This window comes from Streptosporangium sp. NPDC048886 (assembly GCF_055586905.1).
Map to the genome: position 1 here is coordinate 55,410 of NZ_JBVJHH010000021.1, position 109,260 is coordinate 164,669.

A 109,260-nucleotide genomic window follows, 5' to 3' on the forward strand; every position below is an offset into this window, starting at 1 on the left:
GCTGGTGATCGTGTCAGCGGGGCGCGTGGTCACCGCCCGCAGCGCCGGATCGGCCTCCTCGCCCCGGTAGGTCAGCACCACCGACAGCCCGGCGGGCAGCGCCCGTACCAGATAGGCGAGGAACTCGACCGTCTGCTGGTCGGCCCAGTGCAGGTCCTCCAGCACCAGCACCGCCGGGCCCAGCGCGGCCAGCACCTCCACCAGCCCGCGCAGGACCCGGTGCAGCTCCGCCGCCCGATCCTCCAGCGACGGCGGCGCCTGCGGCAGCACGTCCTGCAGCTCCGGCAGCAGCGCGCGCAACGCTCCCGTCACCGGCGACAGGGCGGCACCGCTCAGCTCGGTGGCCCGCCCGCGCAGCGCCTCCACCACCGGACCCAGCGGGAACGGCTCTCTGACCTGGCCGCAGCCGCCCTTCAACCACCGCAGTCCCGCGACTTCCGGCCTGGTGGCCAGCTCGGCCACCAGCCGCGTCTTGCCGATCCCGGCCTCGCCCTCCACCACGACCACTGACGGCACCGCCACCACCGCCGCGACCAGCCGGTCCAGCTCGGCCTCACGCGCCACCAGGACCGGCGACACCATCCGACCTACGCCTGTGATCACGGCACGACCTTACACATCACTCGAAGCGTGCGAATAGGACTACCAGCCGGATGTGCGTTGTTCAGATGACAAACGGCGTCACGTCCCGTGCCCGCGTCACGTGCGACGGCTGTCCAGGGCGGCGCTTTCCAGGTCGGCGACGCTGTTTGATCGTTTGTGTCTACTGAGGACGAGAGCGATGAGAAGGGCTTCCTGTCGGCGCGGCAGGTCGCGGCGTACGGGCAGTTCGATGGTCCGCCGCCGGTGGAGGATCTGGAGCGGTTCTTCTTCCTCGATGACTCCGACCGGTGGTTGCTGGAGAAGCGGCGGGGGGACGCCAACCGGCTCGGGTTCGCCCTCCAGCTCACGACGGTCCGCTATCTGGGCACGTTCCTGGACGATCCCCTCGACGTGCCGACGGTGGTGCTGGACGAGCTCGCGGCGCAGCTGAAGATCGCGGACGCCTCATGTGTGAAGACCTACGTGGAGCGGGCGAACACGAAGTGGGAGCACCGCCGCGAGATCGCGGCCGAGGACGGGTGGCGGGAGTTCGCCGAGGTCCGCGACGAGCTGTGCGGGTGGATCGATGCACGAGCCCGTATGACAAGCGGCTGGCCACCCTGTTGTCGACGGTGCTGTATCTGGAGGCCAAGGCCACCGACGACGCCCTGGAACTGTTCGACCTGATCATGACCAACGAGCTCCTCGCGCGGGCGGAGCGCCAGTCGAATACCGACAAAGCCAAGCGGTACCCACGGGTGCCCCGCGACGCCTCCAGGCTCGCGGCGGTGGTGGCGGTGCTGCTGGAGTCCGACGACTGGGGCGCTGATCTGTCGGTGACGCAGTTGTGGGACGCGATCGAGAACGTGGCCTCCCGTACGGAGCTGCGCGCCGCGGTGGACCGGGTGCACCAGGTCGCGCCACCCGACGCCGACCCGAATGGGGAGTGGCGCCAGGCGCTGATGGCCCGCTACCCCCTGGTCCGCCGGTTCGTGCGGCTGCTGGCGACCACGGTCGAGGACGAGCCGGGCGACCTCCTGGAGGCGTACGCGGCCGAGCTCGACGGCATGTGGCAGCACATGGCCACCCGCGTCGAGGCCGGCGGCGTGACGGTCGACGGCGAGGGCCGGGTGCACGCCGCCGCAGTGCAGGCCGTGGCACGACCGGACTCCCTGACGGACCTGCGGGAGCGCTGCCAGGCGATGATGCCCGAAGTCGACATCGGCGACCTGCTCCTGGAAGTGATGGGCTGGCACCCGGAGTTCGCCGCCGCCTACACCCACGTCTCCGGCGGTGCCCGCCTCGATCCACGCACGGCCCAACCCGAAGTACTTCGGCCGCAAGAAGGGCGCCGCCTACCTCAACATGATCAACGATCAGCGCCTCCGACGTGATGCGGATGCTCCAGCACGGCGGCAACCCCACCCGGCTCGGCGACGCCCTCGCCCACTTCGGCAGGATCTTCAAGACGCTGCACGCCCTCGCCTACGCCGACCGCGAAAGCTACCGCCGCGACATCAAGTGGATCCGCAACCTCCAGGAAGAACGCCACGGCCTGGCCAAGCACGTCTTCCACGGCCGCAAGGGCGAACTCCGCGAGGCCTACCACTCCGGGATGGAAGACCAACTCGGCGCCCTCGGCCTGGTCGTCAACGCCATCACGCTGTGGAACACGGTCTACCTCGACATGATCCTGGGCCGGCTGCGCGCCGACGGGTACCCGGTACGCGAGGCTGACGTCGCCCGCCTGCACCCGTACTGGCACCGGCACATCAACGTCGCCGGCCACTACAGCTTCACCCCGCCCGACCTCGACTCCGACGGTCGCCGCGCCCTGCGCGACCCGGGCACCGACGACGGGCAGATGTGAGCCGCCCGGCCGGCAGGTGAGAAGACAACATGGACCCCGTGAGCTGAATCTCCGGGCTGGCCGACCTCCCCGTAGTAACCAGCAAAAACAGCAGAAATCGGCGCTGGCAAAGGAATTCGGCATCAGCCGCGAAACCGTGTACAGCTACCTACGCGCCACGCCAGCCGAAGCCCGCACCTAGATCATCCTTAGCGCCAGTATCAAGCGCCGTCTACTCCTCAACCAAGTTCAACTTTTTGGCCCCTGGCCGCAAGATCGTCAGGAAACCCCCTTATGGATCGGAACTGCGGTGCAGGGGGCCGCGCGACGGTCCGTGAGCGTCGCTATGCGGAGGCTCTCAGGGGCTCCAGGGCGGCTAGGACGAGGTCGAGGCCGAAGATGAACTCCTCCGCCGGGTCGTAGCCGGCAGCGACGAGCGCCGCGGCGGACTCGTTGAGGAAGGGGAACTCGTCAGGAGGCAGCTGGGGCAGGAAGACGTCCTCGGTCATGTCCGCGAACTCATCGGCGGTGTCGAACTGCAGGCTGGCTTCCTGCAGGGCGAAACCGTAGACATAGCTGTTGAGCAACCAATTGGCGTGCGTCGCCATCAGGACCGAGAAGCCAGCCCTCCGCAGGCAGGCGGTGACCGCCTCGCGGTGGCGGAGGTTCGCGGGCCCCGGCGATGTCCGCGACTCCATCAGGCCGATCGCCCACGGGTGGCGTGCGAGAACCTGTCGGGTGGATACCGCCTCCCGTCGCATCGCCGACTGCCAGTCGGTCTCTTCGGGCGGGAGTTCGATCTCCTCGAAAACGATGTCGATCATGGCGTCCAGCAACTCCTCCTTGCTCGCCACGTAGTAGTAGAGCGACATCGCGCCCGCGCCGAGCGCGCCAGCCAGCCGGCGCATGCTCAGCCCGCCGACCCCCTCGCGGTCAGCGAGCCGGACCGCCTCGGCCACCACCCGCCGCTTGCTCAGCCCCGCGTCTGACGCGACCTGGCGTTGTTCCCTCGCAGACACGGTTCTCCTCGCTCCCTCGAACGGCTTGACAATCGTACATCGTACTATCATAGTACGGCGTACGACGTACGGTGTACGAGCCTGCGAGAGTCGCAGCTCGGACGTGAGGAGGCTTCGGTGGGAATCGAACAGCGATCGAGTGCCGGAGCCGGGTCGAGTCAGGCCGGGGCGGCGACGATGCGGGCCGCCGTCCAGTACCGCTACGGGCCGCCCTCAGTGCTCGAGTCGTCCGCCGTCGGGCTACCGCTGCCCGGTCGAGGCGATGTGCTCGTCCAGGTGGGCGCGGCCTCGGTACACCCTGGCGACTACTTCGTGATGACCGGTGTGCCGTATGTGGTGCGCCTGGCGTTCGGGCTCCGCCGGCCGCGCCACGGCATCCCTGGCAGGGACCTCGCCGGCGTGGTGGCAGCGGTCGGGAAGGATGTCACCGCTCTCCGCCCCGGCGACGAGGTGTTCGGCTGGAGCACCGCCGGAACGCTCGCGGAGTACGCCTGCGTCCCGGCGGACAACCTCGTGTCCACGCCTGCAAACCTGTCGGTCGTGGACGCGGCAGCGGTGCCCACGTCGGCCATGACGGCGTTGCAGGCATTGCGCAAGATCGCGAACGTTCAACCGGGCCAGACGGTGCTGGTCACGGGCGCGTCGGGCGGCGTGGGCTCCTTCGCCGTGCAGATCGCCAAGGCTTTCGGCGCCGAGGTGACGGGTGTATGCAGCACCCCCAACGTCGACTTGGTCCGGTCGCTCGGTGCCGACCATGTCGTTGACTACACGAGAACCGACTTCACCCGCACCGAGAAGCGCTACGACGTCATCCTCGACAACGTGGAAGCCCAGCCCCTGGCTGCTGTCCGCCGAGTGCTGACGCCCACCGGCACCCTCATCCCCAACAGCGGACGCGGCGGCCGCTGGCTCGGCCCCCTCGGCCGGATCGTCAAAGCGCGCGTGCTGTCCGGGTTCACCCGTCAGCAGCTGAAGCCCTTCACGTCGATCGGGAAGCGCCAGGACCTGCTCACCCTGGCCGAACTGCTCACGACCGGGCAGGTCACGCCCGTCATCGACCGCACCTACCCCCTCGACGAAGCAGCCGACGCCCTCCGCTACGTCGCGGCCGGCCACACCCGAGGGAAGGTCGTCGTCACCGTCTGACGACCGGACCGACGACAACGACCCAACCCGTGCGTATGCACGCCCAGACCTGCCGCCACTCCGGCGGAGGGACCGTCCTCTCGAAAGAAGAACCGATGACCATCCGAACGAAATCGCCGAACCTGCTCGACAACCCGCCGATTCCCGTGCAGGCCAAGTTCGCCGCCGCATGGACCAGCTTCATGTTTCTCTACGCCTACGTCGACATCTTCAACTTCTTCAAGCCCGGCGTCATCGACGACATCCTGGTTGGCGTCGTCTTTGAGTTCGACATCAGCCCGACGTTGTTGACCATGATGCTCGTGTCCGTGTCGATCCCGGCCCTTATGGTGGTGCTCTCCATGACGCTGCCCGCCCGGGTGAACCGCGCCACGAACCTCGTCGTTGCATTGCTCTACATCCCCTACTCGGTGGTCAACGCGGTAGGGGAGTCCTGGGAGTGGGCCTCCTTCTACGGCCTCTCCATCGGAGTCGAGGTGCTGCTCCTGGCCTTCATCCTGCGCTCCGCCTGGACATGGCCTCGAACCCCCGCCGTCCCAGCAGGTCCCGCGACGACCGACCTTCGACAGTAGGTATCCGTGTAAGCGCGCCTCGGAAAGTCCTACGGCGTGAAGCCCGCCGCCGCGGACACCGCCGACCGTGACCAGCTCAGTCGCCGTATGCGCTGAGAACCTGCTCACGAACGGTCCGGTATGCACATGCCGAAATGCTCAGAAGCCCACCGCTTGGGCGGTTTGGAATCGCGCTCAGTGATCATTCCATTCCGCAATGGACATCGGAATAATTCACTGCCTGCGTGGCGCGGCCAACGACGCCACCATCGCCGTCGGGCTCATGGCGGAGACTGGCCGAATGGATTTCACGCCCACAGGTTGGGTCGCTCGCTACGACGGCAGCGGCGCCAACGGACAGACTTGGCGAGCGGTTGAGTCCTGGAACACCAATGGCACGGCGATGGTCGTCGACCCTGCCACGGCGAAGCTGACCCCGGCATCGGGCTTGCCGGGCTTCGAGCGGCCGGAGGAAGCCAGCCGGGTCGTTGCGGCTTTCCCTGCGCACCCGGGCTGGGGTGCCGGTATGACCGACGGGTGGGCCGACGACGTCACTACCGAGCTGGCCGAGCTCCTGGATGATCCGGATCACGATCCAGACGTCGACTTCGACGAGGAGTACGAACGGCTATAGGCCGGCGAACTCCGCGCGGGCCGCCTCCACGGCGTCGGGATACGCGCTCGCCTTGGCGTGCGCTGCCAGGGCCCGGTAGACGCTGGCCACACTCGGCGACTGCCCCCGGCGCTTCCCCGAGGCGATGACCAGGTCCGGCGCGATGGCCTCGACCTTCTCCCCGGCCGCCTGACGGCGCAGCACGGTGTGCAGCATGTCCTCGGTGATCACCGGCGGCCGGCCGCCGTGCTTGCCCTGGCGCGCGGCGGCGTCGAGCCCTTCGAGAGTGCCCTCGCGGATGCTGTCGCGCTCGGTCTCGGCCAGCGCGGCGAAGAACGCGAACAGGATCCGGCCGTGCCCGGCCGGGTCGTAGATCCCGGCCAGCGGGCCGGCGAGCATCTCCAGGGCCAGGCCGTGCGCGGCGAGGTGATCGGCGATGGCGGTCAGCTCGGCGCCGTCGCGGCCGAGCCGCTTCATCTCGTACACGGTGACGATGACCCGGCAGTGCGGGGCGTGCGCCTTGATCTCCCGGGCGGTGGCCAGGGCCGCCTCGAACTGCGGTCGGAGGCGCACCCGGGTGCTGATCTTCTCGGAGAAAATTTTGTCCCGGGGTATGCCGTACGCGGCGAGGGCGTCGAGCTGCGGCTGGAGCTCCTGCCGCAAGGTGCTGCACCGGGCGTACCCGATCCGGATGTCGGCGGCCGGGCCGTCCGAGCGCGGCGCGACCGGCGGCGGGGTGCCCGGCCGCCAAGGCTGCCCGGGGCCGCGGTCGACAGGCGTGGGCACCCGCAGCATCTTCGCCAGGCGGGGAACCTGGGTGAACCGCCCGGTGTGGTACGTGCCGGCGACCGCCCCGGACCGTGCCCGGCACGGCGAGCCGGGCTGGACGCCGCAGCGGGGGCAGGGTGGCGCTCGACGTCGTCGGCGTCGCGGATCTCAGCGTCGGTCACTCCACAATGTTCTTACAAACATTTCCGACAACCCTCGCCGCGCTCTCTTGAGTGAGAACGGGTTGTGAGAACAGATTCGGCCCGGATCCGGCTCGTCGGCGGATCGGTTGATCGGTTGATCTTGCTCCCAGAATGGATCGTTTATGAGAACGACGAACCGCCCTGAACCCCAAGGTCATCCTTAGCGCCAGTTTTCGCAAGATCGTTAGTCACGGGCCATCTACCAGCTCAGCGCCTGGCACGAATCCAGCCTCTACACGGCGGAAGAGCGGGCCGCCCTCGCCCTGAGCGAGGCCGTCACCCTGCTCCCGGGGGGCGTCTCGGATGAGGTCTACGCCCAGGCCCGACAGCACTTCGACGACAGGGAACTGGCCCAGCTCATCGCGCTGATCTTCACCGTCAACGCCTGGAACCGCATGAACGCGACCACGCGTAAGACGCCCGGCACGCAGTAGCCGTCCGCACGCTTGCCGCAACCCACGGGCGGTGGCCGCACATCCACCGCCCCTCTCATGCCCGTCCCACGTTCACGCCCGCCCGTCCCATGCCCATGCCCTCACGCCCACGACCTGATCTCCGCGACCCGCGACCTGCTCGCCGACGAAGGAAGCCGCCGTGACCCCCACCGATTCCCCTCCGCAGACCTCTCCTGGCGCCGGCGGCTCTCCCGCCAAGGGGTGGTCCGCCGTGCTCGCCGTGTCGCTGGGCATCTTCGCCCTGATGACCTCCGAGCTGCTGCCGGTGGGCCTGCTCACCCCGATCGGCTCGGCCCTGGAGGTCTCCGAGGGCACGGCGGGCCTGATGGTCACGGTGCCCGGCCTGGTCGCCGCCGTCTCGGCGCCCCTGGTGCCGTCGACCGCCGGCTGGTGCTGGCCGTCCTGGTGGGCCTGATGGGCGTGGCCAATCTGGTGTCGGTCTTCGCCACCGGATTCGCCGTCGTGCTCGTCGCACGCGTGCTGATCGGCATCAGCGTGGGCGGGTTCTGGGCCCTGGCCGGCGGCATCGCGCTGCGCCTGGTGCCCGAACGGCACATGGCCCGCGCCACCGCCGTCATCTTCGGCGGTGTCGAGGCCGCGTCCGTCCTCGGCGTGCCCGTCGGCACGCTGATCGGTGACCTCAGCGGCTGGCGCATCGCGTTCGCGGCCGTCGGCCTCCTCGGCCTGACCTCGCTGGCGGGCATGGTCGTGCTGATGCCGAAAGTGGCGCCGCAGCACACGATCTTCTTTTCCGCCCTCCCCGAGGCTTTCCGCTCCCACGCCGGCGTCCGGCTGGGCATCGCGATGACATTTCTCGTCATCACCGGGCACTTCGCCGCCCACACCTTCGTCAGGCCCATCCTGCAGGGCGACGGCGTCGACGCCGGTGTGGTCAGCACGCTGCTGCTGGTCTTCGGCGCCGCCGGCCTGTGCGGCAACTTCATCGCCGGCGCCCTGATCACCGGACGGCTGCGCCAGGCCGTCGTCACCATCGTCCTGGTGCTGGCCGCGGCCATGGCGCTGCTCGCCGTGGCCGCCAACGGCACCGTCTCGGGGGTTGAGCAGCAACCGAACGGCCAGTGACGTTAGGCGAGCCGCCGGGGCTCGGGTTATCGTCACTGGCCGTTCTGATGCGGGTGGTCACTCGTCCTGTCCCCTCGCTGGCGGCTAGCCCCGCACGTGCAGGCCGAAACCCTTGCGGCCCGGCACCTCCAGGCCCTCCTTCAACCGCAGTGACGGAATCTCGTAGTCACCGGAGTTCTGGCGCCGAAACGCGATCGGCTCGGTCGTCTCCAGCGACAGCAGCCGCTCCTTCCATGCCTTGGCGGCGTCCTCGAAGTCACCGTCGGTGATCCTGTCGCTGCCATACAGCACGAACGGCGGCAGCACCTCCACACCCGGGTAGTACAGAATCCCGTGATGGATCGGGAACAGCAGGTCCTCGATCGGGCCGTTGATCCCGCGATCGGTGTAGTGGGACTCGGGGCCCCCGATGGTCACCGACAGGATCGCCCGCCGCCCCTGCAGCGTCCCCTCACCGAAACGCTCGCCGTACCGGGTCTCGTCGTGCACTCCGACGCCGTACGCGAAGCGGAAGGAGAACACCCGGTCCACCCAGCCTTTGAGAATCGCCGGCATCGTGTACCACCACAGCGGGAACTGGAAGATCACCGTGTCGGCCCACAGCAGCTTCTCCTGCTCGGCCGCCACGTCGGGCGTGAGCGCGCCGGCGTTGTACGCTCCACCCGAACTCGGTATCACCCGCAGCGGGCTCGTGGCCTGCTCGCCGAAGTCCGCCGCGTCCACCACGGCCTTCCAGCTCATCGTGTACAGGTCGCTCACCCGCACCTCGTGCCCGGCGGCTTCGAGAGTGGACACGGCGAGGTCCTTCAGCGAGCCGTTCAGCGAACGGGGCTCGGGGTGGGCGTAGACGATGAGCGTCTTCATGGCTGTTCCCTTCAACGAGGTGTGTCGCCATCGATGCTCGACCACCGAGGCCGCGTCATTCAGGGGCGCCTCTTCCATCGGACGGGACTTCCTGGTACTGGCAGGACCACCTTCACCTGCGCAATCAGAGCCATAATGGGGCGCATGGACGATCTCGCGGGCTTCCTGCGCACCCGACGTTCCCGGGTCGACCCTTCCGCCGCCGGCATCCCCACCGACAGCCGCCGCCGCGTCGAAGGGCTGCGCCGCGAAGAGGTCGCGCACCTGTCCGGGGTCAGCGTCGACTACTACGTACGCCTGGAGCAGGGCCGCGCCACCCAGCCCTCCGAACAGGTCCTCGACGCGCTCGCCCGCGTCTTCGGACTCGATGAGACCGAACGCGGGCACCTGTCCCGGCTCGCGCGGCAGCGCCGCCGCCGCGCGAAGTCTCCCAGCGGGCGCCTGCGGCCGGAGCTGCTGCGCGTACTTGACCTAGTCACCGACGCGCCCGCCCTGATCATGGACCACCGGCTGGACGTGGTCGCCGGGAACCGCCTCGCCGGGCTTCTCTTCGGCCGGGAGATGCCTGGCTTGAACACCGCCCGGCACATCTTCCTTGAGGAGGCCGAGCGCGGCCTGTACGCCGACTGGGAGACCTGCACCCTCGACGTGGTCGGGCACCTGCGCCTGGCGGCCGGGAAGTACCCCGACGACCCGGGGCTGGCCTCGCTTATCGGCGAGCTGGCGATGGGCAGCGAGCGCTTCCGCCGCCTCTGGGCCCGCGCGGACGTGCGCGCCCGCGCACATGGACGCAAGGCGTACCGGCACCCACTGGTCGGACTGCTGGAACTGCACCAGGAGAACTTCGCGCTGCCGGATGAATCGGGCATGGAGCTGCTGGTGCTGTCCGCGGCACCCGGGAGCCCTACTGAGGACGGGCTGCGCCTGCTGGGCGCGCTCAGTGGTGATGGACATCCCACAGTGAAAGGCCTGCCGGTAACGAAATAAGCCCGTTGGGGTCAGCAGCGGCGGTTGGCGGGGCATCTTCGCGAGCGATGCGTTCGGCTGTGTCTGCGCCGAGGCGGACGTACTGACCGAGGGTGGCGAGGCAGGCGTGCAGGGGATTTCGCCTGGAGTTCGGACGCGGAGTGGCGTCCGGGCATCGGGAAGGGGAGCCCTCCTGCTCCTTGTCAGTCAGCTCCTCCCAGGTCGGGGCGAGCGCCCGTCCGTGGGGCACGAGCTGCTGGTGAGCCTTGGCCAGGGCCAGGACACGCGGGTCGTCGAGCGGGATCTGGGGCAGCGGCAGGGCGCTCTCCTCAAGAGGTCGGGGGCTGGTCAGTGGGGTTGCCCTCGATGGCCGCCAAGGGCTTGTGGACGACGCCGACGGAGACTTTGACTCCGGCGGCGATGCCGGTCGACCTCCTGGACGGTCAGCAGGTCGCCGTCGCGGATGTAGGCCCGCGAGGAGGATCGGACCGGATTTTGGCGGTAGTCCGGCGGGGTTGACGACGGTTCGGTGACGGCGGGCCCGGTGCGGCTGGCGGGGCGAGAGAGGATCTACAGCACCGTCCCGCCGGGCTTCGGCGTGCCGTCCGAGGGTGTGCAGGGTCTGGCCGCACCACCAGGCGGTCACGGCATAGCCGATACGGTGTCCGGCTTCGCGCAGGAGCACCAGCGCCACCTGGTAGGTGTCGGTCGCGTCGGTGAGATGCCCGGCATACATCTCCACCGCTACCGCTACCGCTGATGGTGAGTCACCATCAGCGGTAGCGCTCAGGCGGGCGGCGCGGATGGTCGCGGCGCGGTGTCAGGCCTGGTCGTGGAGTTGGGTGCGGGTGGTCTCGGCCTGTTCGGCGATGGTGGCCAGGACCGGCGGCGGGACATGCTTCTCGCGGAACGTCTCCACCATCTGGTCGAGAACGGCGTCGGCCTGTTTGAGGTCGTGAGCGCGGGCGTGAGCGCGGGCCAGGCGGCGCATGGCTTCGTTGAGGGTGATGTTGTCGACCCCGGCGTCGGTACCGGGGTCGAGGGTGGTCTCCACGACCGCGCCGAGCTGTTCGATGCTGGTGGCGGTGTCGGCGGGCCGGACGCCGATGCCGTCCTTGCCGAGGGTCAGGAAGTGGCGGCCGGCGTTGGTGCCCTTGACCATGTGCGCGTACACGGCCAGCGGGTGGTCGGGGTGGGCGGTGATGAGCTCATCCAGGGCGGCGTTGCCGTCGGCCAGTTGCGGGGCGTCGGAGCCGAGCAGCGCCAGCAGGGTGCCCTGCTGGGAGCCCATCAGCAGGTCGCCGGCCTGCCGGTCCTGCTCGCTCTGCGGCGAGCTGATCTGGATGGTGCGCTCTGCTGAGACGACGGTGGAGCCGTCGGGAACCTTGCACAGGGCGCGCAGCCGGTAGGTGCCGGGTGTGGGGAAGGTGAGGCCGTCGGCGCCGTAGCCGATGTAGGCGCTGTCGTAGAGGGCGGGGGTGGCGGCGTCGAGGGTGACGCGGCGGTCGGGGTTGCCACAGTGGCGGGCGATGGGTCGGAAGGGGTGGATGTCTCCGGCCGGGTCGGTGACCAGGATGGTCAGGTTCTCGCCGCGGGGGCTGAGGTTGGGGAAGGCGTCGGCCTGGCCGGTGCTGCCGTCCAGGGACAGCTTGATCTCGGTGACGACGGGTTCCCCGTGGGAGAAGGACTCGCGGCCGTACAGCTCCAGCCGCAGCCCGGACCGGCCGGCCGGGGGCAGGGCGAACTCCTTCAACGGGAGACGGTAGGCGCCACCGACACCGACCTCCAAGCCCAGACCGCCCATGACGACGTTGCGGTAGAAGCCGTGGCGCAGATGCCGCAGTTCATTGTCGGTGAACTGGTAGGCGAAGGCCGCCCAGAAGGCGTCCTCGCCCTGCTCTCCGTTCGGACCCTGGTACTTATGCTCGTAGTTCATCCACGACAGGTCGCCGTAGCCGCCCCGCGGCCCGAGCGGCTGCGGCGGCTTGGCGATGGTCTTGTCCCAGCTGTGCACCAGGTTGAAGGCGTGGCCGAGCTCATGCACCCAGGTGTGGAGCTCCGTGCGTGTTCCGGCCAGCTGCTGCATGACCATCTCGGTGTGGAACACGGCCATGCCTTGGCGTGGCGATCCTTCGCGGTCGAACATGACGCCCTGGGTGCCGTCGTCGTCGACGTGGCGGGTGGCGATGAAGCTCCACAACTTCCACTGCTCGGTGTCCCGGTGGCCGCTGAAGTTGTTTTCCATCGCGGCGTGCAGCTCGGCATCGGACCACCTCAGGTCCTCGCCCGCCTCCTGAACGGCGACCTCGTTGACGACGGTGCCGGCCGTGCGCAGTTCGATCCCGGCCTCGGCGAAGGCTGACTGGACGGTGATGATCTTCTTGGCCAGGCCGGCCGGGCGGGGGTGGGTGGTGGTGGCGTACGGGGTGGCCGGTTGGGTGCCGGCCATGGCGTCGACCTCCCAGTCGATGGTGCGCAGGAACCGGGAGACGTAGGCGCAGGTGAAGGTGGTGGCGTTTGTCCCGTCGTCCGCGCTGTGGGTGAGGGTGGCGGTGCCGCCGGGGGCGAGCTTGTCCACCTGCACCGAGATCTTGGGCGTCTGGGTGGGTTTGGCGAAGGTCGCGGTGCCGGAGATGGTGGCGGGCAACGTGACGGGCTGGCTGCCCTCCAGGACGAAGGAGTTGACGTACGCACCCGTGGAGACGGAGAACGTGTCACCGGAGATCACCGGCAGCGCGCCCACCAGATCGACGCGCAGATCGATGCGCACATCGCCGGTTGTCCCGTCGAAACGCCCCGCGGCCGGCAGCCGGGGTGTTCGGTAGGCGGCGGGTAGGGCGCCGAGCCCCGGCAGGACCTGCGCCCACGAGCCGATCTTCGTGGGCCCGTCGATCCAGTGGAAGTCCATCGCCTGGTCGCCCTTGATGAACACGGTCCGGTTGTTGCCTCCGGCATAGAGCATCAGGGCGTCGTCGAAGTCGCCGCGCATGTGCGTGGGGAGCATCTTCCACCCCGCCTCACCTCGTCCGATCAGAGGCCCTTCGTACTCGACGCCCCGCCCCCAGACGAGCAGCGCGCACCGCTCGCGCTTGATCAGGAGGGTCTTCCACGGTGTGCCCGCCACCTGCATCGCGACGTCCACGTCGCTGCGGTATTCGGCCGGGAGGTGGGGCCCGAAGTCCGGCAGGCCGGTGATCGGTCCCTCGTACTTCTGTCCGGTGTTCCAATCCCAGTCCAGGCACCGGTCGCCGGCGATGAACACCGTCCGCGTGGTGGTGGGCGGGACATGGAGGTCGAGCGCCGCCTCGGTGCAACTGGCGTAAGGCTCGGGCAGTCTCAGTGGCGGGATGTCTGTCAGCGGCCCCTCCCACTCCAGCGCCGTCTCCGTGATTTGCGCGACCCGCTCGCCCCGCAGGAATCTCGTTCTCCAGGGGGCTTCCCGTGTCGGGATGATCCCGGTGAACCCTGTGGTCTTGGCCCGCATGAACGCCATTGCTCGCCTCCCGGCCGGGCCCTGCGGGCCCATGCCCATGACGCTAGGAGAGCACATTGACGCTCACAACGATCAAGAGAGGATCACTGCCTGTCAGGTTGGACCGAAACAACTAGAGCGGGACTCACCTTTCTATTACGGATCACCTCTTACCCCTCGGCTTCGCCTTGGCTTCCTGTCGCGCCACGATCGGTAGCGCCTGCACCCGTCCCTCTGTCTCGGCGCGGAGCCACAGGTCCAGGCCGCCGGGCACCCGACCTTCGACCCGGCCGCCAAGAGGGTAGGTCATCGGCTCAGCCACCCCGGTCCCTCAGCCTCGGAACAAGACAGCCGTAAACATCGCCCTCTCATGGCCACATCCGGCCATCATCAGCGCAGCAGTCGCGGCATCCCGCAACTGACTCATTGCTGCATGCTCCGGCCGTCCCCGCTGTGCGGCGGAGCGCCAAAATCCGGTCCGATCCTCCCCAAAGGCCTGTAGGACAGCGCGTTCAACAGGTCAGGCCGGTCGTCGGTGGCGAGTTTGCCGCTGATCTTCTCCTCGAAGACCTTCCAGCAGATGGGGTCGAGGGCGTCGTGCTGCCGCTGGGTGTTCTGCTTGTCAGTGCTGACCCGGACCAGGCCGATGAGCGCCATCGAAGAGCGCCCTCCGTTCATCAAACGTGCCGCGAAAGGCAGCTGAACGGTTTGGCGGGGTACGGCAGCGTGTTCCGACGGATTCCCGTTCGCGTTCGTCAGACGTTCGTTAGATGAACGCCCCAGACACGGGCCTCCGCTCCTTGAACAGTCCTCCTGCCGCCTACGGAAGATCGTCTGCGTCCGGGATCCACCGCACCGTATCTGCTGGGCGGCGTCCAGGGCGGCCCGTCCGACCACCTGGCCGGAATCGTCGTCGGTGGTGTCCAGCGCGACGTAGATCGCGGCTTGGACGGTCTCCCACTCCTGCTGGAGTTGTCGGCGGGTCATACTGTCGTGCGGCTCCAGCTCCCGGTAGATCCGTTGGGTCTGGCGCATCAGGTCCTCGTAGGTCGCTGCGGCTGAGTCCGGGGTCTCCTTCACGACTCCCGCGTTGACACCGTCTGTTTCGCCACGCTGGTCAGATCTCGTCGTCGTCCTCGGCGCCGTCTGGGGCGCGCAGGTCGCGGATGGCGCCGGGGGCCAAGTCGGGCAGGGCGAAGGTGTAGGTGCCGTGGACGCCGAGGTGGGAGTGGACGAACGGCGAGAGCCGGGCCATCGAACGCGGCCGGGATCGGAACGACGAACCGCATCCCGTCGACCGCGGCGACCAGGCCGCCGCCCCACGCTTGTGCCAGGAGCGCGAACCCGAGCTTCATGTGCTCGCCCCGCTGCCGCCCCACCAGCGCCCGATCCTCGTCATCGAGGAAGAACACCCGCTCCAGATCAGCCTGCGACGGCGGCCCCACGAACCGCCCGTACGCGGCCGCCTCATCATCAGTCAGAAAGTCCACCGCCGGCATACGCCGCAAAGTAGGACCGACCCACCAGTAACCCACCCACAGCTACCGAACCGTTACAGGATTCCTGTCCCTGAAGCCCCACCCGCATCGGAACGGTCAGTCACGGCAAGACGAGCTCGCCGGGCTCCTTAACGTGACTGGCCGTTCGGTTGCTGCTCAAGCCCCGTCTCGGCCGCGGCGGTCCTCATCCTGTGGGGTCTGGGCTACGGGGCCGTCCCGGTCACCTTCCAGACCTGGATCCTCAACGCCGCTCCGGACGCCGCCTCGTCGCTGTGTGTGTCGATGTTCAACCTGTCCATCGCGCTCGGCGCCCTCGCCGGCGGCCTGGCCGTCGATGCGCTCTCCGTGACCAGTACGGCATGGATCGGTGCCGGGCTGGTCCAGCTGCTCCGGGGAGTTCGGTCCGCCTGGATCAGGAAGGTCACGGCGACACCCGAGCGCCCCCGCGGGTCGGTGGTCGGGCCTTCGACCCGCACCGCGGGCAGTGTCGCCAGCGCCTGGTAGGCGGCGCCGCGCACCTGTGGGGAGGCGGGCAGCTGGTACAGGAGCGAGGCCAGGGTGCGCGGCAGTGCGTCCTCCGCCGGACCGGCGCCGTCGTCTCTGCCGATCGCCTCAAGGGCCCGCCTCTTCGGCGCTTCAGGGTCGGCGGCCAGCTCCGCACGCAGCCGTTCAGCGAGCACAGTCCTGCGGCAAGCGCCGCGCTGCTGGTTGGCCAGCACGCGGCGGGCCACCCCGTACGGCCACAGCAGCGACTCTTACCGCCATCCCGGCTGGGTTCACGGTAATTCCTTCGATCCAGCTGACCAGATCTCCCATGCTTCAAGAATGTCATCGACACCTGCGACACCCAAGAATGTGAATGTGGACGCCGCAATGCCGGACAGCACGACCCAGTATGTCTCCCAAGACATTCTCCCCCGCTGCACTTCCTTGCGAAAACGCTCTGCGAGAGAAATGGAAAGAAAAATAGGACCGAAAAGTAGCCCGAGGAGAAATAGGCCCTGCGTAACCGACAGTTCCTCATCGGGGGCAAATCCGGCGGATTGCACGTATCTTGCCGACAGGACAATCCCGGCGATAATCCCTAAGATCCCCCAGATCACATCCAGGCTGTCGCTGATTTCGTCTTTGTTTTCGCCGCCGTCATCCGCCATACGCCCCCTCCCCGTTTCGAATTGATCAAGCCGCGAAGCCTTCCGTCGTGGGTACGTCGCACAACAAGCGGCGTACGTCGAGCACCAGGCCATACAGCTAAGGCGGCGGCGACCTGGTCCATGAGTTCAGCCGGTAGCCGCTGATCTTCCGGCCGCCGGACGAGACCCCTGAGGGGTTGTTTCCATGCCCGTCATTCTGGCCCAACGTGCGTGGATCGCACAGGAATTCCGTCGATGTGAGCACTGCCGTTACGGCTCATGTGAGCACGGAGACCGGTTGTCCGGGCGTCATGCAGTTGCGGGGCGAGTGCGGCCTTCTACGGCATCTTCTCGATGGCGAGCCCCAGCGGCACGTACAGGTGGGGCTCGGCGGTGACGATCGGCCATCCGGTCTGCACGGCGATCAGGCAGCAGTGCGCGGCGCACACGTCGCGGCGCAGCTCGGGGTGGGGGGCGGCCAGGTAGGCGGCGTTCTCGAGGTCGACCCTGTCGCTGAGCGCGTGGAGCGCGATCCCGGGGGAGGTCACCAGGTCGAAGAGTGTCTGCTGGGCCGCGGGGCGCAGGGCGATGGTCACCTGGTAGGCCGAGGCGGGGACCGCCAGGGTGGCGCCGTCGCGCGTGGCGACGTTCAGCAACGTCCGCCGGTAGACCTCGGGGGCGGCCGAGTATTGCAGCAGCGCGGAATGGTCGAAGATCTTGCCGTTCACGCGCTGGCCCGTGCCGGGTCCTCGTCGCCGTGCCAGAACTGCTCCATGCGGGCGACGAGCGAGGGGTCGTGTCTGCGCATCTCCTCGACCGCCTGGCCGGCCTCGGCGATCTGGCCGGGAGTGGCGATGCGCACGGCCGAGACGAAGGTGCCGTACAGCCTCGCCCTGAGCTCATCGGGTCCGGGGGTCCGTGACTGCGCCTGATCACTCATGCCCTTCACCATAGCGTGGCACGTTCTTTCCCTCGCGGTTAACGCCGCTCCGGTTCCAGAGTTATAAATCTACATTGTAAAGGCGCTCGGCCGGGTCCAAGATCATTTACAACGGACTAAAGACTCAATCCCCGAAAAACAGGGCCTTGCGCGGACGTGAGGGGAGCGGGGTGGTTCCGGTCCGGCGGGTGGGTACGGCGGCGCCGGCCGAGGTCTTCTCAGGAGAGGGCGCGGGTGCGGGGGCGCAGGGCGCCGGCCGAGGCGGCCATGAAGGCGGCCAGCAGGGCGGGGATGGCCAGGGCGCCGGGCAGGCCGATGATCTCGGCGGCGCCGCCGATGATGGCGGGCCCGGCGACGAGCCCGGCGTAGCCGACGGTGGCGACCTGGGCGATGGCCTGTCCAGCGTGGGCGGGGTCGTGGTTTCCGGCGGCGGAGAAGACCTGGGGGACGATGGTGGCCAGGCCGAGGCCGAACAGGGCGAAGCCGGTGATGGCGACGGGGATCTGGCCGATGAGCAGGGCGGTGGCCAGGCCGAGGGCGGCGATGAGGCCGGAGTAGCGGACCAGGCGGACGGGGCCGAGGTGGAGGGCGAGGCGGTCTCCGGCGAAGCGGCCGGCGGTCATGGCGGTGGAGAAGACGGCGAAGCCGAGGGCGGCGACGCCTTGGGGGGCGTGGAGGTCTTCGAAGAGGTAGACGGCGGTCCAGTCGACGGCTGCGCCTTCGCCGACGAGTCCGGCGAAGGCGACGACGCCCATGAGGACGATCCAGCCGGACCAGCGGGCGTGGACGGGGGGTGTGGTGGGTCGGGTGGTGGGGTGGGGGGTGTGGAGGAGGTGGCGTCGGGCGTAGAGGGAGATGAGGGCGAGGGGGATACCGGTGGCGGCCAGGGTGGTGCCGGCGCTGAGGTCGAGCCAGGCGAACAGTCCGCCGACGCCTGCGCCGATGAGGCCGCCGACGCTGTACATGCCGTGGAAGGAGGACATGATGGGGCGGCGGTAGGCGCGTTCGACTTCGACGCCGTGGGCGTTCATGGCGACGTCGAGGGAGGCGTTGATGAGGCCGTACAGGAACAGGGCGGTGATGAGGAGGGGGAGGGTGGGGGCGTAGCCGGGGGGGATGAGGGCGAGGGAGGTGGCGATGGCGGCGGGGGTGAGGAGGCGGGCGCTGCCGAGGCGGTCGGTGAGGCGTCCGGCGAAGCGCATGCCGATGACGAGGCCGGTGGCGATGGCCAGGAGGCCGTAGCTGAGTTGTCCGTCGCTGAGGCCGAGGTCGTGTTTGACGGCGGGGATGCGGGCGGCCCAGGCGCCGGAGGCGGTGCCGAGGAGGGTGAAGAAGTAGGCCACGGCTCGGCGGGCGTTGGTGGCCTGCTGGGTGGGTGTGTGGCTCATGGGTGTCCCTGGGGTGGTCGGCTCAGGGTGTCGTTCGGTCAGGTGGGGTGGGTGGTGGGCTTGGTCATCCTGTTTTCAGGTGGTCTTGGTCGTTGGTGAGGGTGAGGGCGGCGGCTTGGATCTTGTCCATGACGGTGGACAGGTCGTGGAGGGTGGGGGTGTCGAGGAGTTGGAGGAGGCGGCGGAAGTCGGCGAGGCCGGCGTCGGTGATCTGTTCGGTGAGGGTGTGGCCGGCGGGGGTGAGTTCGACGCGGCGGATGCGGCGGTCGTTGGGGTCTTCGCGGCGGGTGACGAGGCCGTGGCCGATGAGGCGGTCGACGATGCCGGTGACGGTGCCGAGGCCGACGCCGAGGTGGTGGGCGAGGTCTTGGCCGGAGGCGGAGTCCTGGAGGGACAGGATCATGACGACCTTGAGTTGGCGCATGGTGAGGTTGGAGTCGAACAGGGGTGAGGGGGGGCGGTGCTGGGCGAGGAGTCGTCCCAGGTCGCGTTGGATTGCGCCGATCCGGTGGATCAGCTGGTCGCGTTCGTCGTTCACACTCACCTCTCGCTTCCTGAGAAGGTTATCAGGATTGCTAGAGGGCGTTAAATATTCGTGCAATGCGAAGTGTTAGTGTGGGCAAAACTTATTGTGACGTCCCCCTTTAGGAGTCCGCCCCCATGACCGCCTTGGCCAGGTTGAGCCTTGCCAACCGCAGCCTCGTCATAATGATCGCGGTCGTGTTGAGCGCGTTCGGCGCCTTCGCGATCCCGTCGCTGAAACAGCAGTTGCTGCCTTCGCTGTCCTTCCCCGGCGCGTTCGTGGTCGCCGCTTATCCGGGTGCCTCCCCTGAGATCGTGGAGGAGCAGGTCACCGAGCCGATCGAGAACAGCTTCCAGGGGGTGGAGGGTGTCACGGAGGTGACTTCCACCTCGGCTGAGGGGGTGTCGCAGGTTCAGGTGGCGTTCGAGTACGGCACCGACATCGACGCGGCGGTCGGGGAGATGCAGCAGGCGGTGTCGCGGATCGGCGCCCAGCTGCCCGACGGGGTGGATCCGCAGGTGCTGGCGGGTGGGACCGATGACATCCCGGTGCTGGTGCTGGCGGTGGAGGCCGGCGGTGACGAGCGGGCGATGGCTGATCGGCTTGAGCGGATCATGGTGCCGGAGCTGCAGGGCGTCGAGGGGGTCCGTGAGGCGACGGTGACCGGTACGCGGGAGGAGACCGTGGTGGTCACTCCGGATGCCAGGAAGCTGGCGGCGCGGGGGTTGGCGCCGACGGCGGTGACCGATGCGTTGCGTGGCAACGGTCAGCCGGTCCCGGCGGGGAGTCTGGTGGAGGACAAGGCGTCGCTGACGGTTCAGGTGGGCCGGCGGATCGCCTCGGTGGAGGATCTGCGCAATCTCTATCTGGTGCCTGCGGCTCCGGTGCAGGCGCAGATGCCGCAGCAGGCGCAGCTTCAGCAGCTTCAGCAGGGGCGTCAGGTGCCGGGGCAGGGCGGGGCGCAGGTGCCGCAGCAGGTGCGGCGTCCGGCGGCGCCGCAGCCGGTGAAGCTGGGTGAGGTGGCCGATGTCGAGCGGTCGCCTGCGCAGCGTACTTCGTTGACGCGTACCAATGGTGAGCCGAGCCTTGGGGTGTCGGTGACGATGACGCCTGACGGCAACGCGGTGGCGATCTCTCATGCGGTGCGGGAGAAGTTGCCGGAGATGGTGCGGGCGATCGGTGATTCCTCCGAGGTGACGGTGGTCTTCGATCAGGCGCCGTATGTGGAGCGTTCGATCGAGGATCTGACGACCGAGGGTCTGCTGGGGCTGGCTTTCGCGGTGCTGGTCATTTTGATCTTCTTGTTGTCGGTGCGTTCGACGTTGGTGACGGCGGTGTCGATCCCGCTGTCGGTGGTGATCGCGTTGATGGCGCTGTGGCTGGGGGATTACTCCCTCAACATGCTGACGCTGGGGGCGCTGACGATCGCGGTGGGCCGTGTGGTGGACGACTCGATCGTGGTGTTGGAGAACATCAAGCGGCATCTGGGGTACGGCGAGGCCAAGCGTGATGCCGTTGTGGCGGGTGTGCGTGAGGTGAGCGGGGCGGTGACGGCCTCGACGCTGACGACGGTGGCGGTGTTCCTGCCGATCGCGGTGGTCGGCGGCATGGTGGGGCAGTTGTTCGCGCCGTTCGCGATCACGGTGACGGTGGCGTTGCTGGCGTCGTTGCTGGTGTCGTTGACGGTGATTCCGGTGCTGGCGTACTGGTTTTTGAAGGCGCCGGTGCTCAGTGCGGAGCAGGCGCGTGTGGTGCGTGAGGAGGCCGAGGCCAAGGAGCTGCGTAGTCCGTTGCAGCGGGCTTATCTGCCGGTGCTGCGGTTCGCGACGCGGCGGCGGCTGGTCACGGTCCTGGTCGGTGTTGTGATCTTCGTGGGGACGATGGGGCTGGCCGGGCGGTTGGAGACCAACTTCCTGGACTCCTCGGGTCAGAACACGGTCTCCATCAGTCAGCGGATGCCGGCCGGCACGGATCTGGCGACCACGGACGCGGCGGCCAAGAAGGTGGAGGAGGTGCTGTCGTCGTTCAAGGAGGTGGAGGACTACCAGGTCAACGTGGGCTCCGGTGGTGGGTTCATGGGGGCGGCCAGTGGCGGTGGCGGTGATCGGGCCTCTTACTCGGTGACGGTGGCCGAGGGGGTCGACACCGCTGTGCTGGAGGGGGAGCTGCGTGATCGGCTCAAGGGGCTGGCGGATGCCGGTGAGATCACTGTGGGCGGCGCTCAGGGGGGTCCGGGCGGTGGTTCGACCAACCAGCTTCAGGTGATCGTGCAGGCTCCGGACGATGCGACGCTGCGCAGCGCCGCTGAGGCGGTGCGCGGTGTGATGGCCGGTCTGGGCGGGCTGCGGGATGTCTCTTCCAACCTGGAGGCCAGTGCTGAGCGTGTCGAGGTCCGGGTGGATCGCAGGAAGGCGGCGGCCAAGGGGCTGACCGAGACGCAGATCGGTCAGTTGGTGGCGCAGCGGTTCCGTGGTGCGCCGCTGGGTCAGGTGACCGTGGACGGGCGGGCCAGTGATCTGATCGTGCGGGCCGGTGAGGCGCCGCGGGATGTGAAGGCGATCGGTGCTCTGAAGCTGCCCAGTGCGGCTGGGGAGGTCGAGCTGGCGGATGTGGCGAAGGTTGCCAAGGTCGAGGGTCCGACGCAGGTGACGCGGATCGACGGTGAGCGCAGTGCGACGGTCTCGGGTACGGCCACCGGTAGTGACCTGGGCAGTGTGACGTCGGCTCTGACGGCGAAGCTGAAGGCTCTGTCGTTGCCGGCGGGGGCGGATTTCGCCATCGGCGGTGTCAGTGCCGACCAGGCGGAGGCGTTCGGTCAGTTGGGGCTGGCGATGCTGGCGGCCATCGCGATCGTCTTCATGATCATGGTGGCGACGTTCCGGAGTTTCGTGCAGCCGCTGGTGTTGCTGGTGTCGGTGCCGTTCGCGGCGACGGGTGCGATCGGTCTGTTGCTGGCGACGGGCACTCCGATGGGTGTTCCGGCGTTGATCGGCATGTTGATGCTGATCGGCATCGTGGTGACCAACGCCATCGTGCTGATCGATCTGATCAACCAGTACCGGCAGCAGGGGCTGGGCGTGGTGGAGGCGGTGATCGAGGGTGGCCGGCGGCGTCTGCGGCCGATCCTGATGACCGCGGTGGCGACGATCTTCGCGTTGATCCCGATGGCGCTGGGTCTGACCGGGTCGGGCGGGTTCATCTCCCAGCCGCTGGCGATCGTGGTGATCGGTGGTCTGCTGTCGTCGACGCTGCTGACGCTGGTGCTGGTGCCGACGTTGTATGTGATGTTGGAGCGGACCAAGGAGCGGTTCGGCCGGCGTTCGGCGGGGGGCAGGCACGGGGCCGAGGTGAAGGTCTACGACGCCGGTGAGCTGACCGCGGCGCGGTAGCGGGCTCCGCCGGGTGCCGTGAGGGGGGTGCCGGTCGCCGCGTGGTGGTCTTCCGCCGCGCGGCGATCGGCTTTTCCGGGCCGGGCGGGGTGGTCTCGGGCGGGTGGGGGTGACCCTGTGCGGGGCGTGGTGGCGGGGCCGCAATAGACTGAGGCAACGTGACTGCCAAGCCGCGTATCCCCAATGTCCTGGCCGCCCGCTATGCCTCGGCGGAGCTGGCCCGTCTGTGGTCTCCTGAGTACAAGGTGGTGGCCGAGCGCCGCCTGTGGCTGGCGGTGCTGGCCGCGCAGGCGGAGCTCGGGGTGTCGGTGCCCGCTCAGGCGGTGGCCGACTACGAGAAGGTCGTCGAGCGGGTGGATCTGGCCTCCATCGCCGAGCGGGAGCGGGTGACCCGTCATGATGTGAAGGCCCGTATCGAGGAGTTCAACGCCCTGGCCGGGCATGAGCATGTGCACAAGGGGATGACCTCGCGTGATCTGACCGAGAATGTCGAGCAGTTGCAGATCCGCGACAGCCTGCTGGTGGTGCGGGATCGGTGTGTGGCGTTGCTGGCGCGGCTGGGGGCGCTGGCGGCCGAGCATTCGGGCACGGTGATGGCGGGGCGTTCGCACAATGTGGCGGCGCAGTCGACCACGCTGGGCAAGCGTTTCGCGTCGGCGGCCGATGAGCTGCTGGTGGCTTTCGCCCGGTTGGAGGAGTTGATCGGCCGTTATCCGCTGCGGGGTGTGAAGGGCCCGGTGGGCACCGCTCAGGACATGCTGGATCTGCTGGGCGGTGACCGGGGCAGGCTGGCGGAGCTGGAGGACCGGGTGGCGGCGCATCTGGGGTTCGCGCACCGGCTGACCAGTGTGGGGCAGGTCTATCCTCGTTCGCTGGACTATGAGGTGGTCACGGCGCTGGTGCAGCTGGCCGCGGCCCCTTCCTCGCTGGCCAAGACGGTCCGGTTGATGGCCGGGCACGAGCTGGTCACCGAGGGTTTCGCCGAGGGCCAGGTCGGCTCTTCGGCGATGCCGCACAAGATGAACACCCGTTCGTGCGAGCGGGTCAACGGCCTGATGGTGATCTTGCGCGGGTATGCCTCCATGACCGGTGAGCTGGCGGGTGACCAGTGGAACGAGGGGGATGTGTCCTGCTCGGTGGTGCGGCGGGTGGCGCTGCCGGATGCGTTCTTCGCCTTCGACGGGCTGGTGGAGACGATGTTGACGGTGCTTTCGGAGTTCGGGGCGTTCCCGGCGGTCATCGCCGCCGAGCTGGACCGGTATCTGCCGTTCCTGGCGACGACGAAGATGCTGATGGCCGCGGTGCGGGCGGGGGTGGGCCGGGAGAGCGCCCATGAGCTGATCAAGGAGCACGCGGTCGCCTCGGCGCTGGCGATGCGTGAGCGGGGCGCCGGCAACGAGTTGCTGGAGCGGCTAGCGGCCGATGAGCGTTTCCCGCTGGATGCCGCGGGGCTGGCCGGGCTGCTGGAGCAGCGGATCGCCTTCACCGGGGCGGCGGCCGAGCAGGTGGAGTCGGTGGTGGCGCGCGTGGGGGAGATCACCGCCCGGTATCCGGAGGCGGCCGCTTACACGCCTGGGGCGATCCTCTGAACGCTGTGGAGCTGAGGGCCGCCGCCGAGGTGGCGGCGGCCTGTGATGACGACACGCTGGTGGTGTGGGCGGCGCAGGGCATGCGCGGCGGGGTCCGGGCGTGGGCGCTGGGGGATGCCGTGGCGGTGGCGAGCCCGGATCTGAACCGGCGTGACCGTCTGACGGTGCGCGGCGGGGCGGGTGAGGTGGCCGCCGTGCTGCGGCTGGCGCTGCCGGAGCTGGGGCCGTCGTATCGGCTGCTGGGGGAGCGGGCGCTGGTGGCGGAGCTGTCGGAGCGGCTGCCGTGGGTGGGGCAGGTGTGGTCGTTCGAGTGGATGGACACCGGCCGGGCGGCGGCGGAGCGGGCGGCGGCGGGGCCGGCGGGGTGGCTGCGGGACGCCGATGCGGAGGTGGGCGCGCTGCTGGCGCAGGCGTCGCCGTCGTCGTGGGCGGTGCCGGGGCTGGCGGGGGTCCGCCGCTGGGCGGGGCTGCGCGCGGACGGCGGGGCGTTGGTGGCCGCGGCGGCCGACGCCTGGTCCTGCCCTGAGGTGGGGTTCGTCGCCGGGGTGGCCACCGCCGCCGCCCATCGCGGCCGGGGGTACGGCCGGCAGGTGTGCGGGTTCGTCTTCGCCGCTCTGGCGGCCGAGCACGGGCGGGTGGCGTTGATGGTCGACAGTGACAACCGGGCCGCGATCGGCCTGTATGAGGGGCTGGGGATGCGGGGCCGGGCGGTGTCGGCGGCGACGTTGGAAGGGTGAGGCGGAGCGGGGCGGCGGCGGTGTTCACTGCGTGTTTCACGGCGTGGGGGAGCGGGGGGAAAACCTGGTGCGTCGGGCGGTCACGCCCGGCAAAGTGGACGGAATGATGTCCAGTTTTGTGCCTGGTCTGGAGCTTTCGCGTACCTTCTATGCGCAGGTCGTGCGGCCGTTGGTCGCCGACGTTCCCCACAGTGCGGCGTTGGTCGGGTCCGGCTCGGAGGTGCTGGCGTTCGACACCGAGCGCTCCACCGACCATGACTGGGGGCCGCGGGTGGTGCTGTTCGTGGCCCCCGAGGCCGTCGGGCCGGTGCGGGAGTCGGTCACCGCGGCGCTGCCGCCGGTCTTCGGCGGCTATCCCACCGCCTTCGGCGCCGGACACGGCGTGGAGGTCACCGGCGCCGCCGCCTGGCTGAGCGGGCGGCTGGGGTTCGATCCGCTGGAGGGGGTCGGGGCGCTGGACTGGCTGGCCACGCCCTGGCAGCGGCTGGCGGAGGTCACCTGCGGGGAGGTCTTCCACGACGGGCTGGAGGTGCTGGAAGGCGCCCGCGCCGCGCTGCGCTGGTATCCCGGTGACCTATGGCGGTATGTGCTGGCCTGTCAGTGGCGGCGCCTGGCCCAGCGGGAGGCCTTCCCCGGCCGGTGCGGGGAGGTCGGTGACGATCTCGGTTCGGCCGTGCTGACCGCGGGCCTGGCCGATGACCTGATGCGGCTGGTGCTGCTGATGCGCCGCCGCTATCCGCCGTACGGCAAATGGCTCGGCAGCGCCTTCGCCCGTCTGCCGGGTACGGCAGAGCTCGGTGACGCGCTGTCGGGTGCGCTGGGCGCCGGGGACTGGCGGAGCCGGCAACGGCATCTGGGCCGCGCTTATGAGCGGGTGGCCCAGATGCACAACCGGCTGGGCCTGGGCGAGGTCCTGGAGACCACGACGCGGGCCTATCACAGGCGGCCGTTCGAGGTCATCGACGCCCAGCGGTTCGCCGACGCGCTCACCGCCTCGATCGCCGACCCGTGGGTGCGGGCGCTGCCGCCGACCGGTTCGGTCGACCAGTTCGGCGGTTCGGCCGATCTGCTCATGTGCCCGCGGCGGTGCCGGGCGGTGACGCGGGCCGTACTGGAAGGGAGCGAGGGGGGTGAGGGGGGCCTTTAGGCGGCGACCGGCTCGCGGGCGGCGCCCAGCATGCGCCGCTCGAACCACAGCGAGGTGAACGGGGGCACCGCGCACGCCAGGCCCAGCACGACCGTGCCGGCACCCCAGCGGGCCTCGCGGGCGGCGGCCAGCACCCCGGCGACGTACAGCACGAACAGTGCGCCGTGGATCGGACCGAAGATCTTCACCCCGAGGTCGCCCGAGTCCACGATGTATTTGAAGAACATGCCGACGAGCAATCCCGCCCATGAACACGCCTCGGCGATCGCCACATAACGGAACAGACGCAGTGCGGTCGGCACAGCGGACACCTCTCCTCAGGTCGGGAACGCCCCCAGCTTAGGGGGAGGGGGGACAGGTCCGGCCGCCGGTGCCGCCGATCACCGCCGGCCGGGGGCGACCGCCCTGCCCCTGCCGGCGCCACGGCGCGGCAGGGGCAGGGCGGGGGAGGGGTCAGCGCCGGGCGCGGTCGGCGTTGGCGTGGACGGCCTGGCGGATGTAGGCGGTCAGCCCGGCCGCCACCTGCTCGTAGCCGGCCGAGAAACGGGGATCGGCCACATACGTGTCGGCCAGGCCGCGGTGGATGTCGTAGGAGCAGTCGTAGCACCAGCGGGTGATGTGCGCCCGGTGCTGTTCGGCCAGCTCCATCGCCCGCTCGCCGTCGGCCGGCAGGCCGCCGGCGAGGGCCTGGGCGAATTCGGCCACCGTCTGGGCGGCCTCGACCTTGAAACGCCTCCAGTCGTCCTTGGTCATCGCGGCCATGCGCCGCCGCGACTGCGTGTAGGGCTCGGTGCCGCCCCAGCGCTCACGCACCTCAGCGTCATACCTTTCTGGGATGAAATCCCCGAAAACGGTGAAGCGTTCCTCGGGGGTCAACGAGATGTCCATGCTGTATGCCTCCATGGCGTGTTCCACGGCCGCGGCCATCGCCCGCAGCCGGCCGATGCGCCGGGTGAGCAGCTCGTGCTGGCGCCGCAGGTGCGTCAGCGTGTCGGTGCCGGATTCGTCGAGGATGACGGCGATCTCCTCCAGGGGGAAGCCGAGCTCACGGTAGAACAGCACGTGCTGCAGCCGCTGCAGGTCCGCCTGGCTGTAGCGGCGGTAGCCGGCGGCGGTGCGCCGCCCGGGCGGCATCAGGCCGATGTCGTCGTAGTGGTGCAGCGTGCGCACGCTCACCCCGGCGAGCCGGGCCACCTGCCCGACCGAGTAGTCCATGGAGTCCACGGCGCCCCTTCGCTGTCGCCTCCTGCCGGTGGCCGTGCCCCAGCATGAACCCTCCCGTTACGGGAGGGTCAACCCGCCCCGGGAACCGGGCGCACCGGCATGGTGCCCGCCCCGCGAGGTGAGCCGGCGCGGGAGGGTCACGGCAGGGTGAGCACGCGCGGCCCCGCCTCGGTGACGGCCACCGTGTGCTCGACGTGGACCGCGCGGCTGCCGTCGGTGCTCGACAGGGCCCACCCGTCCGGCGCCGTCAGGTAGCCGTCGCCGCCCCCGGCGATGAACATCGGCTCGATCGCCAGCACCAGACCCGGCCGCAGCGCCATCCCGCGCCCGGGACGGCCCCGGTTGGGCACGTGCGGGTCCTCGTGCATGGCCCGGCCGATGCCGTGCCCGCCGAAGTCGTCGGGGATTCCGCAGCCGGCCTGACGCCCGACCCGCGCCACGGCGTGAGCGACGTCGCCCAGGCGCCCTCCCGGCACGCACGCGGCGATCGCCGCCTGCAGCGCGGCCTCGGCGGTGGCGATCAGCTCCAGATCGGCGCGGCGGGCCGGGCCGACGACGAAGCTGATCGCCGAGTCTGCCGCCCAGCCGTCCAGGTAGGCGCCGCAGTCGACGCTCAGCAGGTCCCCGGCGCGCAGCCGGTAGCCGTCAGGGATGCCGTGCACGATCACCTCGTTGACCGAGGCGCAGATCACCGCGGGGAACGGCGTCGGCGCGAAGGCGGGCTTGTAGTGCAGGAACGCCGACCGGGCACCCGCCTGGGCGATCACCGTCCGGGCGACCTCGTCCAGCTCCAGCAGGCTGACCCCCGGCGCCGCGTGCCCGCGCACCGCCTCCAGCGCGCGGGCCACCACCCGGCCCGCCTCGCGCATCGCGTCCACCTCGGCCGCGGTCTTGATCTCCACCATGTGCCACACTCCCGGTTGCCCAATACATATACCGGTATTGTTATCACGGTTGATAGGGTGGTCGGTATGGTGCGACCTCCGCTGACCCAGCTCGACCACGAACGCGGCCACCGCCTGGGCGCGATCCTGCGCCAGGCGCGCGGCCCCCGCAGCATGGCCGAGGTGGCCGCCGCCGCGGGGCTGTCGGCCGAGACCCTCCGCAAGATCGAGACCGGCCGGGTGCCGACCCCGGCCTTCTTCACCATCGCCGCCCTCGCCCACGCCCTGGGCATCTCCCTGGACGTCCTGGCCGAGGTGGCCGCCGCCGAACACGCCGCCTGAACGGACCCCGGACAGGAGGCGGACCGGGTGAGGGCGCGGGCCGCCCGGCCGACGACGCCGGACGGCGCACGCATGACAGCCCGGACCAGGCGCCGGCCAGGGCGGAGCCAGGCACGGCCGCGCGACCTCCGCCAGAACACCGGCCACCCGCAAACGGGAGCGGACCTGGCGAAGGGGGGAGGGGGCGAGGCCCGCGGTCGCGCGGCCTCACCCTCGCGGCCTCCTCACCGGCCGCCCGTGGGCCTCCGCAGCAGCGGATGCGACCGCATCGCCACCTCCAGCTCACCGGGCAGCTCGTCACGGTAACGGCCCAGCGTCGCCAGGTCGCTGTGGCCCAGCACCCGGCGTACGGCGTCCATGTCCACCGCGTCGGCCAGCAGATGGGTAGCGGTGGTGTGACGCAGGCCGTGCGGGGTCACCGAACGCCGCCGGTCGGGATCCACCAGCCGCTGCACCCGGTCGATCACCGCCTGCACGTCCCCCCGCGCCAGGCGCTTGCCCCGCCACGACAGCAGCAGCGCCTTGTCCGGCGACTCGGCCCGGCCCCGCTCCAGGTAGACCTCCAGCACCCGCGCGACGTCATCGGGCAGCGGCACATCACGCGTCTTGCCGCCCTTGCCGAAGATCCGCCAGTAACGCACCCCGTCGTTGGTGTAGAAATCCTCCACATTCGCCCGCACCAGCTCCGAGACGCGCGGCCCCATCGTCGACAGCAGCAGCACGATCAGCGCATCCCGCAACTCAGTGCGCTGGTCACGCCGCCGGCTCCGGCCACCGGCGGCCGGAGCCTCAGCGGTAGGCGGCCCCTCGACGGCAGCCGGCTCTTCGGCGCCGGGCGGCTCCTCGGCGGGCGCCTGACCCCGCGGCACCGCCCGGCCGTCACCGGCGCTGAGATCACGGGCCGCACCGATCAGCCCCTGAGCCTGCTCACGCGTCAGCGCCCGCCGCTCCGGACGCAACCCCCCGCGCTCCCTGGCCGTGATCGTCGCCAGCGCCATCGGATTGACCTGCACCCAGCCCGCCAGCATCGCATGCTTGAACAGCGCCGACACCGACCGGCGGAAGCGCGCCTGAGAGGAGGCCGACTGCAGCCCGGCACCCGGCTCGGCCCGCCGACCGTCGGGCTTACGGGCGAAGGCCAGCAAAATCGCGTCCAGGTCCTCGCCGGTCAGATCATCGAGGACCTGCCCCTCACCCGCCAGCAGCACGAACGTGGCCACATCCCGCGCGTAGACCTCCGCCGTCGCCGCCGACAGCGCACCCGTCAGCGTCTTGGCGCGGATCAGCTCCACATAACGATCGGCCGACTCCTGCACGGTGAGGCGATTCAGATCCACTGGCCGCATGGTCTCAACGACACCCTTCTCCTCCAACGCGCCGAGTCGTCGTGCCGACCGTAGCGGCCGGCACCGACAACACCCGCCCCGGGGCCCATGACGTGCCGGGGGAGCAGGCCCTCACCCGCCTGCCCGCAACGTGCCCGGCCTCACCCCCGCCTACCCGCGGAAAAACCGCACCGAGACCACGCCCCCACCCCTACGCAGACGATCACACATGATCGCCCCCGTAGCACCTGTACAGAAGTCTCACCCCTCTCAGGGGTGGCCGCGAAGGCCCGGTTCCGGCGGCCTCCCACGCATCCAAGCAGGCCGAGCGGGCCCGATCCGCTTGCCGCGATCGTAGGATCACTCCATGCCGAATCTCGGACCCGTGGAGCTGCTGGTGCTGCTGATGGTCATGGCAGCCCTGGCCACCTTGCTGATCACCGCGCTGGTACGGCGCTCCACGCACGGGCGGCCCCCCGCCGCGCAAACGTGGCAACAGCTCAGCGCCCCGCAGCTTCAGCAGCGGGCCGGCGAGCTGATCGACGCCGGCAAGCCCGTCGCCGCGATCAAACTCGTCCGCGACCAGACCGGCCTCGACCTCAAAGCCGCCAAGCGATACGTCGACGACCTGCGCGCCGGCCGGGCGCCCTGGCCGCCGCAGCCCCACTACGGCGCAGCCCCACCGCTGCCCCCCGGTCCCGGCGCCGACCTGGCCACCCGGGTGCGCCTGCTCAGCGCCGACGGCCGCGGCGAGCAGGCCGTCCTGCTGGTGCGAGGCGAGACCGGCATGAGCGAGTCCGAAGCCCGGCACTTCGTCGAGTCCATCCAGGCCTGAACCCCAGCACGCCCCCTGACACCACCACCTCTGGCTCCACCCCTGGTGCGGTCTCTTCCCAGGCCGCCTTCGAGGCACTGTGCCCGCACAGCCATCCGCCCGCGGCAGCCCTGCCGGACGGGGGAGCGGCCCACCCGGACGGCGTCGCCACCCGGGCACACGGCGGCCGGCGGCTACATGTAGGGGCGGGCGACCGCGACCAGCTCGGCGACGGCGTCGGCGGTCCTGACCGGCAGCGCCGACGGGGGAGTGCGCTCCCGCACATCCTCGGTCCTGATCGCCATCACCGCCGGAGGACTCCCCAGGTCGCCGTAGCGGCCGGCGACCGCCTCGGTGATCACCCCGCGCACACCGGCGACCACCTCCTTGGGCGAACGCCGCACCCCGGAGATCGACAGATAACCGATCAGCGCCGCGAAACGCAGCTCCTCTGCCATCGACACACCCGACCCGCCGTCATGCGCCGGCGGGCCCGGCCGATCCAGCCAGAACACCCCACCGTGCAGGAAACCCGAATAGGACGCCTCACCATCCCCGAGCGTCCGCACCGTGTCGGCCAGCAGGGACCCGAACTCGGCCAGATCCGCATCCGGCGGCAGATCGGTGGTGACCAGCAGCGGCACTATCAGCGAATCCAGCATCGGCAGCATCCCTCCACGAGTCGGCCCATCGTAGGATGCCGCACCGACAATCTCGGCGAGCCCGTCGCCCCCGGCGCGTCGGCACCGCGACCCACCCCGCGCCACCCCGCACCGGGCCGCCCCAGACCGGGGGCCGGGCTGGGCCACGCGGCGCGGGCCGGAACACGGCCGCCCCCGAGGCCGCGCAAGGCCCTGGGGCCCCCGCCCCCGCCCGTGTCCGTGCCCCAGGAGCCCGGGGGAGTGGGGGCGGGAGCGTGGGGGCGACCTCACATTCACCCGCCCCCACGCGTTGACCAGATATGAGCAGACGCCACCAGCCGGACACCCACCGCGGCGGGCCGGCCGGCCCCCGCACCAAGACGGCCCGGCCCGGTGAGAACACCGAGCGCACCAAGACGGCCCAGACCACCGACACCAGCACCGGCAGGACAGCGCCATGAGAACACACACGACGATCGACTCACCGATGGGGATCCTCACCCTCGTCGCCACCGACGGCGTCCTCAGCGGCACCTACATGCAAGACCACCGCCACATGCCCGACCCCGCCACCTTCGGCCCGAAAGTCACCTCCGGCTTCGAAGAGGCCACCGAACAGCTCACCCAGTACTTCGCCGGCCAGCGCGAGACCTTCACCCTCCGCACCCACCTGACCGGCAGCCCCTTCCAGCGCCGCATCTGGCAGGCACTCACCACCATCCCCTACGGACACACCGTCACCTACGCCGAGCTCGCCGCCGAGATCGGCAGCCCCGAGGCGGTCCGCGCCGTGGGCGCCGCCAACGGCGCCAACCCCATCGCCGTCGTGCTGCCCTGCCACCGCGTCATCGGCGCCGACGGCAACCTCACCGGATTCTCCGGCGGCCTGGCCCGCAAACAGTTCCTGCTCGACCTCGAACGCCCCGCACCCTGGCGACAAGGACAACTCTTTTGACACCACCACCTCACATCCGACCCGCCCGCGACGTTTACCCAACGTGAGACAGCATCCCTTCGAAACGATCGTGGCCGAGCACGGGCCGGCCGTGCTACGCGTATGCCGCGCCGTCCTGGGCCCCACCGCCGCCGCAGAAGACGCCTGGTCGGAGACGTTCCTGTCGGCGATGCAGGCCTACCCCACCCTGCGGACCGACAGCAACATCGAAGCGTGGCTGGTCACCATCGCCCACCGCAAAGCCATCGACCAGCTCCGCGCCGAGACGCGGCGGGCCGTCCCCACCGAGCACCTGCCGGAGACACCCGCCAAGGACGGCGTGCCCGGCGAGGGGGAGCCGGAGCTGTGGAAGGCCCTGCACGCCCTGCCGCTCAAACAGCGCCAGACCATCGCCTACCACTACCTGGCCGGCCTGCCCTACGCCGAAGTCGCCCACGTCCTGGGCGGCAGCCCGCAGGCCGCCAGAAGAGCCGCCGCCGACGGCATCGCCAAACTACGCAAGAGCTACCTCGAAGGAGAGGACCGATGACGACCACACCCGCGACGCCGGCCGGTGACGGCGAGCTGCTGGCCCGCCTGACCGAGACCGACCGGGCCACCCAGGAGCGCCTGCACGCCCGCCTGGCCGCGGCCGCCGAACGCGCCGGGATCCTCGACGTCGCCTACCGCACCCTCGACACCCCCGTCGGGCCGCTGCTGCTGGCCGCCACCGAACGCGGCCTGGTCCGCGTCGCCTACGCCCGCGAGGACCACGACAAGGTCCTGCAGCAGCTGGCCGGCAGCCTCAGCCCCCGCCTGCTACGCGCCCCCGCCCGCCTGGAGAACGCCACCCGGCAGATCGATGAGTACTTCACCGGCCGGCGCAACCTGTTCGACCTGCCGCTGGACCTGTGCCTGGCCCACGGCTTCCGCCGTACCGTCCTGACACACCTGAGCGAGATCGGCTACGGCACGACCGCCAGCTACGCGGCCGTGGCCGCCGCCGCGGGCAGCCCGAAAGCCGTACGCGCCGTCGGAACCGCCTGCGCCACCAACCCGCTTCCGGTCATCGTCCCCTGCCACCGCGTCGTGCGCAGCGACGGCACCATCGGCCAGTACGTCGGCGGCACCGACGCCAAGAAAGTCCTGCTGGCCCTGGAGGCCACCCCGTGAGCACCGCCGCCATACGGCCCCGCACCCAGACAGAAAACCGATCCGCGGCCGAGCACGCCGCGCCGGCCGCAGTGGACGATCCGCGGCCGATGCGTTGAAGTTGCCACCATGAAACAGCGGGGGAGCAGACCCAGACACACCACGACGGGCACGATCTCACTGACCGCAGGGGCGGCCGCCGGCGGCGCCGCGCTCCTGACCCGGCAGGCGGCCACCCCCGACCTGACGGCCTACGTGCCGCTGCCCGGCGTGCTGGGCCTGACGGCCATGGTGCTCACGGCCCTGGGCGCCGGCCTCATCCTGAAAGGCCCCGGCCCGGCCGACCACACGCGGCTGCGCGTCCTGCCGTGGTGGTGGGTCCTCACCGGCGCCGTGCTCATCATCGTGTCCATCTGGGCCACCACGGCCGCCCTGCTGTCGCTGGCCGACAGCGCCCCACAGGCCGCCAGACGCGTGGAGCTGCGGGTGGAGGCGGTGAAGACCGGCCTGACCGTGGGCGCCGGAGCCGCAGGACTGGTGGCGCTGCTGCTCGGAGCGCGCCGCCAGTGGCTGGGGGAGCGCGCCCAGGCCCACCAGGAGTACGACGCCGCCGAAAAACGCCTCACCGAGCTCTACACCAAGGCCTGCGACCAGCTCGGGCACGACAAGGCCGCCGTACGGCTGGCCGGCCTGCACGCCCTCGGACGCCTCGCCCACGACACCCCCGGGCACCGCCAGACGATCACCGATGTGATCTGCGCCTACCTCCGCATGCCCACCGCCCCGTCCGCCACCCCACCCGCGACCCCATCGGGAACTCCGGACCCCGCCGGCCACGGGGAAGCGGCCACACCCCCCGCCGACCCCCAGGAACTCCAGGTCCGCGCCACCGCCCAGCGGATACTCGCCGAACACCTGCGCTGGAGCAGGGACGAGCCGCTGCCGCCCAGCACCTTCTGGCCCGGCATCGACCTCGACCTCACCGGCGCGCATCTGCTCGACCTCGACCTCAGCCGGTGCCGGATACGCCGGGCGGCCTTCGACGGCGCCACCCTCGAAGGACTCACCCGCTTCGACGGCGCCACCGTCGACGGAGAGGCGACGTTCACCGCGGCCGTCTTCACCCGCGGCGCGGATCCACGCGAGGCCAACCACAGAGCGGGGTTCGAAAAGACCCTGTTCAACGGCACAGCGATCTTCCGCGCAACCCTCTTCGCCCTCCGCGCCGACTTCACCGGCGCGACCTTCGGCGAGGCAGCCCTGTTCGGCCAGGCCGAATTCACCGACTGGGCGGTCTTCCGGGCCGCCTCATTCACCACGCAGGCGTTCTTCGGCGAGGCCGCCTTCAACGGCGAGGCCGTCTTCCGGCAGGCCGCCTTCGCAGGCGGAGTCTCCTTCCGGCAGGCCGTCTTCGCAGGCGCGCCCGCCCTGTGGGAGGCCACGGCCCAGGTTCCCTGCGCCGCCGGACGCCTGTGGCCCGAAGGGTGGAGCGAGGACCCCCTGGGCGACGGATCCGGCCGGGCCCAGCTGATCCAGCAGACCCCGCAGACGGAGCCGCACGGCCAAGCGCCCCTGGGGTCGACTCCGGTCCAAGGGAACTGCGAGTGCCCGCAGTGAACAGGGCGGCCAGAACCCGCGCACGACGCTCCACCCCGGCGGGCCCCGGCCGACAGCACTCCGGATCACCGCAGCACCGGAAAAAGGGGACGAGATGACGGCGACCATCGGTGACGCGGCAGGGACGGCGCCCAGCACGATCCCCGATGATCACAGGCCGGGCCGGGACGCCGGGGGAGAGGTCCTGGTCATCATCAACCGGCCGGCCGGTTGCACGCGGTTGGAGCAGGGGCTCACCGGCCAGGCCGGCAGGTGCGGGTGGCCGCCTCGACGTAGCCGGCGACCTCGCCGGTGTAGGCCCGGTGTGGACATGGTCGACTTTCCGTCCGGTGCGCCGGAGGCCCGGTCCGGTCACGCCATGGGCAGCGTCGAGATCGTGTGGTGTGTGGGCCGGGACATGGAGGGTGTGTCCGGCTTGGTCCGCCGTAAGGCGGGGCAGTGAGAGATGCCCCGATTATGGTCATTCTTATACCAAACAGAATTCACCTTCTGTCTGGTATAAGAATGATGGGTGCCGATAGGGGTGTCGGGATGGACTGTCCCGTCCTGTCCGAAGTGATCCGGTTGGCATGTCCCACATGGCCTGGCCTGGATTCCGCGTACGGTCTTACGCGATCCGCCCGGTGGGCGCTGCCGGCGGGCCTGCCGTACGGGGCGGAAAAATGATCTTCGGTCCGCGGCCGGCGGGACGATGATCTTCGGTCCGTGCCCGGCGGGCTCCGGCCCGTCGTCCTCTGTTCCGTCGTCCACGGTAAGTCGGAGCAATCTGCACGTTTTCCACAGTAAATCCGATTCGTGCCGCTTTCGGGCCGAGGCCGTACGGCCGCGTTCCTGGAGACGAGATCGTGGTGCTCCGTCATCGCCGTCCCCGCAGCCGGAGCACGTGTCGCCGTCGCAGGCGCGGAGCGCTTGCGGAGCGTCGGGATCGGTCGCCGGGCGCCGTTCCGTGGCGTGGCGCGGTTTCGGGCGTGCGAGGGTCGCCTTGTCTGCCCCTGCCCCTGCCTCTGCTTCTTGCCGCCGGGTTGGGCCTACTCCCCCACGAGACGCCGCATCGGACTGTTTGACGCTATGTGTCTGATGTGTGACATTATGTGTCAGGTTCTGTGATGTCAGCCCTCGCTGGTCGCCGCGGTCGACAGGATGCGGTCCGTCGTCCCCGTCCTGGCCGCGTTCGCCCGCCCCAACCGCGAGTTCTTCGGTTCCAAACGCGGCATGACCTGGCTCAATGCCATGAACGATCTCGGCAGACAGGCTGTCTCACCCTGGTCGTCAAGCGCACCACGGAGACGACCAGGCATATCCGGCTTCAGTTCCTACGTCTGTCAAGGCCATCCTGCACTATCGTTGCGGCGTGAACACCCCGGCGGCGGAAGTCAACATCGACGACAACCTTGTGGGCCGTCTGGTCCGCGTGCAGCACCCGGATCTGGTGGGCCCGCTTACCCCCGTTGCCAACGGCTGGGACAACGTCATCTACCGCCTGGGGACGGACCTGTCCGTACGGCTGCCGCGCCGCCAGGTTGCCGTCGACCTCATCGTCAACGAGCAACGCTGGCTGCCGGTCCTGGCCGAGTACGTCGAGGTCGCGCTGCCCATACCCGTCAGGGTCGGCGTGCCCGGCGAGGGCTACCCGTGGCCGTGGACGATCGCGCCCTGGTTCGAAGGCCGCACGGTCGCCGACGTGCCGCCGCCCGACCGCTCCAGCATCGCCGTGGCGCTGGCCGACTTCATGACAGGCCTGCACCGGCCCGCACCGCCTGACGCACCGCGTAACCCTGTGCGCGGGGTCCCACTCGCCGCCCGCGACGGAGCGGTACGGCGACGCCTGCAGTCCATTTCCCGATCAGCTGAGCTTCTCCCCCTCTGGGAGAAACTGGCCGCCCTCCCGCCCTGGCAGGGCCCCGCGCTCTGGCTCCACGGCGACCCGCACCCGGGAAACTTCCTGCTCGATGGGGAAGGGCTGGCGGCCGTTCTGGACTTCGGTGACCTCACCAGCGGCGATCCCGCCACCGACCTTGCCGCCGCGTGGCTGGTGTTCGAGGAGGACGCGCGCGAGGTCTTCCGATCATGCGTGGACGCCGACGAGGTGACCTGGGAGCGCGCGCGGGGCTGGGCCCTCGCCATGGGCACTGCGCTGGCCGCCTACTCGGCCGATAACCCCAGTATGGCGGCCATCGGCGATCACGTCCTCGACCAGGTGCTTCTCACCTAGAGGTGTAACGCGGCGCCCGATTCCGCGGGCGCGGCGAACACGTGGAACGCCAGCCGTCCTTCCGGCGTGGTGGTGTCCAGGGCTCGACATTCTTGCCGGACTTCTTGTCGGCGAAGAGCAGTGGGGCCGCCACTCCCCCGGTCTGCGGAACCGGGTCGGTGGCTCAACGGGCAGTGCTGCCCGTGGTGTCCCGAACTTGGGTGGCTCGTCAGGGCTCGAGGTCGGTCACTCCTTTGCCGCTCGGCATGTCGAGTGGTACGGAAACCTGGTCGTGCGTGATCAGCCAGTTGCCGTCGGTCTTCCGGAAGCAGAAAGTGGCCCGGACCCATATGCCGTCCGTCGTCGTTGTGTTCTTCAGCGTGCCGCTCAGCCGGCCGAAGCAGTGCCCGAATGCCACATCGTCGCCCACGGTGAGCGTCAGGTCGCGGACCTCGTAAGTCACGTCCTGGAAGAGCGTGAACACGTTCTTCCAGTTCTTCAATTTCGCCTCTATCCCTACGTGTTGCAGCGGCGGCTCGATGTCGAAGGACACGACGTCCGTCGCGTAAAGCTGTTTCAGGCCCTGGAGGTCCTTGGCTCGGAGTCCTTCGACTATTTTGTCGATCTGTTGCCGAATCTCGGCTCCGTCTGTCTCGCGTTGCGTAGGCATCGCTACCCGTCCCTTCCGTTCGGTGTGCTTGTCACCACTACGACGACGCAGCATTCCGAGATGTCAGGTCCGCGGCTGCCGTACTGACTTCGGGATCGCTGGATCGGGTCGGTGGAGCCGAGGGAGGGGGCCGCATCCGGCGTGGGCCTGGGCGTGGGCCTGGGCGGGCGGCGTCAGTTGATCATTGGTGTTTCTCCTGGGGTTTGTCGGTGTTCCAGTCCCAGTTGGTGATCGTGGTGCGCATCAGGCGGGCGGCGGTTGGCTGGTGGCTGTCGGCGCCCCAGTACAGGGTGACCCTGCGGCGGCAGTCGGGGCTGTCGACGGCGATCCAGGTGAGTGGGGCGCGTGTGGCGCTGTGGCGGGCGAAGCCGGGGACGAGGCCGATGCCGAGTCCGGCGCCGATCAGGCCGGCGATGGCGGTGAGCTCGTCGACTTCGCAGACGATCTTCGGTGTGAGGCCTCTGGCGGCGAAGAGCCGATCGAGCAGCCGGCGTAGCCAGTGCCCTTTGCGGGCGGTGACGAAGGGGTGGTCGGCGAGTTCGTCGATGCTCACCGAGGTACGGCCCGCGAGTGGGTGATCGAGTGGGGTGCCCGCTCCCACCGCCTCGTCGAACAGGTGTGTCGACTCCAGGCCTTCGGCGTGGATCGGCTGTGAGGCGACGCACAGATCGACGTCCTGGGCCCGCAGGCGGCGGGCCATGTCTTCGGCCAGGGACCAGTGGAGCTCGATCTCGATGGAGGGGTGGGCTCGTTTGTAGGCCGCCAGTGGGCCGGTGAGGGTGAGGAAGGTCTCCGATGCCAGTCTCACGGTGCCCAGGCCCTCGCTGCCGGCTTCGGCGACGGCGCGTCGTCCGGCCTCGAGTTCGCCGAGGGAGCGTTCGACGTGGTCGCGGAAGAGCCTGCCCGCGTCGTTGAGCCGGAGCCGGCCGCTCCGGTCGAACAGTGGTGTGCCCAGTTCGCTCTCCAGGCGGGCGATGGTACGGCTCAGCGACGGCTGGGCGATGTGAAGCTCGTCGGCTGCCCGGCTGAGGTGTTCCAGTCGCGCCACCACCATGAACTGCTTGAGCGTGTTCAGGTCCATCATGTCTCCCGGAGCATAACGGCATAGCAATATTGATCTTAGACAAGATAACTCGTGAGCCATACTGTCGGGGTCGTTCACGGATCGGGAACGGAGTGAGGAGGGATCCCCATGCTCACCGTGGCCACGCCCCGGACGGCGCTCACGGGATGGATGCTGCGGACCGTCGTCAGCGCGCACGCGGTGGCGATCGCCGGTCAGCCGGTGTTCGCCGGGATGTATCTGACCGGTGACTACGTCGGTCTGAGCTTGCATGCGGCCGGCGCCGACGCCGTCACCTCCATCGGGTACCTGCAGGCGGTCGTCGCGATCGCGGTCTGGGTCCGGCTGCGCCGGGTCTGGCCGTTCCTCGCCACGACGGCGGTGGTGGCGGCCGAGACGGTGCAGTATTTCGCCGGGTTGGACGGTGCGCTGTGGTTGCACCTGCCGTTGGGGGTGATGACCGTCGTCGCGGTCGTGGTGCAGTTCATCGATGTATGGCGGCGGCCTGTCCTGCGTGAGGGGGCCCAGAGTGCGTGAGGGCCGTGGCGTGAGCAGGCGGCGGGCGCTGGGCATCGGCGGGGCGCTCGGGGTGATGGCGGCCACCGGGCTGTCGGCCTCGGCCGCGCTGGCCCGACGGCCGCCGATCACCGGTGCCGAGCTGCGCAGCGCCGTGCCGCTACCGCCGCCCTTCCAGGTGCCGCTGCCGGTTCCCGCCGTGTTGAAGCCGGTCAGCACCTCGGGCGGCGCCGACCGTTACGAGATCACCCAGCGCGAAGCGAGCGCGGAGATCCTGCCCGGTGTGAGGACACCGCTGTGGACGTATGAGGGCACCTTCCCCGGGCCGACGATCGAGTCGCGCCGCGGCCGGCCGATCACCGTGTCGCACCGCAACACCCTGCCCGTGCCGACCGTCGTGCACCTGCACGGCGGGCGGACTCCGGCGGCCTCCGACGGATACCCGACCGATCTCGTCCTGCCCGAAGGCCGGCACGACGCCACCGGGCACATGGGGCACGGCTCTGAGCACGGCATGCAGGATCCGCGGGCGGTGCTGACCACACTGACGCGCGACTACACCTTTCCGCTGGAGCAGCGTCCGGCGCTGCTGTGGTATCACGATCACCGGATGGACTTCACCGCCCCCGCGATCTGGCGGGGCCTGGCCGGGTTGCACCTCGTGCGCGACGACGCCGAGGATTCGCTCGGCCTGCCCGCGGGGCCGCGCGAGCTGCCCCTCATGATCACTGACCGGGCGTTCGCCGCCGACGGCAGCCTCGACTACCCCGCCCTCGATCCCACCCTGCGGAAGCGGCCGGGCGTTCGCGAGCCCTATCTCGCCGGAGTCCTCGGCGACGTCATCTTGGTCAACGGCGCCCCGTGGCCCGTGCACGAGGTCGACGCGGTCCGCTACCGGCTGCGCATCCTGAACGCCTCGAACGCCCGGCACTACGAGCTCGAAGCGGTACTCGACGACGGGCGCCGGCTGGATCTCGTCCAGGTCGGCGCCGACCAGGGGCTGCTCGCCGCCCCGGTCGTCCACCGGCTCCTGCCGATCGCGCCGGCCGAACGCTACGATGTGATCATCGACTTCTCGCCCGTCCCGGTCGGCAGCCGCGTCAGAGTCGTCAACCGGCTGGGCTCGGGGCGTACCCGCGAGGTGATGGCCTTCCGTGTCGTCCGCAGGGCCGCCGACGACAGTCGCATCCCATCCACCCTGTCCACCGATCTGCCGGCCTGGCGGCGCTCGGAGGCCGTCAGGGTGCGCGAGTTCGCCTTCCGCGCCGGGCAGATGCACGCGGGCCACGGCTGGCTCATCGGCGGCCTGCCGTTCGACCCCGCCCGCACCGACGTCACCGTCCGGCTCGGCGACGTCGAGGTCTGGCGGTTTGTCGCCGACGTCCACCATCCCGTCCACCTGCACCTGGTCGGTTTCCGGGTGCTCTCGCGCCGTGGCAGGCCGCCACTGGCCCACGACGCGGGACTCAAGGACACCGTCTCGCTACGGCCCGGCGAAGCCGTGGAGATCATCACCCGGTTCGACGGTTATCGAGGTCGCTACCTCTTCCACTGCCACAACGCCGAACACGAGGACATGGGCATGATGGCCAACCTCGAGATCGTCTAGGTGCCGTGCGCCGTGCCTGCCGTCCGGGTGTCGTCATCGGAGCGAGCCTCGCCGGCACGGAGGCCGCCCGGCTCGTCTGAGGTGGCGTGGGGTGTCGCGGGTCAGGGGTGCAGGATGAGGCGTCCGCGTACTGTGCCGGATTCGATGCGCCGGTGGGCGTCGGCGGTGGCCGACAGGGGCAGGTGTTCGGCGATCCGGGGGGGGTGAGGGTGCCGGTCTGGAGCATCCGGTTGATCAGTTTGGCGGCGGCGGCGAGGTCGTCGGCGCGGGCTCTGCTGATGACGAAGCCGAGCAGGCTCAGGTCGCGGGTGTAGAAGGGGCGGGCCGGTAGGCGGGGTGGGCGACTGCGACGGCGGTGGCCGGGTCCGCCTGTGCCGGCAGGTGGTAGAGGCGGTCGGCCGGTACGAGGGCGAATCTGGCGAAGGAGCCTTGCCGGCCGTCGTGGCCGAGGCTGTTGCACCAGACTCTGTCGCCGGGCCGGAAGGGCACTGTGGGTGAGCCGGTGAGGCGTACGGTGCCGGCCAGGTCGCGTCCGAGGATGAAGGGGAAGGGGGTCGGGGTGGGGTAGCGCCCTGATCGGATCAGGGTGTCGACGGGGTTGACGGTGAGGGCCTCGACTTCGACCAGTGCGTCGTTGGGACCCGGTGTGGGGGTCGGCAGTTCGCCGTAGGTGATGAGGTCTGCTGCGCCCAGGGCGTTGACGTGGGCGGTGGGCATGGTGTCGGGCAGGTGGGGCGGGGTGTCGGTGCTCATGGTCACCAGTATTGGGAGGTGGGTGCCGGTCGGGGTCGGTGTGCGGGGGTGGTCCTCTCCCCCGGGGCGATGTGTTGGTGTTGGGGGGAGGTTGGTCCGGTGGGGTCAGCCGCTGGAGGTGTGCAGCCGTACTTCGTCGGCCAGGCGCTGGAGGCTGTCGTCGAGGGTGTGGTCGATGTCGTCGCCGGGTGGGGCGTGTTCGTCGTCGAAGAAGGACAGGTGGATGGTGACCTCGCTGGCTCCGGTGCCGCTGTCGGCGACCTGGAGCCAGCCCGCGTAGCGGCCGTCGTCGCGGGTGCCCCATTCGATGCGGAGCTGGTCGGGGTCGGCTTGCATGAGGGCGTGGGCGTCTTGTCCGGTGCTGTCTTCGTGGACGGTGACGGCGGGCAGGATGTCGGGCCGTACGTGCAGGTCCTGTGGGAGCCAGTGGTCGAGGCGGTCGAGGTCGCGTGCGTGGTCGAAGACCGTCTGTGCCGGTGCGGGCATGGTGCGGGAGCGTTCGTGTTCGCTCATGGGTCTCACTCCTCGGTGTGGGTGCCGTTGAGTGATCGCTTACCCGTTGGGGGCTGGTCCATCCGTGGGGGGTGGGCCGGGGTGGCGGGGGTCATGCCGGTGGTGGGGTGGGGCGGACTTTCCTGACGAAGCGTGCGGCGGCGCGGTGGCTCATTCCGGTCTCGCCGCGGACGAGGAAGACGGCTTGGTCGAATTGGCCGGTGGCTTTGAGGTGGAGGATCTGCTGGAGGAGTTCGGGGCCGATGCCGCCGCCGACGAGGGTGTTGCGGGGGCGTTGGGCGATCCGTACGGCGAGCACGATGAGGCCGATGATCACTAGTGCGAGGACCGCCGTCAGGAGGAGGATGACGATCAGGTTCGACATGGGGTGAGCGTACCCGCCGGGGGGTGGGGTGCGGTGGTGTCGGCGGGATTGTTGTCGGGTGGGGTGCGGTTCATCGCGGGGTGTGGAGCAGGAGCAGGGTGTAGGCGGCGATGGAGCAGCTGTCGGTGATGACGCCGTTGATGATCATCTGTTCGAGGTCGGTGCGGGGGAACCAGCCGTGGCGCATGTCTTGTTCGGTGTGTTCGCGGTTGGGGGTGCCGGGGGTGAGGTCGGTGGCCAGGAAGGCGTCGAAGCGCTGGCCGGTGTTGCCGTGGGCGGTGTCGAGGCGGCCGAGGTGGGTCATGGAGGCGGCGGTGAGGCCGGTCTCCTCGGTGAGCTCGGTGTGGGCGGTGTCGAGGGGTGAGGGATTGTGGGGGACGCTGCCCTGGGGGAAGCTCCAGGTGCGGCGGCCGATGGGGTAGCGGTATTCCTCCACGAGGTGGAAGCCGTCGTTCTCCATGGGGATGACGAGGGCGAAGTCGGGTCTGTCCAGGACGCTGTAGATGCCGTGGGTGCCGTCGGGGTGTTGGATGCGGTCTTCGCGCAGGGTGATCCAGGGGTTGGTGTAGACGACGGTGGAGTCGAGGGTGCGGATGGTGGGTTCCGGTGGGGTGGTCATGATGCAGGAGCCTACTGGCGGGGCCGGAGGTGACCGGAGGTGAGCGGGTGGGCGGCGGGGTGGGTCCTGGCGGGCCGTCGCCTCCGGTGGCCGCCGGGCGGCCGTGGTCAGGCGGGGGTGTAGGCGGTCGCGGAGACGACGGCGGTGACGGGGAGCGGCTGGTAGATGTGGGGGAAGGCTCCGGGGGCGTCGCCGGGGACCTCCATGCGGACGTCGAGGCCGGTGGGGTCGATGGTCAGCAGTGTGAGGGGGTCGGTGACCTCGCGGTAGAAGCGCTGGATGACGCCGTACAGCTGGGCGTGGTCGGCGCAGGCGTGGATGAAGCCCTCTTGTTCGAGGGTGCGGCCGAGGGTGGAGTGGCGATATTCCCCCGTCGTCTGGGCGGCCTCCCAGTCGGCGGTCAGGGCCAGGTGCAGGATGGTCATCGGGTGAGGGCCTCCACGGCTCGGTCGACGTCGTCGTCGGTGGTGTACAGGTGGAAGGACGCGCGGACCTTTCCGGCGCGTACGGCGGCGCGGATCCCGGCGGCCTCCAGCCGTTTGTGGGCGTCGGGGACGTCGACGGTGACGATCGCGCTGCCGGTGGCGGGCCGGCCGAGGGCGGTGAGGAAGCGGCCGGCCAGCGCGGTGTTGTGGGCGTGGACGGCGGGGACGCCGATCCGGTTGAGCAGGTCGATGGCGGGGGCGGCGCCGACCTGGCTGAACCAGGCGGGTGACAGGTCGTAGGCGTGGGCGCCGCCGGCCAGGCGCAGGGGCGGCCCGTAGTAGGAGCCGCCGGGGTCGGCGCCGGCGTACCAGTTGGCGGCGACGGGGCGCATGTGCCGGCGGGCGCGGGGTGACAGGTAGGCGTAGGTGGCGCCGCGGGGGGCCATGAGCCATTTGTAGGCGCCGCAGACGAGCACGTCGAAGCGGGTGGCTTCGACGGGCAGCCAGCCGCAGGCCTGGCTGGCGTCGGTCACGACGAGGGCGTCGTGGGTGCGGGCGGCGGTGATGATGTCCTCGGCGGGGGCCAGGCGGCCGTCGGCCGACTGCACGAGGCTGAAGGCGACCAGGTGGGTGCGGGCGTCGACGGCTTCGGCCAGGTGGGCCATGGGGACGGTGCGCAGGTCGGCCGAGACCGCCCAGGGGAACAGGTTGGAGGTGAACTCCTCGGTGGGGGCCAGGACGTGCGCGCCGGGTGGGAGGGTGGCGGCCAGCGGGGAGAGCATCTGGGAGACGGTGGCGCCTACGGCGACGTCGCCGGGGTCGGCGCCGACGAGGGTGGCGAAGGCGGTGCGGGCGCGGCCGGTGGCGGCGTCCCAGGGTTTCCAGTCGCTGCGGCCGCTCTGCCAGTCGGCCAGGACGCGTTGCAGGTCTTCGAAGGCGGTGCGCGGGGGCAGGCCGTAGCTGGCGGTGTTGAGCCAGCCGGGGTCGGGGTTCCACAGTGTCCGCGCCTGGGCCAGGTCCATGTCCGGTACTTTACGGTCCGGCCGTCGGGTGGTGGCGTGCCGGTGGGGGGTGGCTGGCTGAAGGGTTCGGGGGCGTCCGTGACCGCTGTGGCCGGGGAGCCTTGCGCCAGGGAGAGGCGGCTGAAGGCTTTCCGGATCGAGCGGGCCCGCCGGATGTGTGCCGGGCTCGGCGAGGGCCCGGTAGATGCTGGCCAGGGACGGGTTCTGGCCTTTGCGTTTGCCGGTGGGGATGATCAGGTCCGGGCGAATGTCTTCGATGCGTTCCCCGGCGGCCTTGCGGCGCAGCACGGTGTGCAGCATGTCGTCGAGGATCACCGGGGGGCGGCCGCCGTGCTTGCCCTTGCGGGCGGCGGCGTCCAGGCCCTCCAGGGTGGCCTCGCGGATGGCTTCGCGTTCGGTCTCGGCCATCGCGGCGAAGAACGCGAACAGCATCCGGCCCGGCCCGGACGGATCGTAGATTCCGGCAAGCGGCCCGGCGAGCATCTCCAGCACCAGGCCGTGGGCGGTGAGGTGGTCGGCCAGGGCGGTGAGTTCGGCGGCGTCGCGGCCGAGCCGCTTCATCTCATACACCGTCAGGATGACCCGGCAGTGCGGGGCGTGTGCCTTGATCTGCCGGGCCAGCGCGAGTGCCGCCTCGAACTGCGGGCGCACCTTCACCCGGGTGGAGATCTTCTCGGAGAAGATCTTCTCGCGGCCGATGCCGTGCGCGGCCAGCGCGTCCAGCTGCGACTGCAGTTCCTGGGTGAGCGCGGAGCAGCGGGCGTAGCCGATCCGGATGTCGGCCGTCGGCCGGTCGTCTTTGAGCGGGGCGGGTGGCGGCGTGCCCGGCCGCCAGGGCTGGCCTGGGTTCCGGTCGGCCGGGGCCGGCACCCGCAACAGCTTGGCCAGCCGGGCCACTTTGGTGAAGCGGCCGGTGTGGTAGGTGCCGGCCACCGCGCCCGAACGTGACCGGCACGGCGAACCCGCCGCGACGGTGCATCGCGGGCACGGGTGACGCTCGACCTCATCGGCGTCACGGGTGTGTTCCTCCCCGATGACGGACATCGGGGCTGATTCGGTGTGTGCGCAGGGTTCCGGGGCCTGAGCCATGCCCAGATGCTCTCACAAACATTTTCCAGAATTCGGTGATCCCCCGACTTGCATGAGAGCGGGTTCTGAGAAGAAAACAGCCACTCTGGCGATCACAACCAGCCCTGCGAAGCCTTCCGGTGATCTTCTCTGGGAATCGAGCGTTTGTGAGAGCATGCCAGCCTTGTCGCATAGGGCCGATCTTGCCGATAGCTCGCCAACACCCCGGCGGGGAAGACTCAGGAGCCACCACTGATGCCCAACCCAGACTCGCGGCACGCGGCGCGCCTGGCCGCCTACGGGCGGTCTCCACCCAGCTGTCGCTGCTGAGCAACCGCCGATTCGATGAACATACCGGGTGGCGCCGGAGGTGTCTCGGGGATGACCGGTCCGGGAAACGGGTTGTGCATGAGCTCATGCCGTGAGCTGAAACGGGGGTCGGCCAATATCGTGCGGATCAGCGCGTGGCTGGTTGCCAGCCAGCCCATGTGCCCGTCGGGGTAGGCCATCCGGGTGATCGGCTGCCGCTCGCGCAGCGCTGTCAGCTCTTCGGGGGGATCGAAGGGGCAGCCGGCAGGGCGCGTCATGGGCAGCCCTGTCACGGTGGGAGGGGGGTTGAACATAGGGATTCCTTCCTGGCGTGGGACGGTAGCGTCAGCCCTGCTGTCCCACTCATTCCGAATTGAGGGTGTTTTGCAGGACGGGGGTCGGTTCGCCTTACCCGATCCGCTGCAGGGCCTTCTCGCGGCGCTCGGCCACGCTGGAACCGGACTCCCGGCGCGCCATCCGGCGCAGTACGATCGGCGCGAGGAGCAGGCCGAGCACGGCCCAGACCCCGAGCACCCCGATGGTTTCCAGGTGCCGCCAGGACTCGCCGATCTCGACGGCGACCGCGCCATCGGGCAGCAGGGCCGAGCGCATGCCGAGGCCGAGCCAGTAGATCGGGAAGGCCTGGGCGATCCATTGCACCCACTCCGGCAGCACTGTGAGCGGGTAGAAGATTCCGGAGATCGCGATCATGCCGAGGATCGGCAGCGTGAGTAGTCCCTGGCTGCGTACGCTGACGAACACCGATCCCAGCACCGCGCCGATCGGCAGGGTCGCCACCAGCCCCAGCGCCAGCACCCAGCTCAGGGTCAGCCAGGAGCCCGGGTCGCCGATCGCAAGGCCGGAAATGATGAACATGCCGGGAATCAGAAAGATCACAAGGTCGACGACCAGGCCGCCGGACACCGAGACGATTTTGCCGAGCAGGTAGCCCACCATTCCGTTCGGCGTCGCCTTCGCCCGCAACAGGGTCCCATCCTCCCGGTCGGCGGTGAGCTGCTGGCTCATGCTGACCATGGACATCGCGGCGTTCATCCCGAGGATGCTCGGCAGTGCCAGGGTGCCGAGGGAGAATCCGCTCTGCCCGAAAGACACCTCTCGCAGGAAGAACACGGCGATCAACATCAACACGGGCCAGAAGAAGTGGTTGAACAGATCCCCGCCGTTGGTGAGCGACTGCCGCAGCTCGATCAGGCCTCGGGACCAGCCCGCACGCCATGCCATCGCGGTCGGATTCATCGGGCCGCCTTTTCCGCCTTGTTCGTTTTCGCTGCTTCGTTCGTGCCGGATTCGGCCTGGTGCACCAGGGAGAGATAGGTGTCCTCCAGCGAGGTCCGGTGGACCTCGAGGTTCTCGATCATCTCGCCGTGCTGCTTGAACAAGTCGAAAACCAGCCGGGTCGACTCGGTGGTCGACTGCCGGAAGCTCTGTCCGTCGCGAGTCCAGCGCACCTCGTCTTGGCCGACGATCTGTCGTGCGAGTTCCGCCGTTGTGCCGTCCGCGATGATCTGCCCTCCGTCGAGGACCAGGATGCGGTCGGCGAGTTTCTCGGCTTCGCTCAGATCGTGGGTGGTGAGCAGGATCGTGGTCTGGCCCTCGTCGGCGAGGCCTTCGATGAGTTCGTGGAAACCGCGCCGGGCCACCGGGTCGAGCCCAGCGGTGGGCTCGTCGAGGAACACCAATTCGGGACGGCCCACGAGGCCGATCGCCACATCCAGCCGGCGCCGCTGCCCGCCGGAGAGCATCCTGACCTTCTTGTCCGCCTGCTCGGTCAGGCCGACCGCCGCGACGAGTCGATCCACCTCCCATGGCCGTTTGACCAACTCGGTGGAGTAGGCGGCGTAATACGAACCGAGATGCTCCAGCAGTTCACGGACCCGCCATTTGCCATGGTCACGCCAGGACTGCAGGACGATCCCGACCTTCGCCCGCCATCGCTCGTCGCCGTGTGCCGGATCGGTGCCGAGCACCTCGACCCGGCCTGCCGAGCGCATCCGGAAACCCTCCATGATCTCGATCGTGGTGGTCTTTCCGGCGCCGTTCGGCCCGAGCAGGCACAGCACTTCTCCTTGCTGCGCCTGGAAGTTCACATCATGCAGGACGTCGGTCGTGCCGTAGCGCATGCGCAGGCCGTCGACATCGAGCACGACTTCGCTTGTCGTCATCGTCTCGCCTTTCCTGTGGTTCATGCCTCGCGTTGCGGGTGCCTGAGAGTGGTGGTGGAGGGTCCGGGAGGGTTCTCGCGAAACCTTGCCGGGCGGGTTTCCGCTGTCCGGCTCGGCGCGGCTGGACCCGGCCGTGCGCGCGGCGCATCGCGGCCCGCGTTCGAGGGACGTGCCGCGCATCGCTGTGCGGGCGGCCATTGTGGGCCTGGCCTCGGGGAACGGAATGGCCTCGGCCGCGTCTGTTGGTTACTCGCCCGCGTTGGTGAGCGTCCGCAGGACGCGCGCTTTTAGATCGGCTTGGTCGATACCTGCCAGGGCGAGCGCGCGCGGCACGGTGCCGACCTCGGCTTGCAGGATCCCAAGCAGCAGATGTGCCGGCTGCAGATCTTTTTTGCGGGCAACGGATGCGAAGCCTCGTTCGAGCGCGAGCCTGGCTGATGCACCCAGCTGCGACGGAAGCTCGGGGGCGCTGCTCGGCCGCGGGAGGTCGAAGGCGGCAGCAGACACGCCGGCCGCGTTCAGGCTGTGCTCGAACTCCCGGTCCAGCGCGTCGCGGATCGCGCGATGATCGAGCCCGGCCGAAGTAAGGGCCTGATGGGTGGCGGTTTCCCGCTCGGCGGCGATCGCCAGCAGGAGATGGTGTGCCTCGATCGTCGCCGATCCGTCGGTGTGGGCTTCGTGTGCCCCCTGGTCGATGATCGTGTTGATGTAGTGGTCGATGGCGGCCATCGTCAGCGCCTCCTCAGCGTGACGCCTGCGGCGATGAGCCGTTTGGCGTGCTTTTTGTGGACCGCTTGGCGCGTCACGCCGAGCGCCTCGGCGACCTGCGGCCAGCTCCAGCCCGCTCGCATGGCCTGCTCGACGGCGGCGTCCTCTATCTGGTCGGCCAGGCGTCTCAACGCCGCCACAGCCGCCAGCGCATCAGCGGGCTCTTGAGGAACGGGAGTCTCAGCACCGGACATGTAGGCAACTCTAGTTGACTAATTCGGGATTGGTCAACACGAGTTGCTTAACGCGAGTGATCGCAAGCATCCAGATCCTCAAACAAGACGCTGCGCCGCCGGGTCGAAGCCTGTGATCCTCAGGGTTCTCCTTTACCGGCGTTCCAGACCCCGGCGAGGGAGGCCATCTCGCCCAGGCATACCTCACCCAGATGGGCGTACGGCGGCCCGCCGACACCCTTCCGGATAAGCAACCAGGGTTGACTGCAATCATATTAGTCAACTACGGTTGCTTATATTCCCCTTGTGGCACGCCCGGCCGATCGAACTGGAGCGGCGGCGTGCCCGGAATACCCCCTATCTGAGGACGATGAATGAAACGGATATCTGCTGTGCTCACCGCGCTGGCGGTGGGAGCCGGGGTGCTGACCGGGACGGGGGTCGCCGGCGCCGAGGCCACCCAAAGCCGCTTCTACGAGCAGGACGTCGAGTGGAAAGCCTGCGGGGACGCCACGCTGGACCAGGCGGGCGCCCAATGCGCCGAGGTCACGGTGCCGCTGGACTACTCCAAGCCGCAGGGCCGCACGATCAAGGTGGCCATCTCACGGCTCAAGGCCACTGACACCGAGCACCGCCGCGGGATCATGCTCTCCAACCCCGGCGGTCCCGGCGGCGCGGGCCTGCACTTCATGCTCTACATCAAAGGGGCGATGACCCCCGAGGTCTCCTCCCGCTATGACCTGATCGGCATGGACCCACGAGGCGTCGGGCGCAGCGCGGCGATCGACTGCGCGTGGCCCATCGGGCACATGCTCTGGTCAGCCGGCCTGAACAGGGAAGACTTCCGCGACGCCGTACGGACTCAAGCCGATCTCACGCGCCGTTGCGCACGGGAGGAGGGCGACAGAATCGGCCACATCACCACCCGCAACACCGCGCGGGACATGGACGTCATCCGCGGCGCCCTGGGCGAGACGAAGGTCTCCTACTTCGGCATGTCATACGGCACTTACCTCGGTGCGGTCTTCACCCAAATGTTCCCGCACCGCAGCGACCGGATCGTGCTGGACAGTGCGATCGATCCGGACGCCTACATGGCCGGATCGATCAGAAACAGCGCGCCGCTCAACGAAGCCGCACTTGACGAGTGGGCGAGCTGGACCGCGGCCCGCGACGCCGAATACCACCTCGGCGGGACCGGGCGGCAGGTGCGAGCCCGGGTCGAGGCCCTGATCAGGCAGGCGGCCACGGTGCCGATCCGCATCGGTGAGCACCACCTCGACGAGCGTTTCCTGCCCATGACGCTGTTCACGCTGCTGCCCGATGCCCGCTACAACGCCCACCTGGCCGGACGGGTGCGGCAGATCGCTGACGCGGCCGAGGGCAAGCCGGTCCAGCCGAGCAAGGACTTCGACGACGAATTGCGCTTCACGCTGAAGGGCCAGCCGCAGGACCTATCCAGTCAGGCGGCCGTCATCTGCGGCGACGCCGCCGTGCCACGCGATCCGGAATGGTACTGGCGCAACATCCAGCGCAGCCGGGCCGACCAGCCGATGTTCGGGCCGTACGCGAACAACATCACGGCGTGCGCGTTCTGGGCGCCGCCCCGCGAACCTAGGACCATCGTGCGCAACGACGTTCCCGCCCTGATCGTCCAGGCCACCCGCGACACCCGTACCGTCTACCAAGAAGGCGTGAACCTGCACCGGGCGATGTCCGCCTCCCGCCTGGTCACCCTCCAGGATGTGCGCATGCACGGCGTCTTCGGCCGCCTGCCTAACGCCTGCGTGCAGAACGCGGTGAATACCTACTTCCGCGACGGCACCCTGCCCGCCGCCAACGTCACCTGCCACGCGGACTGAACATCGCATCGCACCCGTTCAGAAGGACGGCGTGGGTCGCGAGGAGACCTTCTGCCTACACCCAGATCTACCTCGCCGACCCCGACGTGCCGGTCGAGCGCATCCTCCAGGCCCCCGCCGCGCCACTGCCGGCCGACAAGCTGCGCACCGCGTTGCAGGCGAGCCGGCGGGTGAAGGTCGCCGAGCGCGTTTTCTAAAAGTGCGCACCGAGGCCTCCATCGGAGAACCGGCGGGGGCCTCGCCTGTCTGGCGCGAGTCAGCGAAGCCGCCGGGGCATGCGGGCAACGCGAAGCCCGTCACCCGAGGTAGCGCACGCCGTCGATTGCAGGGCCGCGCCCCTCGACGATTTCCTCGCCCGCGTTTAGACGACCCCCACCCCATCACGGCATCCGCAGCTGAACGGGCCCCCTGCTTCCCCCCCTTCCGCAGGACAGGCACGTGCAGGGCCAGGTGGCTCTGCATCGAGCCAGAGGACAGGCGCGGACTTCGGGCACGCGTGCAACCCGACCGTCATGAGCTGGACGACAGTGATCATGGCCGGCGTGAGACTGCCACAATTCACCACGTAATCGGTTACGTCGATCATCTGACCTGACCGCTGCTGATATCCGAGGGCGCCGCCACCGCGCTGCGTGAGGTGGGGGCGCCCTCGCCTGCCTGGAGGCCCCCATGCCGGTCAGTTTCCTGTCCGCCGAGCAACGCAGCCGCTACGGCGTCTTCAACTCCGTCCCCGACATCGCCCAGCTGGGCGCCTTCTTCCACCTCGATGCCAACGACCGGCGCCGGGCGATGGCCGCCAACGGCGCCCGCAACCAGCTCGGCTGGTCCCTGCAACTGGGCACGGCACGGTTCTTGAACTGCTTTCTGGACGATCCCGAGGATGTGCCCGCCGCGGTGGTCGACTACGTCGCCGAGCAGCTCGGCCTGCCAGCCGCCGACCTGAAGGGGTATGGCGAGAAGGAGGCGCGCTGGGATCACCAGGCGCAGATCCGCAGCTCCTACGGCTACACCGCCTTTGACGGTGAGCAGTGGTTCGCGCTGGCCTGCTGGCTCTACAAGCGGGCCTGGACCACAGGCGAGCGGCCGATTGTGTTGTTCGACCTGGCCACCCACCGCCTGGTGGAGGCCAAGATCCTGCTGCCCAGGGTCACCACCCTGGAGCGGCTGATCGCCGCGCTGCGCGAGCGCGTGGCCGCCCGCCAGTACGCGCTGCTGGCGACCGCTCCCAGCCCCACCCAGGCCGTCGTGCTGGAAGGCCTGGTCAAGGTCGAGGAGGGTCGGCGCGTGTCCCGGCTGGACCGGCTGCGCAAAAGCCCCACCGACGTCAGCAGCACCGGCCTGGTCAAGGCCCTGGATCGGCATGTGGAACTGCGTGACCTGGGCGGGGCCGGCTGGGATCTGAGCGCGGTGCCACCTGGTAAGATCGCCGCACTGGCTCGCTTCGCGCACGCCGCCCGCGCCCAGGCCGTCGCCGACCTGGCCGGCGACCGCAAACTCGCCACCCTGGTGGCCTTCGCCGCGACCATGGCCCCCCAGTCGGCCGACGACGCGGTCGAGGTGTTCGACCTGGCGGTTGGCGACCTGCTGCGCACCTCGGCGTTCAAAGCGAACAAGGAGCGGATGCGTACCCTCAAAGACCTCGACACCGCGGCGATCGTGCTGCGCGAGGTGTGGTTGAAGATCCGCTCCGTCGCCGAAGTCCCCGACGGCGACATCCGCGCCGCCCTCGATGAGATGGATCTGGCCGCCATCGGTGCCGCCGCCGACGTCATCGGCGACATCGCTCGCGAACCGGATGAGGACTTCCAAGAAGAGTTGCTGGATCGCTACGCCACCATCCGGCGGTTCCTGCCCAAGCTGCTCAAGCACCTCGACTTCGACGCCGGCGCCGACCAGACGCCCGGGCAAGGGGTGCGGCGCGGCCATGAGGTGCTGGCGGCGCTGGACTTCCTCAAAGCGATCGAGCGCCGCCGCACCGACATCGACCCTCGCGAGGTTCCCGCAGGCGTGCTGTCGTCGGCCTGGCACCGGCGCGTCTTCCCCAAGCGCGGCGAGCTGGCCGGCACCTTCAACAAGAGCGCGTACACCGTGGCGGCCGTCGAGCGGCTGCGCGAATCGCTGCGCCGCCACGAGGTGTTCGTGCCGGGCCTGCGCAAGTGGGGCGACCCCACCGCCGGGCTGCTGAAGGGCGCCGAGTGGGAGCGGGCCCGGCCCCGCATCTGCGATGAGCTGAATCTGTCCCCGCAGCCCGGCACCGACGTGGAGCGGTGGGCCGGCACACTGGACTTCGCCTACCGCCAACTCGCCGCCGGCCTGTCCGGCGAGGAAGACGGGCGCAACGACTGGGTACGCCTGGCCAAGAACGAAGACGGCAAAGAGCACCTGGTGCTCACCGGCCTGGACCGCCTGGACGAGCCCACTTCCCTGACCACGCTGCGCGCCGACATCGACGCCCGCATGCCCATCGTGGACCTGCCCGAAGCCCTGCTGGAAGTGCACTCCTGGACCGGCTGCCTCGACCACTTCACCCACGTCTCCGGCGACGTGCCCTCCCGCAAACAGGACATGATCACCTCGATCGCCGTCGTCCTGGTCAGTCAAGCGATGAACGTCGGCATGCGGCCGATGGCCGCCGAAGGCGAACCCGCCCTCGCCCTGGACCGGTTGTATTGGGTGGAACAGAACTACCTGCGCGCCGCCACCCTGACGGCCGCCAACGCCGCCCTGGTCGAGTTCCACTCCGGTCTGGAACTGGCCCAAGCCTGGGGCGGCGGCGAACTGGCCTCCGCCGACGGGCTGCGGTTCGTGATCCCGGTCAAAACCATCAACGCCGGACCCAACACCAAATACTTCGGAAAGGGAAAGGGAGCCAAGGGCGTCACCTACTACAATTTCACCTCCGATCAATTTACAGGCTTTCACGGTTTCGCTACTTCGCCGGCGGCGGCACTCCCACCCCCGTCGGGCGCGCCTTGATGGAGCTGGGCAAGCTCGATCGCTCCACCTACCTGGCCAGCTACTACGACGACGAACTGCTGCGCCGCCGCGTCAACACCCAACTCAACCGTCAAGAATCCCGCCACACCCTGGCCCGCAAAATCTTCCACGGCCAAAAAGGCGAACTCCGGCAGAAGTACAAAGAAGGCCAGGAAGACCAACTCGGCGCGCTAGGCTTTATGACCAACGTCTGCATTCTATGGAACACCGTCTATACGGCCCGCGCCCTGGAAGAAATGCGAGCCGAGGGTAAGAAAATCTCCGCCGCCGACATCGCCCGACTCTCACCCCTGGGCTTTGAGCATCTCAACATGCTCGGCCGCTATAATTTCTCCCTGCCCGAGCTGGTCCGCGACGGACAGCTGAAGCCGCTGCGCACACCCCCGCCCGCCAAGTAACCCCCCTCGCGTTCAGCGCGCCGGATGCTCCCAGGCCGGACGGCCCTCGGCGAGCATCCGGCGTACCTGCTCATGCGAGATCCCGGCACTCTTGCCGATCTTGCGCAGGCCCCACCCCTCACCCCGCGCGTCCGCCATCGCCTCGATCAGCGCCGTGCCGGTCACCTCCTCCAGCATCGCGCGCAGCTCCGACAGCCGCCGCAGCCGCAGCGCGGGCGCGAGATCAACGATCTCCAGGCAAAAACGATCAACATCAGCACGCAGGAACGCCACACCCTCAGAATCCGCCATCAGGCAAGCCTGCCCTGGTCAGGCCCATGGTGTCAAAACATGTGACACTAAGCCCGGTTGGCCGTTCCACTCCTACTGGCAGGCCAGGTTAGGGCGGTCGGCAGGCGGTCGGCCACGTATTTCGCTCGCCTGCCCGTTGCACCTGTCGGCGCCGGCGCGGGCGGGCGGCGCGGGCGGCGCGCTCGGTGGGTGCCGCCGGCCAGGTTGAGCACCAGCACGCCGCCGACGATGAGCGCGGTACCGGCTGTTTGGGCCGGGCTGAGCGTCTCGCCGAGGAACAGCACGCCGATCGCGGCGATGGCGGCGGTGCCGGCGCCGGCCCACACGGCGTAGGCGGTGCCCATCTCCATCTGCAGTTTCAGGGCCTGGGCCAGCAGGATGAAGGCGGCGGCGTAGCCGGCCACGACGGCCGGCGCCCATCCTTTGTGGGTGAAGCCCTCACTCAGCTTCAGCGCGGTGGTCGCCAGCGCCTCGGCGATGATCGCTCCTGCCAGAACCAGTCATGCCATGACACAGCCCCAAAAAGTGGTACAAATTTACCATTTTTACTGGGTGAGGCGTTCCAGCAGCCGTGGATGGTCCGACAGCGCGGCCGACAGCGTGTCGGTGATCAGCGGCGTGTAGGCGGCGCGGTCCACGGCCGCCCAGTCGATGGGGCCGTGCGGCGGCTGCGGATCGTATTCGATCATGAGTTGGACCTGGCGGGCGGTCTCCTCCCCCGCCAGGCGCCCGACCAGGTGCAGGGCCATGTCGATGCCCGCCGCGACCCCGGCGGCGGTGACGTACGGGCCGTCGTGCACGACGCGCTCGCCGACCGGGACCGCGCCGAGCTTGGCCAGCAGGTGCAGGGCCGCCCAGTGGCTGGTGGCGCGGCGGCCGTCCAGCAGGCCGGCGGCGGCCAGCAGCAGTGACCCGGTGCACACCGAGCCGACCACCTCGGCGGTCGCGGCGGCGGCGCGGATGCGCTCCAGCAGCCCGTCGTCGGCCATCGCGGCGAAGGTCGGCCCGTTGCCACCCGGGACGATCACCGCGTACGGCCGGTCGAGCTGGTCGAAGGTGTGGCTGGGGGCCAGCCGCAGCGGGGTGTCGGTCGGCAGGGGCTGGAGGGTCTCGGCGGCCACCACCACCTCGTAGGCGGGGTCGAAGAAGGCGAACACCGACATCACCTGCAGGGGGCCGACCAGGTCCAGGGGGGTGATCCCGGGGTAGAGCACGAACGCGACGGTCTTCAACATCTGTCCTTCCGGCTGCGGGTTCTCACGGGTCGGTGCGGGCGGCGCGGACACCGGTGCGGCATCCACGCCGGTGCCCGGGCCCGGCCGTTTTCACCCTCGCCCGGCCCGGCGCGGGTGCCAAGCCGCCCGCGCCGGCATGTCTGTTTTCCTGCGGTCCCTGTCTTTCGGACAGGTAGGGTCGGGGCGTGGAGGAGCGGCTGTTCGTGATCGTGGCCTATGCCGGCGCCGCGTTGCTGGACATCGCCTGCGTCTGCGACGCCCTGGACGCGGCCAACCGGCTCGGCGCCGGCCCGCCGTACCGGATCCGGATGGCCAGCCCGGGCGGCCGGGACGTCGCCTGCGGCTCCGGGCTGGTCCTGCGCGGGCAGCAGGCGCTGGAGCGGCTCACCGGGCCGCTGGACACGCTGCTGGTCGCCGGTGGCCAGGGGTATGAGGCGGCCGCCGCCGACGCCCGCCTGGTGGGGCATGTGCGGAGACTGGCGCGGGAGAGCCGCCGGGTGGCCTCGGTGTGCACCGGGGCCGGTGTGCTGGCCGCGACCGGGCTGCTGGACGGCCGCCGCGCCACCACGCACTGGGCCTACGCCGGCGCGATCGCCGGACGGTATCCGAGGGTGCGGGTGGATCCGGCGCCGATCTACATCCGTGACGGGCGTTTCTGCACCGCGGCCGGGGTGACCAGCGCGCTGGACCTGACGCTGGCGCTGATCGAGGACGACCACGGCGCGGAGCTGGCCCGCCGGGCGGCGCGCGGGCTGGTGACCTATCTGCAGCGGCCCGGTGACCAGCGGCAGATGAGCATGTTCGTGGCCGCTCCGCCGCCCGACCACGATCTGGTGCGGGCCCTGGTCGGGTATGTCGGCGCTCATCTGGACGCCGACCTGTCGGCGGCGGCGCTGGCGCGGCGGGCGGGGGTCAGCGGCCGTCATCTGGCCCGGCTGTTCGCCGACCGGCTGGGGCAGAGCCCGGCGCGGTACGTGCGCGGCGCGCGCGCCGAGGCGGCGGCGCAGCTGCTGGCCTCGACCTCGCTGCCGGTGGCGGCGGTGGCGCGCCGGTGCGGGTTCGGCTCGGCCGAGACGCTGCGGCAGGCCTTCACCGACCGCTACGGCGTGCCGCCCGCCCGCTACCGCCAGGCCGTCGGCGGGGGCCGCTGAGCAGCGCCGTAGCCGGTTCCACTTGCGGGCGGTGTCGAAAACGTGTTCCACTGATCGGCATGCGATGGGACGCGCCTGCCCTGCTCGCCGGGCCGTCTGAGGCCCGGCCGCGGATCGAGCGCACCGCGGTGACCCGGGTTCACGGCGGGCTGACCTGTTACGAGGTGCAGGCCCGCGGCGCGCTGGAGCGCACCGCCGAGGGGTGGGCGCTGAGCCCCTACCGGGGGTGCGCGCAGGCCTGCCGTTACTGCGCGGTCCGGCGCGGCCACCGTTACCTGGGGCTGGACACCGGCGCCGGCTTCGACTCCCGGATCGTGGTGCGCACCAACATCGTGCGGCGGCTGCGGGCCGAGCTGTCCTCCGCCTGGGACGGCGAGCACGTCCGGGTGGGCATGGCCGGCGACTGCTACCAGGGCGCCGAGGAGATCTACCGGCTGATGCCCGGTGTGGTGGCCGCCCTGCGTGAGGCCGGGGCGCCGTTCACCGTGCACACCAAGAGCACGCTCATCCTGCGTGACGCCGGGCTGCTGGCCGCCGCCCCCGGCGCGGGCGTGGTGGTCTCGATCGCCTTCGTCGACGACCAGATCCGCCGCACCGTGGAGCCCGGTGCGCCGAGCGCGCAGAAACGCCTGGAGCTGGTGGCGGAGCTCAACGAGCGCGGTGTGCCGTGCGGGGTGGTGATGGCGCCCATCCTGCCGCTGCTGACCGACTCCCCCGACCAGCTGGCCGCCACCGTGCGCCGGGCCGCCGACGCCGGGGCCGTCAGTCTCACCCCGCAGGTGCTGCGCCTGCCGCCCGGCGCCCGGGAGTGGTATCTGGCCTGGCTTGGCGATCACCATCCGGCGCTGGCCGAGCGCTACGGCGAGCTGTATGCCAGGGGGCCCGACGCCGATCCCGGCTATGTCGGCCGTCTCACCGGGCAGGTCCTGCAGCTGGCCGCCCGTTACGGCATGAGTCCGACCCGTCCTGAGCAGCCGCTGCCGCTGGCCCTGTCGGCCCACCGGCAGCTCACCTTGCTGTGAGGTCCGCCCCCGCCGGGTCCGGCCCGGTGGGGCCTGTCGCGGTGCGGACGGTCCCTTTCGGGGGCGGCCCCGCCGGCGGGTGCCGGCGGGGCCGCCCCCGAAAGGGGGCTCAGGCCAGGGCGCTGCCCTTGGCCCACTGCTTGAACGACAGCTGCCAGAAGCCCCAGCCGTTGTTCCACTCCATCTTCCGGTCGGTGCCGGTGATGGTGATCACGTCGCCGCGCTGGACCTGGTTGTAGAACCACCTGGCCTGGTCGGGGCGGGAGTTGATGCAGCCGTGGCTGACGTTCTGGCGGCCCTGGGCCCAGACGTTGTTCAGCGCGTGGACGTATTCGCCGCTGTTGGAGAAGCGCACCGCGTGGTTGATCATCAGGTCGTAGTAGCCGGGGTCGCCCTTCTTGCGGCCCGGTGAGATCATCCGCTCGGGGTTGGCCTTGCCCATCGCCAGGTGCACGCCGCTGGTGGTGGTGTATTCGCGGGTGCTGGCGTTGCCGGCGCTGATCAGCATGGTCTGGACGACCTTGCCGTCCCGCTTGACGATCATCTTGTGCTTGCGGGTGTCGATGGTGGCGATCTGGGCCGCGCCGATCCGGATGCTCTTGGTGAAGTCCTTGACCCCGTACATGTCCTTGCCGCCCTGCACGCCGTTGAGGCGGGCGGTGAAGGTCACCTTCTGGTGGGGCTGCCAGAACTTGGCGGTCCGGTAGATCACCGTGGTGTCGTTGATCCACCGCCACGCGCCCTGGGAGGGCTTCTCCGAGGTCACCTCCAGTGCCTGTTCCACCGCGGCCTTCTGACTGACCGGCTGGTTGAAGGTGACGATGATCGGCGCCCCCACGCCGACCTTCTCCCCCTTCAACGCCGGGGTCACATCGGCCACCGCCAGCTCGACCTTCGGTTTGAGCGTCGTGAAGGAGCTGCTGGCGGTGGTGCCGCCCACCGCGCGCGCCGAGACGGTGTATTCGCTGGAGGGCTTCAACGGGGCCTTGGAGACCCATTTGGTCCGGCCGGCGTCGAAGGAGCCGGCCAGCGGCTTGCCGCCGCTCTCCACGGTTACCTGCTCAAGTGACCCGTTGGCGGCGGTGACGACGACCTTCTTGTCCGGTCGCACGGTCGCGCTGCCCTGGGCCGGGCTGATCTTTATGACCGGCGCGGCCGGTGTGGTGGCCGCCGCGGCGGTCCCGCCGTCGGCGGCAGGGGTCGCCGGAGTCGACCCGCCGGAGCAGGAGGTGGCCAGTACGGCCGCCGCCGCCACCGCCAGTCCGGCCAGCGGCGTCCTCAGACCACGACGTTCCACGTTTAACACAACTTTCTCCCCCACTACAGCAAACTGCGTTTAAAGACCCTAATAGGAGATGCGCAGGTAGTACACCTGGTTGAGGAGAGTTCGGTCACATTTAGGTCACTTTGCGGTGTGAATAACATGCCGTCCGGGACTTCGGGGAACACGAGGGGCCGCACCGGGGCGCCCGGCGCGGTCGTTGGGGCCTTCACCTGGGCCGATGCCGCCTCCCCGGCGTGGGCCCGCGCTCCGGCGGACGCCGGGCGGAAATCGGGGGCGGGGCCCGGACGGGTGGTGCCGCCGTCCGCGGTGGCCGGGACCGGCCCGCCCCGTCCCGGGGACGGAAAGCTAGGCTGACGTGATCGACCCGGAACGGAAGGCGTGGTGATGACCGCAGTACGACCGGTCGATGACATCGATCGCACGCACCGGGACCCGTCCCGGGCCCCGGGCGAGGAGCTGCTGCGCACCATCGTGGAGGCCTCGGCCGAGGGCGTGGTGCTGTGCGGCGCCGACGGCGCCGTCGTCATGGTCAACGCCGCGGCGGCGCGGATGGCGCCGGAGGTCTCACCCGGCCGCCCCGCCGCCTCGGGCGCGGCCGCCGGGCTGTTCGACCACGACCACCCCGAGGGCCAGGACCGGGAGGTCGGCCACGGGCGGCGGCTCCTGCGGGTGCGCCGGGAGGCCTTCGGCATCGCCCATCACGCCTGGTACCTGCGCGACGTCAGCGCCGAGTCGGCCAGGACCGGCGCGCTGCTGGCCGAGCGCCGGCGCACCGAGTTCCTGATGGAGGCCGGCCGCAGGCTGTCGGCCTCGCTCAACACGCGCCGCTGCGCCCGCACCACGGTCGAGCTGGCCGTCTCCTTCCTGGCCGACGTCGCCATGGTGGTGCTGCCGCCCGCCGGGCGCCGCCAGGCGAGCTGGCTGCGTTCGGCGGGCGGGCGGCAGGCGCTGCAGGAGGGCACGGTCACCACCGCCTCCACCGCGCAGGTGCCCGGCCTGGCCGAGGCGCTGGCGGGCTTCCCGCCCGTGCCCAGCCGGTGGCTGGACCCCGCCCAGGTGCCCGGCTGGCTGCTGCCCGAGGAGTTCGGCCAGGCCCAGCACCTGCTCGTCACCCCGCTGCCCGGCAACGGCGTCCCGGCCGGAGCGCTGGTGCTGGCCCGCCGCGAAGGCGGCCCGGCCTTCGAGGAGGAGGCCGAGACCCTGGTGCGGATCTTCGCCGCCCGCGCGGGCGCGGCCATCTCGGCCGCCACCCTGTACCAGGAGCAGAGCGCCACCAACGCGATCTTGACCAGGGACCTGCTGCCGCCGGCCCTGCCGGCGCTGCCCGGGCTGGAGCTGGCGGGCTCGCTGCGCGCCGCCCAGCAGGCCGCCCTGATCGGCGGCGACTTCTACGACGTCTGCCTGCCCGCCCCCGGCGCCGCCGGCGAGCCGCTGGTGGTCCTGGGCGACGTCTGCGGCAAGGGCGCGCAGGCCGCCGTCCTGGCCGGGCAGGTCCGCCAGTCGCTGCGCGCGCTGCTGCTGACCGAGACCGACCCCGGGCGGCTGGCGTCACTGCTCAACCGCTCCCTGCTGGCCTCCCCCGTCCCCAACTCCTACCTCACCCTCGTCCTGGGCGCGCTGCGGGCCGGCGCCGACGGCCGGGTGCGCATGGACCTGGCCGTGGCCGGGCATCCGGCGCCGCTCATCCTGCGCCGCGACGGCACCGTGCAGGAGGTCGCCGCCGGCGGCCCGCTGCTCGGCGCGCTGGAGACCGTCACCGTGACCCCCCTCACCGTCGAGCTGGCCCCCGGCGAGGTGTGCCTGTTCTACAGCGACGGCATCACCGAGGCCTTCGGCGGCCCCAGCGGCCGTGAGATGTACGGCGGGCGGCGGCTCAGGGACGCCCTGTCCACCTGCGCGGGCATGCCGGTGGCGGCGGTGGTGGAACGGCTGGAGCAGCTCAGCACCGACTGGCTGGGCGGCGACGTCCAGGACGACCGGGCGCTGCTGGCCGTACAGGCCAGGCCCGCGCGATGAGCGCCACCGGCCTGTCCCCCGGGGATCTGCGCACCGCCGGGGAGCACTACCTGGAGCGCATCGGCCGGGCCGACGAGTTCGGCGCCGTCGACCTGGTGCTCGGCCTGCTGAGTGAGGGCGTGCCGGCCGAGAGCCTGCTGCTGGAGCTCATCGCGCCCGCCCAGCGGCGCGTCGGCGAGCTGTGGGCGGCCAACCGCTGGTCGGTCGCCCGCGAGCACGGGGCCACGGCCGTCAGCGAGCGCGCCGTCGCCGCGATCACCGCCCGGGTCCGGCCCGAGCCCACCCTCGGCCGTGTCACCGTCGCCTGCACCGACGGCGAATACCACGCGCTGCCCACCCGGCTGCTGGCCGAGGTGCTGCGCCTGCGCGGCTGGCGGGTCGACTTCCTGGGCGCCAGCGTGCCCGGCCCGCACCTGATCACCCACCTGCACCAGACCGGGCCCGACGCGGTCGCACTGGGCTGCGCCCTGCCCACCCGCCTGCCCCGGGCCCACGCCACGCTCACCGCCTGCCAGGCCGTCGGCGTGCCCGTCCTGGCCGGCGGATCCGGTTTCGGCGCCGACGGCCGCTCGGCCCGGCTGCTGGGCGCCGACGCCTGGGCCCCCACCGCCGACGCCGCCGCCGACGTGCTGGCCGGCGGCCTGCCGGCCTTCCCCGCTCCGCCGCACGCGCCGGCCCACCTGGCCGATGAGGAGTACACCCACCTGACGCGCCGCCGCGGCGAGCTGCTCACCGGCGCGATGAGCGCCCTGGCCGGCGCCTACCGGCCGATGGCCGCCTACACCGCCCACCAGCTCGACTCCACCGCCGAAGACCTCGGTCACATCCTCGACTTCCTGGCCGCCGCCCTCTACGTCGACGACGCCGCGGTGTTCACCGGCTTCATCACCTGGACCGGCGGCGTGCTGCGGGCCCGCGGAGTCCCAGCCAGGGCGATAGAGGTGGGATTGCGTATTTTCCACGATGAGCTGCGAGACTTTCCCCGTGCCCGCCGCATGCTGGTCCAGGGGATCGAGGCGGCACACGCCCCCGGCGCCGATTTGGAGATCTGACGATAGATGCTCGAGAAGACCCCGCTCCGTACCGAGGTGCAGAGCACCGCCGCGGACACCACGCTGCTGGTGCTCGCCGGTGATCTGGACTACGACACGGCCGCCGAGCTCTTCCCCCTGGCGCAGGAGCTGCTGGCCGGGCAGCCGCGCCGTCTGGAGCTGGACCTGTCTGGTCTGGAGTTCGTCGACTCCTCCGGGGTGGCGGCCCTGATCAACGTCTACAACACCGCGCGCGAGCACGGCGGCACCATGCGGATCGTCGCCCTGACCTCCTACCTGCGCCACCTGTTCAAGGTGACCGCCCTGGACCAGGTCTTCGAGCTGCCGCCCGCCCAGTAGCGCCCCGTCCCGAACCTGGCCCGGGCCCGTCCCGCGGGCGGCAGCCGCGGGGCGGCTCCGCACGGGGGTGCGGGTGATTGCCGGCGACACACCGCGGCAGAAGCCGATCTCGCTGATCCTTACCGCTTAACCTGCGAAAACAGGATCACGCGTAGGCCGGTCCACCCACCATGCCGTGGCCGTGGCCGGCCCGGGCGCGCCGGCGCCCGCCCGCAGAGGAGAAGGCACATGCGAAAGACACTCATCGCCGCCCTGGTGGTGCTGAGCGCGGCGATGGGCACCACCGCGCCGGCGCAGGCCGACAGCCGGCCCCGCCTGGCGGTCGTCGGGCTGACCGACGGCCAGCGCCTGGTGCTCTTCCAGGCCCGCTCCCCCGAGAAGGTCCACGACCTGGGCGCGGTCCGCGGGCTCCAGGGCGACCGCGCCCTGGTCGGCATCGACTACCGCGTGCAGAACGGCAGGCTGTACGGCGTCGGCGACCAGGGCGGCGTCTACGTCCTGAGCCGCTCGGCCGAGGCGACCAAGGTCTCCCAGCTGACCGTGGCGCTGAGCGGCACCGGCTTCGGCGTCGACTTCAACCCCGCCGCCAACCGGCTGCGCGTGATCAGCGACACCGGGCAGAACCTGCGGCACAACATCGACGATCCGGCCGGCAGCCCCGCCGCGGGACAGACCGTGGCCGACGGCCCGCTGACCAACCCGCCCGTCCCGCCGGCCACCACGGGCGCCACCGCGCTCGGCGTCTCGGCGGCCGCCTACACCAACAACGACCTCAGCCCGGCCACCGCCACCACGCTCTTCGACCTCGACACCGGCGCCGACCGGGTGAGCCTGCAGTCCCCGGCCAACGCGGGCACCCTGGCGCCGGTCGGCGCCCTGGGCGTGGCCGCGACCGGCGGCGCGGGCTTGGACGTCTACAGCTCGGTGCGCGGCGAGGCCACCGTCTCCAACAGCGCCTTCGCCACGCTGAAGGTCGGCGAGGGCTACCGCTTCTACGCCGTGGACCTGCTCACCGGCGCAGCCGACCTCTACGGCTCCTTCCCGCGCCACCGCCAGGTCGTCGACATCGCGCTGCCGCTGGACCGGAACTGACCGGCTCCACCCCCTCACCGGGGGGCGGCAGCGGCGGCCTCAGCGCGGCTGCGGCCGCCACAGCCGCTGGACCTGCCCGTAGGAGGGCACGTCGTCGGCGACCGGGCCGCCGGCGGCCACCTCCAGCGCGGTGGTGACGGCCGCCCGCAGCGCGGTGCGGAACAGCAGGGAGCCGTAGCTGATCCGCCGCACGCCCAGGGCCGCCAGTCTCGCCGGCGGCACCTGCGGCTGGATGAGCACGTTCAGCGGCACCGCGGCCGCGGCGACCAGCGCCTGCACCTCCCGCTCCCGGGCCGCCCCCGGGACGAACACCCCGTCGGCCCCCGCGCCGGCGTAGGCCTGGACCCGCCGCACGGCTGTGGCCAGGGCGTCGGGTGCGCCCAGCCAGAACGGGTCGGTGCGGGCGTTGACGAACAGCCGCGGCACCCGCTGCTTGATCGCGCCGATCAGCGCGACCTGCTCGGAGACCTCCGCCAGGCCGCGGCCGCGCCCGTCTTCGATGTTGATCCCGGCGATCCCGGCGTCGGCCAGTTCCTCGGCCAGGTCGGCCACCTGGGCGGGTGAGCCGCCGAAGCCCGCCTCGATGTCGACCGTGACCGGCACCTGCAGCCTGGCGATCCCGCGTGCCAGCGCCACGGTCTCGGCCCGGGTGGCCTGCTCGGCGTCCGGCTTTCCCGCGGCCGCGGCCACTCCCAGGCTCGTCGTCCCCACCGCCGCGAACCCGGCCGCCGCCAGCGCCGCCGCCGAGGCGTGGTCCCACGCGTTGGGCAGCAGCAGGGGCTGGGGGCCGTGGTGCAACGCCCTGAACCGCTCGGACATCGTCGGCTCCGCCGCCGTCACCGCCGCACCGCCTCGATCACCCCGGCCGCCAGTGCCAGCGCGATCTGCCGCCCCGGGCAGGGGCGCAGCCCCGCTCCGAAGGTCAGGTGTTCCTGGGGGCGGCCGGGCCGGAAGCGGCCGGGGTCGTCGAACACCTCCGGATCCCGGTTGGCCGCCGCCACATCCAGCAGTACGGGTGTGCCGGGCTCCGCGCCGCCCGCCGCGCCGCCCGCCGCTCGGCCCGGCCCGGTCACGACGCGGCGCAGCACCCGCACCGGCGGGTCGTGGCGCAGCGTCTCGGCCAGCAGATCCTCCACCGGGCAGGCCGCGGTGTCGGCCGCCAGCGCGTTGCGGATCAGGGTGGCCGTGGAGTCGCAGGCCTGGGCCAGCAGTCCGGCCAGTACGGCCAGCCGCTCCGGCTCGGGGTCGCCCAGCAGCCTCGACAGCCGGGCCAGGCCCGCGTCGGCCGCCGTCGTGTCCCCGGCGGCGTGCCCGGCGGCGGTGCTCGCGGCGGTGCTCGCGGCGGCGTGGGTGGCGCCCGCGGTGGCGGGCTGCCCGGTGCTCGCGACCATGGTGGTTGCGGTGGCGGCGGCCGGGGCGGGCAGGTAGGCCGGGGCGAACCGCGCCACCGCCCGCGCCGCCTGCCCGCCCTCTGGCGCCCGGACCCCGAGCGCGACGGCCAGCACCTCGACCGGGATCAGCTCGATCGGGACCGCCCCGGCCTCCCGCGGGGCCGAGGAGGCCCGCCGGAAGGCCGCGGCGCGCAGCGCCCGCGGCTGCAGCCCGGCGAGCACCTCCTGGGCCGCGGCCCGGCGCCGGGCGTGCAGGGGGCCGTCGGCGAAGCGGCTGACCGCGCCGCGCAGCCAGGCCACGGTCAGGGCGGAGGGCGGGCGAGGCGCGGGCACGACGGACAGGCCGGGGTCGGCCAGGAGCGCGCGCACCTCGTCGTAGCGGCTGACGACCAGCGGGTGTGAAGTCATGTCCCGAGGCTAGAGGCGCGAGGCTTCGGCGCCCGCCGAAGTGTCGGCCGGTCATGATGGACAGATGACATCTACGACGCCGATCCCTCTTGCCGTACTGGCCGGGCTGCTGGCCGACGCCACCCGGGCGCGTTTCTGCCTGGCGCTGCTGGACGGGCGTGCCTGGACCGCCGGTGAGCTGGCCCGGCACGCCGGGGTCGCGGCCTCCACGGCCAGCGAGCACCTGTCACAGCTGGTGCAGGGGGGCCTGCTGGCCGAGGAGCGCCAGGGACGCCACCGCTATCTGCGGCTCGCCGGGCCGCAGGTGGCCCAGCTCATCGAGGACCTGACGGCCCACGCCGAACGCGCCGAGAGCGCCGCCAGGCCGCCGACGTTGCGCGCGGCGAGCGCGGCCAAGGCGATGGCCGCCGCGCGGACCTGCTACGACCACCTGGCCGGAAGGCTCGGCGTGGCCATCACCGACGCGCTCACCGCCCGGGGGCTGCTGCGCCAGGACACCGGCTTCGCGCTCAGCGACGAGGGGCTGGCCTGGTTCGAGGGGGAGCTGCGGGTGCCGCTGCCGCCGCCCACCGGCAGGCGCCCCCTGGCCCGGCCCTGCCTGGACTGGACCGAACGCCGCCATCACCTGGCCGGCTCCGCGGGGGCCGCGCTCTGCGCGACCGCGCTGGAGCGCGGATGGGTGAGCCGGATCGGCTCCGGACGCGCGCTGCGCGTCACCGGGGCCGGCCACGAGGCTCTGGGCGCGCTGCTGGGCCTGGACGGGCTCACCGGCCAGGCCGTCCAGGTCACGGCGAGCGCAGCCGGTGGGTGAGGCTGGTGTGGCGCCGCCCCGCGCCCCGGGTCCGCACCGCCTGGGCCAGCGCCCGGCGTGAGCCGACGATGACGACGAGCTTCTTGGCCCGGGTGATGGCGGTGTAGAGCAGGTTGCGCTGCAGCATCATCCAGGCGCTGGTGGCCAGCGGGATGACCACCGCCGGATACTCGCTGCCCTGGGAGCGGTGGATGGAGACCGCGTAGGCGTGCGCCAGCTCGTCCAGCTCGTCGAAGGCGTACTCGACGTGCTCGTCCTCATCGGTCAGCACGGTCAGCTTGTGGTCGTCGGGCTTGATGTCGACCACCATGCCCACGGTCCCGTTGAACACCCCCGCCGCGCCCTTGTCGTAGTTGTTGCGCAGCTGGGTCACCTTGTCGCCGACCCGGAAGACCCGGCCGCCGTAGCGGCGCTCGGGCATGCCCTCCCGTGAGGGGGTCAGCGCCTCCTGCAGCGAGGTGTTGAGGTTGCCCGCGCCCGCCGCGCCCCGGTGCATCGGCGCCAGCACCTGCACGTCCCGGCGCGGGTTGAGGCCGAACTTGCGCGGGATCCGGTTGGCCACCACGTCCACCGTCAGCGCCGCGATCTCCTCCGGCTCCTCGCACGGGAACAGGAAGAAGTCGCTCATGCCCTCCAGCGCCGGCGGCAGGCCGGTGTTGACCCGGTGGGCGTTGGTGACCACGCCCGACTCCTGCGCCTGGCGGAAGATGTGGGTCAGCCGGACCCGGGGGATCTCCTCCTCGGCGGCCAGCAGGTCCCGCAGCACCTCGCCGGCGCCGACCGACGGCAGCTGGTCCACATCCCCCACGAACAGCAGGTGCGTGCCCGGCGCGACGGCCTTGACCAGCTTGTTGGCCAGCAGCAGGTCCAGCATCGAGGCCTCGTCGACCACGACCAGGTCGGCGTCCAGGGGGTTGTCGCGGTCGAAGGTGGCATCCCCGCCGGGGCGCAGCTGCAGCAGCCGGTGCACGGTGGTGGCCTCGTGGCCGGTCAGCTCCGCCAGCCTCTTGGCCGCCCGGCCGGTGGGCGCGGCCAGGATCACCTTGGCCTTCTTGGCGCGGGCCAGGGTGACGATGGAGCGCACCGTGAAGCTCTTGCCGCAGCCGGGGCCGCCGGTCAGCACCGCGACCTTCTCGCACAGTGCCAGCCGTACGGCGTGGGCCTGCTCGGGGGCGAGGTCGGCGCCGGTCCGCTGCTGCAGCCACTGCAGGGCCGCCTCCCAGTCCACCGACCCGAAGACGCCCAGCCGGTCGTGGCCGGAGGCCAGCAGAGCGCGCAGCGAACCGGCCAGCGACAGCTCCGCGCGGTGGAAGGGGACCAGGTAGACCGCCGGGACGGTGCCGTCGCCGACGGGGACCTCCTCGCGGACCACGCCCTCCTCGGCGACCAGCTCCTCCAGGCACCGGACGGTCAGCTCGGCCGGGACCTCCAGGATCTTCACCGCGTCGCCGACGAGGTTGGGCGCCGGCAGGTAGCAGTGGCCGTCGTCGGCGGCCTGCGACAGGGTGTAGCGCAGCCCCGCCTTGACCCGCTCGGGGCTGTCGTGCGGGATGCCGACGGCCTGGGCGATGGTGTCGGCGGTCTTGAAGCCGATCCCCCACACGTCGTCGGCCAGCCGGTAGGGCTCGCTCTTGACGACCGTGATGGAGGCGTCGCCGTACTGCTTGAAGATCCGCACCGCGATGGAGGTCGACACGCCGACCCCCTGCAGGAAGATCATCACTTCTTTGATGATCTTCTGTTCCTCCCAGGCGACGCCGATCATCTTGGTCCGCTTGGGCCCGAGCCCGGGTACCTCGACCAGGCGCTCGGGGGCGGTCTCGATGATCTGGAGGGTGTCGGCGCCGAAGTGGTCGACGATCCGCTCGGCCATCTTCGGCCCGATGCCCTTGATCAGTCCGGAGCCCAGATAGCGCTGGATGCCCTGGACGGTGGCGGGCAGCACGGTGGTGTAGGACCACACCTCGAACTGCTTGCCGTACTTCGGATGGGAGGTCCAGCGCCCGGTCAGCCGTAGCGACTCACCGGGCTGGGCGCCCAGCAGCGGCCCGACCACGGTCAGCAGGTCACTGCCCGAGCGTTCGGTGGCCACCCTGGCGATGGTGTAGCCGGTCTCCTCGTTGGCGTAGGTGATGCGTTCGAGGACGGCGTCGATGGATGCCGTAGGGGGACCACCCGATCCAGGGTTCACGGAAAACCTCTCTCCTAACCTTCCCGGGCCAGGGTAGAAGGCTAGAGCAGTGGTCGGCGACCGTGATGGGCCGGCGGGGGGCCGGAGCCCGGCTCCCCCGGGCGCCGCGGCCGGGATCCGCCGATCGCCGGGGCCTCCGTGCCGCGGGCCGGACGCGGCGGCGTCGACCGCCTCACCGCCAGGGCTCTGGCGGTGAGGTGACAGCGGGCGTCCGCGGCGGAGTTCTCGGCGTGGCCGGCGGCGGTGCCGCCAGGACGGACGGTCAGGATGGTCAGAGCAGCCGGATCGTCCTGCCGATCCGGTCGAACAGGGCCTGCTTGCCGTCCTGGTCGGTGCTGAGCGTGACGGTGCAGGTCCTGCTCTGGGCGGGCAGGTAGAACTGGGTGCCCTTGACCTGCATGCCGCCGGCCGGGAAGACGTAGACCATCCGCGCCGCCTCCGTGCCGCCGACGGGTACCTTGGTCGCCTCGGTGATCTTGGCTCTGATCTGTTCCAGCTCGCCGGTGGCCGCGCTGATCAGCTGGTCGGTCGAGGCGTCGGAGCTGGGCTGGCAGTAGCCGTTGAGGTTGGTGGTGAAGCCGTTGGGCGATCTGCGCCTCGATCCGGGGTCGAAGGCCCAGACGGCCTTGTTGGTCACCAGCGGCTGCAGGTCCCGCTGGGCCCGCTCCAGCGCCTTGCCCGACAGGCCGCTGCGCTTGAGTCCCTGCTGGAGGTCGTCCTTGGTCAGGTCGAGCGCCACCCAGGAGTCGGGGACCGCGACGGCGAGCCCGTTGGCGGTGCTGCCGACCAGTTTGAAGCCGCCGGGCATGGTGGTGGCCCCGCCGCCGCCCGTCGGCTGTCCCGGGCTCCCCGTGGGGCCCGCCGTGGGGGTCCCCGTTGGGGCCTGCGCCAGGTTGACGGGACCGCCGCCTGCGCAGGCGGCGGCCAGCGCCAGGCACAGCGCGCCCGTGGCCGTCACGATGGGGTAGCGCTTACGCACCAGACTGCCCTCCTCTCGGGCCTCGCAGGGAGGCCCGATGCCGATCGACCGGTGAAACCGCACGGTGAATCGCCACAGGGGGACCTCCCGCACCGCAATCGCCTCGTCCCGGCCGGTAGGTGGCAGCCCAACCAATGACAGGCGGCGCCTGTGCTCACTCGTCGCTGCTTGACGTGTCGCAGGAGCGCGCAGCGGAGCTGCGCGTGTTCCTGTTTTCGCAGGTTAAGGGGTAAGTGTCGGTGAGGCCGGGTTCCGCTGCGGTGTGTCGCGAGGGATTGGCGGGCGGCGGGGCGGGCGGCGGGCCGTCGCGTCGCCGGAGCCGAACATCACGGGTCTTCCCAGCGTCGTAACAGGGCGGTAGGACAGGGATACGCCGGAGACGTCGGGGGCGGCGCCGGACATCGGCAGCCATGACGGGGAGACCAGCATGACCGTACGGGTGATCATCGAGGAAGTCGGCCGTCCGGGGCTCTCGGCCGAACGGGTGCGGCAGGTGGCGGGGGCGCATCCCGCCGTGCTCGCGCACCTGCGGACCACCGAGGTCCACCGGCTGATCGTGGGGGCCGCGGCCGCGCTCGGGCACGATCCGGACGGGCGGGCGCCGTTCCGGGCGAGTGTGTTCGACCCGGTCTCCAACCGGGGCGTCGAGCTGCGCGGCACCGTGGACCGGCCCGAGGAGGCGCAGGTCCTGCCCAGCTCCTACCGTCCCAATCCGCGGCCGCAGGAGCTCAGGGCGGCCGCGGCGATCCTGCGGGCCGACGGGCGCTTCCCCGCCGGGGACGACGTGCTGATCTATCAGCCGATGCCGCCGCTGGCCGATCTGGACAATCCCGACGGCACCACCACCCGCCGCCCCACCCTGGGCGTCTATGACCCTTCCGGCGCGGTCAGGCACCGGATCGTCGCCGTCGACGTCGCCGGGGGCAGCGTCGACTGGTCCCCGGCCGGGGTCTCCGTCGCGATGCATCCGGGCGACTGCGAGTCGCACCTGCCCGAGGGCGTGGAGAGCCTGCGCGACCGGGGCGGACCCAACCAGGTGCGGCTGCGCGTGCTCGACGGTGACACCGAGCTGTGGAACATGATCGTGGTACGGCCCCGCGCGTCGGCGCCCAGCGGCCCCGGTGACGGTTCCGGGGTGGAGCTGCGGCAGGTGCGCTACCGGGGCAGGATCGTGCTGCGCCAGGCGCACGTGCCGATCCTCAACGTCCAGTACGAGGAGGACGGCGTCACCTTCCGCGACTGGCAGAACCAGGAGACCCGCTTCTCGGCCACCGGCAGCGACCCGGTGGGCTGGGGCTGGCGGATCTGCGCCCAGCCGCCCAGGACCATCCTGGAGCGGCCCGGCAACGACGCCGGCAACTTCCAGGGGGTGGCCTTCCACTACGCCGACGGCGAGCTGAGGATCGTCAGCGAGCTGGCCGCCGGCTGGTACCGGTATGTGTCAGAGTGGCGCCTGACCGACGACGGCGTGATCAGGCCGCGTTTCGGCTTCGCCGGGGTGCGCAACCCGCGCACCTGCATGCGCCACCGTCACCACGTCTACTGGCGCTTCGACTTCGACGTCGAAGGCGCGGCCAACGACGTGATCGAGCAGTTCGACGACACCGGCTCGGTCATCCCCGAGCCGGTGCCCATCGTGCAGGAGGTCATGCGCAGGCGGCGTCATCCCGCCCGGTTCTGGCGGATCACCGACGGCGCCAGCGGCCGCGGCTACCAGATCCACCCCGGCGAGCACGACAACACCGCCGACCCCTACGGCGTCGGTGACCTGTGGTTCCTGCGCCACCACCCGGCCGAGCTGTACGACGGCAACCCCGGCGCCGACAACCGGGCGATGCTGAACCGGTTCGTCAACGGGGAGAGTCTCAGCGGCGTCAACGTCGTCGTCTGGTACGCCGGGCACTTCCGGCACGACCAGAACGCCCCCGAACCGCATCAGGGCCACGTCGTCGGCCCCGACCTGGTCCCCGTCACCTGACGGGGGCGGGTGACGGGGCCGCCGGCCGGTGCCCCGCCGGGCGCGGAGGACTCACCGGGTGCCGTCCGGTCACGCCATGTCCCAGAGCAGGCGGTAGTAGGCGATGCGCTCCGGGTCCGGGGTGACCCCGTACGCGTCGTACATGACGCCGTCGTATCCCGGGCCGTGGTTCCACTCCATGCTCCAGGCCGCGACGGCGAGGTCGGCCCACCGGTCGGCCACCCCGAGCGAACCGAGATCGACGTGCGCGGCGAACGTGCCGTCGTCGTGCAGCAGCGTGTTGGGGACGCACGCGTCCCCGTGACAGACGACCAGGCGGTCGATCGGGGGCGGCTCTGCGATGCGCGCCCGGGCCTGCGCGAGTTCGAGGTGACGGTGCTCGGGGAACCAGTCGGCCGGTCCCCCGCCGTCGGCGATGCGCTCGTCGGCGCGTGCGAGCCGTCGATCGACGCTCCATTCGAACGGGCACCGCTCCACGGGCAGGGCGTCGTGGAGCAGGCGCAGTCCTCGGCCGATCGCGGCCGCCGCGGTCGCCGGGTCGGCGATCCACCGAGGATCCACCGCCGACAGGCCGGGGATCGCCGCCGTGACCAGCCACGCGCCGACGGCGTCCGCGCCGTGCTCGATGACTCGCGGGACGCTCACCCATCGTTGTGCCCAGGCCAGGCGCTCCGCCTCACCGGGGAGGTCGATCTCCGGGGTGCCGGCGGCGACCCACTTGGCGTATCTGGTGCCGTCGCGCCCGTTTTCGAGGCGGAAGGTCAGGCCGCCGAGCTCGTTGCGCCACACCGGGGTGATGGTGTCGCCGCCGGCGAGCGCCGCGATGACGTCGGGGACGGCCACGGGGCCGGTCGGGATCTCGGAGATGACGGGGTGGCTCATGGGGACAGGATCCTTCCCGGGAGGCGGTGCCGGTGACAACTGCTTTTCGGGGGGAGGGACCCGCCGGTGGGAGCGGGACCGTGCTGTCCCGGTGCCGGCACCGGGTCCGGTGAGCGCGGCCGTCCGCGCGGCGCGGCCTGGGGCGGGAGCGGGGGCGGGATGGCGCCGCATCGACATGACCGCTCTCAGATCCGGTTGCTGAAGGTGCACAGCAGACGCCCGAACCCCGGGTCGCAAGACGCCGCGGTGCGGCGCCGTTCATGCGCATGAGGTATCGGCGCGGGATCACCCGCGCCGCCGAGCCGAACCGCTCGGCCGGCGCTTCCAGGTCGAACTCCAGCACCTGGCGGCCGCCGGCGGTCCGCAGGCGCAACGTCGTCAGCCGCCAGTAGTGCTACTTCTTGTGGAGCGTCGGTGCCGCCGTCTACAAGATCCAGATCCGTGCCGCTCGCCGGGGTTCGGGCCCGGTGGTCCTCAACCCCGGCTCCCGCCGGTCGACGGGGTGGGGGCCGATGGCCTCGTCGCGGTGCGGGGTCATTCCTCGACGGCCCCGCCCACGGCCCGCAGATGATCACGGAAACTCAGGGAAGGCGCCTGCCGGCGCCGGGCGAGGTAGGTGTCGAACCGCACCTGAGCGCGTAGGGAGACGCCTGCGCGGATCCGTTCGGCCTGGTGTCGTTCGGTGTCGCGGATCGTCTCGGCAAGCGTGAGGAGGTCCGCGGCACGGGTGGCCGGCACGAAGAGCACGCCGTCGTCATCGCCCAGGACCACGTCCTCGCCGCTCACCGTCAGATCTCCCACGGTCGCCGATTCCAGCGCGTCGCGGGGGCGGGCGTCCAGGCGTAGCGGGCCGGTCGGGATCGCCCCCAGGCTGAAGACCGGCAGCCCGATCGTCCGTATGTCGGCCGTGTCGCGGTGCAGCCCCCAGATCACGATTCCGTCCAGCCCGGCAGCCTGAGCCTCCAGGACCACCAGATCACCGACGCACGCCTCGTCGAGCCGCCCGCCGTTGTCGACCACCAGCACATCGCCGGGTGCGGCCCCTTCGAAGGACTCCAGGAAGACATCGACGCTGCCGACGTGCCGGGCAGGGCACACACGCCCGGCCAGGCGGCTCCCGGGCGCCACGCTCCGCAGGTGCGCCGGGGCGCACCGCACCGGGACCTGGGCGCGGATGCACGCGTCCGCCAGATGGGCGGTGGTCAGAGCCGCAAACCGCCGCCGAAGCTCTTGGCGATCCATCCCGTGCTTCCTCCCGCCGTTTCCCTGAGGTGTCATCGTCCTCGAGGCTCGCATGTCCAGGACGCGACATCAATCCGCGGGGTGCCGGATACGGCACGAGCCGGGATCCGCGCCTTCCGGCTGCGGGTCCCGGCTCGTGGCGGGTGCTGAGGTCAGGCGGGGACGATGTTCTCGGCCTGCGGGCCCTTCTGGCCCTGCGTGACGTCGAACGACACCTTCTGGCCTTCCTGCAGCTCGCGGTAGCCCTGGCCGGCGATGTTCGAGAAGTGAGCGAAGACGTCGGCGCCGCCGCCGTCCTGCTCGATGAAGCCGAAGCCCTTTTCCGCGTTGAACCACTTCACGGTGCCAGTGGCCATGTCGATCTCCTCCTGTAGGGGCAGAGCCGAAATCCGCACTGTACGGATTCCGCGTCGCCGCGATGAGCCCATCCGGAGATGACCGGCAGAACAAAATGCACCTGAGGGTCACATCCCGTCAGGTGCACACAGAGTTTCATGGGTACCACAACCGCAACTGGATTCACCGTAGCACCTGCACGGGGTGACATACGAGCAGTCCCCCGGGTCACGTGCGCGCACCGACGGCGATGCGGGGCGCCCGAGCGGGAGCCTCCCTCGGCGGCCGGCCGGCACCGGACCACGCCACCCGCCGGCCCGAGCGGGTGACGCGCCCGGCCCTGCTGTGCCCCGGCGGCCTGGGCGGGCAGAGGCTCAGTGCAGGGCGATCACCGCCCAGGGGCTCTCCGGGTCGCTCATCAGCGCCCGGTGGGCCTCCAGCACCGTCGTGTACCACTCCCCGAACGTCTCCTCGTCGAAGTGGAGGCAGCGGCCGAGGACGTATCCGGCCGAGAACTCCGCCCACGAGCCGTAGACGCTCTGGACGCCCTTGCCCGCCCTCTCGATCGCGGCGTGCATCTCCCGCTCGGTCGCGTACCGGGCACCCCGCCCCCAGCGCGCCACCATCGTGGCGCGGCCCAGGTCCCAGGCGGCGACGGTCCGTACATACCCGTCAGGCGGCAGCAGCCCGTCGGCCCTGAACCGTGCCTCGTAGCGCGTCACCTCGCCCACCAGCCCGCGTAGCAGGGCGACGAACCCGTCGAGCTCGTCAGGGTCGGTGCCCTCCTCCGCCTGCCGGCGCATGGTGGTCTCGACGAGGTCGCGCCACGCCACGGGGTCGACGCGCCCGCCTCCCGGCCCGCGGGCGAGCCGGACCCGCGCCCCGAGCACGAAGTCCCAGACCCAGGGGCTGACCTCGCAGGTGAGCAGCCGCTCCTGCGTGCTGTGCCAGTCGTCGCGGGTGAAGACGTCCCAGGACTCCGCCAGCCGCTCGACCTCGCTGCTGTAGCCGGCGCCGTGCCAGTGCAGCGTGTTCCAGGCGTCTCCGTTGGCGTAGCACAGGTGCGCCCCGCAGGCCAGGCCGCGCAGCATCGCCTCGTCCGCGGGAGCGCCGGTCCGCCGCGTCTCGACGCGGTCGCACAGCTCATCGGGGCGGAACAGTTCCTCGTGGAGCTCGCCCCAGATCTCCCGCTCCTCCTCGTCGGCGAGGAGCCACTGGGCACACGGCGTCTGGGCGTTGACGGCCAGGATCTCCACATCGTCGGGCCAGATGGCCGCCAGGCCGCCGAGGGTGACGAATTCGTACACCACCTCGGGGTGCGGCCGGGGCAGCACGCCCACCGTGTACGTGAGCACGACCCGGCGCCCGTCCTCCAGCGTCGCAAGCGTCACCGGCCGCTGCCCTCGCTCGTCTGGGGCGGCCTCCAAGGACACGGGCCGGTAGAGCCCTTCGGCGGCGACGGATCGCAGGTATTCGTACCCCGCGCGGTCGTCGCCCGCCTCGTCCTCCCGGCACAGTTCATACAGCCGCTGCTCGCGGGCGGCGGGAGCGCGCCATGGACTCCCGTCCTGAGGATCGTGCAGGGAAGGGAGTGTTTCCTCGTGCATCTCGTCACCGGTGAGCATGAGCGAAAATATAGCGAGACTCCGCTCAGCCGTTTCCGGCCTCGGCCGGGACGCCGCCCGCGTGCTCAACGGGCTGCACGGGCGATGGGCCGACGCCGGGGCGCCGACCCCGAGCAGGACCCGGAGTCCCTTCGCACCTGGCGGCGCGCGACCGGACGCGCCCCAGGACCGGCCGGTGAAGCCCCGTCCGACCTGCTCAGGCGGGCTTTCCCGTGGCCAGTCCGTGGCGGTTCTTGACGAGCCGGCGGCAAGAGCGCCTAACCGGCGCGCCAGAGCGCCCCGCGGGACTGTTCCGCCGAGGCGACCGAGCCCAGCGCGTAGATTCCGTGGCCGGTGGCCACCAGGTCGGTGACGTGCGGCTCGGTGCCCTGGCCGGCGGGCAGGCGTTCCCTGGTCCAACGCCCGCCGCTGAGGTGCCACAGCGTCGACTCCGTCGTCACCGCCCACAGCCCGCCGTCCCCGTCCGGCACCGCGTCCACGAACGCGCCGTCGAAGCTCTCCCGGTGGAAGGGGCCCCACGTGCAGCTCCACCTGCCCTGCGCGTGGCGCAGCGCCACCAGCCGTCCGGCGTTGGTGTCCTCGCCCTCCTCCAGATAGTGGGTGCCGAACGCCGCCGCCCCGAGCACCCACCTCTCGTCCGCGCCGACGACCGCGACGGCCTGCGGATAGAAGGCGCCGCCCTGAGTGTCATGGATGGCCTCCTCCGCGTTGATCCGCAGCGCGAACTCCACCACCTGCGACGTGCCCCCGCGCAACCGCACGGCCTTGGGCCCCGCGGCGGGCACGGCCCAGACCTCCTCGTCCCCCGCCGAGCCGAACAGTTGATATTGGGCGAAGACCCACTCGACGACCTGGTCGGCGGGCAGGTCCACCCGTTCCCAGCTCGCGCCGTCCCAGTGGACGGCGGTGGCGCCGGAGCTCACCCAGCCGCCGTGCGCGTTGGCGGGGCCGTCCTCCCTCCCCTGACCTGACACGGTCCTGTCCTGGTCCGGCACGGTCACCGTCAGCTCCCGCCACCCGTCGCCCTCACGCACGCCCCCCTTCCACGCCTCCGCCCCCGGGCTGACCGCCCAGATCCTGCCGTCGGGACTCGTCGCCAGGGCCTTGACGCCCTTCATCCCGGGCGGCACGGCCACCGTCTCCCAGCGGCCGTCCTTCCACCGGACCGGCGTCGCGAGGTTTTCCCCCGTGTCGCGCAGCGCCCACAACGTGCCGGCCGAGGCCGTCGCGCCGCCGCGGAGGGCGCCCTCCTCGGTCACCGAGAGCAGCTCCCAGCTCGGCCGGACGGAGGCCGCCCGGAACCCGTCGGCGGTGCGGGCCGGCTCCGGGCAGTCCTTCGGCGAGACGATCACCGCCTGCGCGCTCCGGCCGGCGGGTGAGGCCATGGGCACGGCCACGGGCGAGGCCGCCCCGGTGGGCGTGCTCGCCGGTTCTTCCACCCCTGACGCGCACCCGCCTGAGACCAGCGCGAGCGCCACCGCCGCCACCGCACCCACCCGCCGCATGAAGCCTCCGCCCTCGTCCATGTCGGTCTGAGGAGACTGCTGATGCCCGCCTCCAGAAGGAGATCATGACTCTCGGTCGCGCTGATCCATCGTACTTACCGGTCGGAGCCCTGAGGCGGTTCCTCGGTCGGGAACAGGATCAGGCTCATCGGAGGGGGATGCGGCCGGGTCCGGGCCGGTTGGCCGCCCGGGCGGCGAAGACGGCGCGTAGCTCGTCGGCCATCTCCGTGATCTCGTCCTGGCTGAGCCAGACAACGCCCTGCCGGTAGCCCACGGAGTCGGCGGTCGGGTCGGCGCCGTCCCGATCGAGACAGGCGTTGAACTCGGCGAGCAGGGCGGCCATGGCCGCGGCGAAGCCCTGGCGGTGGTCGTCCGGCGTCATCGACGCGCCGGCGCGGGCGTCGATCGCCGTCCGCTCGCCGCGTAGCCGGTAGTGGCGTTCCACGGCGCCGCGCCACGCGCTGCTCGTCGGCGACCTCCAGCACTCCCCCCTCGGCCAGCCTGCCGCCAGGGTGGGCGTGCCAGGCCGATACCTTCACCACCCTCGACACGCCGGCGGCGCGTGCCGCGTCGATGGCGGCCTTCTGCCGGCGGATCATCGGCTGCGCGCCGTCCGCCGGCTGGGCTCCGCCCGCGTTGAGGAAGAGCTGGTCGACACCTTCCGTGGCGGGGACGAGCGAGGCCGGGTCGTCGAAGTCGCCCACGACGGCCGCGCAGCCCAGGGCCCGCCCCTTCTCCTCGTCGCGGACCATGGCCCTGACCGGCGCCGTTCTCCTTGTGCGGTGCTTGTCGGGCGGTATCACTCTCACTGATCTGTCCGTGACCACCGGAGTGTCGGAAAGCACTCTGTCCCGCCTGGAGAGCGGTCAGCGCCGGGCGGCATCGACCCCGACGACATGGCCTACGGCGGGTCCGGCAAGCGCTGCCGTGTCCGAGATTGAGAAACCTGCGGGCAGCCCCCACGCTGTCGCCCTATTTGGGATGAATGGCCTGCGGAGGCGCGGTGGTCGGTAACATCACTGGGCAGCCGTATCCGAATTTATTACTGGAGGCGCGGTGCAGTCCGATGACGTACTGGTCGTGCTCGCTCACCAGCGCCGCACCCGAATCGCCGTGCTCAAGCTCCCCTATGGGATCGTCATATTGGATTCCTCTCCCACCAGGAGTAAATGAGTTTCCCGCTGCTGTCGAAGCCTTCTGAGCGGTAACAGGCCTGGAGGCTTTTGACCTCGAACCCGTGGAAGCCGGTGGCGGCACCGAAGAACGATATGCCGGTGTCGGTGGCGGGGTCGGGAGCCCGCACACCGCACGAGACGCCGATCAGGGCGATCTCCGGGTCGCCGAGGGCTGGCGTGATGACGGCGGTGGCGACATCCATGACATTGAGTACCGGATCAGGCTGGTCCGGCTTCGGGTAGTAGGTGACAGGCTGCTGCCAGGTGACCGGCACCAACTCGTTCTCGGCCTCCATCTTGGGCGGACTGTAGATCATCGCTCCGATCCGGTCGGGGTCGTACTGTGTCAGCATGTGCGCATTGCTCAGCAGCTGGTAGGACCCTTGGTAGTCGATGTTGACGCCCAGCGTGCCCTGGCCGAGCGGCGTGCTGCGGATCATGTGGCCGCCCGACACCGGCCGCACTGCCTGCGGAGCGTCGGGGAACGGCTCTGCCGCCACCTGCTCGACGATCTTGCCCTCCACGACTGTCTCCGTGGCCAGCTCGACCGGCGTAGGGCGGCCCTCCTCGTCCGTCACGGTCGCCCTGAGGGACGGCGGCACCGGGGCGGCGGGCAGCTCGTGCGCCGTCCCTACGACCAGAACGAGGTCGGGCGTGGTGCGCACTGTCAGACTCACGACCTCCGGCCGGGAAAGCAGCTTCTGATATTGGTCAAGAATTTGATCTACTTGGAACGCGGTGGGAAAGTCGGCGGTCATATGTGGCCTCCGATCGTCCGGATTCGACAATCCCGACCTGTCCCCAAAGAATGCAACGAATCCGCAATACGGAAACCCTGGCACTCGGCTTGCAAACTCTATGCCCAGCCGGCCGGGCCGAGACAAAGGATGCCCGCCCGCATTTCCAAAGAGAACAGCCATCTGCTGATCTTTGATCCGTGATGTCGCCCGGCTGTGCCGGTGGAAGGGACAGGGGCGGCCCGGTCTCGGTGAGGCATCCATCGATCAGGTGTTGCCGCCGGCGCGGCCTCCGACGGAGAACTCGTGGACGGTATCGATCCGCCATTGCCCCTCCGGTCCCGGACCTGCCGACAGCGACGGGGCGGGCCCGTCGCCGCTCCGTCTGATCCGGCACTGGTTGTGATCGGTGCGGCTCAGGTTCGGTGATGTGTGGAAAGCGGGGTTAGCGGTGTGCGGTGAGGGTGTGGGCGCCCCGGGTGCAGCCGGTGATGCGCCAGCCGCCCGGTGCCTGCCGGGCGGTGACGTCGGTGATCGCGGTACTGGCGGCTCTGGCTTCGGCGCTCCGGAATCACACCTGACGGCGCTGTATTGGTCCGTCCCGACGATCACGTGGCCTGGCGAGACCGTATCTCCGACGTGAGGGCCGTGATCGGTCAGCTTTTTCACCGAGCCGCCCGGCGGCGAGGCTGTTTTCCGCCTTGACTCGCCCCAATCGGCCTGAAACGCCCATTCTGGGCGGCGGGAGGCGATTGTTGGCTCTCCAGATGGCCAGAGGTCTGAAGTCGCGGCAGACAGCTCAGAGAAGCGTCAGCGCCTTGGCCAGGCCCGGGTCGCGTCCGGTGGCCAGGTCGAGGGCGGTCATGGGGGCGTAGTGGTCGACCGGCACGCCGATCGTGTCGATGACCTCGCGGGCTGGCCCGAGATGGCGGACCTTGGGCAGGAGCAGGACGCTGCCGTCATCCAGGAGGTACGCCGTGCTGGGGCCGGAGACCGCCCCGGCGGTACGGGTCCCGACGAGGGTGCCCAGGCCGTTGTCCTTGACCGCCGCGCTGAAGTCCTCGCAGGCCGAGGCGCATTCGCGGTCGGTGAGGACGACCAGGCGCGAGCCGAGCAGCGGGACACTGTCGTCGGTCCGGTTGGGCACGCAGTCGCCCTTGAGTGGGCAGAAGTAGCTGGTGATCTTGCCGTGCGCCAACGCGCCGAGCAATCGCGTCACCTCCCGAGGCGACCCGCCGCCGTTGCCGCGTAGATCGAGGATCACGGCCTCCGGCCTGTCCTGCAGCTTGGCGATGACCTGGTCGGCGACGCCTTCGTAGAATCCAGGCAGGTGGACGTAGGTGACGCCGCCGGCGAGCTTCCTTGAGGTCACCGCCGGAGGCTGCCGCGTGACAGGACCTACTCTGAGCTCGACGACGCGGCTGCGTCCGGTGGTGGGCCGCTTGAGCGTGAGCCGTACCAGGTCGGAGGCGAAGGCGTCGAGGATGGCCTGATTGACGGTGTCCCCCATGAACGCCGGCATACCGTTGACCTTTTCGATGATGTCACCGGCCCTGACGTCGGCCTTGGCGGCGGGGCTGCCTGGCAGGACGCGGGTGATGAACAGCGGCGGTCGGGCCGTGGGATCGAGCTGGGATCCCTGCTGGGCCGACGCGCCCACGATGCCCGTTCCGGTTGGCCCGCCCTCAGGCGGCGGGTCCGGCCTGACCCAGCGGGCGTGATTGTCGTGCAATCCGGCGACCATGCCGGTGATCGCGGCGTGCAGGGCAGCGGAGTCGCCGATGCCGAGGACTTTCGCGAAGGCGGCCCAGTCGGTGCCGCGGTTTCCGCTCAGAGCGGGCAGCCGAAGATCGGCCCGGTCAGCGCCGCGCCGCATCAGATCTTGTGTGTAGGCGGCGAAGGCGCTCTTCAGCAGCGCCTTCGAGTCCATGACCGGGCCGCTGTAGTAGTTGTCCAGCACGCAGAAGTACGCCTGCCGGAGCGTGTTCACCGATGTCGGCAATGCCGATTCCGACGGTGGCGCCGTGATGGCGGTGCAGCCCTTGGCCGGGGTGGGGGCCGAGGCGAGCGCGCACGCGGGTGCGAACACGGAGCAGGCCGTTACCAGGACAGCGGCGCAGAGATTTCTGATCATCAGCCGGGAAACCTCAGGATCGGGGCTTGCGGTGCCAGGGGCCCGCCGGGCAGGGCAGCCCCAGCGGGCAGCAGGTGCCGGCAGGCCCGGACGGCCTCGCCGTACTTCTCCGACAGCACCTCCCCCCGCTCGCTGCCGATGGTGAAGTTGACCAGGCCGTCGGAGGAGACGGCGACGTCGGGAAAGTCGGGCAGGCCCTGGGCCCGCATGCAGGCGGTGAACTTTCTGCCGCCGTCGCCGGCCTCGACCCCGGTGAGGGCGGCTGGGAGCGCCCAGAGTGCGGCGGCCGTCGCGGCGGCCACGAGCAGGTTGCGTGTCTTCATGGCTCCCAGACAACCTCCCGGCCGGTTACGGGGAGGGAACAGCGGCGGTTACCGCGCTGTAACCCTCGCCTGGGCATGCTAGGCAGATCATGAAGGTGCTGGTGGTGGAAGACCACGAAGAGCTGGCCCGGACGGTCGCCGCCGGGCTGCGGCGCGAGGGCATGGCCGTCGACGTCGCGCTTGATGGCCAGAGCGCGCTGGAACGGGCGGCGGTCAACCACTACGACGTCGTCCTGCTCGACCGCGACCTGCCCGGCCTGCACGGCGACGAGGTCTGCCGGGCCCTGGTGCCACATCCGGCGCGCATCCTGATGCTCACCGCGGCGAGCACGGTCGACGACAAGGTGACCGGCCTCGGGTTCGGCGCCGACGACTACCTCGCCAAACCGTTCGCCTTCGCCGAGCTGGTGGCCCGGGTCCGCGCCCTGGGCCGGAGGGCCCCGGTCGCGCTGTCGCCCGTCCTGGTCCACGGCGACCTGCGGCTCGACCCCGCCACCCGCATCGCCACCCGCGACGGGCGGCGGCTGTCGCTCAGCCCGAAGGAGTTGGCCGTGCTCGAACTGCTGCTGACCGCCCGTGGCGCGGTCGTCTCCGCCGAGCAGCTCCTGGAGCGGGCCTGGGATGAGTTCGCCGACCCCTTCAGCCAGACCGTCAAGGTCACCGTCAGCCGCCTGCGTCGCAAGCTCGGCGACCCGCCGTTGATCGAGACCGTCCCGCAAGCGGGGTACCGGATTTGAGAGCCACCGTACGGCTGCGCCTGACGGCCCTGTACTCCGGCCTGTTCTTGCTCAGCGGCGTGCTGCTGATCGGGCTGGTCTACGCCCTGCTCAGGTTCCTGCCCGCGCCACCGGCACCCGCCGCGCCCGGCGGCCCGCCGGCCGGTGTGATCACGCTGCCCCCTGTCCTGCCTTCCGCCGACCGGCTGGTGATCAGCGCGCTGCTCGCCTTGGGCGGCATGGCGCTCGTCTCAGCCTGGCTGGGCTGGGTCATCGCGGGACGGGCCCTTCGGCCGCTCGGGCAGATGACCGCGACCGTGCGGCGCATCACTGCCGACCGCCTCGACCGGCGGCTGTCGGCCACTGGGCCGCACGACGAGCTCAGGGAACTGGCCGACACCTTCGACGGGCTGCTGGATCGGCTGCAGGCCGCCTTCACCGCCCAGCGGCGCTTCATCGCCAACGCCTCCCACGAGCTGCGCACGCCCCTGACCGTTCAGCGGGCCATGGCCGAGGTCGCTTTGGCCGACCCGGACGCCGACCTGCGAGCGGTGCTGGACCGTATGTTGGCCGCCGGTAAGCACCAAGAGCAGCTCATCGAAGCCCTGCTCGTGCTCGCCCGAGGCCAGCAGGGCCTCGACCAGCGCGAACCCCTCGACCTCGCCGCCCTGGTCTCCGGCGTGCCGGCAAGTCTGGAGCCCGCGCCCTTCCTCGGCGACCGGGCGCTCGCCGAGCGGATGGTGGCCAACCTGCTCGACAACGCCCGCCGCTACAACGTTCCCGGCGGATGGATGCGGGCCGAGACCTCAGTACGGAACGGCCGCGCGGTACTGGTGGTCGCCAACAGCGGGCCGGTGATCCCCGCCGACCGGGTGGACGCGCTGGTACAGCCGTTCCGGCGGCTGGAGGCTGGACGCCGGGCCAGCGGCGACGGGCTGGGACTCGGCCTGTCGATCGTCGCCGCCATCGTGCAAGCTCACGAAGGGAGCCTGGAGCTACAGCCCCGCCCGGACGGCGGCCTCCAGGTAACCATCAGCCTGCCGGCCTCCTGAGCTCAGGATATTTCTCACACAGCTACTAACCACTCTTAACGAGTCCAGCCACTCGGGCCTGACAGCCGCCAGCGGGTGAGCACTCATAGCTACTGGACCTTGAGTCCCGCCCAAAGATCGTGCCCCTGCTGGCCGGCCGGGAGAGTTGATCACCGCTGGGATGTCGTGCCCATCCGTATGGGTGTGAGCACTGCTTGATTAGTTCGCTGATGGTTCTCCCGCAGGCTGTTGAGTGTCGATCAGTATCGGAAAACGGGAGAAGCGTTGCGCCTGTTCGTAGGAGATGACTGGGCCGAGCAGCATCACGACGTCGAGCTGATGGGTGCCTCGGGGCGCAGGCTGGCAAAGGCTCGGCTGGAATGACCCGCCTGCACGCAATGATCGCCGAACAAGTCGGAGACGTCACGGACGAGGAAGTGGAGGTGGTGGTCGGCATCGAGACCGACCGAGGTCTATGGGTGCAGGCGCTACTGGCCGCTGGCTACACGGTGCTGGCGGTCAATCCGCTGCAGGCAGCACGGTATCGGGAACGTCTGAGCGTGTCGGGCGCCAAGAGCGACGCGGCCGACGCGCACATGCCGGCCGACATGGTCCGCACCGACTCCCACCAGCTGCGCCCGGTCGCCGGCGACAGCGCCGAAGCCGAGGCGATCAAGGTGGTAACCCGGGCGCATAAGACGTTGATCTGGGAACGGACCCGCCATGCTCAGCGGTTGCGGCACGCGCTGCGCGACTACTTCCCCGCCGCCCTTCAGGCGTTCGAAGACCTGGTCGCGGCCGACACCCTGGAGGTGTTGGCCAAGCCCCTGATCCCGCGTCGGCGGCCAAGCTGACCATCAGCCAGATCACCGCCGCGCTCAAACGGGCGCGTCGCCGGGGCGTTGCCGACAAGGCCGCCGCGATCCAGGCCGCGCTGCGCACCAAGCACCTGGGGCAGCCGGCGGCCGTGACCGCTGCCTACGCCGCCACCGTCGGCTCGGCGGTGGCGGTCCTCACCGTGCTGGGCGAGCAGATCAAGGCCCTGCAAGGGCAGGTGGAGGACCATTTCGGCCGGCACCCGGCCGCTGAGATCGTCCTATCGCAGCCTGGGCTGGGACCGGTTCTGGGCGCCCGGGTCCTCGCAGAGTTCGGCGACGCCGAAGGCCGCTACGTCAGTGCCAAAGCACGCAAGAACTACGCCGGCACCAGTCCGATCACCCGGGCTTCCGGCAAGAAGAAAGTCGTGCTCGCCCGCTACGTGCACAACGACCGGCTCATCGACGCCCTCGACTCTCAGGCCTTCACCGCCCTGCAGGCCTCGCCGGGAGCCCGCCTCTGCTACGACCGGCTCCGCGCCCGCGACGTCTGCCATCACACCGCCCTGCGCCAGGTGGCCAACCGCCTCGTCGGCATCCTGCACGGATGCCTGAAGACCGGCACTCTCTACGACGAGGCAACCGCCTGGTCACACCACACCAAACCCCTCGCCGCTTGACACCCTGAGCACCTGGGATGTCTTTGGGGCCGGGGACACCTTCGGGAGCGGAGGGCCGGGTACAGCCACTGACATCGGCGGAGTTTCGCGAGTTTCGCGAGGCCCCCTACGCGCGGGCGCGCGAGGCGGCCATGCCCTCCCCGCGCCACAAGGGGGCCCGGTAGTAATGGCGGAAAATCCAACGATTACGGGTCTGACCTGCATCGATAGAGCTTGGCCCGTCGTTCCTCGATCATGTTTCCCAAAGAGTCTCCGCAGGTCAGCAGCAACATCATTGGATTCACCGCCATTACTACCGGGACCCCTGACCGGGTGACTACGAGTTCCTGGGGTACAGGCTGGTCGAATTCTCCCCGCTCATGAATTCCAGTTCGCCAGGAGGAACAGGAGCCCGGTCAGATCGTCGCCCTGGGGTGCGCGCGTGCAGGTCCCGCGTGCGATGAGCTGCTCGGTGATCTCCCAGATCAGCTCGTGAGAGATGACCACGGTGGCCACGGCCCGCTCATCGGTGGGAACGTACCTACGCGCCTCTTCGGAGGCGCGGCTCATGAGGAAGGTTGAGACCGGAGCTGCGACTGCGGCGGCCAGTTCGTCGAGGACGTCGCCCGCGCCGACGAACGGGATCGCGGGGCGGCCGTCGTCGAGCCGCAGCCGCCAGCTGTGTCCTTCCGAGTCCGTGACCGAGGACACATGGTGATCTCGCAGCGCTTCTGCCGTCCCGGAGGTGGCGGCGAAGGTGCGGAGGCGGTTCAGCGTCTCGTCCGACCAGACGGTCACCAAGGTGAGACCGTCGACGAATCGATAGAAGAGTGTGCCTGAGCTGCCAGTGCGTGGGGGGTGGATGGCCCAGAAGGCTCCGTTCCACCATGGACGCTCAGTGGTCAGAGCTGTGTCGGGAACGGCGTCTTCGGCGCGGAGCTGTTGCCACAGCACCAGGTCCAGTGCGTAGCCGAACACCATGGCGTACAGACTGTGATCGATCTCGCGCCGCTGCAGTTCTGCGGCGATGTCTTGCACCGGTTTCTCAACGGTGTCCACGAGGGGGACCGCCAGCCGCCGTAGAGCCGCTCGCAGCGGGGTCGTCTCACGCGAGCCCAGGACGGGGAAAGCGGTTCGGATCCATTCCCCGTCGCGCTCCAGGAGCCGGAACTCCAGGAGCTGGGAGAGCTGCGTGTCGGAGACGTCCAGAAGGTCTCTGGAGAGACCTTGGCGTGCCGCGTACAGAACTCGTCCGTTGTCTCCGTCGGCCACCACTTCGTGGGGCGTTCGTTTCGCGTTCGGGCAATAGCAGTGCAGTGCCCAGAGGGCAAGATCCTCAGGGTCTGACATCCCATCCGCTGCATGATCCATACGGTGAGTATCCGGCGTTCGGTGATCTTTGTCATTCCATCGGAAGGGGTCTCGGTAGTAATGGCAGTGAATCCAATGATGTTGCTGCTGACCTGTGGAGACTCTTTGGGAAACATGATCGCGGAACGACGGGCCAAGCTCTATCGATGCAGGTCGGACCCATATTCGTTGGATTTTCCGCCATTACCACCGGGACCTCCACAAGCACCACGGACTCCCCAGTTCATCCGAACAAATTTGTAAGCCGCCTTGCAATTATCTCGTAAGGCAGCTTACGACTTTCGGGTGATGGATTCCGACGCCGTACCCCCGCCTATACCGACCTGGTCGACCGGCACGGCCCCCCGCTCGGCGTCGAGGAGGCCCGCCCCCGGTGGGGCGCGCTGGTGCGCGCCGCTCAGCAGGGCCGCGCCCGCGATCCTCCAGCAGCCACCAGTCCCAGCAGTTCGCGGACGTCGCGGACAGGCCCAGGCGCCCGCGATGACCTGTCACGCCCCGGCATGGCCAGATGAGGGCCGTTGTCGGCGGAACATGGTCTAGACATTAGCGACCTGGTCAGGGGTCATACGGGGGCTGTTTCCGGACCTCCCGCATGATCTGCTCGTTCCTCCGCTGCATCCGCTTCCAGGTCTTCCTGTCAACTCCAAACGGCGGGTCGCGGCGGGGGGTCGGCTTCGGAACCCCCCGCCACCCGGGATGCTCCTCGCTACCTTCACTCGAGGCGATCAGGTAGATGATCACAATGACAATCGCTATGCCCAGCAGGAATTCCATGGGCGACTCCCTTGCAGTCCTGGCTGCGCCTGTTGCGGTCACCTTCAGTTCAGAGTGTCGTTGTGCGTCCCGCCTGGCAACTCACCGCTCACGCGAGGCTCCTCATTTGCGGTCGGATTTGTGGAGCCCCTGCCTGACCTGCACTTGAGAGCCGTCCCGTGAATGGTCGTTTGCGGGACGGTGCGAAGGAGGCGGCCGCCGCACGGCGTTCGCCCAGGAAACCGCGTCCCGAAACTCATCCTGTCACTTTCCCAGGTTGTGTGCACGGCTGTCCTGGGCTTTCGGGCGTCTATGCAGAGGACTATGAAGCACCGGCTTGTCTGTAGTTCTCTGCGCTACGGTGCAGTTGTTCCCCTACTCGCGTGCGCGACGGTGAGGTCCCGGCGTGGATGGCGGGCGGGCGCAGATCATTGAGCGGGGCGTGCTGACCGCCCCGGATGAGGCGTGGAACGTGGCGGTACGTCGGGGCGGAGGTGATCGGCCGGCTGGCTGCTGAGCCGCGGGTGGGATTGGCGGCCGCGGACGCGGCGGCGTCCGAGCTGGGGATCTCGCAGCGTCAGGTGTACATGTTGCTGGGCCGGTGGCGCGCGGGTGAGGGCGTCGTGTCGGACCTGCTTCCCCGGCGCTCCAGCGGCGGGCGAGGGCAAGCTCAAAGCTTTCCAGCATGCCGGTTCGACTGGATAGATCTGTGGGAGCCTTCCAATGCGGGTGGCTCAGCATATTTCCAGCACGCTGGTAACTTTTCAACCGCAAAGTCCGGCAGGGTGGCGTCATGAGCACCGGAGCGCGCGGCCCCTACCGCACGAGCGTCGCTCGGCGCGAGGCGATCCTCGACTCCGCCCTCCAGATCTTCGTCGCGCACGGGTACCGGTCCACGTATCGGACGACGCGGCCGCGCACCGGCTGATGCGGCACGTCGCGGCGGCCTGGGACGGCCTGCAGGTCCTGTCGTTCTACCTGGCCGACATCGACATCCCCGGCCAGCTCGAGGAGTACGCCGCGCGCGTCGTCCGCGCCGCGAACGCGCCCCTGTGGCGACCGCCGGAGCACGAGGCCGAGGAGGCCCACTGGCCGCCCCTCCTGCTCGCGGCGGCACGCACGTACGCCCGCCTGGGCGGCGACACCAGAATGGTCGACGTCGCCGGCGAAGCCGGTGTCACCCGCGCCGGGCTCCAGCACCAGTACCCGACCAAAGGCGACCTGCTGTCCGCCGTCCTGGACACCTGCGTCGCACCCGTCCTCGACCTGCCCGCGCACGGCTATCCCGCGTCATGGCTGCGTACGGTGCGTTTCGAGCACCTGCCCGAGGGAGTGGTCGGCGCCTCGGTCGTGCTCGCCTGCGAGGCCACCGTCGCCACCCATCCGGCGCACCGATGGTTCGTCGAGCACTACACGGCCGCCGCCGAACGTGCCGCCACCACCCTCTCGGCCGTCTCCGGCCGGGCCGGAGACCACCACCGCGACGCCCAGACGAGACGGCCGACGTCACCCGGCAGAATCACCCCTGGATCTCGGCCGGCCGGTCCGCGGGCGCGGACGCCTGGCCGGGCAGGTCGAGGAACGTCCCGACAGGCGACCAGGCGGAGACGGTAAGCCGCAGGACGGCGAGCGATCCGATCGGCTCACGGGCCGGGCCGGCGCCGCGGGGGCCTTGGGGAGCGTGGCCTCAATCGCGACATCGACTGTTTACGTTCGAACAAAGGCTAACTTGCTTTTATGGAAACGTCAACGTGAATGACCCCTTCTTCGGCATTTTTGCAGGTGAATGCTGCTGTATTTTGCAATTGACGTGAAGTCGGACGCAGAGTCCGACCCTAGCTTCTTGCAATGAGGTATCCGCTGGCGTAATACTGGTCCATTCGCCCCCGCGGATGCGTCGAGCGGACCACAGCAGCAGGAGGCAACACCGATGCCCGGAGGCAGGCTGACCCACCAGGATCGCCGGCAGATCGCCGAGGGACTGGCCGAAGGACTCACCTACACCGAGATCGCCGGTCGCCTGGGACGGCCGATCTCCACCGTCACCCGGGAAGTGACCCGTAACGGCGGCCCCGGCGGCTACCGGGCCGACCAGGCGCACCGGGCGACCGAAGGGCGCGCTCGCCGGCGCAAGCAGACCCCGGTCCCAGGGCCACCGGCCCTCACCGACGCGCACGGGCGCGACCCCGAGGCGGTCCGCGACCTGGAGGAACGGTTCACCGCGATGATGATCGGCACGGGGCTGCCGCGCATGACCGCCCGGGTGCTCACCTGCCTCTACACCACTGACAGCGGCAGTCTGACCGCCGCCGAGCTCGTCCAGCGCCTCCAGGTCAGCCCCGCGTCCATCTCCAAGGCCATCGGCGAACTCGAGCAGCAGGAGCTGATCCGGCGTGAACGCGACCCGCATCGGCGGCGCGACCGGTACGTCATCGACGCCGACGCCTGGTTCCGAGGCTGGATGGCCAGCGCCAGGCAGAACACCTTGCTGGCGGATTTCGCCCGCGAGGGAGCCCAGGTCCTCGGCGCCGCCACCCCCGCCGGCACCCGGCTGCAGGACATCGGCCAGTTCTTCGAACATGTCGGTCACGCCATGCTCCAAGCGGCCGAGCAATGGCGGCAGGCCTATTCCGCCAGGCGCACGACAGACGGTTAGGCGTCCTCCTCCCGGCCGTGGCCCCAGCCGCCATCCGATGGCTCGATCTTGTTCTCGGAAGCGCTGAGGCGGGATCTCTCCCCGGTGTGGCGCGTGAACGACCTGTTCCGGTGGCCTTTCGTCCTGCCGATGCCCCGGTCAGCTCTCCCGGTGCACCATGAGAAGAAACGGTGGCCAGGCTCAGCGGAGCGCTCCGCGCCTGGCGTTCAGGACGACTTGCAGGTGGTCCCGTCCGCCCGGCCATTCGGGTAGTCGGGGTAGGCCCACCGGCATACGTCCGTCATGTTGACCTGCTTCCCGCCGGGGCCGAAGCACCAGTAGTTGCCCGGGCCGCCGCCGGCGGCGACGTATCCCTGGTCCTTGCAGTAGGCGTTCATGTCGCTTCCGGACAGGGTCCCGAGCACCTTCGGGCCCGGAGCGGCCTGCTCCCCCACGTCCGATGACGGCTTCTCGCTTACCTCTGGTCGTGCAGAGGGCTTCTCCTCCACGGCTGGTCGTGGGGAAGGTTTCTCCTCCGCGTCTGACCGTGGTTTCTCACTCACGTCCGATCGCGAATGAGACTTGTCTTTCCCGTCGGATCGTGAGGTCGGCTTCTCGGAGGCCGAAGACTCCGTGCCGTCCGACTTCGACGCATCGTCCGGGCGTTGCGGCTTCCGCGTACCGGCCGTTGGAACCGTCCGGGGCCGGGGGGACGGCGATCCGGTCCGGCCCGCCACGGTGTCGGCCGGGCTGGGTGACACCGGGATGGCGCCGGAGCGCGGGGCCCGTAAGGCGTCGGAGTTCTCGCCTCCCTGATCGAAGGGGATGACGGAGTAGGCGATGCCCAGGGCCGCGAGCAGGGCCAGGACCGTGGCACCGGCCAGGACAGCGCGGCGGCGTTTGCCGCCGGCCGGCGCCCGGTCCTGCCCGTCGCCCTGACGCGCCCCGGCGGCCTGGCCGATCGGAGGGCTTCCGGTCAGCCAGGCCGGACCCGGCAGGCCGCGCAAGCCGTCCACGACCTCCGCGGCGGTGGGCCGCCGGGCCGGGTCCTTGGCCAGGCAGGCGCGGACGATGGCGCAGAGCCGCCCGTCCAGCCCGGTCAGGTCCGGCTCGTCATGGAGGATCGACCGCATGACCGCGGGGATCGACTCGCCCCTGAAGGCCCTCTCCCCGGTGGCGGCGAAGACCATGGTCGCCCCCCAGGCGAACAGGTCGGCCGCGGGCCCGACCTCGCCACCCGCGATCTGCTCGGGCGCCATGTAACCGGGGCTGCCCACGACCTGGCTGGTGATGATCGACCGGCTGAGGTCCAGCGCCCGGGCGATCCCGAAGTCGATCACCACCGGGCCGTCCAGGCCGAGCAGGACGTTGCCCGGCTTGAAATCCCGGTGGACCACGTCCGCCTGGTGGATCGCGGCCAGCGCCGTCGCGGTGTTGAGCGCCAGCCGTTCCAGCGCCGCCCCGCTGCGCGGGCCCGTGCCGCGCACCGACTCCTGCAGCGACGGCCCCTCCACGAATTCGCTGACTATGTAGGGTTGTCCGTTCACGGAACCGCTGTCGAGCACCTTCGCCGTGCAGAACAGGGCCACCCGCTTGGCGATTTCGACCTCGCTCAGAAAGCGGGCCCGGGCGCTCTTGTCGACGACCAGGTGCGGGTGGAGCAGCTTTATCGCCACCCGCTGCCCCGGAACCGCGCTACCGACGTAAACTGTGCCCTGACCGCCGGTACCGAGCCGGCCCTCAAGGCGGTACGGCCCCACCGCTTCCAGATCCGAGGGCAGCAGAGCCATCCACTCGGGCACGTTTCCTCCAGCGTCGAATAGGCGAGATCTTGTCCGCTGCCACCCTCTGAGCAACGGTTACGCGTGACCGCCCGCTCAGCGGTGACGGCGTCTCCACGGCCACCGGCAGGCGGCGCCCTGGCCGTCGGTCCGAGCCGCCCGGCGGGCCGGTGGGGACCGAGACACCCGGGGGTCGGCGGACAACGGCGGTGCGACCGGCCATATCTTGTCTCTCACAGGGTCATGATCAGAAAGCAGATAGACAGTATCGTCTTTTTGCAGTCGGAGACAGGCCGTCGACGGGTGGAGTTCATCGAGGGAGCGGGCCGGAGCCACGGACCCACCGGTAAGCGGCCCCGGTCCCTCGGGTCAGGCGGGGCCCGTGCCCGAGCCGAAGGAGCCGCAGTTCCAGAGGGAACGGACATGGGCGATCAACTGGGGGCCCACGGCGCGCAGACCTTCACGGTCGTTCTCCGCGACCGGGACCGTGACGAGGGCGCTGGTGGCGGCGACGAGCATGCGGCAGGTCAGCAGTCCCTGATCGTCGGTGACCCCCAGGGCCTCGGCGTAGACGGAGGCCATGAACGCGTGGAGTTCGCGCCGGCGGGCGACGGCTTCCGGGCCTGCGGCGTAGATCTCGACCAGGTAGATGCGGGTGTAGGGCCACTCCGCCTCAAGCGCTTCGAGGTAGACGGTGATGGCCCGCTCGTAGCTCTCCATCGGGTCGCCGCCCGTGCCGGACGTCCTGATCGCGCCCATGACCCGTTCGAAGAGCAGTCCGCACGCATGGTCGAAGGCGGCCATGAAGCAGTCGAGTTTGGAGTCGAACAGCCGGTAGAAGCTCAGGCGCGACACCCTGGCACGCTTGAGGACGTCCTCGATGGAGGTGGCGACATACCCCTTCTCCGCCATGACCTCGGCCATCGCCCGGCAGAGACGCCCACGCTGCAGCCGGGCCACCTCTTCGGGCGGCAACGCGTTCCGCCCTCGGGGTAACCGGTGCGACCTCGACATTCACTCACCTTAAAGCAGCCGGACCCCTCCCCCAGCGCTCCCGCCCGTCCGGGGCGCGCGCCGGCGGAGTCGGCGCTCGCGGCGGGCGACCATGTGGTGGCGGCGGTGCGCCGGCCCGAGAGCGTGGCCGATCCGGAGGCCGAATACCCGGACAACTGCCTGATCGCGAAGTTCGACGCCCGGTCATCGCCGGGTGAGCCGGGATGACGCGGCACCGTGCCCGCCGGGACCCCGTGCAGGGGCGGTAGGCGTCATCCAGCCTCTCCGAGGACGGGGGCGTTCGGAGAATTGGCCATCTCATGACCGGCGGCTCAACAGGATGGGAGCGCCTCGCCGTACATCACTCCTGTTACTCTATGCTCCATATTGATTACCTTGCGTCACTAAGGGAGCTAGTGTGAAGGTCGCCTGCGTCGGCGGCGGACCCGCCAGCCTGTACTTCTCGATTCTGATGAAGCTGGTGGACCCGTCCCACGACATCACCGTCTACGAGCGTAACCCGGCCGGCTCGACGTACGGCTGGGGCGTGACCTACTGGGACGACGTGCGCAACAGTCTCCACGGCACCGACCCCGAGTCCGCGCGCGCCATCAGCGAGAGCTCGGTCCGCTGGGACGGCTGGGTCGTGCACGTCCAGGACCGCACGACGGTGACGGTGGAGCACGGGGATGAGGGCTTCGGCATCAGCCGGCGTGAGATGCTCGGCATCCTCGCCGAACGGGCCCGCTCCCTCGGGGTGCGCATCGAGTTCGAGCACGAGATCACCGACGAGGGCGAACTGGCCGATGCCGACCTCGTGGTCGCCGGCGACGGCGCCAACAGCGTGCTGCGCGAGCGCCACGCCGACCACTTCGGCACCGAGGTGGTGGTCGGGCGGAACACCTACCTCTGGCTCGGCACCACCAAGGTCTTCGACTCCTTCACCTTCTCCTTCGTGGAGACCGCGCACGGCTGGATCTGGTGTTACTGCTACGGATTCAGCAAGGAGCACAGCACCTGTGTCATCGAGTGCTCTCCCGAGACCTGGAGGGGGCTCGGATTCCACGAGGCGAACGAGGCCGACAGCCTGGCCCTCCTGGAGAAGATCTTCGCCGACATACTGGACGGGCACCCGCTGATCGGCCGGGCGGACGCTGACGGCGGCGCGTACTGGCTGAACTTCCGTACCCTGACCAACCGGACGTGGTACCGCGGCAATCTCGTCCTGCTCGGGGACGCCGCGCACACCACGCACTACTCCATCGGCGCGGGCACCGCCCTCGCGCTGGGGGACGCCGCCTTCCTGGCCACCGCGCTGCACGAGGAACCACAACTCCAGTCCGCCCTCGCCCGCTACGAGCGGGAACGCAGATCCGGTGTCCTGGCCGCCCAGAAATCGGCCCGCTACAGCGCCCAGTGGTACGAGAACCTCCAGCGCTACATCAACCTTCCGTCGCCGCAGATGTTCGCGCTGCACGACCAGCGATACTCCTCGCTGCTCCCGCACGTCCCGCCGCGGCTGTACTACCGGATCCACCGAATGGTCATGCAGTTCCAGTCGCTGCGCGGCCGGCTGGGCTCGAAGGGCCGCACGGGCCCTGAACGCCAGGGCGCCAGAATGAGGTGATCGCGGCGCGGATGGCGTCGGCGAGCGTTGCCGGGATGCCTTTTCCGGTGGGACCGGGGGTCAGCTCCCCTTGGCCTGGCGCGTGGTGAGGGCGTCGAGCAGGCCGGGGAACGCCTCGTCCATCTCAGCGCGGCGGAGGGTGTTCATCCGTGAGGTCCCGACGTAGTACTGCCGGATCAGGCCCGCCTCGCGCAGGACCTTGAAGTGGTGGGTGGCGGTGGACTTGCTGACCGGCATGTCGAAAGCGCCGCACTTGAGGTCCTCGCCGGAGGCGTCGAGCTGCGTGACGATGCTCCGGCGGACCGGATCGACGAGGGCTTCCAGCACCTGCTGGAGGTCGAACTGCGACACCTCCAGGTGCGATGGCGTACGTCCCATGGGCCCAATAGTACAACACTCATCAAAGTTTGATAGCGATCAAACTTGTGGCTACAGTGGAAGGCGTTCACAGCGAGCGGAGGACGGGCGACATGGCAAGGACTGTACGCTTCCACGAGGTCGGCGGGCCCGAGGTGATGCGGCTGGAGGACCTGGAGACAGGCGAGCCGGGACCGGGCGAGGTGCGGATCCGGGTGGATGCGATCGGGATCAACAGGGCCGAGGCGCTGTTCCGGCGCGACCAGTACATCGAACCTGTTAAGCAGCTGCCCGCCAGGCTCGGCGCTGAGGCCGCCGGTGTGATCGAGGCGGTCGGCCCGGACGTGATCGGGTTCGAGGAGGGGCAGGCGGTCAGCAGCGTGCCGGGGTTCTCCCAGAACGACTACGGCGTCTACGCCGAGCAGGCGATCGTCCCCGCGGCCGCGCTCCTGCACCGGCCCGACGGCATGGACGCGGTGTCGGGCGCCGCGGTGTGGATGCCCTACCTCACCGCGTACGGCGCGTTGGTGGAAGTGGGCGGAATGCAGGCGGGCGATGTGGTGGCGCTGAACGCCGCCTCCAGCAGCGTCGGCCTGGCCGCGATCCAGACGGCGAACCGGGTGGGGGCCACGCCCGTCGCCGTCACCCGCACCGGCGACAAGAAGGGACGGCTGCTCAAGGAGGGCGCGGCCGAAGTGATCGTCTCCGAGGAGGAGGACGTGCCGGCCAGGCTGCTGGCCCTGACCGGCGGCAGGGGCGTCGAGTACGTCTTCGACGCCGTCGCCGGGCCCGGCGTGACCGCCCTGGCGCGGGCGGTGGCCCCGGGCGGCACGCACTTGCTGTACGGGGCGCTGAGCGGGCAGCCGACGCCGTATCCGGGATTCGACCTGGGCATGCCCGCCCTCAACATGCGCACCTACACGGTGCTGGAGACCACGAAGGACCCGCTGCGGCTCCGCCGGGCCGAGGCGTTCGTCGTCTCGGGCCTGCGTACCGGAGCCTTCCGGCCGGTGGTGGATCGCCTGTTCCCGCTGGAGGAGATCGTGCAGGCACACCAGCACATGGAGTCCAACACCCAGTTCGGCAAGATCGTGGTCACCGTGGCCCGCTGACACCGGGTTCGGTGTCCGGTGCGTCGCCCTCCTCAGTGGCACCAGCTGCTGGGATCACCCCTTCGAGCCGGTGAAGGCGATGCCGGCGATGAGCTGACGTTGCATGACGACAAAGAGAACGATCACCGGCAGTGAGGCCACGACCGACCCGGCGAACAGGATGGGGAAGTTGGTCAGGAACTGGCCGCGCAGCGAGGCGAGGCCGGCCGACAGCGTCATCATCTCCGGATCGGTATTGACCACCAGCGGCCAGAGCAGGCTGCTCCACGACCACATGACGGTCAGCATGCCGAGCGCCAGCAGGCCGGGTCTGACCAACGGGAGCAGGATGTGCCAATAGATCTGCAGCGGGTTGGCCCCGTCGATCGAGGCCGCCTCGTCCAGTTCCCTGGGCAACGACAGGAAGAACTGCCGGAGCATGAAGGTGCCGAACGCGCCGAATACGCCCGGCGCTATCAGCGCCTGCAGCGAGTTCAGCCAACCGAGCCCCTGCATGATCTCGTACCGCGGAATGAGGAACAGCTCTCCAGGCACCATCAGCACGGCCAGGAAGAGCAGGAACAAGACGCCCCTGCCGGGAAAGCGCAGCCGCGCGAAGGCGAACGCGGCCAGCGAGCACAGCAGCAACTGTCCGGCGGTCACGGCGGCGGTGACCACGACCGTGTTGAGGAACTGCCTGGCCAGCGGCACCGACCGGAACACGTCGGCGAAGTTCGACCACTGCCAGGAGGGCGTGAACTTCGGCGGCACCCGCAGCGAGTCCGGCAGGCTCTGCAGCGAGACCACGAGCTGCCAAGCGAACGGTGCGAGCATCACCAGCGCGCCGGCGGCCAGGAACACATGCGCCGGCCAGGTCCTGGGCTTACTCATAGTGCACCCACTTCTTCTGCAGCCTGAACTGGATCGCGGTCAGCACCAGGATCAGCCCGAGCAGGATGACGGCGATCGCCGCGGCGAGCCCGCGCTGGTTCTGCACGAAGCCCGTCTCGTAGAAGAGGTAGACGATCGTGCGGCTGCCCTCCAGGGCCGGGCTCTTCGGGTCGATCATGAGATAGACGAGGTCGAAGACCTGCAGCGCGTTGATCATCGTGATGACCACGACGAAGAACGTGGTGGGCGTGAGCAACGGCAGCGTGATGCGGAAGAACTGCCGTAACCGCCCGGCTCCGTCGATCTCGGCGGCCTCGTAGTAGTGACGCGGAATGCCCTGTAGCCCGGCCAGGAACAACACCGCGTTGTAGCCGATCGAGCTCCAGATCCCGACGACCGCGATGGCGTAGATCGCGAAGTCGGGGTCGCCGAGCCAGTAGGGCCCGTCGATCCCCAGCGCGCCCAGGACGTGGTTGATCGTCCCGAAGTCGCCGTTGAACAGGTAACTCCAGGTCAGGCCCACCGCGGCGGGCATTGTGACCACCGGCAGGAAGTAGAGGGTCCGGTAAAGGCTCAGCCCGCGCAGCCCCGGCACGTTCAGCAGCGCCGCGACGACGATGGACAGCGGCACGCCGGCCAGCACCAGCACCGAGTAGAGCAGGGTGTTGCCGAGCGCGCCGTACATCTCCTCGTCGGTGAACAGGTCGGCGAAGTTGACCGTCCCCACCCAGGTGTAGCCGCCGAAGACTCCCGACTCGGTCATGCTGAGATACAGGGTCTGGGCGATGGGCCACAGGTAGAAGACGGCCAGACCCAGCGCCATCGGGGCGATGAGGAGGTATCCCCACGCCCACTCGCGCCTGGAGTGCATCGGTTACTCCTTGGCCAGGATCTCGTTCATCTGCGTCGCGATCTCCTTGGCGACGTCGGCCACCGGCCGCTTGCCCGCCCAGGCCTCGGCGAGCAGCTTGTTCTGCACGTCCTGCCACTGCGCGGTGTTCAGAGACACCGGGTACGGCACGCCGTACGGCATCGAAGCGTCGTAGGTCTCCTTCAGGTGGAAGGAGGGGAAGGCCTTGAACCAGCCCTCCTGCGTGCCCTCGCGGAGCGAGAGGGCACCGCCGCCGCTGTCGCTGAGGATCCTCTGGGCCTGCTCGGAGGCGACGAACTCGGCGAAGGCCGCCGACTCCTTCGGATGCTCGCTCTTGGCCGAGACGGCGTTGGCCAGGCCGAGCAGGATGACGGCTTCCTTGCCAGGGCCCTTGGGCAGCGGGGCCACGTCGATCCGCTCACGGATCTCGGGGTTGGCCCAGAATGTGGGGGCGAACCAGACGCCGCCGTACAGCATGCCGTACTTGCCGGACTGGAAGAGCGTGATGGGGTCGGTGTCGGCGTAGACCTCCGCCACGGGGCCGACCCGGTCCTTGATCATGTCGGTCCAGTACTCCAGGCCCTGGATCGAGGCGGGGTCGTCGAAGCCGCTCTTCTTGCCGTCCTGCGACAGCACGTGGCCGCCCGCCTGGAGCATCGTGGGGTAGAAGGCGCCCTGGTCCCACATGTGGGCGAGGATGCCGAACTGCTTCTTGGACGGGTCGGTCAGCTTCTTGGCCGCGGCCTTGACGTCGTCCCAGGTCCAGTCGGCGGTGGGGTAGGCCGCTCCGGCGGCGTCGAAGAGCTTCTTGTCGTACCAGAGCGCCGGGATACTCACGTTGTGCGGCAGGCCGTACAACTTGCCGTCGTAGCGGTACCCGTCGACGACCGCCGGGGGAAGGCCCTGGGCCTTCGACTCCTCGATCGGGGTGATGATCCCGCCCTTGGCGTACATGCGGACGTTGAGGCTGTTCATCCAGAACACGTCGGGTGCGGCGCCGCCGGACGCGGCCGTCTGGAGCTTGGTCCAGTACTGGTCCCACGGGGTGATCTCGAGCTTCACCGTGACGTCAGGATTGGCCTGCTGGAAGGCCGCGATGATCTTCTCCGCGCTCGCCTGGTCGTTCTTGTCCCAGATGGCGTAGCTGATCGTGGCCTTCCCTGAGGCTTGCGGCTCGTTGGACGAGCCGCAGCCGGCAGTCATGACGGCCAGGCCGGTGAGGCAGGCGAGGGGTAGGCGGAAACGCACGTTTGTCTCCAGGGGGTGGGGGGTGTTCAGGGCCGCAGGTTGGAGGTCCAGACGGCGAGCTTGCGGTCGATCTCGGCCCTGGTCCGGGGATGGCCGGGAGCATCGGGGCGTTGCTGCCAGGGGCGCGGACCGGTGGCCGGGCGATATTCCACACCCAGGGCGTCGAGCCGTTTTTCGTGTACGGCGAGCCGTACGAGAAAGTCCTCGAAGTCGCGCTCGTCGCTCCACATCGCCTCGGCGAAGGCGGCCAGTCGTGGGAAGGCCATGTAGTCGAGGAGCCGGGGCGAGTCGATGTGCTCGGTCCACAGCGCCGCTTGCGCGCCGAGGATCCTGCTCCGCTCCTCCCCGGTGAAGCCAGGGGAAACCGGATCGAAGGCGTGGACAGCGCGCAGGGAGGTCACGCTGCCGATCGGCACCGGCTCCTGATCGCCCTCTGCCTGGCGGAAATCCAGATACGTCTCGGCGAACGGGGAGACGACGACGTCGTGGCCGGCTCGCGCGGCCAGCGCCGCGCACCTGTCGCCGCGCCAGGCGGCGACGGTGACGCCCGGTGGCAGGCCACCCTCCAGGAGCTCGTCCCAGCCGAGCGGCTTGCGCCCGCGCGCCAGCAGGTAGTCGGTGAAGTGCCGCATGAGCCAGCTCTGCAGCTCATCGGCGTCGCGCAGGCCGAGGTCACGGATGCGCTCCTTGGCGGGAACGCTCTCGTTCCACTGGGCCTTGGGGGTCTCGTCGCCGCCGACGCAGATGTACTCGCCGGGGAAGAGCTCGAGGACCTCGTCGAGGACATCGGTGAAGAAGGCGATCGTGTCGTCGGAGACGTTGAGCACGTTCTCGCCGACGCCCCACTCGGTGCGCACCTCCAGGGGGACGTCGAGGTTGCCGAGCTCGGGGTAGGCGGCGATGGCAGCCTGAGTGTGGCCGGGAAGGTCGATCTCCGGGACGACCGTGACGGAGCGGTCGGCGGCGTAGGAGACGATCTCCCTGATGTCGTCCTGGCTGTAGAAGCCACCATGCGGGCGCCCGTCGAACAGGCGGTGCCGCTTGGCGCCCAGCGGGGACTCGCGCCGCCAGGCGCCGATCTCCGTGAGCTTCGGGTACTTCCTGATCTCCAACCGCCAGCCCTGATCGTCCGTCAGGTGCAGATGGAGGACGTTGAGCTTGTGCGCGGCCAGCAGGTCGATGTATCTCAGCAGGTCGTTCTTGGGCAGGAAGTGCCGCGCGACGTCGATGAGGCAGCCGCGCCAGCCGTACTTGGGGGCGTCGACGATCTCGATCGTGGGGATGCTCCAGGTTCTGTCTCCGGTACGGCCGGCGCGGAAGGCGGCCGGGTCGAGCAGCTGGCGAAGAGTCTGCGCACCGTAGAAGGCGCCGGCCTGGGCCGAGGCCTCGATCAGCACGGACTCCGTCGTGGCGGTGAGCCGATATTCCTCGGGCCCGAGGCCCGCGGTGTGGCGGATCTCGACCCCGCCGGGGCCTTCGAGCAGCGGTAGGCCCGTAGCTGGGGTGAGGGCCTGGCGGAGCCATGTCGCGGCGCCGGCCAGCACCGGGTCGGCGGTCAACGGCGTCGCGGCGGTGAAGGTGAACCGCCGTTCTCCGAGTGTGCAGCGGGATGGCGCCGGGATCGGGGTCACAGTGCCTGCACCGTCCGGGTCTCGCGGGCGCGTTCGGCGGCCCGGACGACGAGGTGCCCGGACAGGGCTTCGGCCGGGTCGGCGCCGAGCGGGGCCGGGTCGGCCACGGCCACGATCCGCGCCCGGCCGTCGGCAGCCGCCGCCCTGGCGTAGATCCGGCCACGCGCTCCCGCCCCGACGACGGCTATGGTCACTGTCATTCGCAGACCCCCTTTATTACAGGCTCCATAAATATTCATAGATGCGGCCTTGCCGTCAAGACCTTCCGTGCCGGATGATCCAGCTAGCCCGGGGGCGACATAATTCAGAGATCATTGATAGTGAGGAGCAAGTCCGTGCAGGCCAGTGGTGGGGACCTTCAGTGGCTGCGTCAGCAGAACATGCTGAACAGTCTTCGCGCCCTGCGTGAGGCGTGCGCACCACTGACGCTCACCGAGCTGGTCGCGCAGACCGGGCTGTCACGAGCCTCCGTGGGCGACGTCGTCGCCGAGCTCCAGCAACGTGGCTGGATCGCCGAGGTCGAGCCCACGCCGGGCACCTTGGGCAGGCCGGCCAAGCGCTACCGTTTCCGCACCGACGCCGGGCATGTGCTGGGCATCGACGTGGGAGTTCACAAGGTCCTGGCCGTGGTCACCGACCTTGCGGGCCGGACCGTCGCCAGCGGCCGGGTCGCCGTCGACCGGCACACTGCCCGGCATGAGCGACTGGAGGCCGCGTGGAGGGCCATCGACGCCGCGCTCGTCGCCTCAGGCCTGGCAGCCTCCGACCTGTGGGGCGCCACCGCAGGAAGCACCGGCGTCGTCAACCGGGAAGGGCTGGTCACCCGGGTCAACGACCTCCCCGACTGGCCCGGAGTCGACCTCGCCGGCCATCTCGGGCAGCGGCTGCCCTGCCCGATCACCGTCGAGAACGACAGCAAGCTCGCCGCCCTCGCCGAGCAGCGGCTCGGCGTCGCGGCAGGCGTTCGAGACCTGGTCTATCTGCACGTCGGCCGCCGACCCGGCGCTGCGCTCATCCTCAACGGCCGGCTTCACCACGGGTTCAGCGGGGCCACCGGCGAGGTCGGCCTCATGGAGATCACCGGGTGGCGCACCATGGCCGGCCACCTGGAGAGCTGTCCCGCGGCCGCGGGCGCGTCACCCCAGGAGGCTGCGCGGCTCGTCTTCGACGCGGCCCGGGCCGGAGACCCCGAAGCCCAGGCTGCCGTCGATGTCTACGCTCGCCACCTCGCCCTGGGCGCCGCCGCCATGGTGCTGACGCTGGATCCTGAGCTGGTCGTCCTGGGCGGTGGCTTCTCCCGCTCGGCCGACGTCCTGCTTCCCGCTCTCAACCGGGCCCTCGAACCCCACTGCCTGCGCCTTCCCGACATCCGCCCCTCGACGCTCGGTGAGGAATGCGTCGCCTTGGGCGGAGCCTGCCTGGCGCTGGACCATGTGGACGAGTGGCTCTTCTCGCTGGAAGGGACCATCTCCAGCCCCGCCGCCCCTCAGCGTCTCCCCTGACGCCTCTGCTCGCGAAGGGTCGGCCGAGCAACATTCACCTTGCCCGACCGACCCTCGTCGTCAGGCTTTCTCGTAGGGGATGATCTCGGCGAGGGCGGAGGCGCCGCCGATGCCGTAGTCGGAGCGCAGCCTGACGTATCGGGCCGAGACGCCCTGGAGGCTGACGTCGTTGGGCGCGGTCATGCGGGGCCACTCGACAGCCGTGACGTCCCTGAACGTGATGCCGTCGTCGCTGACCTGCACCATCCCCTTCAGGATGGTGCCGTTCATGTTCGTGCGCAGCTTGGGCTGGAACCGTACGGCCGACAGTTCCCTGACTCGGCCGAGGTCGACGGTGATGGTGTGCGGCTGCGGCGGGACCACGGGGTAGTCGGAGTGGAAGTCGGTGGTGAGCTTGCCGTCGACGGCATTGCGCGGGTCGCCGATGCCGGGTTTGAAGGTGCTGGCGGTGGCCTTGAGCTCGGCGGGCGGGATGCGGCGCCCGACGGGCTCCGTCGGCCAGATGTGGCGTCCCTTGCCGGGCTCTTCGGTCACGGGTTCCCGGTCGGGTCCGGTGCCCTTGCCGCGGACCAGGATGTCGGTGATGACGGAGCCGTGGTCGGAGTAGAAGGGATACTGCGGGTCGAGCGGAGTCCGCTGGTGGCGGGGCAGGCGCCGGATGTCGGCGCGGGAGCCCAGGACGCGGACGTCCTTGCCGCGGGCGAAGACGTAGTCGATGCGGCCGGGGATGGCGCCCATGCCGTGGAAGGGGCTCCACGTGCGGCCGGGGTACATGCCGGCGTCGGGGTTGGCGTAGCGGAAGGTGTCCATGAAACCGGCGTCGGTGTAAAGCTTGGTGTACGGCCAGGGCAGGACCACGCCGCCGTGGCCGGGGGCATCGGCGAACTGCTCGCTCCAGTCCAGGTGCGACTGCGCGTTGAGGTCGCCGCCCATGAGCACCGGCGCGTCGTCGTCGCCGATGAAGGACGGGATCGCCTTCTCGAGGATGGCCTTGCCCATGGCGACCCGGCGGAGGTTGTCGCCCTCCAGGATCTGTCCGTTGGTCTTGGTGCGCGGGAGGCCGTGGGTGTTCTGCACCGCCGCGTCGTGGGTGTCGCCGTAGGCCCAGCCGTCGTGCCAGGTCCAAAGGCTGAAGGCATGGACGTGCTTGCCGTTGGGCAGGCCCAGCCGGGCGCCGCCGAGGTTGAAGGAGTCGATGTCGGCGTCGGCATAGCGCGGGTACACCTTCTCGACCTTGAGCTTGGTGTACAGCCACAGGTTGTCGCCGTTGTGGCTGTAGTCCTCGGGCGTGGTGAGCTGCACGCCCGTGAAACGGTCGCCCTCGGCCCGCCCGACGTTGAGCCCGTCAAGGATCTTCTGACCGGACCCGTACCCCTCGACCACGAAGAGGATGTCGGGGTTGACCTCGTTCATGTAGTCGATCATCTGGGTGAGGTTCTCGCCGGTGGTCTCCTTGCGGTCGAACGTGCCGCCGACGAAGAGGTTCCACGCCATCAGCCGGAGCGGTGAGCCCACGTGCCTGTCCGGCAATGAGGTCACGGAGACGTCGACCGTCACGTCCTTGTCGGGGAGCACGAACGGGCGGCCGCGTACCTGCCCTTCACGGCTGTAGAGGGTGTCTCGCGCCCATACCTGGTCGCCTCTCCTGACCGTGGTGACGAACTCTTCGACGCGGTGGGGGCGTGGTTTGCCGGTGGCGACCACAGTGCAGGTGCTGCCCGGGCCGTCGCCGTCGCAGTCCAGCCTGTAGCTCGGTCTGGTGCCGCGGTCGGCGGCGGCTGCGGTGGTGTTCGTGGCGGCGAGCAGTCCGGTCAGGGCCACGGCGACGGCGAGGGAAGGGGTTAAGCGGCGCATGGGCATCCCTTCAAGCGAGATTTCCGGGGGGTCGAGAGGTCGGTCTCAGGGGCGGCGTGCGAGGAGTGCCGGCAGGTGAGGCGCAGCGGCGGTGCGGGGTGTGAGCCAGGACCAGGGCCGCAGTGCCGAGTGCGCGCTGGCCGACGGCGGTCGGCGCTTGCGGCCCGCCGGCCCGGGCGGCCTTGAAGGCGGTCCTCATGGCCTCGTCTTACGCGAGCGTTCAGGCCGCGTACGCCGAGCGCGTGCCCGGCGTACGCGCGGACACGGCACTTCCGGTTGTGTTCCGGGCAGGGTGGGAGATGGCGCTGAGTAGGCGCAGCTGACGCAACCTCTGCGGGTCGTCACAGCCGGTCGGCACATGGTTGCTCATTATTGACAAACTCCAGAGGAAGTTGTTCCAAGTGCAGGCTCTCCTACTGGGATCATTCCGACATCAGTGCCGCGCCGCAAGGTCTTCATAGTGAATATTTATAGAGAGTGCAATAAGTGCCGAGTTTATGGCCGTCGACGGCACGGACTCGCTGATCCTTTCGAACCGCGGACCAATCCGGCTCTCCGGGCTGGCCGGCGCGGTGACGACCTGGTCGGTGTGCCGGAGGCCGCCATCAGCAACGCGTCGACCAGCGCGATCACGGTATGGCCGAGCATGATGCCGAGTACGGCCGGCAGACCGAGGCGGCTGGCGGACGCGCGGCGGTCTGCGGTGCTCGCGGCCCAGGCGTCCCCGGTCGCCGCGCGCGTTGCCCTCTGTGCCTTCCACCCACTGGAACCTCAGGCGATGCGCCCGAATCCTCGCCGTGGAGCGACTGCCGGCAGCGGGCCTGGCCTGGCCCGTCGTCACCGATGACGCCGGGAACCTCGCACCGCGGTGTCCTTCTGCCGTGTTCCGACCGCACCCCGTGCCGGGTCCACGCGTTCGAGCTTGGTCCAGCCGGTCCAGCCTCGCTTCTTCAGCAGCTCGATCAGCCGACGGGCCGGCGGCACAGTGTCGAACGCCAGTGTGTCCATCAGCTTGGCGAGCGGTGGCTCGATGTCGATGTCGTCGATATAGTCCTCGCCCCTCTCCTCGGCCATCTGCGTGATGTAGGCGGCCAGCTTGTCGGCCAGCTCGACCAGCCGTGGGTCGTCGGCGGTCCGGGCAAGAGCCTGGCCCAGGGTGAGAAAGAAGTCGATGAGCCGCGGATCGGCGATCTGCTCCCGCTTGCGCGCCATCCACTCCGGGACTCGCTCGGGTGAGTGCGCGGCCAGCAGGATCCAGCCGTCGCGCTCGGCCTGGGCGATCGGCTCGTCGACCCCGAGCGCCCGCAGCCGCTCGAGATACTCGACCACCTCCGGGGGCAGCGCCAGGCTGTCCCCGGCGGCGAGCCGGGCGATCCGCTCCCGGTGCCGCTGCCGCTGCCGGATCTCGGACCGCAGCCGCCTGTCGATGTCCGCGACCGCCGCGGCGAACTCCTCCTCGTCGGCCTGCAGCAGCTCCCGCACCCGCGCCAGCGGGACCCCGGCCTCGGCCAGGGTCCGGATCCTGATCAGTTCGACCACGGCGCCGGCGTCGTATCTCCGGTAGCCGGAGTGGTCCCGCCCCGGCTCCGGCAGCAGCCCCTTGGCGTGGTAGTGCCTCACCGCGCGCACCGTCACTCCGGCGTAGGACGCCAGCTCGCCGATGGTCAGCATCAGGCCAGTCTTCCAGGAGTCGCTAAGAAATCGCCTGGCCGGCCGGGTCTTGTGCACTCCGGATGATCTGGGCGATCTCCGGGGCGTGGGTGAGGACCAGCCCGTGATCGGCATCGAGCCAGGACGTGGCGATGTGCGGCTGCTCGTGGACAAGCCGCTCGACACCGGCGCGCCAGTTCTGGTTGAACCGCGGCGCGTGCCCTTCGCCGCTGTCGCCGGCCATCGAGGTCGACATGATCAGGCTGATGGGCCGGTCGACCTTCCTGTACCGGTCAAGGATCCGGGACCGAACCACATCGATCTCGACATTCAGCTCGAGAATCTCCTGGGCGGTGAGCAACACCTGACGCGCGGTGCCCCGCTCGGCCTCCTGCTGCGCCGCCAGGTCCTCCCACATCGCGCGGAACTCCGGCAGGAGGGCCTCGGTGATGAACGGTTCGGGCACCGGGTTCGCCCCGTCGATGAGAACGAGCTCGGCGACGGTGCCAGGATGCTCGGAGGCATAGTGCACAGCCAGGTCCGCGCCCAGCGAGTAGCCCACGAGCACGGGCGCCGCATCCAGGCCGAGGCGTCCCAGCTCCGCCATCACGGCGACCAAATCACTGAGGAACGCCTCGAAGGAGTAGCGGTCGGCGGCCGAGGCGAGGCCGTGGCCCCGGAGGTCGAAGGTCACCACGTCGTGATCGCGCCGCAGCCGCCGGGCCAGCTCGTGCAGGTCGGCCTGTGTCGAGTTCAGCCCGGGGCACAGGACCAGCGGTCGTCCCCGGCCACCGCGAGACACCGGGATCGTGACGCCGTCGTGGTGGATCGTGAAGTGCCGCATCCTCCTGTCGCCTCTCTCAGCCTGCTCCTCGTCGCCGCCGTGGTCGCCGTACGACTTGCGCGGTCCGGCGACCTCGATCGCACTGGTTCTCGTGGTCATGCCACCATGTTGAGAGGTTGACCCTGCGTCAGGGTCAACCGCCGCGGCGACATGACGCCCGCACACCCGCGGCCGCCGACTTCCGCCCCTTCACCGGCGACGCCCCGCACTCCTACCGCACCGGCGACACGCCCGCCGACGTCACCGTCGTCATCGCCTCCCCCGCCGGCTGAAGGCGTGTCGGCGACCTGAGGTGCCTGGAGGTGACCGACCGTGAAATGAAGGTCGGCGAGAAAATCACACTGCGTGTGCGTACAACGACGCGGACAGTTCTCCGAACCGCCGCTTATCTGGGAACCGTCCGAGGTTCACAGATCAGAAAAAGGATTCCTCTCATGTCGCGTACGCGTCGCACCATCACCGCCCTGACCCTGACCGCGGCCGGTCTGGCCACCACCGCCGTTCTTGCGGCTCCGGCTCACGCGGCGGGGGTCACCGTCACGGTGGGCTCGTTTCAGAACATGTCCGTCGTGGGGACAACCGGTAACGAGAACATCGACATCAACCCCTTCAGCGGCAAGGTCACCGTGACCTCCAGCCTGCACTCGGTAACCGCGGGTGCGGGATGCGTCCAGCAGGGGCCCGGCACGGTCTCCTGCGCGGGCGTCACGACCATCACGGTCAACGTCAGGACCGGCAACGACACCGTGCGCAACAACACCTCCCTGTTCGCCGAGATCTTCGGATCGGCCGGTTCCGACCGCCTCTCCGGCGGTTCCGGCCGTGACATCCTCGTGGGAGGCAGCGGCGACGACTTCCTGTTCGGCAACGGCGGCAACGACACCACCGACGGCGGACCCGACTTCGACACCTGCGCCGGCGAGTCCGAGCCCAACTGCGAGGCCTAGCAGAACCAGGGCACCGGAGATCGGCCCTCTGCCGGCACGCGACGACGTCCAGGCAGGCGGCATCCCGGGTCCCGGGCGGTGGCCGTGCCGTACTGAGCGCCGGCCTGGGCGGCGCTCAGTACGGGGCACGGGTGTCGGTGGGGATCAGCCCTCCGAAGGGCCTGCGCCGGCGCGGCGGACAGGCATCCAGGTGGGCGTGGGATCGGTGGTCAGGAAGTCGGCGACCAACCCGGTGCACAGCCCGGACTTCTCGTGGAGGAGGAGGTGGGACGCGCCGGGAACGACGGCCAGCTGGGCGTCAGGGAGGCCCCGGTACAGCTCCAGCGTGTGCTCCAACGTGACGATGTCGTCGTCGGCGGTCATGACCAGCACCGGGCAGGTCACGGTGCGGAGATCAGCCGGCGTCAGGCCGCGTTCCTCGGCCACCGCCCGCACGATCTTGGCCACCACGACCGGGAGGTGATCGGCGCCGTCGGGCGACACCTCCGCATAGGCCGCGACCAAGGGAGGGGGCAGCGGCCCCTCGGCGGAGGGCCGGACGATCATGCCCTCCGCGTCGAAGGCGCCGCTGATCAGGACGAGCCGGTCGACCAGGTCGGGGCGGCGCACGGCCACCCACAGCGCCACGATCGCGCCGGCACTGTAGCCGGCCAGCCGTACCGGCCCATCGACGACCTTGTCCAGGAACGCGATGGTGTCCCGTGCCATCACCTCGACCGTGATCGGCCCCGGCACGTCGGCGGTGTGGCCGTGGCCGCGACGTTCGGGCAGCAGCAGCCGGAAGCGGTCGGCCAGCGCGCCGAGGTTGCCGTCGAAGTCCCTGCTGTCGGAGAACCCGCCGTGCAGCAGCACCAGCGGCTCTCCTCCGCCCCGCTCGTCGTACCACATGCGCACGCCGTTCACATCCGCGTAGTCCGCCATCGTGTCGCCGTCCTTCCGCTCCGGTCCCGGTGACCGCCACCGGGTACGCGGGTAATACGGAGCGGCGGTCGGAAACTCATCGCCGGTCCGGGAGATCTTTCAGGACGTCGCCTCGGGCTCCAGGGTGGCCGGCAGACCGAACAGCGGGAACAGCCGGTCGGCGTCGAGGTGGGTCGTCACCTCGACGATCAGCCCGCCCGAGAGTGCGAGGACCACGAGCGCGAACGGCTCCAGCCTGCCGTCCGGCCCGGCCGGCTGGTACTGCGCGAACGCGGGCGAGCCGTTGGCCGTGGTCGGCACCAGGCGCGCGCCCGCGCAGGGCCGCCCGGCCGCGAGCAGCACCCGGCGGATCGCGGCCCGTCCACGCAGCCACCACAGGAACGGCGGCATGGACGTGACGGCGTCCTCGTGCAGCAGCGCCATCATGGCCTCGACGTCGTAGCGCTCGAAGGCGTCGCAGTACCGGGCGAGGAGACGCCGCTGCGCCTGGTCCATCGGCCGGTACGGCTCGCCCGGGTCGGCGGAGACGGCCCTCAGCTTCGACCGGGCGCGTTGCAGCGCGCTGGTGACGGACGCGACGCTGATGTCCAGCAGCCGGGCGACCTCGTCGGCCTTGCAGCACAGCACGTCGCGCAGGATCAGCACCGCCCGCTGGCGGGGCGGTAGATGCTGCAGCGCGGCGACGAACGCCAGGCGGATCGTGTCGCGCTGCGCGGCCAACTCCGCCGGATCGCCGCCGACGGGCAGCAGGCGGCCGTCCGGCGCCGGCTGGACGAAAGCGCTCTCCGGGAGCGGCGCTCCGAGGTCGGGACCGGCCTGCACGGAGGGGCCGAGGTCGATCGCCCGGGCCCGGCGCCGCGCACCCCGCAGCATGTCGAGGCAGACGTTGGTGGCGATGGCGTAAAGCCACGACCGCAGCGGCGCACGGCCCTCGTCGAACCGGTCGAGACTCCGCCAGGCGCGCACCAAGGTCTCCTGCACGGCGTCCTCCGCCTCGAACGGCGAGCCGAGCATCCGGTAGCAGTAACCGGTCAGGGCGGTCCGGTGCCGCTCCAGCAGGTCCATTCCCTCGGACTCAGGCATGTCCTCCCTCCCAGAGGCGGTCTGGAAGCCCTCCGGATCGGCGGTCTTCTCCCGGACGTGTCGCCAGCTGCCGACCAGCGTGCCACACGTCCGCGACGGCGTCGCGGACGGAGGAGCGCCAAGCGGCCGACGGCACCCCGCCGGCGGCCAGCGCCTGCAGCCCCTCCTCGATCCAGCTGTCACGCGGCGTGCGGGACGCGCCCATGATGTGCCTCACCTCACCTCTCCCCGTGTATACGCCACCGTATAAACCGGGTTAGTCTCAGTTTATACGGTGGCGTATATATGACCGGAGGCAAAGCGATGAACAGTGGTTCTGCCGTCCTCCCCTGCCCGCGGCCCGGGCGCCGGCCGCGGGCGGCGGGCACGAGCTCCGCATGGCGGTCCTCGTGAACCCCAACGGCCTGCCAGGGCGGCTGTACATGGCCGCCATCGCG

General features: G+C 70.2%; 110 protein-coding genes and 6 pseudogenes (1 of these 116 cut by a window edge). 49 read left to right on the plus strand and 67 right to left on the minus strand.

The annotated features are described in order from the left end of the window. On the minus strand, window positions 1–603 hold the 5' portion of the coding sequence (locus ACZ6R6_RS25610) for a helix-turn-helix transcriptional regulator (protein WP_470097298.1). Its footprint begins 2,271 nt before the window's first position; the window shows 603 of its 2,874 coding nt (coding positions 1–603); the start codon lies at window positions 601–603; its stop codon lies off the left edge, out of view. Window positions 604–759: 156 nt separating this feature from the next. Between ACZ6R6_RS25610 and ACZ6R6_RS25615 the strand changes: the two genes are divergently transcribed. The 4 genes from ACZ6R6_RS25615 to ACZ6R6_RS25630 are packed head-to-tail and all read left to right on the plus strand — an operon-like array spanning window position 760 to window position 2,633. Continuing rightward, entirely contained in the window at window positions 760–1,269 is a 510-nt protein-coding gene (locus tag ACZ6R6_RS25615; RefSeq protein WP_470097300.1) for a DUF4158 domain-containing protein, read from the plus strand. Continuing rightward, window positions 1,215–1,976, plus strand: a complete 762-nt coding sequence (locus ACZ6R6_RS25620; protein WP_470097301.1) for a hypothetical protein — start codon at window positions 1,215–1,217, stop codon at window positions 1,974–1,976. The genes ACZ6R6_RS25615 and ACZ6R6_RS25620 overlap by 55 nt, the downstream gene beginning before the upstream one ends. After that, window positions 1,976–2,452: a Tn3 family transposase gene (locus ACZ6R6_RS25625; RefSeq protein ID WP_470097496.1), complete on the plus strand. Its 477-nt coding sequence runs from the start codon at window positions 1,976–1,978 to the stop codon at window positions 2,450–2,452. The genes ACZ6R6_RS25620 and ACZ6R6_RS25625 overlap by 1 nt, the downstream gene beginning before the upstream one ends. Window positions 2,453–2,468: 16 nt before the next feature. Next, window positions 2,469–2,633 (plus strand): helix-turn-helix domain-containing protein, encoded by a 165-nt coding sequence (locus ACZ6R6_RS25630; RefSeq protein ID WP_470097303.1) that lies wholly within the window; start codon window positions 2,469–2,471, stop codon window positions 2,631–2,633. Between the two features lie 142 nt (window positions 2,634–2,775). On the opposite strand, the gene ACZ6R6_RS25635 is transcribed toward ACZ6R6_RS25630, so the two are convergent. Beyond that, window positions 2,776–3,450 carry a TetR/AcrR family transcriptional regulator C-terminal domain-containing protein gene (locus ACZ6R6_RS25635; protein WP_470097305.1) on the minus strand — a complete coding sequence of 225 codons (675 nt, stop codon included), beginning with the start codon at window positions 3,448–3,450 and terminating at the stop codon, window positions 2,776–2,778. Between the two features lie 117 nt (window positions 3,451–3,567). On the opposite strand from ACZ6R6_RS25635, the gene ACZ6R6_RS25640 reads away from it, so the two are divergent. The 3 genes from ACZ6R6_RS25640 to ACZ6R6_RS25650 all read left to right on the plus strand — a co-directional run bounded on the left by ACZ6R6_RS25640 (window position 3,568) and on the right by ACZ6R6_RS25650 (window position 5,781). Continuing rightward, window positions 3,568–4,596 (plus strand): NAD(P)-dependent alcohol dehydrogenase, encoded by a 1,029-nt coding sequence (locus tag ACZ6R6_RS25640; RefSeq protein ID WP_470097307.1) that lies wholly within the window; start codon window positions 3,568–3,570, stop codon window positions 4,594–4,596. A gap of 95 nt (window positions 4,597–4,691) precedes the next feature. Then, window positions 4,692–5,168, plus strand: coding sequence for a DUF6326 family protein (locus ACZ6R6_RS25645; RefSeq protein WP_470097309.1), 477 nt, complete (start codon window positions 4,692–4,694; stop codon window positions 5,166–5,168). A gap of 196 nt (window positions 5,169–5,364) precedes the next feature. Then, on the plus strand, window positions 5,365–5,781 hold the full coding sequence (locus ACZ6R6_RS25650; RefSeq protein WP_470097311.1) for a hypothetical protein: 417 nt from the start codon (window positions 5,365–5,367) through the stop codon (window positions 5,779–5,781). Here ACZ6R6_RS25650 and ACZ6R6_RS25655 read toward each other — a convergent pair. From ACZ6R6_RS25655 to ACZ6R6_RS25665, 3 genes and pseudogenes are all read right to left on the minus strand, one after another. Next, a complete protein-coding gene (locus tag ACZ6R6_RS25655; RefSeq protein ID WP_470097313.1) occupies window positions 5,776–6,546 on the minus strand; it encodes a recombinase family protein in 771 nt (256 codons plus the stop codon). The two genes, ACZ6R6_RS25650 and ACZ6R6_RS25655, sit on opposite strands and share 6 nt — an antisense overlap. Window positions 6,547–6,549: 3 nt before the next feature. Next, window positions 6,550–6,672: pseudogene (locus ACZ6R6_RS25660) on the minus strand (zinc finger domain-containing protein); the annotation flags it as partial. 369 nt (window positions 6,673–7,041) lie between these two features. Further along, window positions 7,042–7,212 carry a hypothetical protein gene (locus tag ACZ6R6_RS25665; protein WP_470097315.1) on the minus strand — a complete coding sequence of 57 codons (171 nt, stop codon included), beginning with the start codon at window positions 7,210–7,212 and terminating at the stop codon, window positions 7,042–7,044. A gap of 113 nt (window positions 7,213–7,325) precedes the next feature. Between ACZ6R6_RS25665 and ACZ6R6_RS25670 the strand changes: the two genes are divergently transcribed. Together ACZ6R6_RS25670 and ACZ6R6_RS25675 are read left to right on the plus strand one after the other, a co-directional pair. After that, complete coding sequence (locus ACZ6R6_RS25670; protein WP_470097317.1) at window positions 7,326–7,601, plus strand: hypothetical protein; 276 nt, start codon at window positions 7,326–7,328, stop codon at window positions 7,599–7,601. Beyond that, the gene (locus tag ACZ6R6_RS25675) at window positions 7,577–8,269 is read left to right on the plus strand and encodes an MFS transporter (protein ID WP_470097318.1); all 693 of its coding nucleotides are present in this window, start codon (window positions 7,577–7,579) and stop codon (window positions 8,267–8,269) included. Before ACZ6R6_RS25670 ends, ACZ6R6_RS25675 begins: the two co-directional genes overlap by 25 nt. Before the next feature lie 84 nt (window positions 8,270–8,353). Here the strand turns inward: ACZ6R6_RS25675 and ACZ6R6_RS25680 are convergent, their stop codons facing one another. After that, on the minus strand, window positions 8,354–9,133 hold the full coding sequence (locus tag ACZ6R6_RS25680; RefSeq protein ID WP_470097319.1) for an NAD(P)H-dependent oxidoreductase: 780 nt from the start codon (window positions 9,131–9,133) through the stop codon (window positions 8,354–8,356). Window positions 9,134–9,277: 144 nt separating this feature from the next. Between ACZ6R6_RS25680 and ACZ6R6_RS25685 the strand changes: the two genes are divergently transcribed. Continuing rightward, complete coding sequence (locus tag ACZ6R6_RS25685; RefSeq protein WP_470097320.1) at window positions 9,278–10,120, plus strand: helix-turn-helix transcriptional regulator; 843 nt, start codon at window positions 9,278–9,280, stop codon at window positions 10,118–10,120. 799 nt (window positions 10,121–10,919) lie between these two features. Here ACZ6R6_RS25685 and ACZ6R6_RS25690 read toward each other — a convergent pair. The 10 genes and pseudogenes from ACZ6R6_RS25690 to ACZ6R6_RS25735 all read right to left on the minus strand — a co-directional run bounded on the left by ACZ6R6_RS25690 (window position 10,920) and on the right by ACZ6R6_RS25735 (window position 19,075). After that, a complete protein-coding gene (locus ACZ6R6_RS25690; protein ID WP_470097321.1) occupies window positions 10,920–13,592 on the minus strand; it encodes a hypothetical protein in 2,673 nt (890 codons plus the stop codon). A gap of 402 nt (window positions 13,593–13,994) precedes the next feature. Then, window positions 13,995–14,651, minus strand: a complete 657-nt coding sequence (locus ACZ6R6_RS25695; RefSeq protein ID WP_470097323.1) for a recombinase family protein — start codon at window positions 14,649–14,651, stop codon at window positions 13,995–13,997. A gap of 37 nt (window positions 14,652–14,688) precedes the next feature. Next, a complete protein-coding gene (locus tag ACZ6R6_RS25700) occupies window positions 14,689–14,826 on the minus strand; it encodes a hypothetical protein (protein WP_470097508.1) in 138 nt (45 codons plus the stop codon). Between the two features lie 88 nt (window positions 14,827–14,914). Next, window positions 14,915–15,070: pseudogene (locus tag ACZ6R6_RS25705) on the minus strand (DUF4158 domain-containing protein); the annotation flags it as partial. A gap of 203 nt (window positions 15,071–15,273) precedes the next feature. After that, window positions 15,274–15,789, minus strand: coding sequence for a hypothetical protein (locus tag ACZ6R6_RS25710; RefSeq protein WP_470097325.1), 516 nt, complete (start codon window positions 15,787–15,789; stop codon window positions 15,274–15,276). A gap of 57 nt (window positions 15,790–15,846) precedes the next feature. Further along, window positions 15,847–16,224: a hypothetical protein gene (locus ACZ6R6_RS25715; RefSeq protein ID WP_470097327.1), complete on the minus strand. Its 378-nt coding sequence runs from the start codon at window positions 16,222–16,224 to the stop codon at window positions 15,847–15,849. A gap of 317 nt (window positions 16,225–16,541) precedes the next feature. After that, entirely contained in the window at window positions 16,542–16,931 is a 390-nt protein-coding gene (locus tag ACZ6R6_RS25720; RefSeq protein ID WP_470097329.1) for a hypothetical protein, read from the minus strand. Beyond that, window positions 16,928–17,143: a hypothetical protein gene (locus ACZ6R6_RS25725; RefSeq protein WP_470097331.1), complete on the minus strand. Its 216-nt coding sequence runs from the start codon at window positions 17,141–17,143 to the stop codon at window positions 16,928–16,930. The genes ACZ6R6_RS25720 and ACZ6R6_RS25725 overlap by 4 nt, the downstream gene beginning before the upstream one ends. A gap of 218 nt (window positions 17,144–17,361) precedes the next feature. After that, window positions 17,362–18,531 carry an MFS transporter gene (locus ACZ6R6_RS25730; protein ID WP_470097333.1) on the minus strand — a complete coding sequence of 390 codons (1,170 nt, stop codon included), beginning with the start codon at window positions 18,529–18,531 and terminating at the stop codon, window positions 17,362–17,364. 64 nt (window positions 18,532–18,595) lie between these two features. Further along, window positions 18,596–19,075 (minus strand): MarR family winged helix-turn-helix transcriptional regulator, encoded by a 480-nt coding sequence (locus ACZ6R6_RS25735; RefSeq protein ID WP_470097335.1) that lies wholly within the window; start codon window positions 19,073–19,075, stop codon window positions 18,596–18,598. 116 nt (window positions 19,076–19,191) lie between these two features. On the opposite strand from ACZ6R6_RS25735, the gene ACZ6R6_RS25740 reads away from it, so the two are divergent. The 4 genes from ACZ6R6_RS25740 to ACZ6R6_RS25755 all read left to right on the plus strand — a co-directional run bounded on the left by ACZ6R6_RS25740 (window position 19,192) and on the right by ACZ6R6_RS25755 (window position 25,916). Further along, window positions 19,192–22,443: an efflux RND transporter permease subunit gene (locus ACZ6R6_RS25740; RefSeq protein ID WP_470097337.1), complete on the plus strand. Its 3,252-nt coding sequence runs from the start codon at window positions 19,192–19,194 to the stop codon at window positions 22,441–22,443. 158 nt (window positions 22,444–22,601) lie between these two features. Further along, complete coding sequence (gene purB, locus ACZ6R6_RS25745) at window positions 22,602–24,032, plus strand: adenylosuccinate lyase (RefSeq protein WP_470097339.1); 1,431 nt, start codon at window positions 22,602–22,604, stop codon at window positions 24,030–24,032. Window positions 24,033–24,037: 5 nt separating this feature from the next. After that, window positions 24,038–24,769, plus strand: coding sequence for a GNAT family N-acetyltransferase (locus tag ACZ6R6_RS25750; protein WP_470097341.1), 732 nt, complete (start codon window positions 24,038–24,040; stop codon window positions 24,767–24,769). Window positions 24,770–24,929: 160 nt separating this feature from the next. Continuing rightward, window positions 24,930–25,916, plus strand: coding sequence for a DUF4037 domain-containing protein (locus ACZ6R6_RS25755; RefSeq protein ID WP_470097343.1), 987 nt, complete (start codon window positions 24,930–24,932; stop codon window positions 25,914–25,916). Here the strand turns inward: ACZ6R6_RS25755 and ACZ6R6_RS25760 are convergent. From ACZ6R6_RS25760 to map, 3 genes are all read right to left on the minus strand, one after another. Next, window positions 25,913–26,218 carry a DUF3817 domain-containing protein gene (locus ACZ6R6_RS25760; RefSeq protein ID WP_470097345.1) on the minus strand — a complete coding sequence of 102 codons (306 nt, stop codon included), beginning with the start codon at window positions 26,216–26,218 and terminating at the stop codon, window positions 25,913–25,915. The genes ACZ6R6_RS25755 and ACZ6R6_RS25760 overlap by 4 nt on opposite strands. Before the next feature lie 151 nt (window positions 26,219–26,369). Beyond that, on the minus strand, window positions 26,370–27,131 hold the full coding sequence (locus tag ACZ6R6_RS25765) for a MerR family transcriptional regulator (RefSeq protein WP_470097498.1): 762 nt from the start codon (window positions 27,129–27,131) through the stop codon (window positions 26,370–26,372). A gap of 146 nt (window positions 27,132–27,277) precedes the next feature. Further along, window positions 27,278–28,045 carry a type I methionyl aminopeptidase gene (gene map / locus ACZ6R6_RS25770; protein WP_470097347.1) on the minus strand — a complete coding sequence of 256 codons (768 nt, stop codon included), beginning with the start codon at window positions 28,043–28,045 and terminating at the stop codon, window positions 27,278–27,280. Between the two features lie 66 nt (window positions 28,046–28,111). Between map and ACZ6R6_RS25775 the strand changes: the two genes are divergently transcribed. Continuing rightward, window positions 28,112–28,366: a helix-turn-helix domain-containing protein gene (locus tag ACZ6R6_RS25775; RefSeq protein ID WP_306871184.1), complete on the plus strand. Its 255-nt coding sequence runs from the start codon at window positions 28,112–28,114 to the stop codon at window positions 28,364–28,366. A 224-nt stretch (window positions 28,367–28,590) separates the two neighbouring features. Here ACZ6R6_RS25775 and ACZ6R6_RS25780 read toward each other — a convergent pair whose 3' ends face one another. Continuing rightward, window positions 28,591–29,712, minus strand: coding sequence for a tyrosine-type recombinase/integrase (locus ACZ6R6_RS25780; protein WP_470097349.1), 1,122 nt, complete (start codon window positions 29,710–29,712; stop codon window positions 28,591–28,593). A 346-nt stretch (window positions 29,713–30,058) separates the two neighbouring features. On the opposite strand from ACZ6R6_RS25780, the gene ACZ6R6_RS25785 reads away from it, so the two are divergent. Then, a complete protein-coding gene (locus ACZ6R6_RS25785) occupies window positions 30,059–30,526 on the plus strand; it encodes a hypothetical protein (RefSeq protein ID WP_470097351.1) in 468 nt (155 codons plus the stop codon). A 173-nt stretch (window positions 30,527–30,699) separates the two neighbouring features. Here the strand turns inward: ACZ6R6_RS25785 and ACZ6R6_RS25790 are convergent, their stop codons facing one another. Continuing rightward, window positions 30,700–31,167 carry a hypothetical protein gene (locus tag ACZ6R6_RS25790; RefSeq protein ID WP_470097353.1) on the minus strand — a complete coding sequence of 156 codons (468 nt, stop codon included), beginning with the start codon at window positions 31,165–31,167 and terminating at the stop codon, window positions 30,700–30,702. A 299-nt stretch (window positions 31,168–31,466) separates the two neighbouring features. Between ACZ6R6_RS25790 and ACZ6R6_RS25795 the strand changes: the two genes are divergently transcribed. The 6 genes from ACZ6R6_RS25795 (at window position 31,467) to ACZ6R6_RS25820 (ending at window position 37,061) form a co-directional block, all read left to right on the plus strand. After that, a complete protein-coding gene (locus ACZ6R6_RS25795; protein ID WP_470097355.1) occupies window positions 31,467–31,607 on the plus strand; it encodes a hypothetical protein in 141 nt (46 codons plus the stop codon). Beyond that, window positions 31,604–32,101 (plus strand): methylated-DNA--[protein]-cysteine S-methyltransferase, encoded by a 498-nt coding sequence (locus tag ACZ6R6_RS25800; RefSeq protein ID WP_470097357.1) that lies wholly within the window; start codon window positions 31,604–31,606, stop codon window positions 32,099–32,101. The genes ACZ6R6_RS25795 and ACZ6R6_RS25800 overlap by 4 nt, the downstream gene beginning before the upstream one ends. A 43-nt stretch (window positions 32,102–32,144) precedes the next feature. Next, window positions 32,145–32,630, plus strand: a complete 486-nt coding sequence (locus ACZ6R6_RS25805; RefSeq protein ID WP_470097359.1) for an RNA polymerase sigma factor — start codon at window positions 32,145–32,147, stop codon at window positions 32,628–32,630. Further along, window positions 32,627–33,253, plus strand: coding sequence for a methylated-DNA--[protein]-cysteine S-methyltransferase (locus ACZ6R6_RS25810; protein WP_470097361.1), 627 nt, complete (start codon window positions 32,627–32,629; stop codon window positions 33,251–33,253). Before ACZ6R6_RS25805 ends, ACZ6R6_RS25810 begins: the two co-directional genes overlap by 4 nt. Before the next feature lie 108 nt (window positions 33,254–33,361). Next, on the plus strand, window positions 33,362–34,849 hold the full coding sequence (locus ACZ6R6_RS25815; RefSeq protein ID WP_470097363.1) for a pentapeptide repeat-containing protein: 1,488 nt from the start codon (window positions 33,362–33,364) through the stop codon (window positions 34,847–34,849). Window positions 34,850–36,200: 1,351 nt separating this feature from the next. Further along, window positions 36,201–37,061, plus strand: coding sequence for an aminoglycoside phosphotransferase family protein (locus tag ACZ6R6_RS25820; RefSeq protein ID WP_470097365.1), 861 nt, complete (start codon window positions 36,201–36,203; stop codon window positions 37,059–37,061). 208 nt (window positions 37,062–37,269) lie between these two features. Here ACZ6R6_RS25820 and ACZ6R6_RS25825 read toward each other — a convergent pair whose 3' ends face one another. Together ACZ6R6_RS25825 and ACZ6R6_RS25830 are read right to left on the minus strand one after the other, a co-directional pair. Further along, window positions 37,270–37,764, minus strand: a complete 495-nt coding sequence (locus ACZ6R6_RS25825) for a YybH family protein (RefSeq protein ID WP_470097367.1) — start codon at window positions 37,762–37,764, stop codon at window positions 37,270–37,272. 127 nt (window positions 37,765–37,891) lie between these two features. Continuing rightward, window positions 37,892–38,794 carry a LysR family transcriptional regulator gene (locus ACZ6R6_RS25830; protein WP_470097369.1) on the minus strand — a complete coding sequence of 301 codons (903 nt, stop codon included), beginning with the start codon at window positions 38,792–38,794 and terminating at the stop codon, window positions 37,892–37,894. 108 nt (window positions 38,795–38,902) lie between these two features. On the opposite strand from ACZ6R6_RS25830, the gene ACZ6R6_RS25835 reads away from it, so the two are divergent. Beyond that, the gene (locus ACZ6R6_RS25835) at window positions 38,903–39,310 is read left to right on the plus strand and encodes a hypothetical protein (RefSeq protein WP_470097371.1); all 408 of its coding nucleotides are present in this window, start codon (window positions 38,903–38,905) and stop codon (window positions 39,308–39,310) included. Continuing rightward, a complete protein-coding gene (locus tag ACZ6R6_RS25840) occupies window positions 39,303–40,898 on the plus strand; it encodes a multicopper oxidase family protein (protein ID WP_470097373.1) in 1,596 nt (531 codons plus the stop codon). Before ACZ6R6_RS25835 ends, ACZ6R6_RS25840 begins: the two co-directional genes overlap by 8 nt. A gap of 297 nt (window positions 40,899–41,195) precedes the next feature. Here the strand turns inward: ACZ6R6_RS25840 and ACZ6R6_RS25845 are convergent, their stop codons facing one another. From ACZ6R6_RS25845 to ACZ6R6_RS25895, 11 genes are all read right to left on the minus strand, one after another. Next, window positions 41,196–41,651, minus strand: a complete 456-nt coding sequence (locus ACZ6R6_RS25845) for an alcohol dehydrogenase catalytic domain-containing protein (protein WP_470097375.1) — start codon at window positions 41,649–41,651, stop codon at window positions 41,196–41,198. Between the two features lie 105 nt (window positions 41,652–41,756). Next, window positions 41,757–42,164 (minus strand): SRPBCC family protein, encoded by a 408-nt coding sequence (locus ACZ6R6_RS25850; RefSeq protein WP_470097377.1) that lies wholly within the window; start codon window positions 42,162–42,164, stop codon window positions 41,757–41,759. A gap of 91 nt (window positions 42,165–42,255) precedes the next feature. Continuing rightward, the gene (locus ACZ6R6_RS25855) at window positions 42,256–42,528 is read right to left on the minus strand and encodes a hypothetical protein (RefSeq protein ID WP_470097379.1); all 273 of its coding nucleotides are present in this window, start codon (window positions 42,526–42,528) and stop codon (window positions 42,256–42,258) included. 70 nt (window positions 42,529–42,598) lie between these two features. Then, the gene (locus tag ACZ6R6_RS25860; protein ID WP_470097381.1) at window positions 42,599–43,147 is read right to left on the minus strand and encodes an NUDIX domain-containing protein; all 549 of its coding nucleotides are present in this window, start codon (window positions 43,145–43,147) and stop codon (window positions 42,599–42,601) included. Window positions 43,148–43,254: 107 nt separating this feature from the next. Next, window positions 43,255–43,572, minus strand: a complete 318-nt coding sequence (locus ACZ6R6_RS25865; protein WP_470097383.1) for a DUF952 domain-containing protein — start codon at window positions 43,570–43,572, stop codon at window positions 43,255–43,257. Beyond that, window positions 43,569–45,683 (minus strand): aminotransferase class V-fold PLP-dependent enzyme, encoded by a 2,115-nt coding sequence (locus ACZ6R6_RS25870; protein WP_470097384.1) that lies wholly within the window; start codon window positions 45,681–45,683, stop codon window positions 43,569–43,571. The genes ACZ6R6_RS25865 and ACZ6R6_RS25870 overlap by 4 nt, the downstream gene beginning before the upstream one ends. Window positions 45,684–45,958: 275 nt before the next feature. Continuing rightward, a complete protein-coding gene (locus tag ACZ6R6_RS25875) occupies window positions 45,959–46,285 on the minus strand; it encodes a hypothetical protein (RefSeq protein WP_470097386.1) in 327 nt (108 codons plus the stop codon). A 94-nt stretch (window positions 46,286–46,379) separates the two neighbouring features. Then, the gene (locus ACZ6R6_RS25880; RefSeq protein WP_470097388.1) at window positions 46,380–47,228 is read right to left on the minus strand and encodes an ABC transporter permease; all 849 of its coding nucleotides are present in this window, start codon (window positions 47,226–47,228) and stop codon (window positions 46,380–46,382) included. Continuing rightward, the gene (locus ACZ6R6_RS25885; protein ID WP_470097390.1) at window positions 47,225–48,154 is read right to left on the minus strand and encodes an ABC transporter ATP-binding protein; all 930 of its coding nucleotides are present in this window, start codon (window positions 48,152–48,154) and stop codon (window positions 47,225–47,227) included. The genes ACZ6R6_RS25880 and ACZ6R6_RS25885 overlap by 4 nt, the downstream gene beginning before the upstream one ends. A gap of 246 nt (window positions 48,155–48,400) precedes the next feature. Beyond that, a complete protein-coding gene (locus tag ACZ6R6_RS25890) occupies window positions 48,401–48,883 on the minus strand; it encodes a Clp protease N-terminal domain-containing protein (protein WP_470097392.1) in 483 nt (160 codons plus the stop codon). 2 nt (window positions 48,884–48,885) lie between these two features. After that, window positions 48,886–49,116, minus strand: a complete 231-nt coding sequence (locus ACZ6R6_RS25895; protein WP_470097394.1) for a hypothetical protein — start codon at window positions 49,114–49,116, stop codon at window positions 48,886–48,888. Window positions 49,117–49,469: 353 nt separating this feature from the next. Between ACZ6R6_RS25895 and ACZ6R6_RS25900 the strand changes: the two genes are divergently transcribed. From ACZ6R6_RS25900 to ACZ6R6_RS25910, 3 genes and pseudogenes are all read left to right on the plus strand, one after another. Then, window positions 49,470–50,957 (plus strand): alpha/beta hydrolase, encoded by a 1,488-nt coding sequence (locus ACZ6R6_RS25900; protein ID WP_470097396.1) that lies wholly within the window; start codon window positions 49,470–49,472, stop codon window positions 50,955–50,957. 669 nt (window positions 50,958–51,626) lie between these two features. Beyond that, window positions 51,627–53,879 (plus strand): annotated as a pseudogene (locus ACZ6R6_RS25905) (Tn3 family transposase); the annotation flags it as partial. A gap of 53 nt (window positions 53,880–53,932) precedes the next feature. Then, a complete protein-coding gene (locus tag ACZ6R6_RS25910; RefSeq protein WP_470097398.1) occupies window positions 53,933–54,352 on the plus strand; it encodes a Tn3 family transposase in 420 nt (139 codons plus the stop codon). Between the two features lie 12 nt (window positions 54,353–54,364). Here the strand turns inward: ACZ6R6_RS25910 and ACZ6R6_RS25915 are convergent, their stop codons facing one another. The 3 genes from ACZ6R6_RS25915 to ACZ6R6_RS25925 form a co-directional block, all read right to left on the minus strand. Then, a complete protein-coding gene (locus tag ACZ6R6_RS25915) occupies window positions 54,365–54,625 on the minus strand; it encodes a hypothetical protein (protein WP_470097400.1) in 261 nt (86 codons plus the stop codon). A gap of 65 nt (window positions 54,626–54,690) precedes the next feature. Beyond that, a complete protein-coding gene (locus ACZ6R6_RS25920) occupies window positions 54,691–55,143 on the minus strand; it encodes a DMT family transporter (protein ID WP_470097500.1) in 453 nt (150 codons plus the stop codon). Between the two features lie 45 nt (window positions 55,144–55,188). Next, entirely contained in the window at window positions 55,189–55,878 is a 690-nt protein-coding gene (locus tag ACZ6R6_RS25925; RefSeq protein WP_470097402.1) for a DJ-1/PfpI family protein, read from the minus strand. A 185-nt stretch (window positions 55,879–56,063) separates the two neighbouring features. Here ACZ6R6_RS25925 and ACZ6R6_RS25930 point away from each other — a divergent pair, with 185 nt between their 5' ends. Continuing rightward, the gene (locus ACZ6R6_RS25930; RefSeq protein ID WP_470097404.1) at window positions 56,064–57,029 is read left to right on the plus strand and encodes a GlxA family transcriptional regulator; all 966 of its coding nucleotides are present in this window, start codon (window positions 56,064–56,066) and stop codon (window positions 57,027–57,029) included. A gap of 59 nt (window positions 57,030–57,088) precedes the next feature. After that, window positions 57,089–58,051, plus strand: coding sequence for a radical SAM protein (locus ACZ6R6_RS25935; RefSeq protein WP_470097406.1), 963 nt, complete (start codon window positions 57,089–57,091; stop codon window positions 58,049–58,051). A gap of 109 nt (window positions 58,052–58,160) precedes the next feature. On the opposite strand, the gene ACZ6R6_RS25940 is transcribed toward ACZ6R6_RS25935, so the two are convergent. After that, window positions 58,161–59,348 (minus strand): L,D-transpeptidase, encoded by a 1,188-nt coding sequence (locus ACZ6R6_RS25940; protein WP_470097408.1) that lies wholly within the window; start codon window positions 59,346–59,348, stop codon window positions 58,161–58,163. A 372-nt stretch (window positions 59,349–59,720) separates the two neighbouring features. Here ACZ6R6_RS25940 and ACZ6R6_RS25945 point away from each other — a divergent pair, with 372 nt between their 5' ends. From ACZ6R6_RS25945 to ACZ6R6_RS25960, 4 genes are all read left to right on the plus strand, one after another. Then, on the plus strand, window positions 59,721–61,352 hold the full coding sequence (locus tag ACZ6R6_RS25945) for a PP2C family protein-serine/threonine phosphatase (protein WP_470097409.1): 1,632 nt from the start codon (window positions 59,721–59,723) through the stop codon (window positions 61,350–61,352). After that, window positions 61,349–62,404, plus strand: a complete 1,056-nt coding sequence (locus ACZ6R6_RS25950) for a cobalamin B12-binding domain-containing protein (RefSeq protein WP_470097411.1) — start codon at window positions 61,349–61,351, stop codon at window positions 62,402–62,404. The genes ACZ6R6_RS25945 and ACZ6R6_RS25950 overlap by 4 nt, the downstream gene beginning before the upstream one ends. A gap of 6 nt (window positions 62,405–62,410) precedes the next feature. After that, window positions 62,411–62,743, plus strand: a complete 333-nt coding sequence (locus tag ACZ6R6_RS25955) for an STAS domain-containing protein (protein WP_470097413.1) — start codon at window positions 62,411–62,413, stop codon at window positions 62,741–62,743. A 228-nt stretch (window positions 62,744–62,971) separates the two neighbouring features. Continuing rightward, window positions 62,972–63,835, plus strand: coding sequence for a DUF4394 domain-containing protein (locus tag ACZ6R6_RS25960; protein ID WP_470097414.1), 864 nt, complete (start codon window positions 62,972–62,974; stop codon window positions 63,833–63,835). Between the two features lie 39 nt (window positions 63,836–63,874). Here the strand turns inward: ACZ6R6_RS25960 and ACZ6R6_RS25965 are convergent, their stop codons facing one another. Next, the gene (locus ACZ6R6_RS25965; protein WP_470097416.1) at window positions 63,875–64,654 is read right to left on the minus strand and encodes an isocitrate lyase/PEP mutase family protein; all 780 of its coding nucleotides are present in this window, start codon (window positions 64,652–64,654) and stop codon (window positions 63,875–63,877) included. 17 nt (window positions 64,655–64,671) lie between these two features. Beyond that, the gene (locus ACZ6R6_RS25970) at window positions 64,672–65,634 is read right to left on the minus strand and encodes a cytochrome P450 (protein ID WP_470097418.1); all 963 of its coding nucleotides are present in this window, start codon (window positions 65,632–65,634) and stop codon (window positions 64,672–64,674) included. Window positions 65,635–65,698: 64 nt separating this feature from the next. Between ACZ6R6_RS25970 and ACZ6R6_RS25975 the strand changes: the two genes are divergently transcribed. Next, window positions 65,699–66,445, plus strand: a complete 747-nt coding sequence (locus tag ACZ6R6_RS25975; RefSeq protein ID WP_470097420.1) for an ArsR/SmtB family transcription factor — start codon at window positions 65,699–65,701, stop codon at window positions 66,443–66,445. On the opposite strand, the gene recD2 is transcribed toward ACZ6R6_RS25975, so the two are convergent. Together recD2 and ACZ6R6_RS25985 are read right to left on the minus strand one after the other, a co-directional pair. Beyond that, a complete protein-coding gene (gene recD2 / locus ACZ6R6_RS25980; protein ID WP_470097422.1) occupies window positions 66,420–68,636 on the minus strand; it encodes an SF1B family DNA helicase RecD2 in 2,217 nt (738 codons plus the stop codon). The genes ACZ6R6_RS25975 and recD2 overlap by 26 nt on opposite strands. Before the next feature lie 271 nt (window positions 68,637–68,907). Next, window positions 68,908–69,615, minus strand: coding sequence for a hypothetical protein (locus tag ACZ6R6_RS25985; protein ID WP_470097424.1), 708 nt, complete (start codon window positions 69,613–69,615; stop codon window positions 68,908–68,910). A 427-nt stretch (window positions 69,616–70,042) separates the two neighbouring features. Here ACZ6R6_RS25985 and ACZ6R6_RS25990 point away from each other — a divergent pair, with 427 nt between their 5' ends. Beyond that, window positions 70,043–71,593 carry a hypothetical protein gene (locus ACZ6R6_RS25990; RefSeq protein WP_470097425.1) on the plus strand — a complete coding sequence of 517 codons (1,551 nt, stop codon included), beginning with the start codon at window positions 70,043–70,045 and terminating at the stop codon, window positions 71,591–71,593. A gap of 69 nt (window positions 71,594–71,662) precedes the next feature. Here ACZ6R6_RS25990 and ACZ6R6_RS25995 read toward each other — a convergent pair whose 3' ends face one another. From ACZ6R6_RS25995 to ACZ6R6_RS26025, 7 genes and pseudogenes are all read right to left on the minus strand, one after another. Continuing rightward, window positions 71,663–72,475 carry a phosphotransferase gene (locus ACZ6R6_RS25995; protein ID WP_470097427.1) on the minus strand — a complete coding sequence of 271 codons (813 nt, stop codon included), beginning with the start codon at window positions 72,473–72,475 and terminating at the stop codon, window positions 71,663–71,665. 534 nt (window positions 72,476–73,009) lie between these two features. Further along, window positions 73,010–73,717: an RraA family protein gene (locus ACZ6R6_RS26000; protein WP_470097429.1), complete on the minus strand. Its 708-nt coding sequence runs from the start codon at window positions 73,715–73,717 to the stop codon at window positions 73,010–73,012. A gap of 152 nt (window positions 73,718–73,869) precedes the next feature. Beyond that, window positions 73,870–74,073 (minus strand): cold-shock protein, encoded by a 204-nt coding sequence (locus ACZ6R6_RS26005; protein WP_306871281.1) that lies wholly within the window; start codon window positions 74,071–74,073, stop codon window positions 73,870–73,872. A 354-nt stretch (window positions 74,074–74,427) separates the two neighbouring features. Further along, window positions 74,428–75,678 carry a DUF1266 domain-containing protein gene (locus ACZ6R6_RS26010; RefSeq protein ID WP_470097431.1) on the minus strand — a complete coding sequence of 417 codons (1,251 nt, stop codon included), beginning with the start codon at window positions 75,676–75,678 and terminating at the stop codon, window positions 74,428–74,430. A 257-nt stretch (window positions 75,679–75,935) separates the two neighbouring features. After that, window positions 75,936–77,183: a hypothetical protein gene (locus tag ACZ6R6_RS26015; protein WP_470097433.1), complete on the minus strand. Its 1,248-nt coding sequence runs from the start codon at window positions 77,181–77,183 to the stop codon at window positions 75,936–75,938. A gap of 145 nt (window positions 77,184–77,328) precedes the next feature. After that, the gene (locus ACZ6R6_RS26020; protein WP_470097510.1) at window positions 77,329–77,628 is read right to left on the minus strand and encodes a hypothetical protein; all 300 of its coding nucleotides are present in this window, start codon (window positions 77,626–77,628) and stop codon (window positions 77,329–77,331) included. Window positions 77,629–77,707: 79 nt separating this feature from the next. Further along, window positions 77,708–77,992 (minus strand): annotated as a pseudogene (locus ACZ6R6_RS26025) (NAD(P)H-binding protein); the annotation flags it as partial. On the opposite strand from ACZ6R6_RS26025, the pseudogene ACZ6R6_RS26030 reads away from it, so the two are divergent. Then, window positions 77,934–78,059 (plus strand): annotated as a pseudogene (locus ACZ6R6_RS26030) (helix-turn-helix domain-containing protein); the annotation flags it as partial. The pseudogenes ACZ6R6_RS26025 and ACZ6R6_RS26030 sit on opposite strands and share 59 nt — an antisense overlap. Window positions 78,060–78,321: 262 nt before the next feature. Here the strand turns inward: ACZ6R6_RS26030 and ACZ6R6_RS26035 are convergent. After that, on the minus strand, window positions 78,322–79,116 hold the full coding sequence (locus tag ACZ6R6_RS26035; protein ID WP_470097435.1) for a hypothetical protein: 795 nt from the start codon (window positions 79,114–79,116) through the stop codon (window positions 78,322–78,324). A 549-nt stretch (window positions 79,117–79,665) separates the two neighbouring features. Between ACZ6R6_RS26035 and ACZ6R6_RS26040 the strand changes: the two genes are divergently transcribed. Then, window positions 79,666–79,800 carry a hypothetical protein gene (locus ACZ6R6_RS26040; RefSeq protein WP_470097502.1) on the plus strand — a complete coding sequence of 45 codons (135 nt, stop codon included), beginning with the start codon at window positions 79,666–79,668 and terminating at the stop codon, window positions 79,798–79,800. Between the two features lie 94 nt (window positions 79,801–79,894). On the opposite strand, the gene ACZ6R6_RS26045 is transcribed toward ACZ6R6_RS26040, so the two are convergent. Together ACZ6R6_RS26045 and ACZ6R6_RS26050 are read right to left on the minus strand one after the other, a co-directional pair. Then, a complete protein-coding gene (locus ACZ6R6_RS26045) occupies window positions 79,895–81,184 on the minus strand; it encodes a S41 family peptidase (RefSeq protein ID WP_470097437.1) in 1,290 nt (429 codons plus the stop codon). Window positions 81,185–81,228: 44 nt separating this feature from the next. Then, window positions 81,229–81,552: a hypothetical protein gene (locus ACZ6R6_RS26050; protein WP_470097439.1), complete on the minus strand. Its 324-nt coding sequence runs from the start codon at window positions 81,550–81,552 to the stop codon at window positions 81,229–81,231. Between the two features lie 89 nt (window positions 81,553–81,641). Here ACZ6R6_RS26050 and ACZ6R6_RS26055 point away from each other — a divergent pair, with 89 nt between their 5' ends. The 3 genes and pseudogenes from ACZ6R6_RS26055 (at window position 81,642) to ACZ6R6_RS26065 (ending at window position 84,794) form a co-directional block, all read left to right on the plus strand. Beyond that, a complete protein-coding gene (locus tag ACZ6R6_RS26055; RefSeq protein WP_470097441.1) occupies window positions 81,642–82,289 on the plus strand; it encodes a response regulator transcription factor in 648 nt (215 codons plus the stop codon). After that, the gene (locus ACZ6R6_RS26060) at window positions 82,286–83,320 is read left to right on the plus strand and encodes a sensor histidine kinase (protein WP_470097443.1); all 1,035 of its coding nucleotides are present in this window, start codon (window positions 82,286–82,288) and stop codon (window positions 83,318–83,320) included. Before ACZ6R6_RS26055 ends, ACZ6R6_RS26060 begins: the two co-directional genes overlap by 4 nt. Before the next feature lie 318 nt (window positions 83,321–83,638). Next, window positions 83,639–84,794: pseudogene (locus tag ACZ6R6_RS26065) on the plus strand (IS110 family RNA-guided transposase). A gap of 357 nt (window positions 84,795–85,151) precedes the next feature. On the opposite strand, the gene ACZ6R6_RS26070 reads toward ACZ6R6_RS26065, so the two are convergent. Next, window positions 85,152–86,144, minus strand: coding sequence for a hypothetical protein (locus ACZ6R6_RS26070; protein ID WP_470097445.1), 993 nt, complete (start codon window positions 86,142–86,144; stop codon window positions 85,152–85,154). Window positions 86,145–86,699: 555 nt separating this feature from the next. After that, the gene (locus tag ACZ6R6_RS26075) at window positions 86,700–86,918 is read right to left on the minus strand and encodes a hypothetical protein (RefSeq protein WP_470097447.1); all 219 of its coding nucleotides are present in this window, start codon (window positions 86,916–86,918) and stop codon (window positions 86,700–86,702) included. A 772-nt stretch (window positions 86,919–87,690) separates the two neighbouring features. Between ACZ6R6_RS26075 and ACZ6R6_RS26080 the strand changes: the two genes are divergently transcribed. From ACZ6R6_RS26080 to ACZ6R6_RS26090, 3 genes are all read left to right on the plus strand, one after another. Further along, window positions 87,691–87,825 (plus strand): hypothetical protein, encoded by a 135-nt coding sequence (locus ACZ6R6_RS26080; RefSeq protein WP_470097449.1) that lies wholly within the window; start codon window positions 87,691–87,693, stop codon window positions 87,823–87,825. Further along, complete coding sequence (locus ACZ6R6_RS26085; protein ID WP_470097451.1) at window positions 87,825–88,511, plus strand: hypothetical protein; 687 nt, start codon at window positions 87,825–87,827, stop codon at window positions 88,509–88,511. Before ACZ6R6_RS26080 ends, ACZ6R6_RS26085 begins: the two co-directional genes overlap by 1 nt. A 316-nt stretch (window positions 88,512–88,827) precedes the next feature. Further along, window positions 88,828–89,553, plus strand: coding sequence for a GbsR/MarR family transcriptional regulator (locus ACZ6R6_RS26090; protein ID WP_470097453.1), 726 nt, complete (start codon window positions 88,828–88,830; stop codon window positions 89,551–89,553). 206 nt (window positions 89,554–89,759) lie between these two features. On the opposite strand, the gene ACZ6R6_RS26095 is transcribed toward ACZ6R6_RS26090, so the two are convergent. Together ACZ6R6_RS26095 and ACZ6R6_RS26100 are read right to left on the minus strand one after the other, a co-directional pair. Next, window positions 89,760–91,334, minus strand: coding sequence for a serine/threonine protein kinase (locus tag ACZ6R6_RS26095; RefSeq protein ID WP_470097455.1), 1,575 nt, complete (start codon window positions 91,332–91,334; stop codon window positions 89,760–89,762). Between the two features lie 348 nt (window positions 91,335–91,682). Next, complete coding sequence (locus ACZ6R6_RS26100; protein WP_470097456.1) at window positions 91,683–92,327, minus strand: TetR/AcrR family transcriptional regulator; 645 nt, start codon at window positions 92,325–92,327, stop codon at window positions 91,683–91,685. A gap of 397 nt (window positions 92,328–92,724) precedes the next feature. Here ACZ6R6_RS26100 and ACZ6R6_RS26105 point away from each other — a divergent pair, with 397 nt between their 5' ends. Further along, a complete protein-coding gene (locus tag ACZ6R6_RS26105; protein WP_470097458.1) occupies window positions 92,725–93,933 on the plus strand; it encodes an FAD-dependent monooxygenase in 1,209 nt (402 codons plus the stop codon). 60 nt (window positions 93,934–93,993) lie between these two features. Here the strand turns inward: ACZ6R6_RS26105 and ACZ6R6_RS26110 are convergent, their stop codons facing one another. After that, window positions 93,994–94,311, minus strand: a complete 318-nt coding sequence (locus ACZ6R6_RS26110) for an ArsR/SmtB family transcription factor (RefSeq protein ID WP_470097460.1) — start codon at window positions 94,309–94,311, stop codon at window positions 93,994–93,996. Window positions 94,312–94,403: 92 nt separating this feature from the next. On the opposite strand from ACZ6R6_RS26110, the gene ACZ6R6_RS26115 reads away from it, so the two are divergent. After that, window positions 94,404–95,402, plus strand: a complete 999-nt coding sequence (locus ACZ6R6_RS26115; RefSeq protein WP_470097462.1) for a zinc-dependent alcohol dehydrogenase family protein — start codon at window positions 94,404–94,406, stop codon at window positions 95,400–95,402. 54 nt (window positions 95,403–95,456) lie between these two features. Here the strand turns inward: ACZ6R6_RS26115 and ACZ6R6_RS26120 are convergent, their stop codons facing one another. The 5 genes from ACZ6R6_RS26120 to ACZ6R6_RS26140 are packed head-to-tail and all read right to left on the minus strand — an operon-like array spanning window position 95,457 to window position 100,222. Then, complete coding sequence (locus ACZ6R6_RS26120) at window positions 95,457–96,272, minus strand: carbohydrate ABC transporter permease (protein ID WP_470097464.1); 816 nt, start codon at window positions 96,270–96,272, stop codon at window positions 95,457–95,459. After that, the gene (locus tag ACZ6R6_RS26125; protein WP_470097466.1) at window positions 96,265–97,143 is read right to left on the minus strand and encodes a carbohydrate ABC transporter permease; all 879 of its coding nucleotides are present in this window, start codon (window positions 97,141–97,143) and stop codon (window positions 96,265–96,267) included. The genes ACZ6R6_RS26120 and ACZ6R6_RS26125 overlap by 8 nt, the downstream gene beginning before the upstream one ends. Before the next feature lie 3 nt (window positions 97,144–97,146). Further along, entirely contained in the window at window positions 97,147–98,391 is a 1,245-nt protein-coding gene (locus ACZ6R6_RS26130; protein WP_470097468.1) for an ABC transporter substrate-binding protein, read from the minus strand. Between the two features lie 26 nt (window positions 98,392–98,417). Continuing rightward, a complete protein-coding gene (locus ACZ6R6_RS26135) occupies window positions 98,418–100,022 on the minus strand; it encodes a beta-N-acetylhexosaminidase (RefSeq protein WP_470097470.1) in 1,605 nt (534 codons plus the stop codon). Continuing rightward, on the minus strand, window positions 100,019–100,222 hold the full coding sequence (locus tag ACZ6R6_RS26140; protein ID WP_470097472.1) for a hypothetical protein: 204 nt from the start codon (window positions 100,220–100,222) through the stop codon (window positions 100,019–100,021). Before ACZ6R6_RS26140 ends, ACZ6R6_RS26135 begins: the two co-directional genes overlap by 4 nt. A 135-nt stretch (window positions 100,223–100,357) precedes the next feature. Between ACZ6R6_RS26140 and ACZ6R6_RS26145 the strand changes: the two genes are divergently transcribed. Beyond that, complete coding sequence (locus tag ACZ6R6_RS26145; RefSeq protein WP_470097474.1) at window positions 100,358–101,524, plus strand: ROK family protein; 1,167 nt, start codon at window positions 100,358–100,360, stop codon at window positions 101,522–101,524. Between the two features lie 60 nt (window positions 101,525–101,584). Here the strand turns inward: ACZ6R6_RS26145 and ACZ6R6_RS26150 are convergent, their stop codons facing one another. The 3 genes from ACZ6R6_RS26150 to ACZ6R6_RS26160 all read right to left on the minus strand — a co-directional run bounded on the left by ACZ6R6_RS26150 (window position 101,585) and on the right by ACZ6R6_RS26160 (window position 105,971). Then, on the minus strand, window positions 101,585–103,378 hold the full coding sequence (locus ACZ6R6_RS26150; protein WP_470097476.1) for a discoidin domain-containing protein: 1,794 nt from the start codon (window positions 103,376–103,378) through the stop codon (window positions 101,585–101,587). Between the two features lie 837 nt (window positions 103,379–104,215). Next, window positions 104,216–105,049: a MerR family transcriptional regulator gene (locus ACZ6R6_RS26155; RefSeq protein WP_470097478.1), complete on the minus strand. Its 834-nt coding sequence runs from the start codon at window positions 105,047–105,049 to the stop codon at window positions 104,216–104,218. A 22-nt stretch (window positions 105,050–105,071) separates the two neighbouring features. Beyond that, a complete protein-coding gene (locus ACZ6R6_RS26160; protein ID WP_470097480.1) occupies window positions 105,072–105,971 on the minus strand; it encodes an alpha/beta fold hydrolase in 900 nt (299 codons plus the stop codon). 17 nt (window positions 105,972–105,988) lie between these two features. On the opposite strand from ACZ6R6_RS26160, the gene ACZ6R6_RS26165 reads away from it, so the two are divergent. Together ACZ6R6_RS26165 and ACZ6R6_RS26170 are read left to right on the plus strand one after the other, a co-directional pair. Continuing rightward, window positions 105,989–106,144: a hypothetical protein gene (locus ACZ6R6_RS26165; protein WP_470097482.1), complete on the plus strand. Its 156-nt coding sequence runs from the start codon at window positions 105,989–105,991 to the stop codon at window positions 106,142–106,144. 162 nt (window positions 106,145–106,306) lie between these two features. Next, window positions 106,307–106,819, plus strand: a complete 513-nt coding sequence (locus ACZ6R6_RS26170) for a calcium-binding protein (RefSeq protein WP_470097484.1) — start codon at window positions 106,307–106,309, stop codon at window positions 106,817–106,819. Between the two features lie 144 nt (window positions 106,820–106,963). Here ACZ6R6_RS26170 and ACZ6R6_RS26175 read toward each other — a convergent pair whose 3' ends face one another. Both ACZ6R6_RS26175 and ACZ6R6_RS26180 read right to left on the minus strand, forming a co-directional pair. After that, a complete protein-coding gene (locus tag ACZ6R6_RS26175; protein WP_470097486.1) occupies window positions 106,964–107,740 on the minus strand; it encodes an alpha/beta fold hydrolase in 777 nt (258 codons plus the stop codon). 99 nt (window positions 107,741–107,839) lie between these two features. After that, on the minus strand, window positions 107,840–108,901 hold the full coding sequence (locus ACZ6R6_RS26180; protein WP_470097504.1) for a sigma-70 family RNA polymerase sigma factor: 1,062 nt from the start codon (window positions 108,899–108,901) through the stop codon (window positions 107,840–107,842). Window positions 108,902–109,152: 251 nt separating this feature from the next. Here ACZ6R6_RS26180 and ACZ6R6_RS26185 point away from each other — a divergent pair. Beyond that, window positions 109,153–109,260 (plus strand): DUF2867 domain-containing protein (locus ACZ6R6_RS26185; protein WP_470097506.1); only part of this gene is annotated, 108 nt, incomplete at its 3' end.

Bases quoted from the DNA above. Each gene is read 5' to 3' on its own strand.
- ACZ6R6_RS25625 (WP_470097496.1), top strand. From the start codon at position 1,976: ATGCGGATGCTCCAGCACGGCGGCAACCCCACCCGGCTCGGCGACGCC.
- ACZ6R6_RS25645 (WP_470097309.1), top strand. From the start codon at position 4,692: ATGACCATCCGAACGAAATCGCCGAACCTGCTCGACAACCCGCCGATT.
- ACZ6R6_RS25650 (WP_470097311.1), top strand. From the start codon at position 5,365: ATGGACATCGGAATAATTCACTGCCTGCGTGGCGCGGCCAACGACGCC.
- ACZ6R6_RS25680 (WP_470097319.1), bottom strand. From the start codon at position 9,133: ATGAAGACGCTCATCGTCTACGCCCACCCCGAGCCCCGTTCGCTGAAC.
- ACZ6R6_RS25685 (WP_470097320.1), top strand. From the start codon at position 9,278: ATGGACGATCTCGCGGGCTTCCTGCGCACCCGACGTTCCCGGGTCGAC.
- ACZ6R6_RS25690 (WP_470097321.1), bottom strand. From the start codon at position 13,592: ATGGCGTTCATGCGGGCCAAGACCACAGGGTTCACCGGGATCATCCCG.
- ACZ6R6_RS25700 (WP_470097508.1), bottom strand. From the start codon at position 14,826: ATGGCCCGGCTCTCGCCGTTCGTCCACTCCCACCTCGGCGTCCACGGC.
- ACZ6R6_RS25715 (WP_470097327.1), bottom strand. From the start codon at position 16,224: ATGGCGGATGACGGCGGCGAAAACAAAGACGAAATCAGCGACAGCCTG.
- ACZ6R6_RS25725 (WP_470097331.1), bottom strand. From the start codon at position 17,143: ATGAGTGATCAGGCGCAGTCACGGACCCCCGGACCCGATGAGCTCAGG.
- ACZ6R6_RS25730 (WP_470097333.1), bottom strand. From the start codon at position 18,531: ATGAGCCACACACCCACCCAGCAGGCCACCAACGCCCGCCGAGCCGTG.
- ACZ6R6_RS25740 (WP_470097337.1), top strand. From the start codon at position 19,192: ATGACCGCCTTGGCCAGGTTGAGCCTTGCCAACCGCAGCCTCGTCATA.
- ACZ6R6_RS25765 (WP_470097498.1), bottom strand. From the start codon at position 27,131: ATGGACTACTCGGTCGGGCAGGTGGCCCGGCTCGCCGGGGTGAGCGTG.
- map (WP_470097347.1), bottom strand. From the start codon at position 28,045: ATGGTGGAGATCAAGACCGCGGCCGAGGTGGACGCGATGCGCGAGGCG.
- ACZ6R6_RS25775 (WP_306871184.1), top strand. From the start codon at position 28,112: ATGGTGCGACCTCCGCTGACCCAGCTCGACCACGAACGCGGCCACCGC.
- ACZ6R6_RS25780 (WP_470097349.1), bottom strand. From the start codon at position 29,712: ATGCGGCCAGTGGATCTGAATCGCCTCACCGTGCAGGAGTCGGCCGAT.
- ACZ6R6_RS25785 (WP_470097351.1), top strand. From the start codon at position 30,059: ATGCCGAATCTCGGACCCGTGGAGCTGCTGGTGCTGCTGATGGTCATG.
- ACZ6R6_RS25790 (WP_470097353.1), bottom strand. From the start codon at position 31,167: ATGCTGGATTCGCTGATAGTGCCGCTGCTGGTCACCACCGATCTGCCG.
- ACZ6R6_RS25795 (WP_470097355.1), top strand. From the start codon at position 31,467: ATGAGCAGACGCCACCAGCCGGACACCCACCGCGGCGGGCCGGCCGGC.
- ACZ6R6_RS25800 (WP_470097357.1), top strand. From the start codon at position 31,604: ATGAGAACACACACGACGATCGACTCACCGATGGGGATCCTCACCCTC.
- ACZ6R6_RS25810 (WP_470097361.1), top strand. From the start codon at position 32,627: ATGACGACCACACCCGCGACGCCGGCCGGTGACGGCGAGCTGCTGGCC.
- ACZ6R6_RS25815 (WP_470097363.1), top strand. From the start codon at position 33,362: ATGAAACAGCGGGGGAGCAGACCCAGACACACCACGACGGGCACGATC.
- ACZ6R6_RS25825 (WP_470097367.1), bottom strand. From the start codon at position 37,764: ATGCTGCGTCGTCGTAGTGGTGACAAGCACACCGAACGGAAGGGACGG.
- ACZ6R6_RS25830 (WP_470097369.1), bottom strand. From the start codon at position 38,794: ATGATGGACCTGAACACGCTCAAGCAGTTCATGGTGGTGGCGCGACTG.
- ACZ6R6_RS25835 (WP_470097371.1), top strand. From the start codon at position 38,903: ATGCTCACCGTGGCCACGCCCCGGACGGCGCTCACGGGATGGATGCTG.
- ACZ6R6_RS25845 (WP_470097375.1), bottom strand. From the start codon at position 41,651: ATGAGCACCGACACCCCGCCCCACCTGCCCGACACCATGCCCACCGCC.
- ACZ6R6_RS25850 (WP_470097377.1), bottom strand. From the start codon at position 42,164: ATGAGCGAACACGAACGCTCCCGCACCATGCCCGCACCGGCACAGACG.
- ACZ6R6_RS25855 (WP_470097379.1), bottom strand. From the start codon at position 42,528: ATGTCGAACCTGATCGTCATCCTCCTCCTGACGGCGGTCCTCGCACTA.
- ACZ6R6_RS25860 (WP_470097381.1), bottom strand. From the start codon at position 43,147: ATGACCACCCCACCGGAACCCACCATCCGCACCCTCGACTCCACCGTC.
- ACZ6R6_RS25865 (WP_470097383.1), bottom strand. From the start codon at position 43,572: ATGACCATCCTGCACCTGGCCCTGACCGCCGACTGGGAGGCCGCCCAG.
- ACZ6R6_RS25870 (WP_470097384.1), bottom strand. From the start codon at position 45,683: ATGGCTCAGGCCCCGGAACCCTGCGCACACACCGAATCAGCCCCGATG.
- ACZ6R6_RS25875 (WP_470097386.1), bottom strand. From the start codon at position 46,285: ATGTTCAACCCCCCTCCCACCGTGACAGGGCTGCCCATGACGCGCCCT.
- ACZ6R6_RS25880 (WP_470097388.1), bottom strand. From the start codon at position 47,228: ATGAATCCGACCGCGATGGCATGGCGTGCGGGCTGGTCCCGAGGCCTG.
- ACZ6R6_RS25885 (WP_470097390.1), bottom strand. From the start codon at position 48,154: ATGACGACAAGCGAAGTCGTGCTCGATGTCGACGGCCTGCGCATGCGC.
- ACZ6R6_RS25890 (WP_470097392.1), bottom strand. From the start codon at position 48,883: ATGGCCGCCATCGACCACTACATCAACACGATCATCGACCAGGGGGCA.
- ACZ6R6_RS25895 (WP_470097394.1), bottom strand. From the start codon at position 49,116: ATGTCCGGTGCTGAGACTCCCGTTCCTCAAGAGCCCGCTGATGCGCTG.
- ACZ6R6_RS25900 (WP_470097396.1), top strand. From the start codon at position 49,470: ATGAAACGGATATCTGCTGTGCTCACCGCGCTGGCGGTGGGAGCCGGG.
- ACZ6R6_RS25910 (WP_470097398.1), top strand. From the start codon at position 53,933: ATGGAGCTGGGCAAGCTCGATCGCTCCACCTACCTGGCCAGCTACTAC.
- ACZ6R6_RS25925 (WP_470097402.1), bottom strand. From the start codon at position 55,878: ATGTTGAAGACCGTCGCGTTCGTGCTCTACCCCGGGATCACCCCCCTG.
- ACZ6R6_RS25935 (WP_470097406.1), top strand. From the start codon at position 57,089: ATGCGATGGGACGCGCCTGCCCTGCTCGCCGGGCCGTCTGAGGCCCGG.
- ACZ6R6_RS25945 (WP_470097409.1), top strand. From the start codon at position 59,721: ATGACCGCAGTACGACCGGTCGATGACATCGATCGCACGCACCGGGAC.
- ACZ6R6_RS25950 (WP_470097411.1), top strand. From the start codon at position 61,349: ATGAGCGCCACCGGCCTGTCCCCCGGGGATCTGCGCACCGCCGGGGAG.
- ACZ6R6_RS25955 (WP_470097413.1), top strand. From the start codon at position 62,411: ATGCTCGAGAAGACCCCGCTCCGTACCGAGGTGCAGAGCACCGCCGCG.
- ACZ6R6_RS25960 (WP_470097414.1), top strand. From the start codon at position 62,972: ATGCGAAAGACACTCATCGCCGCCCTGGTGGTGCTGAGCGCGGCGATG.
- ACZ6R6_RS25965 (WP_470097416.1), bottom strand. From the start codon at position 64,654: ATGTCCGAGCGGTTCAGGGCGTTGCACCACGGCCCCCAGCCCCTGCTG.
- ACZ6R6_RS25970 (WP_470097418.1), bottom strand. From the start codon at position 65,634: ATGACTTCACACCCGCTGGTCGTCAGCCGCTACGACGAGGTGCGCGCG.
- ACZ6R6_RS25975 (WP_470097420.1), top strand. From the start codon at position 65,699: ATGACATCTACGACGCCGATCCCTCTTGCCGTACTGGCCGGGCTGCTG.
- ACZ6R6_RS25990 (WP_470097425.1), top strand. From the start codon at position 70,043: ATGACCGTACGGGTGATCATCGAGGAAGTCGGCCGTCCGGGGCTCTCG.
- ACZ6R6_RS25995 (WP_470097427.1), bottom strand. From the start codon at position 72,475: ATGAGCCACCCCGTCATCTCCGAGATCCCGACCGGCCCCGTGGCCGTC.
- ACZ6R6_RS26000 (WP_470097429.1), bottom strand. From the start codon at position 73,717: ATGGATCGCCAAGAGCTTCGGCGGCGGTTTGCGGCTCTGACCACCGCC.
- ACZ6R6_RS26005 (WP_306871281.1), bottom strand. From the start codon at position 74,073: ATGGCCACTGGCACCGTGAAGTGGTTCAACGCGGAAAAGGGCTTCGGC.
- ACZ6R6_RS26010 (WP_470097431.1), bottom strand. From the start codon at position 75,678: ATGCTCACCGGTGACGAGATGCACGAGGAAACACTCCCTTCCCTGCAC.
- ACZ6R6_RS26015 (WP_470097433.1), bottom strand. From the start codon at position 77,183: ATGCGGCGGGTGGGTGCGGTGGCGGCGGTGGCGCTCGCGCTGGTCTCA.
- ACZ6R6_RS26035 (WP_470097435.1), bottom strand. From the start codon at position 79,116: ATGACCGCCGACTTTCCCACCGCGTTCCAAGTAGATCAAATTCTTGAC.
- ACZ6R6_RS26050 (WP_470097439.1), bottom strand. From the start codon at position 81,552: ATGAAGACACGCAACCTGCTCGTGGCCGCCGCGACGGCCGCCGCACTC.
- ACZ6R6_RS26055 (WP_470097441.1), top strand. From the start codon at position 81,642: ATGAAGGTGCTGGTGGTGGAAGACCACGAAGAGCTGGCCCGGACGGTC.
- ACZ6R6_RS26070 (WP_470097445.1), bottom strand. From the start codon at position 86,144: ATGGATCATGCAGCGGATGGGATGTCAGACCCTGAGGATCTTGCCCTC.
- ACZ6R6_RS26075 (WP_470097447.1), bottom strand. From the start codon at position 86,918: ATGGAATTCCTGCTGGGCATAGCGATTGTCATTGTGATCATCTACCTG.
- ACZ6R6_RS26080 (WP_470097449.1), top strand. From the start codon at position 87,691: ATGAGCACCGGAGCGCGCGGCCCCTACCGCACGAGCGTCGCTCGGCGC.
- ACZ6R6_RS26085 (WP_470097451.1), top strand. From the start codon at position 87,825: ATGCGGCACGTCGCGGCGGCCTGGGACGGCCTGCAGGTCCTGTCGTTC.
- ACZ6R6_RS26090 (WP_470097453.1), top strand. From the start codon at position 88,828: ATGCCCGGAGGCAGGCTGACCCACCAGGATCGCCGGCAGATCGCCGAG.
- ACZ6R6_RS26100 (WP_470097456.1), bottom strand. From the start codon at position 92,327: ATGTCGAGGTCGCACCGGTTACCCCGAGGGCGGAACGCGTTGCCGCCC.
- ACZ6R6_RS26110 (WP_470097460.1), bottom strand. From the start codon at position 94,311: ATGGGACGTACGCCATCGCACCTGGAGGTGTCGCAGTTCGACCTCCAG.
- ACZ6R6_RS26115 (WP_470097462.1), top strand. From the start codon at position 94,404: ATGGCAAGGACTGTACGCTTCCACGAGGTCGGCGGGCCCGAGGTGATG.
- ACZ6R6_RS26120 (WP_470097464.1), bottom strand. From the start codon at position 96,272: ATGAGTAAGCCCAGGACCTGGCCGGCGCATGTGTTCCTGGCCGCCGGC.
- ACZ6R6_RS26125 (WP_470097466.1), bottom strand. From the start codon at position 97,143: ATGCACTCCAGGCGCGAGTGGGCGTGGGGATACCTCCTCATCGCCCCG.
- ACZ6R6_RS26140 (WP_470097472.1), bottom strand. From the start codon at position 100,222: ATGACAGTGACCATAGCCGTCGTCGGGGCGGGAGCGCGTGGCCGGATC.
- ACZ6R6_RS26150 (WP_470097476.1), bottom strand. From the start codon at position 103,378: ATGCGCCGCTTAACCCCTTCCCTCGCCGTCGCCGTGGCCCTGACCGGA.
- ACZ6R6_RS26155 (WP_470097478.1), bottom strand. From the start codon at position 105,049: ATGCTGACCATCGGCGAGCTGGCGTCCTACGCCGGAGTGACGGTGCGC.
- ACZ6R6_RS26160 (WP_470097480.1), bottom strand. From the start codon at position 105,971: ATGACCACGAGAACCAGTGCGATCGAGGTCGCCGGACCGCGCAAGTCG.
- ACZ6R6_RS26170 (WP_470097484.1), top strand. From the start codon at position 106,307: ATGTCGCGTACGCGTCGCACCATCACCGCCCTGACCCTGACCGCGGCC.
- ACZ6R6_RS26175 (WP_470097486.1), bottom strand. From the start codon at position 107,740: ATGGCGGACTACGCGGATGTGAACGGCGTGCGCATGTGGTACGACGAG.